The organism is Myxococcus qinghaiensis, assembly GCF_024198215.1.
Classification (GTDB): Bacteria; Myxococcota; Myxococcia; order Myxococcales; family Myxococcaceae; genus Myxococcus; species Myxococcus qinghaiensis.
This window is the reverse complement of the sequence record NZ_JAKCFA010000007.1, coordinates 402,143-492,861: the sequence shown is the minus strand read 5'-3', so window position 1 is coordinate 492,861 and position 90,719 is coordinate 402,143. Positions and strand designations below refer to the sequence as shown.

General features: G+C 69.1%; 79 protein-coding genes and 1 pseudogene (1 of these 80 cut by a window edge). 52 read left to right on the top strand and 28 right to left on the bottom strand.

What is annotated here, in order from left to right:
• Positions 1–114: 114 nt before the first annotated feature.
• The gene (locus tag LZ199_RS16025; protein ID WP_256569116.1) at positions 115–1,131 is read left to right on the top strand and encodes a M57 family metalloprotease; all 1,017 of its coding nucleotides are present in this window, start codon (positions 115–117) and stop codon (positions 1,129–1,131) included.
• A gap of 209 nt (positions 1,132–1,340) precedes the next feature.
• On the opposite strand, the gene LZ199_RS16020 is transcribed toward LZ199_RS16025, so the two are convergent.
• From LZ199_RS16020 to LZ199_RS15995, 6 genes and pseudogenes are all read right to left on the bottom strand, one after another.
• Positions 1,341–2,099 carry a DUF6209 family protein gene (locus LZ199_RS16020; protein WP_253994554.1) on the bottom strand — a complete coding sequence of 253 codons (759 nt, stop codon included), beginning with the start codon at positions 2,097–2,099 and terminating at the stop codon, positions 1,341–1,343.
• 117 nt (positions 2,100–2,216) lie between these two features.
• Positions 2,217–2,378, bottom strand: a pseudogene (locus LZ199_RS46960) (IS66 family transposase); the annotation flags it as partial.
• A gap of 436 nt (positions 2,379–2,814) precedes the next feature.
• Positions 2,815–3,324 (bottom strand): methylated-DNA--[protein]-cysteine S-methyltransferase, encoded by a 510-nt coding sequence (locus LZ199_RS16010; protein ID WP_253994553.1) that lies wholly within the window; start codon positions 3,322–3,324, stop codon positions 2,815–2,817.
• Positions 3,324–4,814: a DNA-3-methyladenine glycosylase 2 family protein gene (locus LZ199_RS16005; protein WP_253994552.1), complete on the bottom strand. Its 1,491-nt coding sequence runs from the start codon at positions 4,812–4,814 to the stop codon at positions 3,324–3,326. The genes LZ199_RS16010 and LZ199_RS16005 overlap by 1 nt, the downstream gene beginning before the upstream one ends.
• Positions 4,815–4,964: 150 nt before the next feature.
• Positions 4,965–8,744, bottom strand: coding sequence for an FG-GAP-like repeat-containing protein (locus tag LZ199_RS16000; protein WP_267145149.1), 3,780 nt, complete (start codon positions 8,742–8,744; stop codon positions 4,965–4,967).
• A gap of 439 nt (positions 8,745–9,183) precedes the next feature.
• Complete coding sequence (locus LZ199_RS15995; protein WP_253994551.1) at positions 9,184–9,801, bottom strand: ankyrin repeat domain-containing protein; 618 nt, start codon at positions 9,799–9,801, stop codon at positions 9,184–9,186.
• Positions 9,802–10,467: 666 nt separating this feature from the next.
• Here LZ199_RS15995 and LZ199_RS15990 point away from each other — a divergent pair.
• The 5 genes from LZ199_RS15990 (at position 10,468) to LZ199_RS15970 (ending at position 17,885) form a co-directional block, all read left to right on the top strand.
• Positions 10,468–13,770 carry a bifunctional serine/threonine-protein kinase/formylglycine-generating enzyme family protein gene (locus LZ199_RS15990; protein WP_253994550.1) on the top strand — a complete coding sequence of 1,101 codons (3,303 nt, stop codon included), beginning with the start codon at positions 10,468–10,470 and terminating at the stop codon, positions 13,768–13,770.
• A gap of 212 nt (positions 13,771–13,982) precedes the next feature.
• Positions 13,983–15,476 carry a sigma-54-dependent Fis family transcriptional regulator gene (locus LZ199_RS15985; RefSeq protein ID WP_253994549.1) on the top strand — a complete coding sequence of 498 codons (1,494 nt, stop codon included), beginning with the start codon at positions 13,983–13,985 and terminating at the stop codon, positions 15,474–15,476.
• 48 nt (positions 15,477–15,524) lie between these two features.
• Entirely contained in the window at positions 15,525–16,025 is a 501-nt protein-coding gene (locus LZ199_RS15980) for a hypothetical protein (RefSeq protein ID WP_253994548.1), read from the top strand.
• A 4-nt stretch (positions 16,026–16,029) separates the two neighbouring features.
• Positions 16,030–16,833, top strand: a complete 804-nt coding sequence (locus tag LZ199_RS15975; RefSeq protein ID WP_253994547.1) for a DUF4347 domain-containing protein — start codon at positions 16,030–16,032, stop codon at positions 16,831–16,833.
• A 197-nt stretch (positions 16,834–17,030) separates the two neighbouring features.
• Complete coding sequence (locus LZ199_RS15970) at positions 17,031–17,885, top strand: hypothetical protein (RefSeq protein WP_253994546.1); 855 nt, start codon at positions 17,031–17,033, stop codon at positions 17,883–17,885.
• A gap of 27 nt (positions 17,886–17,912) precedes the next feature.
• On the opposite strand, the gene LZ199_RS15965 is transcribed toward LZ199_RS15970, so the two are convergent.
• From LZ199_RS15965 to LZ199_RS15940, 6 genes are all read right to left on the bottom strand, one after another.
• A complete protein-coding gene (locus LZ199_RS15965; protein ID WP_253994545.1) occupies positions 17,913–18,884 on the bottom strand; it encodes an NAD(P)-dependent alcohol dehydrogenase in 972 nt (323 codons plus the stop codon).
• Positions 18,885–19,191: 307 nt separating this feature from the next.
• Positions 19,192–19,983: a LytR/AlgR family response regulator transcription factor gene (locus LZ199_RS15960; RefSeq protein WP_253994544.1), complete on the bottom strand. Its 792-nt coding sequence runs from the start codon at positions 19,981–19,983 to the stop codon at positions 19,192–19,194.
• A complete protein-coding gene (locus LZ199_RS15955) occupies positions 19,980–21,050 on the bottom strand; it encodes a sensor histidine kinase (protein WP_253994543.1) in 1,071 nt (356 codons plus the stop codon). The genes LZ199_RS15960 and LZ199_RS15955 overlap by 4 nt, the downstream gene beginning before the upstream one ends.
• The gene (locus tag LZ199_RS15950; protein WP_253994542.1) at positions 21,047–21,637 is read right to left on the bottom strand and encodes a hypothetical protein; all 591 of its coding nucleotides are present in this window, start codon (positions 21,635–21,637) and stop codon (positions 21,047–21,049) included. The genes LZ199_RS15955 and LZ199_RS15950 overlap by 4 nt, the downstream gene beginning before the upstream one ends.
• Positions 21,638–21,961: 324 nt before the next feature.
• The gene (locus LZ199_RS15945; protein ID WP_323389700.1) at positions 21,962–22,240 is read right to left on the bottom strand and encodes a zinc-binding dehydrogenase; all 279 of its coding nucleotides are present in this window, start codon (positions 22,238–22,240) and stop codon (positions 21,962–21,964) included.
• A 15-nt stretch (positions 22,241–22,255) separates the two neighbouring features.
• Complete coding sequence (locus LZ199_RS15940; protein WP_253994540.1) at positions 22,256–23,761, bottom strand: oxygenase MpaB family protein; 1,506 nt, start codon at positions 23,759–23,761, stop codon at positions 22,256–22,258.
• 230 nt (positions 23,762–23,991) lie between these two features.
• On the opposite strand from LZ199_RS15940, the gene LZ199_RS46690 reads away from it, so the two are divergent.
• The 8 genes from LZ199_RS46690 to LZ199_RS15900 all read left to right on the top strand — a co-directional run bounded on the left by LZ199_RS46690 (position 23,992) and on the right by LZ199_RS15900 (position 31,370).
• Complete coding sequence (locus LZ199_RS46690; RefSeq protein WP_323389693.1) at positions 23,992–24,345, top strand: hypothetical protein; 354 nt, start codon at positions 23,992–23,994, stop codon at positions 24,343–24,345.
• A gap of 190 nt (positions 24,346–24,535) precedes the next feature.
• Entirely contained in the window at positions 24,536–25,411 is an 876-nt protein-coding gene (locus tag LZ199_RS15930) for an alpha/beta fold hydrolase (protein ID WP_253994538.1), read from the top strand.
• A gap of 212 nt (positions 25,412–25,623) precedes the next feature.
• Complete coding sequence (locus LZ199_RS15925) at positions 25,624–26,673, top strand: hypothetical protein (protein ID WP_253994537.1); 1,050 nt, start codon at positions 25,624–25,626, stop codon at positions 26,671–26,673.
• The gene (locus LZ199_RS15920; protein ID WP_253994536.1) at positions 26,655–27,929 is read left to right on the top strand and encodes a condensation domain-containing protein; all 1,275 of its coding nucleotides are present in this window, start codon (positions 26,655–26,657) and stop codon (positions 27,927–27,929) included. Before LZ199_RS15925 ends, LZ199_RS15920 begins: the two co-directional genes overlap by 19 nt.
• Entirely contained in the window at positions 27,926–28,537 is a 612-nt protein-coding gene (locus LZ199_RS15915) for a methyltransferase family protein (RefSeq protein ID WP_253994535.1), read from the top strand. The genes LZ199_RS15920 and LZ199_RS15915 overlap by 4 nt, the downstream gene beginning before the upstream one ends.
• 6 nt (positions 28,538–28,543) lie before the next feature.
• Positions 28,544–29,524, top strand: a complete 981-nt coding sequence (locus LZ199_RS15910) for a fatty acid desaturase family protein (protein ID WP_253994534.1) — start codon at positions 28,544–28,546, stop codon at positions 29,522–29,524.
• On the top strand, positions 29,521–30,750 hold the full coding sequence (locus LZ199_RS15905; protein WP_253994533.1) for a CapA family protein: 1,230 nt from the start codon (positions 29,521–29,523) through the stop codon (positions 30,748–30,750). The genes LZ199_RS15910 and LZ199_RS15905 overlap by 4 nt, the downstream gene beginning before the upstream one ends.
• 2 nt (positions 30,751–30,752) lie before the next feature.
• Entirely contained in the window at positions 30,753–31,370 is a 618-nt protein-coding gene (locus tag LZ199_RS15900; protein ID WP_253994532.1) for an iron-containing redox enzyme family protein, read from the top strand.
• Positions 31,371–31,431: 61 nt separating this feature from the next.
• On the opposite strand, the gene LZ199_RS15895 is transcribed toward LZ199_RS15900, so the two are convergent.
• Positions 31,432–33,561 (bottom strand): M3 family metallopeptidase, encoded by a 2,130-nt coding sequence (locus LZ199_RS15895; protein WP_253994531.1) that lies wholly within the window; start codon positions 33,559–33,561, stop codon positions 31,432–31,434.
• Positions 33,562–33,625: 64 nt separating this feature from the next.
• On the opposite strand from LZ199_RS15895, the gene LZ199_RS15890 reads away from it, so the two are divergent.
• Positions 33,626–34,093: an Lrp/AsnC family transcriptional regulator gene (locus LZ199_RS15890; protein ID WP_253994530.1), complete on the top strand. Its 468-nt coding sequence runs from the start codon at positions 33,626–33,628 to the stop codon at positions 34,091–34,093.
• A 909-nt stretch (positions 34,094–35,002) separates the two neighbouring features.
• Positions 35,003–36,211, top strand: coding sequence for a glycoside hydrolase family 19 protein (locus LZ199_RS15885; protein WP_253994529.1), 1,209 nt, complete (start codon positions 35,003–35,005; stop codon positions 36,209–36,211).
• A 424-nt stretch (positions 36,212–36,635) separates the two neighbouring features.
• Here LZ199_RS15885 and LZ199_RS15880 read toward each other — a convergent pair whose 3' ends face one another.
• A complete protein-coding gene (locus tag LZ199_RS15880) occupies positions 36,636–37,256 on the bottom strand; it encodes a hypothetical protein (RefSeq protein WP_253994528.1) in 621 nt (206 codons plus the stop codon).
• A gap of 508 nt (positions 37,257–37,764) precedes the next feature.
• On the opposite strand from LZ199_RS15880, the gene LZ199_RS15875 reads away from it, so the two are divergent.
• Both LZ199_RS15875 and LZ199_RS15870 read left to right on the top strand, forming a co-directional pair.
• Positions 37,765–38,124: a hypothetical protein gene (locus LZ199_RS15875; protein WP_253994527.1), complete on the top strand. Its 360-nt coding sequence runs from the start codon at positions 37,765–37,767 to the stop codon at positions 38,122–38,124.
• 46 nt (positions 38,125–38,170) lie between these two features.
• Positions 38,171–38,533, top strand: coding sequence for a DUF2381 family protein (locus LZ199_RS15870; RefSeq protein WP_323389691.1), 363 nt, complete (start codon positions 38,171–38,173; stop codon positions 38,531–38,533).
• 80 nt (positions 38,534–38,613) lie between these two features.
• Here LZ199_RS15870 and LZ199_RS15865 read toward each other — a convergent pair whose 3' ends face one another.
• Positions 38,614–40,365 (bottom strand): sensor histidine kinase, encoded by a 1,752-nt coding sequence (locus tag LZ199_RS15865; protein ID WP_253994525.1) that lies wholly within the window; start codon positions 40,363–40,365, stop codon positions 38,614–38,616.
• Positions 40,366–40,504: 139 nt separating this feature from the next.
• Positions 40,505–40,981 (bottom strand): hypothetical protein, encoded by a 477-nt coding sequence (locus LZ199_RS15860; RefSeq protein WP_253994524.1) that lies wholly within the window; start codon positions 40,979–40,981, stop codon positions 40,505–40,507.
• Positions 40,982–41,255: 274 nt separating this feature from the next.
• Here LZ199_RS15860 and LZ199_RS15855 point away from each other — a divergent pair, with 274 nt between their 5' ends.
• Positions 41,256–42,398 (top strand): hypothetical protein, encoded by a 1,143-nt coding sequence (locus tag LZ199_RS15855; RefSeq protein ID WP_253994523.1) that lies wholly within the window; start codon positions 41,256–41,258, stop codon positions 42,396–42,398.
• A gap of 163 nt (positions 42,399–42,561) precedes the next feature.
• Here the strand turns inward: LZ199_RS15855 and LZ199_RS15850 are convergent, their stop codons facing one another.
• Entirely contained in the window at positions 42,562–43,488 is a 927-nt protein-coding gene (locus LZ199_RS15850) for a hypothetical protein (protein WP_253994522.1), read from the bottom strand.
• Positions 43,489–43,944: 456 nt separating this feature from the next.
• Here LZ199_RS15850 and LZ199_RS15845 point away from each other — a divergent pair, with 456 nt between their 5' ends.
• Complete coding sequence (locus LZ199_RS15845; protein ID WP_253994521.1) at positions 43,945–44,211, top strand: hypothetical protein; 267 nt, start codon at positions 43,945–43,947, stop codon at positions 44,209–44,211.
• A 115-nt stretch (positions 44,212–44,326) separates the two neighbouring features.
• Here LZ199_RS15845 and LZ199_RS15840 read toward each other — a convergent pair whose 3' ends face one another.
• Positions 44,327–47,056: an Ig-like domain-containing protein gene (locus LZ199_RS15840; protein WP_253994520.1), complete on the bottom strand. Its 2,730-nt coding sequence runs from the start codon at positions 47,054–47,056 to the stop codon at positions 44,327–44,329.
• A 316-nt stretch (positions 47,057–47,372) separates the two neighbouring features.
• Between LZ199_RS15840 and LZ199_RS15835 the strand changes: the two genes are divergently transcribed.
• The 3 genes from LZ199_RS15835 to LZ199_RS15825 all read left to right on the top strand — a co-directional run bounded on the left by LZ199_RS15835 (position 47,373) and on the right by LZ199_RS15825 (position 48,922).
• Entirely contained in the window at positions 47,373–48,053 is a 681-nt protein-coding gene (locus LZ199_RS15835) for a dihydrofolate reductase family protein (RefSeq protein ID WP_253994519.1), read from the top strand.
• A gap of 207 nt (positions 48,054–48,260) precedes the next feature.
• Complete coding sequence (locus LZ199_RS15830; protein WP_253994518.1) at positions 48,261–48,539, top strand: hypothetical protein; 279 nt, start codon at positions 48,261–48,263, stop codon at positions 48,537–48,539.
• Positions 48,540–48,577: 38 nt separating this feature from the next.
• Entirely contained in the window at positions 48,578–48,922 is a 345-nt protein-coding gene (locus LZ199_RS15825) for a hypothetical protein (RefSeq protein WP_253994517.1), read from the top strand.
• Between the two features lie 144 nt (positions 48,923–49,066).
• Here LZ199_RS15825 and LZ199_RS15820 read toward each other — a convergent pair whose 3' ends face one another.
• From LZ199_RS15820 to LZ199_RS15810, 3 genes are all read right to left on the bottom strand, one after another.
• Complete coding sequence (locus LZ199_RS15820) at positions 49,067–50,371, bottom strand: ATP-grasp domain-containing protein (RefSeq protein WP_253994516.1); 1,305 nt, start codon at positions 50,369–50,371, stop codon at positions 49,067–49,069.
• Between the two features lie 259 nt (positions 50,372–50,630).
• Entirely contained in the window at positions 50,631–51,278 is a 648-nt protein-coding gene (locus LZ199_RS15815) for a DUF4349 domain-containing protein (protein ID WP_253994515.1), read from the bottom strand.
• Positions 51,279–51,404: 126 nt separating this feature from the next.
• Positions 51,405–51,608 (bottom strand): hypothetical protein, encoded by a 204-nt coding sequence (locus LZ199_RS15810; protein ID WP_253994514.1) that lies wholly within the window; start codon positions 51,606–51,608, stop codon positions 51,405–51,407.
• Positions 51,609–51,752: 144 nt separating this feature from the next.
• On the opposite strand from LZ199_RS15810, the gene LZ199_RS15805 reads away from it, so the two are divergent.
• From LZ199_RS15805 to kdd, 9 genes are all read left to right on the top strand, one after another.
• Entirely contained in the window at positions 51,753–52,358 is a 606-nt protein-coding gene (locus LZ199_RS15805) for a hypothetical protein (RefSeq protein WP_253994513.1), read from the top strand.
• A gap of 54 nt (positions 52,359–52,412) precedes the next feature.
• The gene (locus tag LZ199_RS15800; protein ID WP_253994512.1) at positions 52,413–52,925 is read left to right on the top strand and encodes an FHA domain-containing protein; all 513 of its coding nucleotides are present in this window, start codon (positions 52,413–52,415) and stop codon (positions 52,923–52,925) included.
• Positions 52,926–52,986: 61 nt separating this feature from the next.
• Positions 52,987–54,273 (top strand): Stp1/IreP family PP2C-type Ser/Thr phosphatase, encoded by a 1,287-nt coding sequence (locus LZ199_RS15795; RefSeq protein WP_253994511.1) that lies wholly within the window; start codon positions 52,987–52,989, stop codon positions 54,271–54,273.
• A 104-nt stretch (positions 54,274–54,377) separates the two neighbouring features.
• A complete protein-coding gene (locus tag LZ199_RS15790; protein ID WP_253994510.1) occupies positions 54,378–54,890 on the top strand; it encodes a hypothetical protein in 513 nt (170 codons plus the stop codon).
• Positions 54,891–55,044: 154 nt separating this feature from the next.
• Positions 55,045–58,023 carry a carboxypeptidase-like regulatory domain-containing protein gene (locus LZ199_RS15785; protein WP_253994509.1) on the top strand — a complete coding sequence of 993 codons (2,979 nt, stop codon included), beginning with the start codon at positions 55,045–55,047 and terminating at the stop codon, positions 58,021–58,023.
• Between the two features lie 65 nt (positions 58,024–58,088).
• Positions 58,089–59,321: a bifunctional phosphopantothenoylcysteine decarboxylase/phosphopantothenate--cysteine ligase CoaBC gene (gene coaBC, locus LZ199_RS15780; protein WP_253994508.1), complete on the top strand. Its 1,233-nt coding sequence runs from the start codon at positions 58,089–58,091 to the stop codon at positions 59,319–59,321.
• Positions 59,322–59,507: 186 nt separating this feature from the next.
• Entirely contained in the window at positions 59,508–60,662 is a 1,155-nt protein-coding gene (locus LZ199_RS15775; RefSeq protein ID WP_253994507.1) for a uracil-DNA glycosylase family protein, read from the top strand.
• 25 nt (positions 60,663–60,687) lie between these two features.
• Complete coding sequence (locus LZ199_RS15770) at positions 60,688–61,695, top strand: alpha/beta hydrolase (protein ID WP_253994506.1); 1,008 nt, start codon at positions 60,688–60,690, stop codon at positions 61,693–61,695.
• Between the two features lie 197 nt (positions 61,696–61,892).
• Entirely contained in the window at positions 61,893–62,924 is a 1,032-nt protein-coding gene (gene kdd / locus LZ199_RS15765; RefSeq protein WP_253994505.1) for an L-erythro-3,5-diaminohexanoate dehydrogenase, read from the top strand.
• Positions 62,925–62,947: 23 nt separating this feature from the next.
• On the opposite strand, the gene LZ199_RS15760 is transcribed toward kdd, so the two are convergent.
• Both LZ199_RS15760 and LZ199_RS15755 read right to left on the bottom strand, forming a co-directional pair.
• Positions 62,948–63,568 carry an ankyrin repeat domain-containing protein gene (locus tag LZ199_RS15760; RefSeq protein ID WP_253994504.1) on the bottom strand — a complete coding sequence of 207 codons (621 nt, stop codon included), beginning with the start codon at positions 63,566–63,568 and terminating at the stop codon, positions 62,948–62,950.
• Positions 63,569–63,702: 134 nt separating this feature from the next.
• Positions 63,703–65,235: a catalase gene (locus LZ199_RS15755; protein ID WP_253994503.1), complete on the bottom strand. Its 1,533-nt coding sequence runs from the start codon at positions 65,233–65,235 to the stop codon at positions 63,703–63,705.
• Between the two features lie 259 nt (positions 65,236–65,494).
• On the opposite strand from LZ199_RS15755, the gene kamD reads away from it, so the two are divergent.
• The 9 genes from kamD to LZ199_RS15710 all read left to right on the top strand — a co-directional run bounded on the left by kamD (position 65,495) and on the right by LZ199_RS15710 (position 72,984).
• Entirely contained in the window at positions 65,495–67,045 is a 1,551-nt protein-coding gene (gene kamD, locus LZ199_RS15750; protein WP_253994502.1) for a lysine 5,6-aminomutase subunit alpha, read from the top strand.
• Entirely contained in the window at positions 67,042–67,518 is a 477-nt protein-coding gene (locus LZ199_RS15745) for a hypothetical protein (RefSeq protein WP_253994501.1), read from the top strand. The genes kamD and LZ199_RS15745 overlap by 4 nt, the downstream gene beginning before the upstream one ends.
• A 4-nt stretch (positions 67,519–67,522) precedes the next feature.
• The gene (gene kamE, locus LZ199_RS15740; protein WP_253994500.1) at positions 67,523–68,308 is read left to right on the top strand and encodes a lysine 5,6-aminomutase subunit beta; all 786 of its coding nucleotides are present in this window, start codon (positions 67,523–67,525) and stop codon (positions 68,306–68,308) included.
• A complete protein-coding gene (kal, locus tag LZ199_RS15735) occupies positions 68,305–68,703 on the top strand; it encodes a 3-aminobutyryl-CoA ammonia lyase (RefSeq protein ID WP_205522603.1) in 399 nt (132 codons plus the stop codon). Before kamE ends, kal begins: the two co-directional genes overlap by 4 nt.
• The gene (gene kce / locus LZ199_RS15730; protein ID WP_253994499.1) at positions 68,700–69,527 is read left to right on the top strand and encodes a 3-keto-5-aminohexanoate cleavage enzyme; all 828 of its coding nucleotides are present in this window, start codon (positions 68,700–68,702) and stop codon (positions 69,525–69,527) included. Before kal ends, kce begins: the two co-directional genes overlap by 4 nt.
• A gap of 152 nt (positions 69,528–69,679) precedes the next feature.
• Positions 69,680–70,456, top strand: a complete 777-nt coding sequence (locus tag LZ199_RS15725; protein ID WP_253994498.1) for an SDR family NAD(P)-dependent oxidoreductase — start codon at positions 69,680–69,682, stop codon at positions 70,454–70,456.
• On the top strand, positions 70,446–71,240 hold the full coding sequence (locus LZ199_RS15720) for a class I SAM-dependent methyltransferase (protein ID WP_253994497.1): 795 nt from the start codon (positions 70,446–70,448) through the stop codon (positions 71,238–71,240). The genes LZ199_RS15725 and LZ199_RS15720 overlap by 11 nt, the downstream gene beginning before the upstream one ends.
• A gap of 177 nt (positions 71,241–71,417) precedes the next feature.
• The gene (locus LZ199_RS15715; RefSeq protein ID WP_253994496.1) at positions 71,418–71,810 is read left to right on the top strand and encodes a hypothetical protein; all 393 of its coding nucleotides are present in this window, start codon (positions 71,418–71,420) and stop codon (positions 71,808–71,810) included.
• Between the two features lie 238 nt (positions 71,811–72,048).
• On the top strand, positions 72,049–72,984 hold the full coding sequence (locus LZ199_RS15710) for a hypothetical protein (protein WP_253994495.1): 936 nt from the start codon (positions 72,049–72,051) through the stop codon (positions 72,982–72,984).
• Between the two features lie 3 nt (positions 72,985–72,987).
• On the opposite strand, the gene LZ199_RS15705 is transcribed toward LZ199_RS15710, so the two are convergent.
• On the bottom strand, positions 72,988–74,544 hold the full coding sequence (locus LZ199_RS15705; RefSeq protein ID WP_253994494.1) for a ChaN family lipoprotein: 1,557 nt from the start codon (positions 74,542–74,544) through the stop codon (positions 72,988–72,990).
• A 115-nt stretch (positions 74,545–74,659) separates the two neighbouring features.
• Here LZ199_RS15705 and LZ199_RS15700 point away from each other — a divergent pair, with 115 nt between their 5' ends.
• Positions 74,660–77,647, top strand: coding sequence for a TonB-dependent receptor plug domain-containing protein (locus LZ199_RS15700; protein ID WP_253994493.1), 2,988 nt, complete (start codon positions 74,660–74,662; stop codon positions 77,645–77,647).
• Complete coding sequence (locus LZ199_RS15695; RefSeq protein ID WP_253994492.1) at positions 77,647–78,486, top strand: 5'-nucleotidase C-terminal domain-containing protein; 840 nt, start codon at positions 77,647–77,649, stop codon at positions 78,484–78,486. Before LZ199_RS15700 ends, LZ199_RS15695 begins: the two co-directional genes overlap by 1 nt.
• A gap of 26 nt (positions 78,487–78,512) precedes the next feature.
• Here the strand turns inward: LZ199_RS15695 and LZ199_RS15690 are convergent, their stop codons facing one another.
• Together LZ199_RS15690 and LZ199_RS15685 are read right to left on the bottom strand one after the other, a co-directional pair.
• Entirely contained in the window at positions 78,513–78,800 is a 288-nt protein-coding gene (locus LZ199_RS15690) for a TIGR04563 family protein (protein ID WP_253994491.1), read from the bottom strand.
• A gap of 7 nt (positions 78,801–78,807) precedes the next feature.
• The gene (locus tag LZ199_RS15685; protein ID WP_163864428.1) at positions 78,808–79,011 is read right to left on the bottom strand and encodes a TIGR04563 family protein; all 204 of its coding nucleotides are present in this window, start codon (positions 79,009–79,011) and stop codon (positions 78,808–78,810) included.
• Between the two features lie 453 nt (positions 79,012–79,464).
• On the opposite strand from LZ199_RS15685, the gene tilS reads away from it, so the two are divergent.
• The 9 genes from tilS to LZ199_RS15640 all read left to right on the top strand — a co-directional run bounded on the left by tilS (position 79,465) and on the right by LZ199_RS15640 (position 89,417).
• On the top strand, positions 79,465–80,826 hold the full coding sequence (gene tilS, locus LZ199_RS15680) for a tRNA lysidine(34) synthetase TilS (RefSeq protein WP_253994490.1): 1,362 nt from the start codon (positions 79,465–79,467) through the stop codon (positions 80,824–80,826).
• 178 nt (positions 80,827–81,004) lie between these two features.
• Positions 81,005–82,921, top strand: a complete 1,917-nt coding sequence (gene ftsH / locus LZ199_RS15675; protein ID WP_253994489.1) for an ATP-dependent zinc metalloprotease FtsH — start codon at positions 81,005–81,007, stop codon at positions 82,919–82,921.
• Between the two features lie 160 nt (positions 82,922–83,081).
• Positions 83,082–84,320 (top strand): dihydropteroate synthase, encoded by a 1,239-nt coding sequence (folP, locus tag LZ199_RS15670; protein ID WP_253994488.1) that lies wholly within the window; start codon positions 83,082–83,084, stop codon positions 84,318–84,320.
• Between the two features lie 228 nt (positions 84,321–84,548).
• A complete protein-coding gene (gene glmM / locus LZ199_RS15665) occupies positions 84,549–85,943 on the top strand; it encodes a phosphoglucosamine mutase (RefSeq protein ID WP_253994487.1) in 1,395 nt (464 codons plus the stop codon).
• Between the two features lie 108 nt (positions 85,944–86,051).
• Positions 86,052–86,777, top strand: coding sequence for a pyridoxine 5'-phosphate synthase (locus LZ199_RS15660; RefSeq protein ID WP_253994486.1), 726 nt, complete (start codon positions 86,052–86,054; stop codon positions 86,775–86,777).
• 6 nt (positions 86,778–86,783) lie between these two features.
• Positions 86,784–87,164 (top strand): holo-ACP synthase, encoded by a 381-nt coding sequence (gene acpS, locus LZ199_RS15655; protein ID WP_253994485.1) that lies wholly within the window; start codon positions 86,784–86,786, stop codon positions 87,162–87,164.
• A 4-nt stretch (positions 87,165–87,168) separates the two neighbouring features.
• Positions 87,169–88,704, top strand: coding sequence for an NAD(P)H-hydrate dehydratase (locus LZ199_RS15650; protein ID WP_253994484.1), 1,536 nt, complete (start codon positions 87,169–87,171; stop codon positions 88,702–88,704).
• Positions 88,701–89,180 (top strand): tRNA (adenosine(37)-N6)-threonylcarbamoyltransferase complex ATPase subunit type 1 TsaE, encoded by a 480-nt coding sequence (gene tsaE, locus LZ199_RS15645; RefSeq protein ID WP_253994483.1) that lies wholly within the window; start codon positions 88,701–88,703, stop codon positions 89,178–89,180. The genes LZ199_RS15650 and tsaE overlap by 4 nt, the downstream gene beginning before the upstream one ends.
• A 27-nt stretch (positions 89,181–89,207) precedes the next feature.
• Positions 89,208–89,417, top strand: a complete 210-nt coding sequence (locus LZ199_RS15640) for a hypothetical protein (protein ID WP_253994482.1) — start codon at positions 89,208–89,210, stop codon at positions 89,415–89,417.
• On the opposite strand, the gene LZ199_RS15635 is transcribed toward LZ199_RS15640, so the two are convergent.
• Positions 89,405–90,262, bottom strand: a complete 858-nt coding sequence (locus LZ199_RS15635) for a class II glutamine amidotransferase (protein WP_253994481.1) — start codon at positions 90,260–90,262, stop codon at positions 89,405–89,407. The genes LZ199_RS15640 and LZ199_RS15635 overlap by 13 nt on opposite strands.
• An 88-nt stretch (positions 90,263–90,350) precedes the next feature.
• Positions 90,351–90,719, bottom strand: the final stretch of a protein-coding gene (gene hutI / locus LZ199_RS15630; RefSeq protein ID WP_253994480.1) for an imidazolonepropionase. It continues 897 nt past the right edge of the window; only the last 369 of its 1,266 coding nucleotides appear in the window; its start codon lies beyond the right edge, outside the window — the gene reads right to left on this strand; the stop codon is at positions 90,351–90,353.

Here is a 90,719-nt window from a genome sequence, read left to right as displayed (position 1 = left end):
GGCCCTCCGAAGCCCCAGGCCCTTCCGAACGCCGTCTGGATAAACAACCCCGCGCAGCTCCCCAGCTCACAGACAGCTGCGCACTAATCTCTCAGTTTCACTGTCTCATTCACGTTGACAGGTTCCGTACGGCGTGCGCGAGGGCATTGGGAGGTCCGGCATCTTGTTTCTTCAACGCCCTGGCTGGCTCGCTCCATTTCAACAGGCTCTGAGTACGGTCTTCCCCATGGAACCGTCTACATGACCGTCTTGCTGAACAACTACGAGCTCGACATCAGCGAGCACACCATCACCCACGAGGTTGGCCACGCCATCGGGTTGCGCCACACGGACTACTACGACAACTCCATCAGCTGCGGGAACGGCTTCAACGAGGGCGATATGGGCGTGGGCGCCATCGAGATTCCGGGGGCGCCGACCACCGCCTTCCTGAACGGGTCCGTCATGAACGCCTGCCCCAACCTCGGCAGTACTGGCGAGTTCACCAGCGGCGACATCGCCGCGCTGAAGTCCCTCTACGGCCCGAGCGAGGTCCCGAACTGCTTGGACGTCGACCTCACGGTCTTCCGAGGGCAGACGGGGGCCCAGGGTCGCTGCACCTGCTCCTCGGGGGGCTCAGGCCCTGTCTGGGGAACGAATCTCTACACCGATGACTCGAATATCTGCACCGCCGCGGTGCACGCGGGTGTCATCTCCACCAGCGGTGGGACGGTGGTCGTCGAAATCCAGCCGGGCCAGAGCACCTACGTGGGAACCACCCGCAACGGCGTCACCACGAACTCCTACGGCGCCTGGGCGGGGAGCTTCCGCCTCGTCGGTGCTCAGACTCCGCAGCCTCCGCCGAGCTGCTCCAGCTTCAACTTCATGTCCTATCGTGGGCAGAACGGGACGCAAATCCGGTGCAACTGCCCGACGGCGAGCCTCGGAGCGTCGGTCTGGGGGACGGACCTCTACACCGATGACTCGGATGTCTGCACGGCGTCCGTGCACGCGGGCGTGATTGCCTCCACCGGTGGACAGGTGACCGTCACCATCCAGCCGGGCCAGGGCAGCTACGCGGGCACCAGCCGCAACGGCGTCACCTCGTACGCGTACGGTTACTGGTCGGGGAGCTTCTCCCTCAGCCCGTAATCGCGGCGCATCAGAGGGAAGGGGGCCCTGTTGGGGGAGGGAGGGTGCAGGGGGATGACCGGGGTCACCAGTGGCATCGCGAAGCCGGCGTAGCGGGGCAACGCCAGTGGCGCGGGGCCGAGCCATCTCAGAGGATGGCTCGGCCCCTGCGCCGGGGACGCGTGAACGGCCGAGGCGCGGAGGCAGGCCGAGTCGTCAGCCGGTGCGGCTCATTCCACCGCGAAGTGGTAGTTGGCGCCGTAGTTGCTGTCGTAGCGCACACAGGAGCTGCGGTCCGTGTTGCGGAACCACAGCTCCAGGTTGCGGGCGCCAGCCGGAGCGGTGATGGCCGTCGGCGCGGACAGGCCGGAGCCGGTGACGGCCGTCTCCTGGATGGGGCCGTTGTCGAAGCGGTACTGCGCGACAATCGCCCAGGCCGGGCCGTTGTATGTCGCGCGGCACTCGGGCAGGCGGTCCACGTCATAGTTGATGATGAACGGCTCGCCGGCGCGCAGCGTGCCCGCCACGGGCTCGTCCCAGTTCGCGGTGAAGGAGAGGGTCGGCGCGCCGATGGGGAAGTGGTAGTTGCTCCCGAGGTTGGAGTCCCAGGCCTGGCAGCCCGGGCTGGAGATGTCGAACCACAGCACCAGGGCGCCGCTCAAATTCGCGGGGAGATGCAGGGTGCGCTGGGTGGGGTTGTTATTGGGTTCGTGGCCGGCGACCCAGAAGCTCACCACCGGGCCGCGGTTCACCTGGACGTGGCCGGTGATGGTCCAGGTCGGGGCGCCCGAGGAGGTGGTGCCCCGGCACTGCGGCAGTCGGCTGGTGTCGTAGTTGACGACCACCTGGCCGCCCACGGGAATCAGCTCCACCGACGGCGTCTCGTTCCAGGCGCCATCGAAGGTGATGGAGACGGGGGTGGTCTGCGCCGCGGCAGTGGAGGCCACCAGCAGCAGCGGTAGGAGGGAGGGAAGAAGTCGACGGACCAAGATGCGCTCCTTTTTGAGCGGAAGAGGGACTGGACGGCGCTATCCCGCTCCCACACATCAGGTCAATGGCTTGGCGCGGGACTTCCTCGTTTTGAAAGCTTGGCGCCTCGCGACGCCTCCGGCGGCGATGGCACGCAACACACGCTCCGCGGCGTTGTTGTCGAGGGGCAGCGAAGGGTCATCCAAGAAGCGCGTCAGGGCACTCCATTGTCCCTTCGTGGAGCGAAGGGACAGGCCCAGGGGACTCTTCGGAGGATGCTCAGGCGCGGGCCGCGTCATGCCGTGCGCGGTGCGCGTGCTGGTACGCTCGGCCCCATGCTCAAGCGCCGACTCATCTTCGCCAGCCTCTTCCTCGCCCTCTCCTCGCCCGCACTCGCTCAAGCTCCCGTCGTCCGGCAGGAGTGGCGAAATGCCGCGAAGAAAGCCTGCGGTGGAAACCTGACTCCCCTGGTTGACGCCAACTCGATCGATCAGGAACTCTGTGTGGTCACCTGCATGAATGCCGGTGGAGCCGTGAAGAAGAGTGGAGTGCAGCTCCCCAATGGGTCGCCATGCTCGAGAAGCAAAATCACCGCCCCTCCGTTCAAATCCTATCAGGGGAAATGCCAGGCAGGCTCCTGCCAGGTGCCTGACTGGAATTAATGAGACGGCCCGCCCAGTGCGCCGGGGCGGGCTGTTGGGTTGATGCTTGTAGCGAGGAGCTTGTTCTGCCCTGTCACGCGAACAGATCCACCTGGCGCGGCATCGCTCCTTCCAACTGCAGCAGGAACTGCTTGGTCGGCAAGCCGCCGCCGAAACCGGTGAGGCTGCCGTTTGCGCCGATCACGCGATGACAAGGCAGCACGATGGGAATCGGATTGCGCCCATTCGCCGCGCCCACTGCGCGCGTCGCCGTGGGTCTGCCCACGCGCAGCGCGAGTTCGGCGTAACTGATCGTGCCGCCAAATGGAATGTTGGCGAGCTCCCTCCACACCTGGCGCTGGAACTGCGTCCCCTGCGGCGCCAGAGGCAGCTCGAAGCCCCGGCGTCTGCCCGCGAAGTATTCGTCCAGTTGCTTCTGGGTGTCCCTCAGGACCGCGTGGTCGCCTTCATGCCAATCCTCGCTGCGACGCATCGGGTGGCGCGGTGAATGGAACTCGATCAGTCGCAGGCCCTCGTCATTGCCGGCAATCAGCAACGCCCCGACCGGGCTTTCGATGTGGCGATAGAACACGTTGCTTTGCATTACGCGGTCACCCCCATCGAATCCTTCCATAGATGAATCACCGCATAGGCGCGCCAGGGACGCCAGGCTTCCGCCCGCGCGGTCAGCGCCTTCGCGCTCATGCGCGAACCATCGTTGGGTACCGCGCGCCGCAGCACCAGGTCGTCGGCGGGGAATGCATCGGGATGGCCCAATGCGCGCAGCGCGATGTCATGCGCGGTCCACGGGCCGATGCCGGGCAACGCGACCCAGCGCGCCGTGAAATCGTCCAGCGTGCGCTCCGGCTTGAAGTCGACGTGGCCCTCCAGGAGTGCGCGCGCCAGGGTCCGTACGGCCTGCGCACGCGCGCCTGTCAGGCCGATCGCACCGAGGTCGGCGTCGGCCAGCGCATCGGGCGAGGGGAAGAGGTGGTCGAGTCCGGGCGCGAGGGGGGCGGGCAGTGGCTGACCGAAGTGATGCGATAGTCGCGTCGCCAGCGTGCGTGCACCAGAGACGCTGACCTGTTGGCCGATGATCGCGCGCACCGCGCTCTCGAATCCGTCCCAGCCGCTCGGAACGCGCAGTCCCGCGCGCTGCTTCAGCAGCGGACGCAGCCGCGCATCGGCGCCGAGCGCTTCGATGATGGCCTGTGGATCCGCGTCGAGATCGAACATGCGTCGCAGCCGAGTGACGAACTCCAGCAACCGCGAAGGGCGCGCGCCGTGCAGTTCGAGCCGCAGCGCATTGTCGTCCGCCAGGCGATGCGATGCGGGCCATTGTGAAACACGCAGCCAGCCCGGCGCATCGATGGAGCCGAACACTCGCGAGTAGCTCGTGGCATCCACCACTTCGACACCGGGCAGCGCGCGCCCGCGCAGGAAATCGAGCATCGCGCCGAAGTCGTAGGGTGGGCGGTAACCCAGGCGCAGCCTCAAGGTCTCGCCGGGAACTTCGACTCGCTGCTTGCGCAGGTCGCGCGGAGCCATTCGATAGGCTTCGAGGAAGGCGGCGTTGAAGCGGCGCAGGCTGCCGAAACCGGCCGCAAGCGCGACTTCGGTGATAGGCATCGCCGTTTCCGTCAGCAGCTGTTTGGCGAACAACAAGCGTCGCGTGCCATGCACCCCCGTTGGCGACACGCCGAGGCGTTCGACGAACAGCCGACGCAGCTGGCGTTCGCCGATGTCGACGCGTTCGGCGAGCGCCGACAGGGGCTGTTCGTCGAGAACGCCTTGTTCGATCAGCTTCAAGGCGCGCGCCAACAGCGCATCGCCACGACGCCATGCGCCGTCGCCGGGTGACAGCTCCGGACGACATCGCAGGCAAGGCCGGTAGCCGCCGGCTTCCGCGGCGGCTGCGCTGGCGTAATACGTGAAGCGCTTGGCCGTCGGCGCCGGACAGACGGGGCGGCAATAGATCCGGGTGCTGGTGACCGCGGTGAAAAACAGCCCGTCGAAACGTGCGTCACGGGTGAGGCGCGCCTGCTCACAGGTGTGCGCGTCAGGGATCGCAGTGGCGGTGGCAAGCGTCGACATGAGTGCAGGCTAGCACCGCGCCGGGAGGGGGACTCGCCGGATTCGGACATCGTCATGAATGTCCGTTTCGTTCCGCGATTTTGTTCAGCCGACGCCGCTCAACCGGTCACTTCAGCGCGCGCATCAGAGGGAAGAGGGCGACCCTGGGGTTCAGGGAGGCAGGCAGACGTTCAGCACCATCGTCGCCGCCTTGGCGTTCACGCTGCTGAAGGCGAGGTCGGGCAGGCCGTCCGCGTTCCAGTCCGCGATGAGCCCGTCCCGGGCGGTGAGTCCCCAGCCGGGCTGGGGGCCCGGGGCGAAAGTGTTGGGGGCGGTCTGCATCACCACGCGACCCGAGAACTCCTCGAAGGAGAACAGGTCCGTGTGGCCATCGGCGTTGAAGTCCGCGGTGTAGATGCCGAGGCCGGCGCGGATGCCCAGGCTGTGCTTGGGCGTCAGCGTGGGCTGACGGGCCACATCGTAGGTGAGCAGTCCCACCTCGCCCCGGTCGATGAGCAGGCCGACGTTGCCCTGACCGTCCAGGTCCGCGCGGCCCATGGCGCGGTGCGTGTACTCACCGGTGAAGGACGTCTGTCCGGAGAAGGTGCCGTCCCCCTTGCCCCAGATGACGTAGACCTCCCCCTTGTCGATGTTGGGATTGCCGGGGCGCAGCAGGGCCAGGTCCATGTGTCCATCCCGGTCCAGGTCCGCGGGGACGAGGGTGTGTACCTCGTAGTTGGCGGCCACCTCCGCGGTGACGCGGGGCGCGAACTTCCCGCTGCCCAGGTTGAGCCACACGCCGAGCTGGATTTTCGAGGCGGTGAAGTGCTCCGTCGTCACCAGGTCGAAGCGGCCATCCTCATTGAGGTCCACCGCGATGAGCTCGGCCTGGCTCCAGTCCTCGTCATGGCGCTCGGCGGGCCCGAAGCCTCCGCCCGGCAGACGCTTGTAGACGACGAGCTGGGGCAGCACGCCCGTGGAGGGCGTCAGCGAGGTGGTGAGGGCGGCCAGGTCCTCCCGGCCGTCACCGTCCAGGTCCACGGAGACCAGGTCCTGCACACCGGCGGTGACCTTCTTGCCCGCCGGAGGCACGAACACCGGCGAGAGCGCGGCGGTGCTCCGCTCCGGGCTCCCCGACAGCGACATGAGGATGGCGTTCTTCTCGAAGCTGCCCGCGGCCAGGTCGGCGAGGCCGTCCGCCTTGAAGTCTCCGCTGGCGAGCCCGCCCGGGGCACCGTCGAGCGGGAGGCTCTCGCTCAGCGAGTCCGAGCCCCAGAACATCTGGATGGACATGTAGCCGGGGAACGCCACGTCCGTGCGTCCGTCGCCATCGAAGTCACCCGCGGCAGGCGCGTCGTGGTCGCCGCTGTAACCCAGGCTGCGTGGCCTGGAGAATGGCGTGGGTCCGGCGCTGCCCGGCAGGACGTTGAGCTCGCCTCCCGGAGTGTTCATCCAGAACACGTCCTGGAGGCCATCTCCGTTCACATCGGTCAGGAAGGGGTACTTGATGGTTTCACTGAAGGGACGGGCGAAGGGCATCTCGGACACCTGGGCCAGCGTTCCACCCGACGGGCTGAAGGTGCGGACCTTCTCGGGGTGGATGAGGGCCAGGTCGTCCGCGGCGCCATCGTGGTCGAAGTCACCCGCCACCAGATTGCCGTAGCAACTGGTACACGGGGCGTACACGGGAACCCTGAACGAGCCGGTTCCCGTGCCGTTGACCTGCACGATGCGGTTGTTGGCGGTGTCGAGCCGGGCGTAGTCCATGCGCCCGTCCCCGTTGAAATCGGCCACGACGGGGCAGTCCGAGGTGTTGGAGGAGATGACGGTGGTGGGTGTGTAGAAGGTGCCATCCCCCCTGCCGCGATAGAGCAGCGTGCGTCCCAGATGGACATGGGCGAACAGGTCCAGGACCCCGTCGGAATCGAAGTCCCGGGCGGTGAGACAGTTGAAGCTGCTGGTGAGGTTGGTGCCCAGGGGCGTGGACAGGGGCGTCTGGAACGTGCCCGTGCCCCTTCCGAGGTAGACGGTGAAGCCGCCCGTCGTGTCGTCACCGTCGGTCCCGAGGACGGCCGCGACGTCCAGCTTCCCATCCCGGTTGAAGTCCGCCACCACGGGCGCCGCACTGCTGAGGATGTTGCCGGCGCTGACGGAGTTCTCCAGCCGCGTGAAGCCGCGAGCGGGGCCGCTGACGAGCACGGTGATGTCGAACAGGTTGCCCACCAGGACGTCCTGCCGCGAGTCCCCGTTGAAGTCCCCGGCCCCCACGAACTGCGCTCCCGTGCGGTACGCGAACTGGGACACGGGCGTGAAGGACGGCGTCTCGCAGGCCAGGGGCACGACGTGGCGGTGATACGCCGGCGCGGAAGGACGGCCCTCGCCCGCTCCGTTGCGGGCCCTCACCTGGAACAGATAGGTCGTGCCGGAGCTCAGCCCGGGAAGCGTCGTCACCCGGGCGCTCGCGGGGACGGTGACGGAGCCACCGCCGGGCGTGGCGGTGACGATGTACTCGGTGACGGGGTCCGTGGCCGGCGCGGAGGCCGGGTTCCAGCGCACGACGGCGCCCGCGAGCGTGGAGTGCACGCGCACGTCGGTGGGCGCTCGGGGCTGGGCGCGCATCAGGATGGGCGCGGAGGTGGCGGGCGGGCTCGTGCCCACGCCGTTATACGCGGTGAGCGTGAAGGTATAGGTGCTGTCGGCGGGCAGTCCCGAGAGCCGGGCCACCGTGGGGACCGCTGGGAAGCTCTGGTCCACGCCCGCGGGAGTGGACGTCAGCCGGTAGCTGGACACGGGCCGGCCTCCGTCATTGACGGGGGGCTGCCAGTCCAGCTCGAGCTGCCCCTGGTGGTAGACGCCGGTGAGGTTGATGGGCGCTGACGGCGGGGCCGGAAGCGTCACGGAGGCGGTGGTGGCGGCGGCGCCCGCACCCGTCGAGTTCTGCGCGGCCACGCTGAAGCTGTACGTGGCGCCATGGGTGAGGCCCGACAGGTAGTGGCTCGTCGCCGAGGAGGTCGCCGACTGGGTCGCGCCCGTCGGATGCGTGGTGATGATGTAGCCGGTGACGGGCGCGCCGCCATTGTTCGTGGGCGCCGTCCACCTCAGCATCACCGCGCCGATGTACGGCTCCATCGTGAGGTTCTGGGGGGCGCTCGGAACGGCGGCGACCCGAATCGAGGAGCTGGTGGTAAGGCTGGAGTTGCCCACCGCGTTGGTGACCACCAGGGTGAACGTGTAGCTCTGCCCGTTGGTGAGGCCGGTGACGAGCGCGGACCGCTGCGTCGTATGGATGACCTGCCCGCCCGGCGCGACGGTGAGGGTGTAGCCCTGGATGGGTTGCCCGCCGTCCCAGGGCAGGCTCCACTCCAGCTCCACCTGCTGGTTGCCGCCCTTCGACCGGTGCCAGGACGGAGTGCCCGGGACGTCGAAGGTGTACACGCCCGCTGACAGGCTCGAGGCCTTTCGGGTGCCGTCAGCGTAGATGGCGGTGACGGTGAAGTAGTAACGCGTGCCATTCGTCAGGCCCGTGACGACCGCCGTCCGGGCAGCGGAGCCGACGTTGACCTTGATGCTCGAAGGCGAGCCGGTGACCTCGAAGGAGGACAGCGCGCTGCCCGTGGTGGACGGCGTGTAGCTCCAGGAGACGGTCATCTCCCGGATGCCCGGCGTGGCCGTCACGCTCGCGGGCGCGGTCAGCGTGGGAGTCCCCGCGTCACCCCGGCCCGCGTCGGCGGGACCGGCATCGGCGCGGCCCGCGTCCTGCTGTCCGGCATCGGGCTCCGCGGGGTTGCCCGCGTCAGCCTCGCTCGTGTCGGGAGCTCCCGCATCGGGACGCCCCGCGTCTGATGGGAGTCGGTCGTCGGGGAGCGCGGAGTCGTCGGAGGACTTGCCTCCGCAACCCACGGCTCCGAAGCCGAGGAGTGTCGCTGTCAGGAGGAGGATGACTGTTCTCATGAGACCTGTGCTCTCCAGGGAGCGGGAAGTCCAAGGGTGTTGTCCTCCTCCAACGGCCCTTGCCGGAGAATGTCGCGAGGAATCCGATTCGTCGGAAGCGCGCGAGCAGGCATCTCCCGGGTGGCTCATCACCGTGACGGAGGCGCCCACGGTCGGCGCGCCAGCACCTCGTCCAGGTTCCGTCGGTGGAAGTACGCCTCGGTGTCAGTCCCCTACACCCGGGCCGCCCGAGCGAAGCTCCAGGCCGGTGGACAGGCCGCTTGGGCCCCCTTGGGGCACACGCCTGCCCAGGCCGCGCACCCATCAGGTGCGTGGCGGGAGCCTGCGCTTGTGGGCTGTCTTGAGCCTCAACACCACACGGCCTGGGGGCGGCGCGGCGGCTCGCCCATCCAGCCCTCCGCAACAGCGTCCCTCTCCGTCTGAACCTCGCGTACCTGCTTCACGACCGTCGGCGTCCAAGAAGTTCAAGGATTCTGTCCCACGTTTGCGGATCGTGCTTTTCACGAGGTGGCAGTTTGGCGAGCGCGGTTTCGTTGTACTCATCAACCGCCTGCGGATCTGCCCCCTCCGCCATCAAAAGCTCGATGATGGGAACGTTGAACTTACGAGCGCCCATGCCGAGCGGCGTCAATCCGCGAAGTCCTCCCCACTCGTCCATCGTTCGTCCAGCCCCATGGCGCAGGAGCAGTGCCGTCATCTGCGGATCTTCATGTTCTACGGCCAGCTGCAAAGGTGACTCATGCGTTGATCTGCGGACGTTCGGATCCGCGCCTGCTTGGAGAAGCACCCGTGCGACCTCCAGCTCCGGAGGTTCCATGGCGCTGAGGAGCGGCGTCTCGTGATGATGGGCATCCCATTCGTTGACGTCCGCACCGTGCTCGATCAACAGCTTGATGAAGTCAATCGTTCCCCCAACGCCAATCTGGCCGATGGCGACATGCAGGGGTCGCCAGCCATCTTCCCTGGGCAGGTTGGGGTCTGCACCGCGAACCAGCAGCGCACGAACACGCTCCAGATCATGCTGGACGATGGCCTCAAACAATTCGGATGACAGCATTGGGCTCGGCAATGCTCGCCTGGGTGGCGGAAAGGGACTCGTGCATCGACGGGCGGTTTGTAACGACTCTCCTCCGCGCTGTCGACACCCTCGTTGTTGGGGCACCACGTCCGGCCCCTGTGCCCCTGCCTCAATGCGGCCGAGGGTCTCGACGGGGCACCCGCCTGCCCAGGCCGCGCTCCCATCAGGTGCGTGGCGGGAGCCTGGGCCTGTGGGCGCCTCTTGAGCCTCAACGAGGGCGGGGGGAATGGCGTTGGGGCCGGGTGACCGCTTCTCAGCTCCTGACGTGACGAGCCGCCGCTCGTGATTCAACGCGGCACCGAGCTGTCCTTCAGGCTGTTCAGGTATTGCTTGCCGTTGTCACGGGGGCGGCTGTGTCGTTCGGAGCCACGCTGGCGGTCGCCGCGCCCGCGGAGCCGCTGTCCCCGAGCGCGCGCAATCGATTCGTCCGACATGAATGGCGTCAATCCCTTGCAGAAGGAACCCTTGTCTGGGATTCGAAACGCCCGCTGTCGGCTCCAGGGGTGGTGATTCGGACCCGGCTTGCGGGGGGCGTCCCACCGTGGGTGGGCGCCGGCGGCCATGGCGCCTGTCGGCCGGTTGGTCCTAGCATCCTTGGCGAGCCGCGACCGGGAACCTTGAGGACTCGCTGGGGGTGGGGCGGACATGAGCAAGTGGGGCTTGGGCGCGTCGCCGGAGGCGACCGATGATTTGCTCTCCACGGGGGCGCTCGTGGAGGGCTTCCGGGTGCTGCGGCTGCTCGGCGAGGGCGCGTCGGGGCGCGTCTACCTGGCGCAGGACCTGTCGCTGGGGCGCCACGTGGCGCTCAAGCTCCTGCGGCCGGAACTGCTCGGTCCTCCCGGCGCGGAGCGGATGCTGGAGGAGGCGCGCACCACGGCTCGCTTCAGCCACCCCCACATCGTCACGGTGCACGCCGCGGGCGTGTTCAAGGGGCAGCCCTACCTCGCGCTGGAGTACCTGGAGGGGGAGACGCTGCGGGAGCGGATGTCGCGCGAGCGGCTGTCGCCCGGCGAGGTGCTGCGAATCGGGCGGGCCATCGCGGACGCGCTCGCGGAGGCGCATCGCCACGACATCATCCACGCGGACCTCAAGCCGGAGAATGTCTTCCTGCCGAGGGATGGGCGCCTGCGCGTGGTGGACTTCGGGCTCGCCCGTCATGCGGGCACCGCCGCGCAGGCCGCGTCGGGGACGCCCGCGTACATGTCCCCCGAGCGCTGGAGGGGCGCGCCTCCGTCGCCGGCGATGGATGTGTGGTCGCTGGGGGTGATTCTGCATGAGCTGCTGGAGGGGAGGCGGCCGGTGGAGGACGCGCACCTGACGTCGTTCGCCTTCCAGCCGCGTCCGCTCCCGGGGCCGGCGCCGCATCTGCCCGGGGCCTCGCTCTTCAGGGACTGTCTGGCGCTCCTGCCCGAGGCGCGGCCCACGGCGCGGGCCCTGGAGCAGGCCCTGACGCAATGGCTGGAGCCGGTGCGCGCCTCACCGGAGGACTCGGAGGAGGGCTCGCGGGCGCCGTTCCATGGGCTGCGCTCGTTCGCCGAGGACGAGGCGGAGGCCTTCTCCGGGCGGGAGATGGAGGTGGGGGCGCTCGTCGAGCGGTTGCGCCAGGACGCGCCCGTGGTGGTGGTGGGGCCTTGCGGCATCGGCAAGAGCTCGCTGTTGCACGCGGGCGTGGTGCCCCGGCTGCGACAGCTGGCGCGCTGGGAGGTGGTGTCGCTGCGCCCGGGCGCGCGTCCCCTCGCGAGGCTGGTGGAGGCGCTCGGGCTGGAGCGGGAGCTGGCCGAGACGTTGTCGCGGACTCCGGGGGCGCTCGTGGGGCTGCTGCAGGCACGCGCCTCCGGGCCAGCGCTCCTGGCGGTGGATGCGTTCGAGGAGGTCTTCACGCTGGGCGCTCCGGAGGACGCGGTGGCCCTGGCCCGGTGCCTTGCCGCGGTGGCCTCGGCGGGCATCGGGTGGCGCGTCCTGGTGGTGCTCCGCGACGACTACCTCGGGCACTTCGCGCGCGTGGAGCACCTGGGTGGGTTCCTCGGCCATGCGTTCGTGGTGGGGCCGTTGTCGCCCGCGGCGTTGACGGAGGCCGTCACCGGTCCGCTGCGGCGCGTGGGGTATGCGCTGGAGGACGGGCTCGTCGAGCGCATCGTCGCGGATGTCCGTGCCCAGCCGGTGGGGCTGCCGCTCCTGCAGGCCACGTGCGCGGCGCTCTGGGAGCGGAGGGCGCGGGGGCCCAGGTTGCTGCGGACGTCCGTCTACGCGGAGCTGGGCGGCGTGGCGGGGGCGCTGGCGGCGCAGGGACGGCAGCTGCTCGGACAGCTCTCGGCGAGGGACATCCACACGGCGCGCCTGTTGCTGCTGGAGCTGCTCACGCCCGAGGGGACCCGGAGGCCCCGGCCGCGCGAGGAGCTGTTGGAGACGCTGGGGGCGGGGGCGAAGCCGGTGTTGGATGCGCTGCTCTCGCACCGGTTGGTGGCGGCCTCGCGGGACGTGAAGACGGACGGGGCCCTGGTGGAGCTGGCGCACGAGGCGCTGGCCACGGCGTGGCCGGAGCTGGCGCGCTGGCGGCAGGAGTCGCGGGACGAGCATCAGCTCGTCAGCGAAATCGACCAGGCCTCGGAGCTGTGGGACCGGCGTGGGCGCCGGGATGAGGAGACGTGGGGCGGGCGCGCGCTGGACCAGGCGTTGCGTCGTCTGTCGGACGGGCAGGTGCCGTTGGTGAGTCGCTCCCGGGCGTTCCTCGATGCGGGGAAGCGGCGCGAGCAGGGGCGGCTGCGCAGAAGGCGGCTGGGGTTCGTCGCCGGAGGACTGCTGCTGGTGCTCGCGACGGGCATCGGGACGGCAGTAGTGCTCGCGCTCCAGCAGAGCGAGCGGGAGGCGACGCGGCGGCAGCGGGAGATGGAGCTGATGTCCCTGGACCAGGGGGACTTCGACCTCGTCCTCGAGCTCTTCGACTACGACGCGGACGCGCTCGCGTGGAAGCGGGTGCCCGTCACCTCTCCGCTCCGGTGGAGCCTCGCGCCCGCGGAGGCTGGAGGCGAGGGGCCCGCGTATGACGCCACCCGGCTGACGCGCCATCCGGGGCAGGTGGATGGAGAGGGGGCCTGGCGGGAGCGGGTGCAGGCGCCCTCGAAGGCAGCGTGGCTCACGGTGTGGCGGGGGGCGTGTCCGCCCTCGCGGCTGCGGCTCCTGCGGTTGCCGGGCTATGCCCAGCGCGCCCGTCGCGAGGCGTTGAGGCTCCCGGTGCCCACGTGCGCCGCGTCGCGGGCCGGGCAGGTGCTCGTTCCGGCGGGGGAATACTGGCGTCCGGAGGTGACGCCCGAGCAGGAGACACGAATCCATGTCGAAGCCTTCGCGATGGACCGGACGGAGGTCACCAACGCGCAGTTCCAGCTCTTCGAGGAGCGAGTCCTTCCCCAGGTCGGCGGACAGCGGGAGGCGCCCCCGAAGCACCCGAAGTATGCCCATGCGGCGGAGCCGTCCCGCCCCGTCTCCGCCATCGACGCGGAGGTGGCGGAGGCGTTCTGCCATTTCCTGGGCAAGCAGTTGCCCACGTACGAGGAGTGGTCGAAGGCCGCGCGGGGCGGTGAGTTCCTCGACGCGGGCGGACGTGTGCCCAATCCCATGCCCCGGCGACAGACGGTGTGGGGCGAGGACCCGCGTGTGCCGCCGGCCAATCTGAATGGCGAGGATGTGTTCCCGACGCTGGCGCCCGTGGGGTCGTTCCCCGAGGACCTGGGGCCCTATGGCATGGTCGACCTCGCGGGCAACGTGGCGGAATGGACGGCGACCGATGCGACGGAGGGGAGCTTCCCGGGCTACCGCATGGTCGCCGGGGGGCGCTGGGACGCACCCCCGGAGGCGCTGCATCACCGGCTCGTCTGGGCCAATCACCAGTCGCCCCGACGCTTCGAGTTCGGCATCGGCGTGCGCTGCGTGGAGCGGGTGCGGGGCCCCTGAGCAGACCGAGGGCCCCGGTCTGCGTCGTTGTCCACCCGAATTGACAGGGCAGGGGAGGCGCGTCAAAGCGCGTTGACACATTCCTCGGTCCGGATGCCCAGTCCCCCTCTGGAACGGTGGTTGGCTTGTCTCCTGCAATACAGACAGGAGTCATGTCCTCCCTCTGGCTCCTCAGCATTGTGGTGCTTCGGCCGGGTGGTATGTTGGCTGACATGGCCACCCCTGAGGTTCGTCTGACCCGTGAGAGGGATTTGTATCTCGCGGTACTTCGAGTCCTGGACGCCGCGGAGCCCCTTCCACCCTTGCAGGATGTCCTGGCGGGCCTGGTCGAGCTGTCAGGCGCGCAGCGTGCGGGGTTGGAGCTCTACGGTGAAGGCGAGACGGCGAAGCGGGAGTGGGCGCTGTTCCATGGCTGCTCGGAGCTGGAGCGCGAGGAGATTCGCGCGTTGACGTCGCGAGGCATCGTCGCCTCGGCGATTGCGGCCGGCAGGACGGTGCACACGGCGCATGCGCTCCTGGACGCGCGCTTCTCGGGCTCCGCCAGCGTCAAGTCCCAGCGCCTGGAGGCGGTGCTCTGTGTGCCGTTGACGGGCCGGCTGCCCGGGGTGCTCTATCTGGAGGGGAAGCGAGGGGCGGGGCCATTCGAGGAGGGATTGGTGGCGCTGGTGGAGTCCGTGGCGCGCTTCCTGGGGGCGGCGGCTGAGCGGGCCTTGCTTCGGCGGGGAGCGGACCGGGACAACCCGACGCGAACGTTCCGGGAGCGGCTGCAGCTCGAGGGCATCATCGGTCGGAGCCCCGCGCTGGCGCGGGTCTTCGGTCAGCTCGCCGTCGCCGCGCCGCTGGATGTCACGGTGATGATTGGAGGAGCCTCGGGGACGGGGAAGACGCAGCTCGCGCAGGCGCTCCACCTCAACAGCAAGCGCAGGCTGGGGCCCTTCGTGGAGCTCAACTGCGCGGCGGTGCCCGAGGGGTTGTTCGAGAGCGAGTTCTTCGGGGCCTTTCCCGGGGCCTTCCCTGGGGCCCGGAGGACGATGGGCAAGGTGGAGGCCGCGGAAGGAGGGACGCTCTTCCTCGATGAAATCGCGGAGATTCCCCTGGCGGCGCAAGCCAAGCTGCTCCAGTTGTTGCAGTCGCGGCAGTATTTCCCGCTGGCCAGTCCGAAGCCCTTCAAGGCGAACATCCGCCTGGTGGCGGCGAGCAACGCGGACCTGGAGCAGCTCGTTCGCGAGCGGCGCTTCCGGGAGGACTTGTTCTACCGGCTCAATGTCCTGACGGTGCGCATGCCCTCGCTGTCGGAGCGACGGGAGGACATCGTCCCGCTGGTGGATGGGTTGGTGGAGCGGCTCTCGGAGGAGAATGGTCTGCCATGCCTGCGCCCGTCCCCGGCCTGCCATGCCGCCTGTGAGACGGCGGAGTGGCCCGGCAACGTCAGGCAGCTGCGTCATCGCCTGGAGGCGGCCCTCATCCGGGCGAGCGCCGAGGCGGCGGTGGCCCTGGAGCCGCGTCACCTGTTCGAGAGCGTCGAGCCCCAGGGGGCGATGCCCGTGTCATTCCACGAGGCGACGCGCCACTTCCAGCGGGATTTGCTGCGCCGGGAGCTGGAGGCCTCGGATTGGAGTGTGACGGAGGTCGCGCGGCGGCTCGACCTCACGCGTCAGCATATCTACAACCTGATGAAGGCCTTCGGTCTCACCCGGGACTCATAGCTGTCGGTCGTGACGTCTCAATGTGTTGTTTCAAGGGAGGAACGTTCCATGCCTGATACGCAATACTTCCAGCTGTCCACGTACAAGCCGCAGCCCTCCGCCGCATTGCTGGTGAACTGGTGGGCGCCGGATACCAATCAGATCGCCGAGGGCGGGTACGGCGGGTTCAAGGTCCGGGTGGTCGGCACGGACATCTTGAAGTTCAAGTTCGACCTGGTGTCGCCCGCGGGGGACAGGGAGGTGAACGGCCTCGAGGTGAATCTCACCAACCTCGCGCATGTGTGGGCCGGTCACTCCAGCGCCATCCATGCCAATCCCGGGGAGTATGGCTATCTGCTCCTGTCGAAGGCGTACCTGAAGTTCGCGACGGTCGCCAACCCGCTGGACTTCTCCGATGGGAAGGGCAAGTGGCCGTTCGGGACGGATCTCTGGGCGGGGCTCATCGAAAGTTTGATTCGACGCAATGGCGACCTGCTGGGGCCCGATGTCGCGCAAGCCAGCAGGGTGCTCGTGAACGCGCTCAAGGCGAACAGGAACGAGCTGCGGTGACCGCATGCACCTGACCATCATCGGGTATTCGGCCATCCAGGACCGGGAGATCGAGCCCGTCATCTTCCGGGTGGATGGCTTCAGCAATCCTCGTCGGAGGTTCGCTCGCTGCCAGACGGTGGCCGCGCTCAAGCCTCTTGTCCAGGAGGTGGTGAACCGGGCGGGTCCGCTGTCGCGGCTGGACATCTTCGGGCATGGCGCCGCCGGTTCATTGACGCTGGGAGATGTGGGTCAGGAAGTGGTGACGCAGGATGAGGCGACCTGGACGAACATCCTGGGGCTGGACGACCTGCTCGATGACACGGCGGAGGTCCGGCTGCTCGGGTGCAATACGGGGACGGAGGCGCTGGGGCGCCGGGTCCTGAGGGGGTTGCAGGAGAAGCTGTCGACAGGCACGAAACGGCGAACCGTCTGGGGGGCCATCGCGGCGCTCGACTATCCAGACTTCGGTCCCGAGGGACTCCGCCGGGAGGTCGCGAGGCAGTTCTTGATATCCGGCGGGATGGTGAACAACCCGCTCATCTCCCTCTATCGCGACAGCAGCGGTTCGTTCTTCTCGTATTCGGGGCAGGAGGCGTCCAAGGGCTTCCTCCCCCGAGGTTATCTCCCCGCGGGGCTGCGGGACCTGCCGGACGTCGTGGGGGACGAGCGATTCTCGGTGGGAGACATCGAGGTGCTGGCTTTCGCGTCCCAGCGCATCGTGGGCCTCCGACAGCGACCGACGGGGGAATGGTCGCTCTTCCGTTGGGCCGGTGACGGGGATGCACCGAGCCGTGAGCAGTTGGAGTCGCAGCTGAAGAACCGCTGAGCCGTCGGCGTCACTCGACGTCGAATCCGTTTCAGGAAGCTGCCTCGGGGCGTGACGGAGTTCTTCCGTCGCGAAGAGGGGGGACGTGTCTCCTCGGGGCGCAGGGGCCGTGTGAAGCCTGTTCAAGGGCGTGGCCGCCGGATGACGGCGGCCACGCCGCTCCCTGTTGTTCCATGTTGTTCCATGCAGAGGACGTCATGAAAACTGTCTTGGCTCTGGTCGTGTCCGGAGGGCTTGCCCTGTTTCCGAGCGTCGTGTCCGCGCAATCCCTGGCGCCGCCGGGGGCGGGTTCGTTGTCAACGCCTCCAGCGGCGTTGGTGGGACGCGCCGCGAACGACCACCTCTACCTGGTCCATGAATTCGCGGACACCGACGTCTCGAAAGCCTATTTCGGTGACGAGAGTCTGAGCTTGCTGGAGTATTTCTCGTTCAACGGGATGCTGAATGACGGCAAGAGCATCGGGGCGAAGCTGCTCGGCTTCCGCATCTTCGACAACCTCCAGCTGAGCATCTACACCGCCATCACCGATGACAAGACCACGGTCCGGAATGACGCCTCACCGGAGGAGACCGCCAAGGAGAGCAATCTCGAGAACTTCATCGAGGCGGGAGGGAACCTGACCCTGACGGGAGAGCTCCCCCTGATGGCCTTCATCCCGCCGACGCCCGCGGGCGCCCCGGGGCTGCGCAGCATCGCCTCCATGAGCGTCATGGGGCTCATCAACGCGGACGTCGAGCCGCTCGGAGTCTCCTCGGACAATGGGGTTCGGGTGAGCCAGCTCGGCCTCCGCTTCTATGGACAGAAGGCCGCCATCGACAATGGAGACGTCGCGGCGTTCGCCGAGGCGAACATGGGTGGCTTGTGGGGCACCGCCGATTTCTTCTCGTCCATTGGCCAGCCCGGTCGCCGCGTGGCGCTCTATGGCAAGGCCACTGTGGGGTTGCTCCTGTTCAGGCGGTTCCGGCTCAACCTCAACAAGGTCATCATGGGACCCGAGAAGATGCGGGGGCCCTGGATCCTCTCGGTGGGCATCGCCCCCTTCGCGCCATGAGGCGCGGGCGACCCAGGAGGGACCTCCTCAGGACAGGTGGATGGCGACCTTGCCGCGGGCGTGTCCCTCCTCGAGGTACGCGAGGGCCTGGGGCAGCTCCTCGAACGGGTAGGTGCGGTCGATGACGGAGCGCACGGAGCCGTCGGCCAGGCGGTCGCGCAGGTACTCCAGGTCCTCCAGGTTGCTCTTCATCGTCAGGTAGCCCAGGCGCTTGCGACTCCCGAGCGAGCGCAGCGGCCCGAGCAGGAGCGCCGCCGCCATCTGCTTTCCCGCCCCGCCCGTCATCACGTAGCGGCCGCCGGGCGCGAGCGCGCGCTCGTAGGCGCTCAGCGGGTGGTAGCCGTTGGCCGCGAGGATGACGTCGTAGCGCTGGCCGCTGCGCGTGAAGTCCTCCTTCGCGTAGTCGATGACCTGGTCGGCTCCGAGCGAGCGGACCAGCTCCTGGTTGCGGGCGCTGCACACCGCCGTCACCTTCGCGCCCAGCGCCTTGGCGAGCTGCACGGCGAAGGTCCCCACGCCTCCCGACGCGCCATTCACCAGCACGGACTCGCCCGCCTGGAGGCGACCCTCGCGACGCAGACCCTGCAGCGCCGTCACGCCGGCCAGCGGCGCCGCGGCGGCCTCGACGAAGCCGAGGCTCGCGGGCTTCGAGGCGAGGACGCCCTGGGGCGCGCAGACGTACTCCGCGAAGGCGCCCCAGTTGCTGCTGCCCAGCTCGCCCATCACTTCATCACCGGCCTTGAAGCGCGTGACGCCGGGACCTGCGGCCTCGACCACGCCGGCCAGGTCGCAGCCAAGCACGTTGTAGCGGGGCTTGAAGAGTCCGACCGCGAGCCTCGCGAGGAAGGGGTCGGCGCGCAGGATGTGCCAGTCGGCCGCGTTGAGCGAACAGGCCCGCACGCGCACGAGGACCTGGCCTGCGCCCGGCGTGGGGACGGGGCGCTCCTCGAGCTTCAGGACCTGGGGTGAGCCGTATTCGTAGAAGGTGATGGCGCGCATCAAGGGACGGCTCCAGCGGCAGGGGGGCACGAGGCCCGGGAACAGGTGGGCTTCGTACACCGCTGTACCCTAGCGCGCGCAGACGATTCGTCCGAACAGCTCGCACGGAACCCAGTTGTGGCTCAATCACAGGCTGATGTGGAGAAGCGGGAGGTCCTGTCCGCGCCCCCTATCGCGAGGTGGCCGACGGGGCAGGCTGACGCCTTCGCGCGAGACGTGCTGCCCTGGGTACGCACCCCGCGGCTTGCGCCTCCTCCGCCCCAGGGCCGGTCTCGCGCACTTGAGCGCCCCTCCGAGGCTTGCTCCCTCATGGCCATGAGCGACGGCCAGCGGGACTCCGCCCCCCTGCGGCGGCACCCAATCGCTCGCGGAGTTCGCGCAGCCGGTCGCGCGCCACGGAGAGCACCGTCCCGTCCTTCAGGTGTACGCGCGCGTCGCCGTAGCCCCCCAGGACCTCCACAATCGCATCAAGCTGGACGAGCGTGGCGCGGTGGATGCGCAGCCAGCGCGTCGGGTCGAGTCGCCGTTCGAGCTCCGCGAGCGACATGTCCACCACATCGGTGCGCCCGGCACGCGCCACGTAGACGAGCCGGTCCTCGGCGTACAGGTGCGTGGCGTCCGCGAGCTCCACCACACGCACGCGGGTGCCCGTCCTCGAGGTGAGCCGCGACAGCGGCGTGGGTGGCTGGAGCGCCGCTTCCAGCGCACGCAGCCGCTCCTGCGCGAGCAGGGGGTGCATGCGCGCGAGCTTGTCCAGCGCACGCGTGAGGCCTCGCGCGTCCACCGGCTTGAGCAGGTAGTCAACGGAGCTCACCTCGAAGGCCTGGAGCGCGTACGTGTCGAAGGCGGTGGTGAACACCACGGGCGGCGGCATGGGGAGCGCCCGCACCAGCTCGAAGCCGCTCATGCCCGGCATCGACACATCCACGAAGAGGGCGTCCGGGGGCTCGGCGCGCAGTGCCTCCGCGGCCTCCACCGGGTCGGTGTACGTGGCCACCACCGTCACACGCCCCGTTTCCTCGAGCATGCGAGCGAGGCGCCGCAGCGCGAGCGGCTCGTCATCCACCAGCACGGCACGAAGGAGCCCGGGGGCACTCATGCGGCCTCCGTGCGCGGAAGCCATACCCGCACGCACGCGCCGACACCGCCCTCGCCCCTCGATATGGACAAGCCCGCCTCCTCCTCCCCGTAGGAGGACACCAGCCTCCGCGTCAGCATGTCGAGTCCGTGCCCTGGCGGCGGCGGCCCCGTGATGCCAGGCCCGTCGTCCCGCACCTCCAGGTACACGCGCCCGGCGTCCGCGCGCGCCGACACCCGGACCTCGCCGCCCTCGCGCCTCGGGGCCACGGCGTACTTCACGGCGTTCTCCACCAGCGTCTGCACCGCGAAGGGCGGCACCGCGAACCGCTCGAGGCCCGGCTGTACGTCGAGCGAGCAGCGCAGCCGCGTCCCCAGCCGCACACGCTCGAGTTCCAGATAGTCGGACACCAGGTCCAGCTCCCGCTGCAGCGGTACATGGCGTCCCGCCCCCGCATCCAGCGAGGAGCGCAGCACGGACGCCAGTCGCTCCACCATGGCCTCCGCGGCGCGCGGGTCCTCGCGCACCAGCGTGGCGATGGAGTTGAGGGTGTTGAAGAGGAAGTGCGGCTGCAGGCGCGCGGACAGTGAGTCGAAGCGCGCCTCGGCCTCCAGCCACTCGGCACGCTCGCGCAGCGCCTCCGCCTCGCGCACGCGCGCGTCCCGCCCGTGGATGCGACCCGCCATCCGGGAATACACGAACGTGCTCACCCCCGCGGGCAGGCTCAGAACCATTCCGATGCCACCGTCGACGAACAGATGCCGCTGAAGCTCCGAGGCGGGAAAGGCGCCCAGGCCCGCCAGCGTCACCGTCGCCACCGTCATCATCACGGCCGTGATGACCGCACACGCGGCCAGGCACTTGAGCAAGGCGGGCACGGGCGGGCCGTGCATGGCGCGCCGGCCCACCGCGGGCATCAACCCCATCGACGGGAAGCCGATGCAGATGCCGTAGAAGGTGCTGAGCGCGAAGATGCGCGCGACCTCCGCGGGCGGGGCGGGCGCGGGGAGTATCACGAACGCCGTGACGAGCGCGGCGAGCAGCAGCGTGCAGCCCGCGAACAGCGCCCAGCGCACCCCGGGCTTCATTTCGCGCGCCGCACCGTCATCTCGAGAAACTGACCGAATGTCTTGCCCCCATCGAGCGAGAGTTCTCCCTTTTCAACCCACACCCCGTCGCGCACCTCCAGCGTGAAGCGGACGCGGCCGTGAGGCATGTCGAAGCCCCACTGGAAGACCCCATCACCCAGCAGCTTCATTTCGGTGTCCACGACGCCGCTGCCCAGCCGGTAGGCACTGAAGCGCACGCGGCCAGCGGCCTCATCCCAGGAGAGTACCCCGAGTGCCTGGTGCGTGGGGATTTCGGGGGCCGTGGGGCTCGCTCGGCTGGTGCCCAGTCCCTCCACCACGAGCACTGTTCCGTCGAGGTGCGGCTGCACGGTCTCCTTCAACTGGAACGTCTTGCGGCCACCCGCGCTCGGGCCCATGTCGACCCATCCGTCTCCCCGCCAGTTGCCCACCAGGACCTGCAACGGCGAGAGCTTCTCACGGTGCCGGGCGGCCGCTTCCGCAGGCGAGGGAGGCTGCCGCGGCCCGGCGGGACGGGGTGGCTCCGCGGCGAGGACAGAGGTGGTCAGTGCGAGCGCGAGGGCGGCGAGGAGGTTGCGGGCGTGCATGAGAGGTACTCCCGTTCGTGGGTGCCTTTCCGTCCTAGTTCAGGGGCACACGCCGGGCATGCAGGTTCCGACGAGAGGTCGGAACTCAGGGACGAGGGGTTCATGAGTCGACGTCGATGCGCGCCCACGCCGGCTTCCGCGCAGGCTTCGACCTCCGAGTGTGTCCGCGGGGGCGGAAAGCCGGGCTTCTGCGGGAGGAGGACTCGGAGCCTCTTGCATGAGAGGATTCCGGGTGCCTCGCTATCGAGTCATCGTCAGGATGGTCACAGTACAGTACGTCCTCGACGTTTTGGATCAGTAACGGCGCTTGTGCAGCGCGCGCACTCAGTCTTCCAGTGGAAAGGTCTTGTCTACGACAGGCTTGAGCACTCCTTGTTCGACCAGCGCGCCGATCTCTCGCGCGAGGTCTTCGAAACGGGTGGGCTTGTAGTCGATGACTCCATCTGCGCCGAGTGATTTCACGAGGGCCGTGTTTCTGGAGCTCGTGGTGGTCGTGACCTCAGCCGGGACGACGTCGGCAACCATGACAGCGGCTTGGATGAATGGACCACTCGCCACGATGTCGTGGGCTCGGGCGAAGTTGACCTCCTTGGCGCCGCGGATCGCCCAACTCGTTTCTCAATCCTTGTCCGCTGGGGCCTTCGGCGCGACCGGCCGGATGCTGAACGGCACGTCGACGTAGGAGTCGATGGTGTTCAGCACCTGGGCCATGATGGTCGGCCGCTCTCCTCGAGCCATGGCCAGCCGCATCTGGGCCTGATGCCAGGCCGTCACGTAGCGGAGCTTTGGCGGGGTGAGGTGGATTCCCCGACGCATCGTGCCCTTCAGGAGCTTCCACGTGAGCCGCTGTCCCGGCCCCCAAGGCAGCCTGTAAGCCTCGCGCCAGCGCTCCGGCAGGAGACCGGCGGTGAGCACCTCATCGAACTGTCCCCGGGTGAAGGGCGAATTGAAGAGCAGGCCCGCCAGCTCAAGCGCCGTGTCTCCCACGCTCAGCCGCTCCCCCGCCAGCTCTCCGTTGTACCACTCGTAGAAGGACTCGAGCGTGGGCGGCATCTGCTCCGGCGGGAGCCCGAAGTACGCCGCGGCGCGCAGCGTCTCCTGATAGTAGCGACGCTTCTCTTCGACGCTGAGCGGCCGCACGAACGTGTCGAAGATCAGCATGGCGGTGTCGATGAGGGTGGCGTGCACCCAACGCAGCAGCGAAGGATCGTTCGCGCGATAGGGCCCAGCGCCCTGCGGGCCGGCGCCGTCCGGAAGTGCGCCGTAGACGCGGCTGTGCACGCTGTGGATCCGCTTCGCGGCGCCCGTCGCTTCCGAGAGGCCACCAAACTTGAGCTGGTACATCGCCGTATAGGTGCGTCGCGCTCGGCCGAGCAGGTCATTCCGGAAGTTGCTGTTCTGGGAGATACCGTAGGCCACTGCCGGATGGGCGAGTTGCAGCAGGATGGCGCGCAGGCCGCCGAGGAGGATCACTGGCTCGCGATAGAGCACCCAGGTCATGCTGTCGGGGCCGTAAACGCCCTCGACCTCGCCTGCCGCGTGCTCTCGCATGTAGTCGAGACACTTGCGGAAACGCTCGCGGTCCTGGTTGAGCTGCTGCTCCACTTCCGGAGAGGGCGGCCATCGCCTCGGGTTTGTCTGCATATTCATGAATCTATCCCCATCATGTTCACATCGAAGATGCTTTGATAGAGCCAGCGGGCCAAGGTCGGACAGAGCGGGCCACCCAGGCTGTGCCCGGCGAAGACCAGCGTCGCCTGATAGGACGTCTTCTCCCCCAGGAATGTCTGGAGCGATTGATTCGTCCGCGGATCCAGCATGTTCAGCAGATTCGTGGTCCCCTTTGCCCGCGTACATGGCATTGTCGGCCACCTTGGACACCCTGGACTTGCCGCTGCAGTCCGTGTCGGCTTGATAGACGCAAGGCCCCCACACTCGCGTCCACACCCCCAGTTGCTGACTGTTATTCTTCAAAGCATCGTCGAGGATCGGCCCAAGCTGCTGCGCGATGTTGGAGGCCGTATCCTCCAGGCTGTCGCCCAGGTTGGAGAACCTCGAAAGCTGGTACACCGTCTGGATGATGTTGTAGCTTCCCCCGGTTTGGATTGGCTGTACGATGCTCATACGAATGCGCCTCCCCTTTGGGGTGATGATTCGACTTCAGTGACAGCGGAAACCCAAGCAGAAGACATGCCAGTACGCCATGCCGCAATTCTCCGGGGCAATCACACGCACCTCGGGATTCGCGCCAGGCGTTTGGCGTGTCAGCAGGGTTCTTGACGCGTCAGAAGTGCGATTGACGCGTCAGCGGCGACTCGGAGGCCCGTCAGCCCGCCCGCGGGAAGCACGTGCGCATGCTGTCGGAGACGTTCCACCCGAGAGACTCGCGGCATCCGGAGAACCAGGAGCGCGCGGCGGACTACATCGCCGGCCACCTGGTGCGGGCGGGAGGGGACGTGGAGTCGCAGCACTTCCGGGTGGACGGCCGGGACTACCGGTCTGGCGCCTGGAGCGAAGACGCCGTGGGACCTCGTGAGGTCTCCCCGAGGCACCACGCACCAGGGACGCCAGGCGACGCGAGCAGCTCCAACCCGGTGAAGAGGAGGTGCGTGGTGCCGTCCGGCAGCGGTCGCTTCATTCGATTTGCGATGCGGCCGTCCTCCGCGCGTGACAGCCGCTCCATCGCCAGCGCACCGCGCGCCCCGTAGCGGCATGGCCGTTCCAGTCCCTGCCTGTGCGCACGCCGACGCGCATCCGCGAGGTGATGGCCGAGGTAGGGGGCGCACTGAAGGTAGAAACAGCGGCGGTGTCGATCCTCGTTTGAGTCGTTCGTCGTCTTCGCGAAGGGCGATTTTCCCTTCGCTGACGAGCCCACGAAGACCCGGGAAGAGAAACCCCATGTTCCGCACCGTTCTCGCTGTCGCAGTGCTGCTTCTCGCCGTCCCGAACCTGGCCAGCGCCCAGTCCAAGCCGAAGGGTGCCCGCGTCAACGTGAACGGGATGCAGATGTATTACGAAGTGTCCGGCAAGGGCGACCCGCTGATTGTCCTGCACGGCGCCTACATGAACATCCCGACGATGGGCGCCATCCTCCCCAAGCTCGCGAAAACCCATCGGGTCTATGCGCTCGAGTTTCAGGGCCACGGCCGCACCACCGACATCGACCGGCCCATCACCTACCCCCAGTTGGCGGATGACATCGCGGCCTTCATGGACGCGGTGGGACTCAAGAAGGCGGACGTGTTCGGCTACTCCATGGGAGCCGCCGCCGGGTTGCAGCTCGCCATCCGCCATCCGGACAAGGTGAACAAGCTGGCCGCCGCCTCGGTCGCCTACGACGTCGAGGGCTGGCAGCCCGAGTTCAAGGAGTTCATCCCGCAGATGAAGGTGGAGATGTTCCTCGAGATGCCGTTCGCGAAGGACTACCGGAAACTCGCCGCCAACCCCGAAGGATTTCCGGAGCTGGTCCGGAAGCTGATTGCGCTCGAGAAGGAGCCGATGGCATGGGGGGAGCAGGTGAAGGCGCTGAAGACGCCGGTGCTCATCATCACCGGAGATGCCGACGTCGCGACCCTGGAGCATTCGGTCGCCCTGTTCCGGCTCCTCGGCGGTGGTGGCGCGGGCGACATGGGCAAGCCGCTGTCGGCCTCGCGGCTCGCGGTCCTGCCCGCGACGTCACACACCGCGGTCATCACGCAGACGGAGCTGTTGCACGCCTTCGTCGAGCCCTTCCTGAAGGGCATCTCGCCGAAGGGGATGTTCGAGGCTCCGTAAGGACCAGGTCTCTGGCGAGTCGCTCGCGCCGGGCACCACCCAGGGCGCCGGGGATCCACAGCCGGGCAGGTGCTTGCCGCCTGTGCAGCCGAGCACTCCACCCCGTGCAGCGGGCTGCACACCCGGCGGGGGCGCGGGGCGGCGGCCGGGCCCATCTCCTCGGAAGGAGGGGGGCTTCCCGGCTGGCCCTGTTGGTGCACTGCTGACGCTCCATGTACCGGGAACGCGCCGCCCCCCCTTTTGACGGCCTTCGCGCCGCCCAGCCCAGCGAGCACACCCGCTGGCTGACGGAGCCCGATGAGCCCGCGCTGCGCGAGCTGCTCCACGCGCGCTACGCCGGGAGCTACTCCTACCGCTTCCTCCATGAGCCTGGAGGGGCCTCGCGGCTCTGGAGGGCCGGCGCGCTGCTCAGCCTGGGGGAGTTCGACGCCCAGGGCTCGCTCCTCTGGCACACGGGGCTGTGGTGCAAGCCGGGGCGGGACTCCCTGGACTCGGGGCTCTCCCTGGCCCTGCCCAGCCGGCGCACCGCCATGGACCGCTCCGAGCACGAGCGGCTGTGGAGCCACCTCCTGGAGCTGCTCAAGGCGCGCGCGGGCTTCCTGCACCAGCAGACGTCCACGCTGCACCTCATGGCCCAGCGCTACGCGTCGCGCTTCATGCGGGCCGTGCCGGTGGGCCTCATCGTCGACTACACCGAGGGGGAGAGGCTGGTGGGGGTGGAGGGCTCGGGCCTGCCGATGCAGGCGCTGGTGATGACGACGGTGCTCGCGCCGCTGCCTCCGCGTCGGCGCTTCCTGCCCGCGGGGCCGTGGGGGGAGTGGCTCGCGTCCATCCTCGCCGCCTCGGGCCTGCCGGGGACGGTGGAGCTGACGCCGCTTGCGCGCCGCCCTCGCGCTGGGGGCTTGGTGCCGCGCCCGCTCGACTGGAACGAGTCCCTGCGGCTCGAACGGCGGGAGCTGGTGGCGCCCGCCGGGGAAGGGCAGGGGGCCACGGCGCTCCCGTCCTCGCGGGCGCGCGTGGACCTGATCCACCTGTCCACGGGCGAGCCCCAGCGGGTGGCCGAGGCCACGCCCGTGCTCCTCGCGGCGGGCTACCTGCCGACGGGCCTCCGCCCGCGCCTGGACGCGCCCGACGACATCGTCTTCCAGCACCTGCCGGCGCCGGAGCGGGCGCGCGAGGCGGTGGGGCGCGCGCGGCTGGACGGAGAGGCGGCCCGGGCCCTGTGGAGCGGATGGGTGGAGCGATGCGCGCGAACTTCGTAGACACGCTCCTCGCGCGGCTGGATGGCGAGGTGGCCACCATCTGGGCCACGGTGCTGCTGCGCATCGACGCGCGGCCCGACGTGGCGCGGCTGCGCGGGGCCTTGCGCGCCCTGGTGCACGAGAGCGAGCGCCTCAACGTGGCCTGGGACGACGCGCGCGGTGCGTGGGTGCCCGCGCCGCGCACGGACGAGGCGGTGGACGCGGCCCTGCTGGAAGGCGCCGAGCCGCTGGACGAGCCCGAGGCGTTGACGCGGGTCATCAACACCCGGGTGGACCTCGCGAGGGACGTGCCCCTGCGGCTTCACCTCCACCCCCTGGCCGATGGCGCGCCGGGCCCGTGGCTGCTCGCCATCCAGCTCCACCACGCGATTGGGGACGCCAAGGCGCTCGCCCACCTGCTGGAGCGGCTCTGGCTGCACTGCGCGGGGCGCGCGTCGGAGTCGTCCCCGCTGGGCCCCTCGACGCTGACGGATGGCAAGGTGCTGCTCGCTGCGCTGCGCGGGCCGGGCCGGGTGCTGGGCCTCGCGAGCCCCCGCCGCCGGCTCCTCGCGCCGCGGGGCCTGGGCCTGCGCCGCAGTGGAGACACCGCGGGCCGCTCGTTGATGGCGACGGCGCGCCTGACACTCCCGGCGGGCCGCACGGACGTCCAGGCCTCGGAGGTCTTCTTCGCCGCGCTGCTGGCGGGCGTCGCGCTGCGTGAGCCCACGAAGGACGGGCTCATCCGCCTGCGGGTGCCGGTGGACCTGCGGCGCATGCTGGGGCTGGGGCGGATGCTGGGCAACGGCTGCTCGACGGTGCCGCTGGAGTTTCCCCTGCGGGAGGTCCGCGCCCGGCTGGAGGACGCGCCCGCCCTGGCGGCGCTGGTGCGCGAGGCGCTGCGGCGCGTGCTCGACGAGGGCGTGCACTGGACGACGGCGCTGGAGTGCATGGCGGTGGCGCGGCTCGCCCCGGGGCCCGTATTGCGGCGCAACGCGCGCCCCGGGCTGGTGGCCGAGCCCCGCACCAACACGCTGGTGGCGACCTACCTGGGGCGGCTCGACAAGCACTTCGTGGACGCGCCCTTCCGCATCCACTCCCTGCGCAGCCACACGGCCACCTGGGGCGCGACGGGCCTGGGCTTTGGCGACACGCTCAACATCAACACGGCGACGTTCGAGGGACTGTGGACCCGGGGCGAGCTGCGCGACTTCACCGAGCAGCTCGCGGGCTGGGCGTCCTCGGGCTTCGGGCTTCCGGCGGAGGTGGTCGGACCATGAAGGGGCTTCGCGACGCGCCCGCGCTCTACCTGGGCTTCATCTCGCTGCACGTGCTGCTGGGGCACCTGGGCACAAGCCTCGTCTACCGCCTGCGCTTCGGCCGCGGCCCGCTGGCCTACCGGAGCACCGGGGCCGACTCCGTCCACACGCGCCTCACGCGGCGCATCGGCGGCGCCTCGCTGGTGTGGGCTGGCTCGGTGGTGGCGGCGGCGCTCTGGCCGCGCTGGTCCGAGCTGCCCTGGGGCCGGCCCCTGCTGGCCATTCCGCCGGAGGTGGGCTGGGCGCTGGGCGTGCTCGGGCTGGTGGGCATGCTGGCGGCGCAGTACGGCATGGGCGCGACATTCCGCATCGGCGTGGACGCGGGGGAGGCCCCGCCCGTGCTGCACGAGCGAGGACTCCACCGCTCCTCGCGCAACCCCATCTACGTCTTCTCCTACCTGTACCTCGTGGGCGCCTCGCTCTGGGCTCCGTCGCTGGTGACGCTCGGGACGTGCGCGGTGCTGGGGGGGCTGTTCCACGGGCTGGTGCTCCAGGAGGAGCGCTACCTCTCCGCCCGCCTCGGCGAGGCCTACGCGCGCTACCGCCAGCGCGTCCCCCGCTACTTCTGAGGCCCCATGCAGCCCGCCCTCGCCCCCGTCTCACCTTCACCCGCTGCCCCCGCCGGGCTTGGCCCCTCACGCGACGAGCTGGTGGAGCTCTTGCGCATCCGCCCGGCGCGGGCGCTGGGCATGGCGGCCCTCCACCTGGGCGTGTGGGGGCTGGCCGGCGTGGGGCTCGCGCACGTCAGCGGCTTCTGGCTGAAGCTGCCCCTGTGGCTGCTGGCGGCCCAGGGCGTCATGGGGCTCATCCAGCTCGACCACGACGCGTGGCACGACACCCTCTTCCCGAGGCCCTGGCAGAACCGCCTCTTCGGCAACGGGCTCAGCCTGCTCGTGGGCATCGCCTACGAGCCGATGCGGCACGACCACCTCGCGCATCACCGCTGGAACCGCACCGAGAAGGACCCTGACGCCTACAACGCGGGCCGCCGCTCGCCCGGGCTGTGGGCACTCTTCTACGCCACCGTGCTGTTGGGCCTGCCGCTCAGCCTCGTCTACTTCAACGTCCTCTACCCGGTGCAGCACTTCGACGCCGCCCGCCTGCGCCGCCATGCGCTGGTGCTGATGGGCTACGGGGTCTTCTACGCGCTGCTCTTCTGGCTCCTGGCGGGCCACGGGCTCCTCGGGGGCGCGGTGGAGTGCTGGCTGCTGCCGGTGCTCTTCGCCAGCCCCCTCAACGGGCTCAAGTCCATCTCCGACCACCACGCCAACGTCTGGCGTGGCGACCGCTTCCACACCGCGACGACGGTGCGCGGCACCCGGCTCGTCACCTTCCTGTGGAACGGCCTCAACCACCACCTGGACCACCACCTCTACCCGCGGGTGCCCGGCTACAACCTCGCGCGGCTGCACGCGCGGCTGCGCCCGGAGCTGCTCGCGCGCGGGGCCCCCGTCTTCGACAGCTACCTCCACGTCATGTGGCGGGCCCTCCTGGCCGGCCCCATGGTGGTGGAGGAGGACGTGCGACTCGTCACCCTGGAGCGAAAGCGCCCATGAACGCCCTGCGCCGGCTGTACGCGGACATCCGCTACGAGGACGGCCGCTGGCCGCTGTCCCGGTGGGACCTCAACCTGCGCTACCTCACCAAGAGCCTCCTGCACCTGCCGGAGCCGCGCTCGGCCGGAACCGGGGAGCACTTCGCGCGAGTCGCCCGGCACCTCGCCTCGGGGAGCTGGCGGCACGCGGGCGCGCCGGAGCTCCGGCTGAGCGCCGTGGGCGACATGATGTGGATTCGCAGCGGCTTCCACCGCGCCCTGTCTCCCGGCGTCCGGGAGGTGATTGCGGGGGACGCGGTGGCCTTCGCGAATCTAGAGACGCCGGTGGACCCGGCGCGGCCCGTGCCCCGGCTCGTCTACGAGACGCTCCACTACAACGCCCCGCCGGACTACCTCGCGGCCTGGGAGGGCACGGCGCGCCACCGCGTCTTCTCCCTCTGCAACAACCACGCGCTCGACCAGGGCGCCGATGGGCTGGAGCGAACCCGGGGGACGGTGCTGGCCTCGTCTCAGCAGCGCTGCGTGGGAGGCCCCCGGCCGGAGGACGCGGTGGCGGCCCTGGAGGTGGACGGGGTGCGGATGGGCATCGCCGCCGTGACGTATGACATCAACCACCTGGTGGGGGCGCCGCCCGCCGGGGTGCCGGTGACGCGGCTGGGCAGCCCCCTCCACGCGCCGGACTGGGCGCGGCTGGGCGCGCTCATCGACGCCGCTCGCGCGGTGGGGTCGGACCTGGTGGTGCTGATGCCGCACTGGGGCTTCGAGTACGAGTACTGGCCCGAGGCCCTCCAGCGCGAGCACGCCTATCGGCTCATCGAGCGCGGTGCGGACCTCGTCCTGGGCTCCTCGCCGCATGTCCTCCAGCCGGTGGAGTGGGTGTCCATCGACGGCGCGGACGCTACCTGCCCCACGCAGGTGCGCCGGGGCGGGCCCGCGCGGATGGGGCTCATCGCGTACTCGCTGGGCAACTTCCTGAGCATCATGCCCACGCTGGCGTGCCAGACGGGGGCCGTGCTGAAGCTCGCGCTCGCCCGGGACGCGCGGGGCGTGCTCCAGCCGGTGGATTTGCGCGCGGTGCCCACCGCCTGTGGACGGGGACTCGGTGGGGAGGGGTTCCTCGACGCGGGCGTGGTGCGCCTGGACGAGCTGCCCCCTCAGCGGGCGGCGCCGCACCTCGCGCATGCCCGGCGGACGTTGGGCGCGCTGCTTTCGGCAAGGAGGGACTGAGGATGTCGTCGATTGAGGAGGAGTTGAAGACGCTCACCGTCGGGATGGCGCGGCAGGTCGCGAGCTGGCTGCCGGCGGTGACGCCAGAGCGCTACGTGGCGTTCCTCGACATGATGTACCACTACACGCGGCGCAGCGGAGACCGGCTGCGGCTCGCGGCCGAGCGCGCCACGCTCCCCGAGCTGAAGGCCTTCTTCGCGGAGCTGGCGGGGGACGAGCAGTCGCACTACCTGCTGGCCCAGGCGGACCTCGCGGCCTTCGGGCGCGAGCCCTCGTCCGACACGCCTCGCGAGGTGGCCGACTTCCACGCCTTCTGGGAGGGAATCGGGCCGGAGCGGCAGCTCGCCTTCCTGGGCGCGCTGTGCGTGCTGGAGGGCGTGGCGCGGCACCTGGGAGGCGAGGCCCGCCAGGGGCTGGGGCGGCTCGGGCTGGAGCGGACGAAGGCGCGCTTCATCCTCGTCCACCTCGACGTGGACCTGGAGCACGGCGCGCGGGCCCAGGCGCTCTGCGAGGCGCTGGGGGCCGGGCACCCGGAGCCGCTGCTCGAAGGGGCCCGGCGGGCCGCCGACTTCTGGGTGGCCATCCACCGCGCGGCGCTGGCTGGCGAGACTCGGCCCTGAGCGGGCGCCTCAGCCTATGGAGAGGACGCGGCGCATGAGAGGGAAGGGGCTTCCAGTACGGCTACGGCCGCTGAGGCGCGTGGAAGCCGCGCTCCCGCATCAAGGCGTCCAGGCTCGCCTCCCGCCCCCGGAAGGCCCGGTAGCCCTCGAACGGGTCCACGGTGTTGCCCACGGACAGGACGTGCTGGCGAAGCCTCGCGGCCACCTTCGGGTCAAAGGCACCGCCAGCCTCGGTGAACGCCTCGAAGGCATCCGCCGACAGCATCTCCGCCCACAGGTACATGTAGTAGCCGGCCGCGTACGAATTGCTGGCGAAGACATGTCCGAAGTGGGGCAGCCGGCTGCGCATGCCGACCTCTTCCGGCGCGCCAATCTGGCGGAGCACGTCGCGCTCGAACGTGTCGGGGTTGATGCGGCGGGCACCCGCGAGGTGCAGCTTCATCTCGACGAGCGCGGAGGTCAGGTAGTCCACCGTGTAGAAGCCCTGATTGAACGTCGCGGCCTTCTGGATGCGGGCCACCAGGTCCGCGGGCATCGGCTTGCCCGTCACGTGGTGCACGGCGAACCGGCTGAGCACCTCCGGAGTGGACAGCCAGTGCTCGAACAGCTCGGCGGGAAACTCCCCGTAGTCGCGCACCACGCGGCCACCTCCGAGCGTCGGGTACGTCACGCTCGCGCTCAGGGTGTGCAGCGCGTGGCCGAACTCGTGGAAGAGCGTCAGCGCGTCGCGCCAGCCCAGCAGCGCGACTCCTCCGGGCCCCGGCTTCACGAAGGGCATGCTGATGGCCACCAGGCCCGTCACCTCGCCCCGGAAGCGCTCCTGCACGCGGTACGTCTCGGTCTGCCCGCCGTTGTATTTGCCCGGCCTCGCGTAGGGGTCGAAGTACAACAGCCCGAGGGGCTTCCCGCTCGTGCGCTCCTTCACCGCGAAGACGCTCACGTCCGGGTGGTAGACGGGCACGTCCGGCGCGGGAGCGAAGGTGTAGCCGAACAGCTCGCCGGCGGCCCAGAACATGCCGTCCCGCAGGGAGTCGAGTCGCAGGTACGGCTTCACCTCGGTGTCGTCGAGGTCGTACTTCGCCTTGCGCACCTTCTCCGCGTAGTAGCGGTAGTCCCAGGGGGCGATGGTCTCCGGCTGTCCGTCGCGCCGGGCCATCTCCTGCATCGCCGCGACTTCCTCGCGCACGCGGGCGACGGCGGGCGTCCACATCTGCTCCAGCAAGCGCATCGCGCGCTCGGGCGTCTTGACCATGGACGTCGCGAGCTGCCGATGGGCGTGGGTGGGGAAGCCCAGGAGCTTCGCCTGCTCGGCGCGCGCGGCGAGTATCTGGGTGATGACGCCGTTGTTGTCGTGGGCATCGCCGTGGTCCCCCCGGCTGTCGTAGTTGCGCCACACCTTCTCGCGCAGCTCGCGGCGGTCCGAATAGGTGAGGAAGTCCGCCACCGCTGAGCGCGTGTTGGCCACGGCCCACTGGCCCTTCTTCCCGCGCGCCTCCGCCTCCGTGGCGGCGGCCTTGCGCAGCGGCTCCGGCAGGCCCGCCAGGTCGGCTTCCGTTTCCAGGAGGGTGAAGCGCTGCTCGTCGGCGAGCACGTTCTGGTTGAACGTCGTGTAGAGCGTGGCGAGCTGCTGGTTGAGCGCGGTGAAGCGCTTGCCGGCCGCCGCGCCCAGGTTCGCGCCGGAGCGGACGTAGATGTCGTGGTAGTGCGCGACGAGCCGCCGCTGCTCGGGCGTCAGCTTCGCCTTCGCGGCCGAGTCGTGGACGGCCTTGATGCGCCGGAAGAGGCGACGGTTCTGGGTGCTCTCGTCCCAGAACGCGGCCAGCCGGGGCGCCATCTCGCGCTCGATGACCTGATACTCGGGCGTGTTCACGAACGAGGACCACGCGTTGTAGACCTCGAACACGCGAGTGAATCCCCGGCCCGTGTCCTCCAGCGCGGCGATGGTGTTCTCGAACGTCGGCGGCTCGGTCGAGTCCGCGACGCGGGCCACTTCACGCCGCTCCTGCTCCATTGCCTCCTCGAGCGCGGGACGGAACTCCTCCAGCTTCACCCGGTCGAACGGGGGCGCTCCGCCGTGAGGGCCGGACCAGGGCGCGAGCAGGGAGGCGCCCTTGCCGGGAGGGGTTTCAGGAGCGGCGACGGCCGTGCCCGCCAGCAGGACAACGAGTGCTCCAATTCGGTATCGTGTCATTGACACAGAATAAGAGGCAGCTTCGGGTCGCATCCATCGAATGAAATTCGTCCAGGAACCCCAGATGACCCCCCTCGACCGAATTGATCGCACGATTCTGGAGGCCCTCCAGAACAATGCACGGCTGTCCAACAAGGCGCTCGCCGCGCAGGTGGGGCTTGCGCCCTCTTCCTGCCTCGCGCGCGTGAAGCGGCTGGAGACGGAAGGCATCATCCAGGGCTACCGCGCGGAGCTCAACGCGCGCTCCATGGGGCTGGGGCTCCAGGCGCTGATCGGCGTGCAGCTGCGCCTGCATGTGGGCGAGGCCTTCGGCAACATCGGCGACCACCTGCGCTCGTTGCCGGAGACGGTGGCCGTCTATTGCCTGGGCGGGACGACGGACTTCCTGGTGCACGTGGTGTGTCGCGACACCGAGCACCTGCGGGTGCTGACCATCCAGTCCTTCACCAGCCGTCCCGAGGTGAGCCGCATCGAGACGTCGCTGGTGTTCTCCTTCACGCGACTGGGTGTGCCCGTCGACAAGGGCGCCTGACGCGCGCTCACGGGCGGCGTGACACGCGCTTGCGCGTCGCGAGGCGTCTGCGCCGGGGCAGCGGACCCGGGGAGGGCAGGGTGGCGACGACGGCGCGAATCCGTTCCCGCAGCCACCGCGACACCGGCTCCTGGTCGACCCGTGAATGCCAGATGATGGAGACGGGCAGCTGGCCGTCCCGGTCCTGCAGCGGGAGCTGGAAGCTGAAGCCCGGTTGCCGGAGATGCCCGCCGCCTGCGCTGCCCCCGGCAGGAGTCCCAGCCCCGCGCACAGCGTCCCCAAACCCAACTGCGCACGTAGCCTGGCATGGACGCCCCCCAATACGGGCGCCCGCCTCGTCTCAACTTGCTTCGTCATGTTGGAAGTTCCCCCTCTGATGAGCACCCGGGACAACCTGCCGGGTGAAGTTCCATCTGAGACTGTGAGGTGCGCCGAGTCTGGAATTTCACAGGAAGTTTGAACGCGTGAGGACGTAGTCAGTTGGGGCATGCGTGACTTGGGGGGGCGACGTGCGAGGTTGGCGGTGCCGCTCGTGGATGCGAGCCCCGCTTCGCGGCGATGCTCCCGCTGACTCCGTGGATGGCTCTCCGCGGGCCACCCTTGAGAAGACCCGGAGGCAAGCACGCGCCGGCGCTCCCGACTTGGCAGGGCGGCCAATCACTGCCACCCCGGGAGCCCCCGAGCTCTCGGATGCCTTGCTACCCCAGGGCACGTCCACTGCTCATCAGTAAACCTGAGTCGCTGCGGCGCGTCCGCTGTTCAACGCTTCTCGCCTCGCATGTAAGTCTGCTTATTCGTGTTTTACGGCTTGCCGTACAGTCCTTGCGGCCCCGGTCGCCCGGAGCCAGGGCCTCCGCCCACCCCTGGCGTGGAGTGCCCGAGAAACCCTCGACCGCAAGGAGCACAAGCATGTCTGGCAAGTTCGTTTCACGCAGTCTGGCCCTGCTGGGAATCTGTGGGGGCCTGAGCGCTCTGGGGGGCTGTGAGAGCGCCGAGCCAGCGCCCGCCGCCCTCGAGCCGGTCGGGCAGGTGGAAAGCGCCGCCATCGTCGACACCATCACCGAAGGCACCTACGTCATCCGTTCGGTGATGACCAACAAGTGCATCGACATCGACTCGTCGAGCACGGCGGACGGCGCCAAGGTGCAGCAATGGGATTGCAACGGAACCAACGCACAGCGCTTCCTCGTCACGCCCACGTCTGGCGGCTACTTCAGCATCGTCAACGTGAACAGCAACAAGGGGCTCGACATCAAGGACGGCAGCACCGCGGCGAACGCGCTCGTCCAACAATGGGGCTACGGCGGTGGGACGAACCAGCAGTTCCGCTTCGTGAAGGAGGTGGGCAGCGAGTTCAGCATCCGCGCGCGCCACACGGACATGGCCATTGACGTGTACTGGGGCAACACGGCCAACGGCACGGAGCTGGTGCAGTACCCCTACGAGCAGCGGACGAACCAGCGCTGGACGTTCGACCGCATCGACGGAGGTGGCGGCACGGGACTGGCGGCCATCCTGAGCGAGTCCACGTTCAATGCCATGTTCCCGAACCGGAACCCCTTCTACACGTACAGCAGCCTCATCGCCGCCGCGAGCACCTTCCCGGCCTTCGCCAACACGGGCTCGCTGGAGACGCGCAAGCGCGAGGTGGCGGCCTTCTTCGCCAACACGGCCCACGAGACCGGGAACTACGTCTACATCGAGGAGATCGCTCGCGGCCCCTACTGTGGTTCCTGGGGCCCGCCGGGCTGCAACTGCGCCCCGGGCAAGCAGTACTACGGACGTGGGCCCATCCAGTTGTCCTGGAACGGCAACTACTGCGCGGCCGGAGCGGCGCTGAACCTGCCGCTGCACACGAATCCCGACCTGCTGGCCCAGGACGCGAACGCCTCTTGGCGCTCCGCCTTCTGGTTCTGGACCACTCAGACGGGCGCCGGGAACATGACCGCGCACAGCGCCATGGTCAACGGGCACGGCTTCGGTGAGACCATCCGCACCATCAATGGCACGCTGGAGTGCAACGGTGGAAACCCGGGGCAGGTGCAGAGCCGCATCCAGAAATATCAGGACATCGCCAGCATGCTTGGCGTGAGCCCTGGTAGCAATCTGGGCTGCTGAGGCCCGTCACCAGGCAGGGGACTGTTCGCCCTCCCTTCCCCTACACCGAACGCCGGGCGGCCACATGCGCCCGGCCGCCCGGCGGCAGGTACACGCCAGGTTCACAATGAGCTCCGGCTCGTGTGTAGGGGATGAACTGGCAGGAACGAACCCGCGACTGATGCTCCAGACACCGCCCCGCTTGATACCCCGTCGTATCCGTCTCACAGTGTGCATCGCAGATGTGTTGCTCCACTTCACCCTGGGTTTCCTCTTGGAGTGGAGACGCCGGCTCCTCAATGCCGCAGCCCATCAGCCCGAGACCTACCGCCATTCCATTCCAACCAGCATTGATGCCGGCGAAGGCAAGCCCATCAACATCCACCTCCACGCTGGCAAGTGGCCGGAGCTTGCCTTTGGCAACCTCATCAGAGCCGCATCCCGGTTACGCCGGAAAGAAGTCGTGGATGAAGATGAGACCGGTCGGCGTCCAGACGGTGAGCGTGGTCGGGTTCAGCAGCACCCCTCCCTGGATGTGGTGGGGGCTGCCACGCACGGTGACCAGCGCGGGCCTGAACGGCAAGGACTCGGGCACAGTCAGGGAGGAGGTCTCGAAGGTCGCGGAAGCACGAGCGACCTCGTTCCCATTCAGGGCGAAGAGCCCCACGCTTCCCCCATAGGTACCGACCCGGATGTCGCTCGCTTTTGCCGTCACCGTCACGCGGTAATAACCCGTGGGGATGTTGGTCGCAGGTGCGTTCAGATACATGAACGCCGCATCCACGCCATGGGCAAAGGCCGCGGGTGGAACGTACGCGAGGTCCACCACGGGGGCCGCGGTGAACACGAAGGCCTCCGCGGTCGTCGTGGCAATCTGCTCCACGTGGATGGGAATGCCAGCGTCTTGTGCCGCCGCGGCAAGGTCTCCGGGCAGGTCCGTGCACACGGCTGCGGCACCCTCCAGGAGCGCGACGGAGCTCCACTGGGGCACCTTGGCCCAGGAGACGTTGGAGACGAGGAACAGTGCCGCGACGAGAGTCGAGTGCTTGATGGTCTTGCTATTCATGATGGATTCCATTCCAATGACCGCTGTGAAGACAGACTTCGGCCGTCAGGCCGACCCATATGGGCGCCTCGAGACACACCAACCCTGGACACGCCCGCACGGGCCGCGTGACCTCTCGAAGGACAATGAACAACCATTGAGCTGTCTGGGTGGACCCCGACAGCCCCTGCACGCTGCTCAGTCTCGCATGGTGGATTCAAAGTACGATTCGAATCGTACGTTGTCAACGAGGGCTGCTGCGATTTCCGACAATCCTTGCGCCCCGTGAGCGCCAGCGGGGTCCTGCCTTCGTGGCCCTCGCCGGTGACGGATTCAGCGCAGGAGTGACAGGGAACATCCCGAATGACTCGTCGTCATGGCGCCGGAAAAGGAGTCGAAGCCGTCTGCGCGCGTGGTGAAGAAGGTGGGGATGAGGGCGATGGGCGTGGCGGGCGCCTGACTCAACCTCGCCTGCTCCGGTCCCCAGGTTCGTCCTGCTCCGCCACCGGAAGAGTGCCCTCCGGGGGCCTTGAAGCCCATGGAGGAGCTGGGCATCCGGCCGGGCTACACGCGCGTCGTCCTCAACGTCATCAAGGGTGAACCGCATGTCATCTCCGTGAACCCCGGAGAGACGCAGGTGCGACTGGGCGAAGGGTGGGAAGGTCTGCGCAGCGCCTCGGTGGTCACCGGCCAGATCGTCCTGGGGGACCGTGTGTACGGCCGCTTTACCTCGGCCGTCACGCATGACCGTCGTGCGACCTATCCCGTGTGCATGGAGTTGCTGGGCCAGGACGGGAAGCGGGGCATGGAGCGAAAGCCGGGTGGCGATGCTGATTCCGCCCGCGTCTATCCCGTGGGGGAATTGAAGCCGGTCGACCACTTCGGGTGACGCAGCCTCATGGCTGCTTCGTGAGGATTCGCTTCGTGCATGCCGAGTGCTCCGCTGCCCTTCTGGTGTTCATCCTGCTGACAGGGGCGGAGGCGACCGCTCAGCCGTCACGTTGCGTGTCCTCAGCTATCGCTCCGTGCGGCAGGTCGTCCTGGAGGTGCTTCTCGAGAACCCCGAAGGCGCTCAGACCTGGGCGACCACGGAGGCTGTGCTGACAGACCCGAAGGGCGTGGAGTTGAAGGCGCTGCCGGTGTGGCAGTCCGGGCCCGTGGCTCCCGGAGGAAGCGAACAACGCATCGTGGTGCAGGCGGACGCGCCGGAAACGCAGGCCCTGGGTCCCTACACCCTCAAGCTCTGGGAGCCGAGCACCGGTCACACCGTCATCTTTTCCGGGGTGTCCTTCCCATGAACGGAAAGGTGATGGGAAGCAACGTGTCTCGCTCCTGTCGCCAGTCCCTGGTGTGATGGCCTCGTCCACGGTGCGCCGGGTCACGGAGTCCCGTCCGGGCCTCGGCTACTCGAAACGGGAACGGAGCGCGGCAGCCACAGGGTGAACGTGGTCCCTTCCTCCTGACTGGAGCGGGCCTCGACGTGCCCGCCGTGTGCGCGGACGATCTGCTGGGCGATGAAGAGGCCCAGTCCCAGGCCGGACGTCGGATGTCCCTTGTCCGTCGCCCTCCTGAAGGGCTCGAAGAGGTGCGGGAGCAGGTCCGGGGAAATCGCCGGGCCTTCGTTGTGAACCTCCACGCACACCTGCTCCCCCTCGTCGCGCAGCACGAAGTCCACGGGAGTGTCCGTGGGGCTGTAGTCCAGCGCGTTCTTGCCCAGGTTGCCGAGGAGCTGCGTGAGCCGGTCGGCGTCCCACTCGCCCCGGAAGTGCCCCGCGTGGACGCTTAGCCGGAGCGCCCGCTGCGGATGGCCAATCTCCAGCTCCTCCCTGACTTGTTGGCAGAGGGCGCGCAGGTTGGCGGGGCGGGGACTGATGGGGATGCCGCCACCCAGCCGCCCGCGCGTGAAGTCGAGCAGGTCGGAGATCATCCGCTCCATGCGCTCCGCGCTGAGCGCGATGCGGCGCACGGCCGTCAGGTGCTTCGGGATGATGTCCTCCGAACGCATCAACGCGTTGGAGGACAAGAGGATGGCGCTCAGGGGACTGCGCAAGTCATGGGAGACGATGCCGAGGAAGCGCTCGCGGAACTCGGCCGTCTGCCGCAGCTCCTCCTCGATGTGTTTGCGCTCGGTGATGTCTGTGTTGACGGCGACCGCCCCGATGATGTCATCCCCGATGCACACCGGAGCGGCGGCGCAGCGCACCACCACGTCCCGGCCCGTCAGCAGGTGGCGCGCGCGGACCTCCTGGGTGGTCGCCTTCCCCCGGAAGGCCCGCATGAAGGGCTCCTCCTCGGGCGCGAGCCGGTGGCCGTCCTCGGCGGAGTGGTTCTGCAGCCGCTCGCCCAGGCTGGCGACGTTCTGGTTCAGCTCCTCCAGGGACTGGAAGCCGAGCATCTCCAGCGCCGGCCTGTTGGCCAACTTGATGCCGGTGGCATCGCCCACGTACAGGCCATCCGGGATGGCTTGGAGGATGGCCTGAAGGATGGCCGCGTCGCGGGTCATCTCCTCTGCGGTGTGCGTGCGTTCGGTGAGGAGCCGCTCCTGGGTGGCGCGCAGCTCCTGGTTGTCGGCCTGGAGCGTCTGGGCCCGATGCGGCGATTCCCCTTTCGCTTCCGTGGTGCGCCCCTGAAGGGCCGCCGTGTGCTCGCGCGACAGGCGCACGAAGTCGGTCACGTCCTCCAGCCGGTGGAGCAGGTAGCGCACCTCGCCCTCGGGGGAGAGGACGGGCGTGGTGAGGGGACGCCAGTAGCGCTCCTCGAAGCCGCCACCTTCGGCCTCGGGTCGCTGGAGGTCATGCTTCCGCACGGCCATTGTGTCCGGCGCGCGAGTGGTCAGGGTGCGCTCCAGTGAGGCGCGCAGGTCGTGGACACCGGCGGCATTCGGGTCCTCCCGGTTGTCGGGGAACAGCTCGAGGAGGGGATGGCCGAGGAGGTCCTCTCGCGTCGTCCCGGTGGCGCGCAGGTAGGCGTCGCTCACCGCCATGAGGGTGAAGTCCGCGTCCGGCAGGGCGACGAGGTACGCGCCAGGGAGCTGCTCGAAGAGTTGCTGGAAGTCGGGAGGAGGGGACGGAGGCATGGCGAACGTGAGCCAGCTTGTCCCGGTGAACTCCCAGCGGTGAACCGCGACCACGGCGCCGCGGGCCGCATCGTTCCCGGCTGGACGGCTCCACTCCAGGGGCCTTCAGGTTTCGCGCACGTCCCGTGCGGCAAGGACGCCGGACGGCTTCAGTTCACGTCTTGACGCGTCGGCGGGGGATGCGCGGTCTGCCTCACGGCTCCGTGGCGCGAAGGGACTGCTCGCGACCCGTCTGGCATTCGGCGGGCGGCTCACGCAGGTGCGCGCAGTGTTGGAAGGCGGCTTCCGCCTCCCTGAAGCGCCGCTGTTCCATCAACACGGTGCCCAGGTCCCGCCAGACGAGAGGGTCCTCGGGCGCGAGCCGCGTGGCCTGGGCCAGACTCTGTTGGGTTGCTTGACGCAGGTGCCGCTTCGCCATCGCGGTGTCGTGCCGCATCAGCGCGATGAGTCCCCTGTGGGCTCGCAGCTCGGGGTTCTGGGGAAAGAACTCCAGGCCCAGATCGCAATAGTCCGCAGCCCTGTCCAGGTTCCCCCGGGCGAACTCCTCCACACACATGTCGAGGTGGCTGCGCAGGGGCCCGCACTCAAGGACCGGGGGGGAATGCGAGCAGGCACCGAAGAGCAGCGCGGCCGTGGAGGACAGTGCGAGAGCGGGCCTTCGGAGGCGCATGGCGGTGAATCCTAGCCCGCGCGGGTGTCGAGCCTGTCTGAGGCCAGGACTCACCGCCGCTCTGCTCGCGAGGGGGATGACTGCTGTCAGGGCCCTGATGACCGCAGACATCAGGGCTCGCCCCTGGCCTTCCGCGGCCCTCCCTCCAACCCATTGAAATCAGGGAGGTGCCTTGTCCACACCGGGCTACTTGAGCGTGGCATGTCGGGTGCAATCAGACAGGACATCGCAGCACTGACCGACCCCACCCGCCGCACTGCTTGAGGAGCCCCCCATGCGTAGCCGCCGCCTCGGTTCGTCCCCCTCCCGTTCCTCGACCTTCCCTTCCTCCTCGACGTCCAAGCCCAAGCCTCCCGCGCGCGCCAACACGCTCCCCGCCTCGGCGCCCTCTTCTCAGACGCTGAAGCCTTCGCAGACGAAGCCCGCCGCGAGCACGCCGAGCGCTCCGGAGTCCAAGCCCGTGAAGCACCCGGGCATGCCCGAGGGCGGCCCGACCTACAGCCCCTGGGAGAAGACGACGGGCCAGGCCTCGGACATCATGGTGAGCGGCGGTGACAACAAGCTCACGGCTCCCCCGGGCGCCAATCAGAACATGCTCGTCGACAGGCCGGGCCGGCCCTTCGAGCGGGACACCTACGGCGGCGGCAAGCTGAGCGGCAACGTGGGCTCGATGCAGGCCTCCACGTCGAACTACAGCGGCAACGGGGTGCGCTACCAGTCCGCGCAGGCCGAGGTGAACGGCCCCAGCGCCGCCTACGAGCTGCAGAAGACGCACGCGGGCCGGTTCGGCGTGACGAGCGGCCAGCTCACCGCCGACGCCACCAGCTTCAAGGGCCAGGCACAGGCCGGTTATTCGCTGGACCGGAACGAGCACGCGTACACGGGCGCGCTGACGGCCAAGGCGGAGACGGGCGTGGGCGTGGGAGCGAGCGCGAGCCATGACTTCAACCGGCACGTGGGCGGCTACGTGAGGGGCGACGCCAGGGCCTCCGCCAACGCCTACGCCGAGGGCGTGGCGAGCCTGGACCCGAAGACGGCCACGGCGATGCTCTCCGGCCAGGTGGGCGCGTCCGCCACGGCGGGTGCCTACGGCACGGCGGGCGGGCATCTGGGCCGATTGCACGGCTCCGTCACGGGCGGCGTGGTGGCGGGCGCCGCGGCCCAGGCGGGCGGCAAGGTGGGACTGGAGAACGGCTTCTTCAAGACGGCCGCGGACGTCAATGCCGCCGCGGGAGTGGGTACGCACCTGAAGTCCGACGTGGCGGTGGACCTGCGTCACCACATCAAGCCGGGCATCGCGTCGGGCCTGCGTCCCGCCCTGGCCAACGCCACGAGCGTGGCCTCGCCCGCGAGCACCATCCAGCCCGAGAAGTCGCGCCTCGAGAACCTCTTCGCCAGGGCCTTCCACACGGCCTGATGTCCCTGGGGCGGTGGCTTCTTCAATTCAGTCAGGTGGACACCGGACTTGCTTCTTCGGTGTCTCACCCCGCGCTGAGGCTCCCGCCCACCCTGGCGGGATTCGCGCTCCCCAAGTGACTCGGGGTCGTGGGGAGCGCGTCCCGGCGCAGCGTGGAGGGCGCTCAGCGCGCCTGGAGGGAGCCATCCACTCCAGTGGCCCGCTGGGCGGCTCGCACTTCCGCGTCGACGGGAACCGCGACGTCTGTCGTCAGCGAGGTGGCGTCGTCACCCAGGGCGGCGATAGGGGCGGGGACGATCTCCAGGGAGAACGCGCCGGCATTGTTGTTCTCGTTGCTCTCGGGAATCACGCCATCCACGTCCGCCAGCAGGACGAGGTTGTAGGAGCCCGTGGCAATGGCAGGAGAGAAGGTGAGCGGGGTGGCGGGCAGGGACCAGGTTCCAGAACCCGCGTTGATGGAAATCCCGCCGAGGTAGCTCAGCAGTTGATAGTTGGCATCGGCCAGGAAGACGCCGACGGTCGACGCCGAATTGGCGGGGCACCGTGTGTTCAGGTCGAACGAGAAGTAGGTGGTCCCTCCGGGCTGAATCGTCGCGGGGCTCAGCGTTCCGCCCGTGAAAGCGAAATCCGCCGGCTTGGTGGTTCCAATCAGGGTGTCATCGCCTCGCACGATGCCGGAGTCCACCTCAGCCTGGATGTACCGGCCCGCTGGTTGGCATGCCGCCGCAAGCTCATCCAGCACCGGCTGTGCCGCATAATCCACGGTCGCGCGCATGAAAGAGATCGACTGGGTCCCGACCGGCGGGCGGTAGAGCCCACCACCCGCGGAGCCGAGGAGGATCTGCCCCGAGTACAGCAGCACGCGGCCGCTGGTCCCCGTCTGGGTGGGCGCGAGGTAGAACCTGATCTGGGCGGTGGCCAGACCCAGCTTGCTCCCAGTCAGTGTGTAGTTGATTGTGAAGATGTTGTAGGGATTGGGAATGGTCGTAGGCGCAGTGATGCTGAGGACCTGCACCTGGGCCAGGGCCGGGCTTGCCGCGAACAAGGACAAGGCAAGCAGCGACGCTGCCAGTGTTTTTGATGGGGTCATGACGGAAAGGGTATTCTTTTCATTTCCAACAAATCAAGACTCCGCTGTCTTGTATTTCCTGATGGAAATTTTGGCTGGCATTGGCTTTGGGGGCTGTCAGGACTTGTGTCCGCCCGCTTGGGCAACGTGCTGGCGTCACTCGTCCCTGGAGTTATGGTTTTCCGGCCTCGTTGAGGGCTGAAGCATCCTCAAATGTTTGTTGCACCCAAGCTCCTCCGCACGGAAGCGCACCACGCACTCAAAGCCCAACTGGCGCGGCAGTGCGTGGAACTTCGCCTCCACGAACACCACCGTAGATGAGGGGGTACTTCAGCCCTGGGTATCCAGTCCTCTTCCAAGCGGCCTGAAGTGTTTCATGTGCCATGAAATCTCCTGCCCGCATGTCCTGGCGCGGGAGTTCATGGCATCATGTCCTCGCTGCAATCACCTGGAGCACCTCACCCATCTGGAGGCGCAATGCGTTCATTCTTGATTCTGGGGCTCGCGGTCGTCGGATTTCAGTTCGGCTGTGGCGTGGACGAGGCCGACCGGGGAGTGGAGCCGGAGGTGGACTCACAGGAGCAACGGCTCATCTGTCTGACGGAGTCCTTCGTCACCTACTACAGCGACGCCGCGCACACCACGGTGGTCGGCACGGAGCGCTGCTATTGCGGCAGAACGCCCGACCGCACGGGGCGCAGGACCCCCTTCTTCGTCGAAGAGAGCCTGGGCGAGTGCCCTTGAACCGAGACGACACCCGCCGCTGAAACAGACTCGGGCCAGGCTCCAGGTGCGTTCCTGGAGCCTGGCCCGTTCACGTCATGGGGCGCTGTCTGGATTCAGATTCGGCGGGGCTCGGTCAGCGCTGGAAGCGGCCCGTGAACGCGGGGGCGGTGGCGCTCCACGGCGCGTCGAAACGGGGACTGCCCACCTCCCCGCCGGCCCGCACGTCGGAAGCCACCTGGAGGAAGTAGTGGCCCCCGGGGTAAAGGAGGTCCGGCGGGAGACGGAGCTGTGTCTCCGTCGTCCTGAAGAATGCTCGCTGGAAGCGGCCCGTCTGATTCGTGCTCGTCGCGTAGATCTCATACAGGCGCACGGTGTACGAGGTGGGAGTGCCCAGGACCGGTGCACTCCACGTCACGAGGGGCGTCTCGCCCACGCCCTGGAGTCCATCCTCCGTGGTGGCCAGACCGTTGATGCGAAGCTCGCGCGGCGGGCCCACCATGGGGCTGAGCCGCAGGGGCGCGCCTTCCTGGAACGGCGCATGTGTATAGACGGTGAACCGGTGCGACGTCGGCACGGTGTTGCCACCGCCCTCCCGTGGCACCGAGTAGGTCATCGAGCCCGCCGCGATGTTGGCGGCGAACCGGGTCCACGATGCCGGGAAGGGGTCGGCGAACTCCAGCTCCTGGGTGACGAGCGGCTGGCCTGGAACGAGGTTGGTGCCGAAGGCCAGGTCGAACCAGCTGGCGTAGGTGCCGTAGCGCATGAAGCCCGGCAGCGCTCCGACAGTCAGGTCCTGGGTGTTGCGCAGCGTGACGCGGGGATGGGCGGCGAGCACCAGGGCCTCGAACTCGGAGGCATTCATCTGCACCGTCCGCGACGAGGTGGCCTGGGGCACAAGCGTCCCCGTCAGGCTGACCGCGCCACCCCCGGACACCACGCCTCCCGGGCTCCCGCTGGAGACCTCGAAGCCCCGGCGCACCTCCCGGAGCACGTTCAGCCCCCCGGCGACCGGAGCGCGCGCCACCAACTGGCCGACGTACACCGTGTCCCCGCGTGCCACGTCGATACGACCGACCCGGTTGCCGCAGTATTCGAGGGACGTGTTGTACCCGGTGCCGCCGGAGAGGACCGTCGAGCCCACCACGGGACCCAGGGCCGGTGAGGCACAATCCCGCAGGCTGAAGTAGGTGAGGCCCGCTCCGAAGGCGCTGACCTGGAGCTCGTCTCCGGAGGCCCACGGGCCGAGCCCGCTCAGGTCCAGGTTGAGGCGCGTGCCCTCGGGCTCCGGCTCCAGGTCGGCGCGGCCCGCGAGCGCCTCGCTGAAGTCCGGCGTGCGGCTGTGCGTCCAGTAGTAGGCCGAGTTGATCTGCAGCAGGTACGGCGCACTCTCCACGCCCTGGATGACGAAGGTGCCATCCCGCAGCCCGAGGCCGAAGTGAGACGTATAGGTCCCCTCCGCCGTGGGCACCCAGGCGACGATGAAGGTCGTGCTCAGGTCGGTGGGACGCGTGACGGTGGAGCCGTCCTCCTGGAAATAGAACGTGGAGCTGTGGCCGAGCACCGTCGTCTCGTCGCAAGGAGGGGTGTTGGCCCCCGGCCGGACGGTGAACGTCACATCCGTGGCGGCGCCGCTCGCGTCGGTGATGATGGCGGTCACCTCGGCGGGGGTGTCGAAGCAGGCCGGGGCCGTCCAGTCCGCGGAGGCCGAACCCCCGCTTCCGCGAGTCGCCACGAGGGTGCCTTGCGAGGCCACCCAGGAGACGCTCAGCGCCGTTCCTTCCGGGTCATGCGCGGTGAGTCCAAACGTCACGAGCTGGCCGAGGCCCGCGCGCTCGGAGGACTGGGAGACGCTGTCCACGACGGGGACCCGCTGCATGTCCACTTGGGGGCCGGGGCCCACCTGGAGGGTGAGGATGCCCTCGTGAAGGCCGCCAGAGATGTCCGAGGCGAAGACGCTGAAGCCGCACCGGCCCTCGACGGGTACGGCGCTCAGGGTGAACGTCGGGGTGGGGGCGTTGACGGAGTCGAAGGTGCCCTCACACGTGGAGGTCCAGTAGAAGTACGGGGTGTCTCCATCCGGGTCGGAGACCGAGGCCGCCAACTGCGTCGGCCGACCCACGGCGAGCACGGAGGGCGCCCCCATCATCGCGCTCACCTCCGGCCAGGTGTTCAGGCGCACCGTCACCGCGGCGCGGCCTGTCGGGCCCACGTTCCGCACGGTGAGGTCGACGGTGACGGTGGCGGTGGCGTTCTTGGAGTCCCGCACCTCGAGCTGGATGCGCTGCATGCCCTCTGTGGCGGGCGCGGTCCACGTGGTGGACGCGGCGGACGGGGGGCTGAACGTGCCCCCGGGCGCGCTCCATGTATAGGTCAGCGTGTCACCCGGGTTGTTGTCGTGCGCGACCGCCGAGAGGGTGAGGGAAGCGCCCGGCTCCACCTCGTTGGAGGACACCGCGAGCGAGTCGATGATGGGGGCCTCGTTCTCGAAGGGCGGGTGGGGAGAGGCCTGCTGCAGCAACATGAAGACCGCCGCCACGCCGCCGGCCTGGATGGCCATGGGACCCGCATGGCCCGCGTAGAGGAGGGTGGACGCCGCGTCGTACGCGTTCGCCGTGAAGAAGCGGTCAGCCCCCGCGGGGATGTCGTGGAGCGTGCCGTTCCACGTGTTCCCATCGCGGACGAGGTCCATCCCCAAGGCGGTGGGGATGCCCGGGCCCTGGACCTCCACTCGGATGCGCGCCACGTCATCGGCAGACAAAGCCTGGCCGAGCATGACCTTGACGTCGGCACTCGCCGTCGGAGGCGAGGCGCTCTCGCCTCCACCACAGGCCGCGAACACTCCCAGGGCAAGCACAGTCGTCACCAGGGACGCGGCACGCCCGACACAAAGAAAAACAGACATTGAATCCCCCTCGGGTTGAGTGGGGCTATAGAACATTAGGTGGCTCTCCTGCAAACCTGTCGTTCGCGGCGGAGAGGATCCTTGGACGGGACTGCGTGGGTATCCTCGGCCCCCACCCGCCGAGTTGCTGGTTGCTTGAAGAGGCCTGGCTGCAGGTGGCACCGACGGTCAAGAACGATGGGGCGTGTCGATGGGCCCCTGGCTCGTTCGTCGCCACTCCGGTAGAGGGTTGCTCACGCGGGCGCAGGCGATGCTTGGGCCGAATGGAGTTGCACTCATGTCGAAGCTTCGGGTCAACGCATTCTCAATCTCAATCGATGGTTACGGCGCTGGGCCTGGCCAGGACCTCGACAATCCCCTGGGCGTCGGAGGCACCGCGCTGCACACGTGGGTCTTCGGTACGCGGACGTTCCAGAAACTCCACGGCGACTTCGCCGGAGCGCTGATTGGCGACGAAGTGGGGCGAAGTGGTCCGGATGACGACTTCGCCGCGCGCGGTTTCGCGAACGTCGGCGCCTGGATTCTCGGCCGCAACATGTTCGCGCCGACGCGTGGCCCCTGGGCCGATGACGGTTGGAAGGGGTGGTGGGGAGCCAACCCGCCCTACCACGTGCCCGTCTTCGTGCTCACGCATCATGCCCGCGAGCCGCTCACCATGGAGGGAGGCACGACGTTCCACTTCGTGACCGACGGAATCCATGCCGCGCTGAAGCGCGCGAAGGAGGCGGCGCAGGGCAAGGACGTCCGACTCGGCGGCGGCGTCGCCACCATCCGCGAGTACCTCTCCGAGGGGTTGATCGACGAGCTCCACCTGGCCATCTCTCCTGTGCTCCTCGGTCGTGGCGAGCACCTCCTCGCGGGCATCGACACGGTGAGCCTTGGCTACAAGTGCACGGAGCACGTCACCACGAGCCACGCGACCCACGTGGTCCTGACGAAGCAGCACCCAATCCCGTGACCCGCCCTGGGGTTGCTGGACCCCAGGAGGGAGCGTGCTCACTGTTTCATTCTTCGAGCCGAGCGTGCGTTGGCTTGTCTGGTTGAATCCCGTCCAGGTTGGTAAATCTGTTAAGTCTCGTAGTTTGATTAAGTCGGCTTAATCAGGTTATATTCCCGGGGTCGGGCATCTCGCCGGCACACACCCCAAGGACAATCACCCGTGAAGATGAAGACCCTGATTATCAGTCTGGCGTTCGGAGGCCTGTTGGCGGCGTGCGGTGGCGCGCCGGAGGAAGTGGCTGACACCGAGATTCCTGTTGGCGAGGCGGAGCAGGGTGTTTGCGAGGGTTATGACCACGGCGCGCGGCACTGCACGTTCAAGTGCACGGCCAACGACTGGCGTCACTGGTATGGCTACAACGACGTCGCGTGGGGCCAGTGCGAGAACGTGGCGCGGCGTGACTGCGGCAGGGAGCCGTACAGCGTCTGCTGGAGCATTCCCTGAGTCGCGTCCACACCCTCTTCACCCCAGGAATCCCTCCCATGAAGAAGCTGATGAAGCCCCTGATGATGGCGTTGGTGTCCATGGCGTGCCTCTCCGCGTGCGGCGGAGCTCCCGAGGAGATGGCCGAGGAGGCCGCTCTGCCGGACCCCTCGACGGCGGTGCTGTCGAGAGACCGCGTTCCGGGTGAGGTGAGCGCGTCCTGGACCGCGAACTGTGCCGGCTGGGACAAGGGTGGGCGCACGTGTTCGTGGCGCTGCCGTAGCACCAGCGAGTGGATGTGGGCCACGCAGAGCGTCGCGTACGGGCAGTGCAATGCCTATGCGAACAACTTCTGCGGCCTCAATGCCCACGCGACCTGCTGGAGCAGCAACCCGCATCCGTAGTCGAGGCTGACGTTCTCGAAGTCTCGGAGGCCCCGGGCTCTCGCATCGAGCCAGGGGCCTCTTCGTCATGTGCGGCATGAATGGGTGCTGCCTTGGTTTCACGGTGGCTGCTTGTCGTGGCCCAAGGGGGGAGAGGCTGCAATCTCAAGCTCCCCATCGGGCCGCGATGCAGGACCGCAGGTGGTGGCGCACTTCCTCGAGTGTGGCGCCGCTGACCACGAGGCGCCCCGCGCTGCCCGAGTCGCGCGGCTTGTCGGCGGCGAGCGCTTCCTTGCGGGGACTCGCGATGGCCTCGACCATGGGTGGAATCGCGGCGAAGCGCTGGACCTCCACCGTGACCCCCTTCGCACGCAAGGCCTCACCGTTCCGCAGCTCGTCCTCGGAAGTACACGTCACCTGGCCCACATAGGCACCAGGTCCTTCACGGAAGGGCGGGAGCCTGGGAACCCGCTCGCCCAGGTGCGTCTCGAAGACGAGTTCCGCCCACTTCGTCCCCGTGGCTCTATCCACGAGTCCGGAGAGCCCACCTCCGGAGAGCCGGAAGCCCATCTCGACGAAGAAGGCCCCTTGGGGATTGCGGAGGAGGTCCACATGGAAGGGGCCCTCGCGGTAGCCCGTGGCATCCAGGCACGCCTGGGCCAGCGCGCGCAGGGCGGGCTCCGCGCGGTCTCCATGCGTGGCGATGTGGCCTGCCTCGCGAAACCCACGCAGCGTCGGTGTGCCGGGAGCCGCCTCGCGCGTCACGAGCTTCTCGCACGTGGTGAGGAGCAGCGCCTGCCCCTCGTGCGCGAGCCCCTGGAGGGAGTGCTCGCGTCCCTCGATGAACTCCTCGAGCAACGCCCGCTCGAAGCGCCCGCCGTCGTCGTTGGACAGGTCTCCCAGGGCCGACAGTGCCCGGTCGCGCTGCTCCGCATCCTCGACGAGGAAGACACCCAGGCCTCCTCTTCCATTCGAGGGCTTCACCACCAGGGGAAAGCCCACCCGCCCGAGCGCGGCGGCGGCACCCGGTGAGCCCAGCTCGAAGCTGACGTGGCGCGGCTGGAGCACCTGGGGAAAGGCATGGGCCAGGGCCTCGCGCTGTCCCCACTTGTCCAGGGGACTGAAGGCCCCATGTGGCCACCGCTGGCGAGGCCCGTGCTCCATGATGGGCGCGAGGGCGAAGGCGCAGTCCACGTACCGCTCGAAGCCCGCGAGCAGCAGCGTCACCGGTATCCCGAGCGACTCGAGGAAGTGCTGGACCTCCGCGGGCCGCGAGGGATGCTCCACCGGAAGCTCCAGGTCGAAGGGGCGGCGCCCCAGTCGCTGACGCCAGCCCAGGTACGCGGGCGTCTCGACGAGGAGGGTCTGCAGTCCGCGCCGGCGAGCCGCGTCGAGATACGGGTCCAGTCCATCCCGGCTCGCGCCGAGCTGGACGAAGACGCCCGAGGAAGTCGTCGTCATCGAGGGCATGCGATGTGCCTCATCGCCCCGGAGAGGGTTTCCAGCACCGCTGGCCCGCTCGAAGCCGGGCGCATCCCGATGACGTCCCTTGTGCGGGCTCTCGCGAGGTCAGCCCCAGCAGATCCTTCTTTCCCTCTCCAGGTCATCCCAGCGCCCACGCATCCGAGCGCCGAGCGTCCTCAGCCGGACGATGTCCCTGTCCGCCGTGGCACGAGCGTGACCTGGAGGGCCTTGCCCTCGTCGAAGAGGGCAGGTGCGAGTGCCGCGGTCAGTCCCAGACGAAGAGCCACTTGATGCCCTTGCCCAGCCCGTAGAACACCCAGCCCAAGGGCCCGGGGCTCACCGGTCGCTTGAAGTCCAGGTACACCGTGGACAGCGCGATGCTGCCCTCCAGTCCCTCCATGCGCGCCTTGAGGGTCTCGTATTCGAGGGTGATGCGCTCCAGCTCCTTCTCCACCTTGAGCGTGTCCTCGACGGTGACGGCGCGCTGGAGCAGCTCCAGGTAGCGCTCGCGGATGCGCGTCAGGTTGTCCAGGCGCACCTTGAGGTCGCGGTGCGTGTCCGTCACGTCCTCGGCGGAGACGCTCTTGCTCTCCACGGTGCCCAGCGCGGGCACCGCGGCCAGGAAACCCTCCAGCCGCTCGGCGGGGATGCGCACCCAGATGCTCTCGGTCATCACCTGCTGGGCATAGCCCCCGTGGGATTTCGCCAGCACGGCGGCTCGCGTGGGGCCCTTCTCCGGCTCGTCACACTCCACCTGCAGGGAGGCGCGATGGATGATGGACCGGCCTTCGAATGCCGCGCCCGGGGCTCCTCCCCGCTCCGACAGGCCGTCGCTGACCTCCGCCCGCGCGTGCGGCCGAGAGGTGGAGCACGCCAGGAGCGCGAGGAAGGGGACGAGGAGGAGCGGGCGCACGGAGTTCCTTGGGAAGAGAGGACAGTCGCGAACTTCCTCCAGGACGCCCCCGCGCTTTTCCGCGTTCCATCCTCCTGCCTCAGGGGCCCCCGAATCGGGCCCCTGAGCTGAACCTCACGACGACTGCTAGGAGACGCGGGAGACGGGGGCCGGCCGCACGCCGTCACCCTCGTAGTAGATGCTCGCGCAACCCTTCTCGTAGACGACGAGCACGCGATCACTCTGGCCCAGCAGGTCGGAGGCTTTCTCCGTGGCCTTGCGGACCAAGGTGTCGAACTTCGCCGAGCTCTGGCTCTGCTTGCTGCTGGCCCGGACTGTCACGACTGGCATGCGGTGTCCCGCTCCTTGGTGCCCCATGGTGGGCGGCCCCAGGCAAGGCCTGGCTCCGTACCCATCCGCAGGTAACGAACGCGTCATAGCCAACCCAACACTTCGTTGACAAGCGCTCCGCTCCATGGCGGGAAGAGGGTTCCTATGCACCGCAAGCTCTTCGTCCTGCTGGTTTTTACGCTGGGTCTTGTTTCCACCGCCCAGGCCCAGTCGTCTCGGTCGCGACGCGAGCACGTCTCGCCCACACCCGCCTGGTTGCCTCGTGGCGTCGTCCTGGGCGCCTCGCTCCGGGAGGAACTGCTCACCTCCCGTCTGAAGGTGCAGTGGCAGTGGGCCTTCTTCCAGGACCGCAAGGACGCCTTCGTCTTCCTGGTCGAAGGTGGGTTGGGGTGGGGCACCGCGATGCCGAACCCGGTGGCGGGCAAGCCCGAGACGTTCCTGGGCTCGTACTACGAGCACACCGCCCAGGTGGGTGTGGGCTATCGCAACCACCTGCCCGACAGCCTGCACTGGGGGTTCCAGGTGACGGGTGGGCCCGTCTTCTACGGCGCCCACTTCGACGGCGGCGCGCCTCCGGACAAGCACACCGCGGGCATCATCGAAGGCCGCATCCAGGTGGGCTACCAGTTCGAGCAGTTCGCCACGGGTGTCACCGTGGGCTACGGCGAGCCCTTCGGCCTCAAGCGGCGCTACCTGGGCCGGGGCTTCGTGGGCGGCCCCATGGTCGGGTTGTTCGTGGATTGGCGGTAAAGTCCGCGTAGACTGGGTTGCGCGGGAATCTCCCCCCCCTCCCGCACCCCCCGTATGCCCGAGCTGCTGAGCGCCCATGTTTCGCGGTACCTGCGCAACCGGGGCGAGTTCGAGCGGCAGCTGCCGCCCGGGCTGCTCGTCTTCTCGCCTTCGCCGACGCCTGAGAGCCTGCCGGAGCAGGAGGAGTACCGGTTGAAGACGGTGACGAACGCGGGGCCGCCGACGCTGGGGGCGAACGAGCCGGTGGTGTTTCCGGTGGTGAAGTCCCGGACGAACGCCTTCGGACGGGGAATCACGGTGGGCCGCACGGGCAACAACGACGTGGTGCTGGATGACGGCAGTGTGTCGCGCTTCCACGCCTGGTTCGCCCGTGATGAAGCCCAGGCGGGCATCCTGCTGACGGATGCCGGCTCGAAGAATGGTTCATGGCTCGGCGGGGTTCGGCTCTCCCCTCGCAAGCCCGTCCTCCTGGAGGATGGCGTCCGGTTGCGCTTCGGACAGGTGGAGCTGGCGTTCTACACGGCAAGCGGCTTTGTCCGGATGCTCGCGATTCGGATGGCTCCCTGAGCCTTGCCACGTCTCCAGCGGCCTGCATAACGTGCGGAGTCGCCTACAGTCACACACGGGAGTGTTCGCGGTGGCCTTGACCACAGAAGCCTTCGGACTGACCGACGTCGGCCGCAAGCGGCAGCACAACGAAGACGCGATGCTGGTGGACGTGTCACTCGGCCTGTACGTGGTGGCCGACGGCATGGGTGGGCACGCGGCGGGTGAGGTCGCCAGCAATCGGGCCACCGAGGTGGTCAAGCAGCACATCACTTCGAACCGGCATCTGCTGAAAGACCTGGGCAACAACCCTACCGCGGACAGTCGGTCGGCGGCGGCGGCGCTGGTGGAAGTGGCCGTGCAGCGCGCGTGCGCGGACATCTACCGCACGGCGATGACGGACTCGACCAAGCGGGGCATGGGGACGACCTTCGTGTGCCTGGCGGTGGGCGGCAACAAGGCCGTCATCGGCCACGTGGGCGACAGCCGCGTGTACCTGGTGAGACACGGCCAGTGTCACCGGCTGACGGAGGACCACACGCTGGTCGCCGCCCAGCTCAAGGCCGGCACCATCACCAAGGAGCAGGCGGCCACGTCGCAGTACCGCAACGTGATTACGCGCGCGGTGGGCATCCAGGAGTCGGTCCAGGTGGACACGCTCATCGTGGACCTGGTGCCCGGCGACATGTTCATCCTCTGTTCGGACGGCCTGCATGGCTACGTCGAGGACGAGGAGATGCTGCCGCTGGTGTCGGGGCTCCAGCCGGTGGACCTGCCCAAGCGGCTCATCGACGTCGCGAACGAGCGCGGCGGCAAGGACAACATCACCGCGGTGGTGGTGAAGGTGGCTGGCGACAGCGCGGCCATGGCGAACGAGGAGACGAGCGAAGCGCAGTCGCGCATGGAGGCGCTGCGCAAGATTCCGCTCTTCCGTCACCTCACGTACAAGGAGCAGACGGCGGTGCTGTCCATCGCCACCACGCGCACGTATCCGGCGGGCCGCGAAATCGTGGTGGAGGGGCAGCCGGGCGAGGAGCTGTTCGTCGTCATCCGGGGCCGGGTGGCCATCGAGAAGAACGGCGTGGAGATCGCCGAGCTGCGCTCCGGTGGGCACTTCGGAGAGATGGGGCTCATCGACAACGCGCCGCGCTCGGCGACGGTGCGAGCGACGGAGCCCACGCGGACGATGGTCATCTCCCGTCCGGACCTGATGGGCCTGATGAAGCGCGAGTCCATCCTCGCGGTGAAGATGCTCTGGAGCTTCGTGCAGGTGCTGAGCGACCGGCTGCGCGCGACCAACTCGGAGTTGAGCGAGGCCCGACAGGAGCTCGCCGTGGCGCAGGCCATCCAGCCCTTCGCGGAAGAGTGAGGGGAGCCCCCATGAGCGAGCGCACGCGTCGTGGCCCGGTTGCTTCATCCCGTCCACGTCAGACCCGCCGCGTACCTTCCCGCCAAACCGTGGTGGGAGGTCGCATGGCGAGGGCGGTGGGGCGGGACGTGATGGTGCGGTTGATTGGCGAGGTCGCGGAGCTCCGGGAGGAGATGAAGACCACGCGAACGCATACGCGCATCATGTCGTCGGGGATGGGCCACGCGCTGACGAGCCTGGGCTCCATGCGCGAGAACATGGGCGCGATGCAGGTCAACATGGGCGCCATGCGCGAGAACATGGGCACGATGCAGGCCAACATGGACGCCATGCGGCAGAACATGGACGTCATGTGGCAGAGCATGGACGTCACGCGGCAGAACATGGACGTCATGTGGCGGAACATGGATTCCTTCCGCTCGAATGCGGATGTCATGATGACGCACGTGGAGTCGGTGGTGGGCGAGCTTCGCGCCCTGTCTGGCGGACTTCAGCGAATGGATACTCACGCCGGCCGCCTGGCCCGGCTACTCGGCTCGCTGGCGGATTCGACGAATGCGCGCTTCGAGCAGGTGGAGAAGCGCCTGACCGCGCTCGAGGACGACGAGAAGCACTGACGGGCGCATGACGGTGTCAGCCCGGTGGCAACGCAGGCCACCGGGTGGGAACGCGTCATGGGGGGAGCGTCCGGGAGAGGACGGGGTCCGGAATTTCCGGTGGGAATCACCCGTTCCGGGCCCGGCCGCGGGCTAAGGTCCGAGAGACGTGCGCATGCGCAACTGGATTCTCATAGGGGTGATGTCGGCCCTGGTGATGGCTGGGGCTGCCTGGCTCTGGTCCCGTTCCGAGAGCGGACCTGGGAGCACCTCGTCCACCACTTCCCCGCACTCCACGCCGAAGTCGCTGCCCGAGTTCTCCGCGGTGGAGGTCTCCTCGGGAGGCCAGGAGGGGCTCGCGCTCACCGGCCGCGTGCTGGACTCGGCCGGCAAGCCCGTGTCGGGCGCGGAGGTCTTCCTCGCGGCCAGCGCCGAGCGGACGCTGGTGGACGTGCGCTGCGACGAGTGCGACCAGGCCCTGTTGTCCTGTCCCGCGCGCGAGTCCACGCTGCACACGCTCGCCTTCTTCGAACAACAGCGGGGCTTCCTCAGTCCTCGCGCCACGGTGCTCACGGATGCGGAAGGGCGCTTCCGTTTCGAGCACCTCGTAGGTGTGTCCTTCTCCGTGTGGGCCCGCGCCTCGGGCCTGGGCGTGGCGCTCCGGGACAGGGCGGCCCCGGGAGACCCGGTGGAGCTGTACCTGCCGCCCTTGCGCTCCATTCGCGGCCAGGTGGTGGACGAGGCGGGACAGCCGCTCCTGGGCGCTCGCGTGCACGCCGTCTCGCGTCGGGTGCCGCTGCCCTTCGAGGCGGAGTCCGGCGCGGAAGGTGTCTTCTCGCTGGAGGGGCTCGGCGAGGGCCCGTTCTACGTGCTGGCGATGGCCGAAGGGTATCTGCCCGCCGTGGAGGCCCACGTCGAGGCCGGGCCTCAGCCGGTGCGGTTGCAGTTGACGCCCGCGCGGACACTCGAGGTCCGCGTCATGCGACAGGGCAAACCCGCCGCGGCGACGGTGCGCCTGCGTGCCGACCATCTCTCGCGTGAGCTGCGCACCGAAGGCGAGGTGGTGCGCTTCACCGGCCTGTATCCGGACGAGCTGGTGGTGACGGCGGAGGCCCCGGGGTTGGGTTCTGCCCCGCGGACGCTGACGCTCGATGCGCGCGTGACGCAGGTGACGCTGGAGCTGGAAGAGGCGGGCAAGCTGCTCGTCACCGTGGTGGATGAGGCAGGTCAGCCCGTGCCCACTCCGGAGCTGATGTTGCGCACCGCGCGGGGTGAGCTGGTCCGCCGTGAACGCGCCGCCACGGGCGCTCTGGTGGAGCTGGGCCCGCTGGCGGTCGGCGAGTACCTGCTGGAAGGCAAGGCGGAGGGCTTCCGCGACACGCAGCTCCCCGCGCGAGTGGGCAAGGGCGAGACGACGCTGGAGTTGGAGCTGGAGCGCGCCACGCTCATCACCGGACGGGTGATGGACGAATACGGCCGCCCCGCGCCCCGCGTGTCCGTGCTGGTGCAGCCCACGGGCGCGACGGTGCTGGCGGATGGGGAAGGACACTTCTCCGCGCAGGTGCCCACGCCGGGCCTGTACGAGCTGCACGCGCACCACTCGGAGTGGGGCGGTGGTCAGGTGAAGGTGACGGCGCCGGCCTCGGGCGTCGAGCTTCCGCTGGAGCCTCACGCCGCGCTGGAGGTGACGGTGTCGTCCGGTGGTCGCCGCGTGGAGGGCGCGGACGTGGTGCTGTGGGTGGACCAGGAAGGCATCTTCCGGAGTGACAGGCCCTCCGGTCCGGACGGCGTCGTGCCCATGCGCGGACTTCCGGAAGGGACGTACTCGATGGTGGCCTCGCATCCGGACTACCAGCCCTCCGAGCGGCGGCAGGTGACGGTGGCGGATGGTCAGACGCTCAAGCTGGAGGCGGAGCTGAAGCCTGGCGCGCCCCTGACGGGCGACGTGGTGGACATGCAAGGCGCGCCCGTGGCCGGGGCCTCGCTGTCGGTGGTGCCGCGCGGCGCGGAGCCCGTCATGAGCGACGCTCGGGGACACTTCGAGTTCCGCTCGCTGCGTCCGGACCGGGGCTACCGCCTGGAGGTGAAGCACTCCGGTTATGACCAGACTGAGCGCGCGGAGGGCAAGGCGGGCGGGCCGCCGGTCAAGGTCGTGCTCAAGAAGCGCGACGTCTTCCGGGGCCGCGTCGTCGGTGATGACGGCGCGCCGGTGCGTCGCTTCCGGATGGACGAGCATCAGGTGGACAGCCCGGACGGCCGCTTCGAGCTGGCGCTGCCCACGGCGGGTGACCGCGTCATCGTCGCGGTGGATGCCTCCGGCTACGAGCCGCTGATGGTGGACCGCCCCGCGTCACCCGAGCTGGGGGACCTGGTGCTGGAGAAGCTGCCGAGCATCAGCGGCCTGGTGCGCGACGCGAGCGGCGGGCCGGTGGCGGACGCGGTGGTGTCCTGCGAGGTGTGTGACGAGTCGGTGCTCTCGGGACCGGACGGCCGCTTCACGCTGGCGAGTCCGCCGTATGTCGCGCGCTACACCGTGTCCGCGCGCAAGGGCCGGTTGAGCGGGACGCAGGCGGTGGAGCGCGGGAGTCGCGCGGCGCTGGAGCTGACGTTGAAGCAGGCCACCCGCCTGAGTGGCCGCGTGTTCCGCACGGGAGGACAGCCGGCCGCGGGCATCGAGGTCGAGGCGGTGAATGGCGACCGCGGCGAGCCGCTCACCATCGTCACCGGCCCCGACGGCGGTTACTCCGTGGAGGTGGCACCGGGCAGCTACAGGTTCATGTTGGGCTCGGGCCGCGAGTACTCGGGGGAGCCGGCGCTGGTGGTCCAGGTGGGAGGCGCGGAGATGCATCTGGACCTGGGGCCCTCGCCCGGGAGCGCGTCCCTCACGGTGCAGCTCAAGCCCGAGCGGGGCAAGGCGCTCTGGGTCGTGGCGGGAGAAATCCCCGTGTCGACCAACCCGCCCGCGCAGGAGTTGATGCGCTCACGGTGGGCGCACCTCGTCTACCAGCCGCGCTCCGAGCAGGTCGTCGTGTCGGGCCTGCCGCCCGGGCGCTACACCGTGGTGTGGGGCGCGTTCCATGTGGAGACCCCGGGAGGCCCGGAGGTGCGCGTGGTGGATGTGCCCTCTAGCACTGAGTTGACGCTGGGGCGTTGAGGCGGCGGCGCCTGGCGCGCGCGGCTTCGGTTGCGAGCCGACGGGCGGGCGCATTAGGAAGCCGCATGGACGTATCGGCACTGAAGGGCCGTCGCATCGTGGTCGGCGTCGCCGGTGGCATCGCCGCGTACAAGGCCTGCGAGCTGGTGCGCGAGCTGGGGCGGGCGGGCGCGGAGGTGCGGGTGGCCATGACGGAGTCCGCTCGCCAGTTCGTCACCCCGCTGACCTTCCAGGCGCTCAGCGGGCATCCGGTGCTCACCGATTACTTCGACCCCTCACAGGAGGGGAACTTCGGGCACCTGGACCTGGCGCGCTGGGCGGAGGCCTTCGTGGTGGCCCCCGCCACGGCGGACCTGCTGGCGCGGGTGCGCGTGGGCATGGCGAACGACGCGGTGACGACGTCGCTGCTGGCCTTCCGGGGGCCCGTGGTGCTGGCCCCGGCGATGAACGTGGCGATGTGGGACAACGCGATGACGCAGGAGAACGTGGCGGCGTTGATGGCGCACGCGCGCTTCACCTTCGTCGGTCCTGGCGCGGGGCTGCTGGCCTGCGGTGACGTGGGCGAGGGGCGGCTGGCGGACGTGCCGGCCATCGTCGCGGGAGTGGCCGCGCGCTTCGCCCCGGGGCCGCTGGCGGGCAAGCGGGTGTTGCTGACGGCGGGCCCCACGCGCGAGTTCCTGGATCCGGTGCGGTTCATCTCCAACCCCTCCACGGGGAAGATGGGACTGGCGCTGGCGCAGGCGGCGCGTGCGCTGGGGGCCACCGTGACGGTGGTGCTGGGCCCGGTGGGCTCGGTGGACCGCACGGGCCTGGAGGTGGTGGACGTCGTGTCCGCGGAGGAGATGGCGCGCGAAGTCCTGGGGCGGGTGGGGGACGTCGACGTGTTCATCGCCACGGCGGCGGTGAGCGACTGGCGCCCGGAGTCGCGGGCCGCGCAGAAGGTGAAGAAGGGCGCGGTCTCCGGGCCGGAGACGCTGAAGCTCGTGCGCACGCCGGATGTGCTGGCGGAGGCCTCCAAGAAGGTGTCGGGACAGGCCCGTCGCCCGCTGCTCGTGGGCTTCGCCGCGGAGACGGAGCGGGTGCTGGAGCACGCACGCGAGAAGCTGGAGCGCAAGGGACTGGACGCGATTGTCGCCAACGACGTCACGGCGCCCGGCGCGGGGTTTGGCACCGACACCAACCGGGTGACGGTGTTGACGCGCGCTGGCTCGCCCAGGGAGCTCCAGGGGACCAAGGACGCGGTGGCTCGGGGCATCCTGGAGCTGTTGCTGCCGGAGCGCCCCCCCGCGAACGGCTGAGCCTGGGCAAAGCCCGTCCGTCCGGTTGGAATCCCCGCGCGACAGGGCTGTGACGCGATGTGCGGGCCGCGTCATGACATTTGACCCGGTGGGGGCGGGTGGGCTCACCGTGGGGATGGGCGTCCGGACCCCACCGACGACCGCTTCCTTGCGCTTGGTCTCGCCGTCCGATACCGATCCAGCACCGTGAACGACGACTCGCCCGATGTCTCGCAGGAACTGAGCGCCGTGCTCGAGGATGTCCGCCGTCACCTGCTCTGGCAGGAGGACGGTGCGGGTCGGATGCTGATGATCGACGCGAAGGCGGCGGCCGAGCTCCAGCGTCTTGCCCCATCCTTGCGCTCGCGGTTCGTTCGGCCTGGCGGCGCGGCCGAGCCCACGGCGGCTTCACCCGAGCGCCGACCTGGCCCCCCGCAGAGCGCGACGCCGCCCATGGCCGACCGCCGCCCCGACTCCTCGCAGTCGCCACCCGCGACGACGCCTCCAGCCTCGCTGCCCGAGCGGCGCCCCGCGCTCACGCAGGCGCCTCCCGCGACGACTCCTGTCGGCGCACCTCCGCTGGCCGAGCGCCGCGCGGGCCCTCCGTCGGGACCTCTCGATTCGAGCCGCGCGACGCCTTCGGGGCCGATGGCTCGTCCCTCCACCGAAGCGCCCGTGGCGACGCGCGCGCCGCTGGCCCGGCCCGCCGCTCCCGTCGCCGCCGGAATGTTGCTCGACGTGCCCCGGTCGTCTCCGAGCGGAGCCACCGCGTTGCCGGGCAGTGTGGACGGCGAGCGGCCGACGCTGGACCAGGTGCGTCGCGAGCTGGGGGACTGCCAGCGCTGCAAGCTGTGCACGGGGCGCAAGAACATCGTGTTCGGCACGGGCAACCCGCGCGCGGAGCTGGTCTTCGTGGGCGAGGGACCCGGTGAGAACGAGGACCTGCAGGGTGTCCCCTTCGTGGGCGCCGCGGGTGACCTCCTGACGAAGATGATCGAGGCGATGGGGTTCCGTCGCGACGACATCTACATCTGCAACGTCGTGAAGTGCCGGCCTCCGGGCAACCGCAATCCGGAGCCGGACGAGATTGCCGCATGCGAGCCATTCCTCCGGGCGCAGCTCGCGGCCATCCAGCCCAAGGTCGTCGTGGCGCTGGGCAAGTTCGCCACGCAGACGTTGCTGCGCGATTCCACGCCCATCACCCGAATGAGGGGTGCCTGGCGCGTTTATGAGGGCATTCAGCTGATGCCCACCTTCCACCCCGCGTACCTGCTCCGCAATCCGGCGGAGAAGCGCAAGGCGTGGGAGGACCTGCAAGCCGTGATGAAGATCTTCGGCAAGAACCCGGGCTCGCGCGCGTAGCGGGGCACGGAGAGGGGAGACTCGGATGAAAGGGTTGTTGGAAACGCGCGAGGTGCAGTCGCCCGCGTTGGAGTCCAATCCGTTGGGCGACCCGGCCCGACGCCGGCTCACCGTGTACCTGCCGCCGGGCCATGGCGAGGGAGACCGTCGCTTTCCGGCCGTGTACTTCCTGCACGCGTTCGGCAGCGGCGGAGGAAGCTGGACGAACGCCTCGGGCTTCGCGCCCTCCGTGCCGGAGCGACTGGACGCGCTCATCGAGTCCGGCGCGGTGCCGCCCGTCATCGGCGTGTTCCCCGACGGCTGGACGTCCCTGGGCGGCAGCCAGTGGATCAACAGTGACGCCATCGGCCGTTACCGGGACTACCTGGCCAAGGACATCGTCGGCTTCGTGGACCGCTCCTTCCGCACGCTGCCCAAGGCGGCGTCGCGAGCGGTGCTGGGACACAGCTCGGGCGGGTACGGCGCGCTGGTGATGGGCCGCTACCACCCCGAAATCTTCTCGCACCTGGGCGCGCACTCGGCGGACTCGTATTTCGAGTACTGCTACCTGCCGGACCTGCCGAAGGCGGCGAGCGTGCTGTTGAAGGCGGGTGGCATCGAAGCCTGGCAGGGTGAGTTCCGCCAGCGCGTGCGCGAGACGAAGATGCGCGGCGATGACTTCCCGGTGGTGAACACGCTGGCGATGGCGGCGGCGTACTCGCCGAAGAAGGGCGAGCCGCTCAACCTGGAGCTGCCCTTCGACGCGCAGACGGGCCGGCTGAAGCTCGACGTGTGGAACCGCTGGCTGGTGCAGGACCCGGTGCGCTTCGTGCCCAAGTTCCTGGATGCCTACAAGAAGCTCAAGACGGTCTATCTGGACTGTGGCACCCGCGACGAGTTCAACCTGCGCTGGGGCACGCGCATGCTGGCGGACGACCTCAAGAACGCCGGCGTGGAGCTGGTGCACGAGGAGTTCGAGGACGGCCACTCCGGCGTGAGCTATCGCTTCGAGCGCTCGCTGTCGGTGCTGCTGCCGAAGCTCTCACAGGAGTAGTGAAGAGGACGCGGCGTCGGTCCAGGGTGGCCCCCAAGGCGGACATGGGGGCCCGGGACTGATTGCCGCGTGACGTCATCCCCCGGAAGCGTGACGTGGCGCTGGCCATGCCCCCGGGGGAGCGGATAGAGGCTGAGCGCCCACGCGCCACGGTGGCTTGGGTGGCGGGCGTGGATGACCTTCAGGGAGATGGGAACATGAGCAACGACCTCTACGGGCTGTCTCGCGTCGTCGGAGAGAAGGGCGTGCTGCCGCAGCGTGCGCGGAAGCTGGACCCCTCGCTGCCGTGCCGCGACTCGGAGGTGCTCATCGACGTGGAGAGCCTCAACATCGACGCGGCGTCCTTCAAGCAGATCAAGGGCGAGGTCGGCGGCGACGCCACGCGCATCGGCGAGCGCATCCAGGAGATTGTCCGGGAGCGGGGGAAGATGCAGAACCCCGTCACGGGCTCGGGCGGCATGCTGATTGGCCGGGTGAAGGAGATTGGCGCGAAGCACCCGGCGAAGGGCCAGCTCCATGTGGGAGACCGCATCGCCACGCTGGTCAGCCTGACGCTGACGCCGCTGGTGATTGACGAGGTGAAGGCCGTGCACGCGGACATCGACCGGGTGGACATCCGAGGGCACGCGCTGCTGTTCGCCAGCGGCATCTTCGCGAAGCTCCCGTCGGACATGCCGGACACGCTGGCGCTGGCGGCACTGGACGTGTGTGGCGCGCCCGCGCTGGTGGCTCGGCACGTGCGTCCGGGCATGACGGTGGCGGTGCTGGGCGCGGGCAAGAGCGGGGCGCTGTGTCTGGCGCAGGCGCGGCGCAACCTGGAGAGCCGGGGCAAGCTCATCGCGCTGGACGTGTCGCAGCCCGCGCTGGACATGCTGTCGGCCATTGGCCTGTGTGACGTGGCGCTGAAGGTGGATGCCACCCAGGGCGTGGACGTGATGGAGGCGGTGAGTCAGGCCACGGACGGGCAGCTCTGCGACCTGGTGGTGAACTGCGCCAGCGTGGGCAACACGGAGATGGCCACCATCCTCTCGGTGAAGGACGGCGGCACGGCCATCTTCTTCTCCATGGCCACCAGCTTCACCACGGCGGCGCTCGGCGCCGAGGGCGTGGGCAAGGACGTCACCATGCTGGTGGGCAACGGCTACGTGCCCGGCCACGCCTCGTTGACACTGGCGCTGCTGCGCACGGAGCCCGCGCTGCTCCAGCTCTTCGCCACGCGGTACGTCTGAGCGAAGCGGGCGCTTCCGTCGCGCTACCTCGCGGCGGAGGAGTCGCTCGGGGCCACGGGCGCGGGAGCGACGGGGGCCTGGGGCTCGGTCTGGGTGCGCGCCCAGTCGTCGACGCTCCGGCCGCTCGCATCACGTGCCTCGGGTGATGCGCCCTTCTCGCGGAGCTGGTCGACGACCTCCTTCCGTCCGAAGAGCGACGCGAACATCAGCGCCGTCTGGCCCAGGCTGTTGGCCTGGTCCACGGCGCACGGCTGCTGGTTCAGCAGCGTGACGACGTCTCCGTAGCCCTTGAAGGCCGCGCCCATCAGGGCGGTGTTGCCGCGCTTGTCTCCCGCGCAGGCATCCGCGCCCGCGGCGAGCAGCGCGCGCACGGTGTCCAGGTGGCCGTGGTACGCTGCGAGGATGAGCGGCGAGAAGCCTCTTGAGTCGCGTGCCTCCACGGGCGTGCCGGCCTTGAGCAGTCCGGTGACGAGCTCCGTGTCACCGACCCGCGCGGCGGCGAGCAGGTAGTTCTCCGCCTCGCTCGTGGCCAGCAGGCGACCCTGGGGCGCGGGCTCGGCGCGCAGGGAGAACCAGGTGGCGGTCAGCACCGCGCACACCAGCACCAGCAGGCCGAGGGCTCCGAGCAGCAGCTTGCGAAACATGGTCGTCCTCCAGACGAAGTCAGCGGAAGAAGACTGGGGCACGGGCCGCGAGTCCGCCCATGCCCCGGTCTTCTCGTGAAGGGAGGGCCCCGGCGACACGCTGGCGCCGGGACCCGGGTGAAGCCCTGCGAGCGTCAGCGCGCGGCGAGCGGGGCCACGGCGGCCTTGGCGTCGTCCACCTTCACGCCCACCGCGTTGGCCAGCTTCGTGCCGTACTCCTCGTTGGCGACGAAGAAGTGGCCGACCATGCGCGCCTTGACGCGGGCGTCACGCACCTGGCGCAGGTCCGCGGCCAGGTTCTTCACCAGCCGGTCCTTCGCGGCGGCGTCGAGCGCCACGTAGAAGGCGCCCGCCTGCGAGAAGTTGTCCGTCTTCTCGATGGGCTGCTGCTGCGTGGTGCCGGACAGCGCGGCGCGCGAGAAGAGGTGGGCGGGGGCCTCCTGCGACTCACGGGCGATGCTCGGCTCGTAGTTCACGTCCGACTTCGTGTTGGCGATGTTCATGCTGCCGGCCTGGTTGTTGTTGTTCACCGAGCCGCGCGAGCGGTTGATGGGCAGGGACTGGTAGTTGGCGCCCACGCGGTAGCGCTGCGTGTCCGCGTAGGAGAAGAGCCGGCCCTGAAGGAGGCGGTCCTCGGAGGGTTCGATTCCGGAGGGCTGCACACCGGGGGAGAACGCGGCCTGCTCGGTCTCCTCGAAGAAGTTGTCCGGCATCTTGTTGAGGACGAACTTGCCCAGCTTGATGGAGGGCACCTTGTCCTCCGGCCAGATCTTCGTCGGGTCCAACGGGTTGAACGCGAAGCTGTCCAGGTCCTTGGGGTCCAGCACCTGCGCGGACAGCTCCCACGCGGGGAACTTGCCCGCGCCAATGGACGCATACAGGTCCGTCGTCGCGTGCTGGTGGTCCTCGCCCGCGGTGCGCGCGGCCTCCTCGGAGGTCAGGCTCTTGACGCCCTGCTGCGAGGCCCAGTTGAACTTGACGTAGCGGTACTCGCCCTTGGCGTTGACGAACTTGAAGGCGTGGACGCCGTGCCCGTTCATCTGGCGGTAGTTCGCCGGGATTCCGATGTCCGAGTACACCTGCGTCAGCATGTGCGTGGACTCGGGGATGTGGGAGAAGAAGTCGAAGAAGCGGTTCGGGTCCTGCTTGTTGTTGATGGGCGACGGCTTGAGCGAGTGCACCATGTCCGGGAACTTGATGGCGTCGCGGATGAAGAAGATGGGCAGGTTGTTGCCCACCAGGTCCCAGTTGCCGTCGTCCGTGTAGAACTTGAGTGCGAAGCCGCGAGGGTCTCTCAGCGTCTCCGGCGAGCCGGACGGATGGATGACGGTGGAGAAGCGCACGAACAGGGGCGTCTTCTTCCCCTTGCTGGAGAAGACCGACGCGCGAGTGAGGTTGGAGAAGTTGCCGTAGCTCTCGAAGACACCGTAGGCACCCGTGCCACGCGCGTGGACGACGCGCTCGGGAATGCGCTCACGGTCGAACCGGGCCAGCTTCTCGATGAGGTGGAAGTCCTCCAGCAGGATGCCGCCGCGCGGGCCGGCCGTCTTGGAGCTCTGGTTGGTGCCCACGGCGGCACCGGTGTCCGTGGTGAGGGGCGGCGGATTGGCTGCGAAGGCCGGAACAGTGAACAGCGCGGCCGTCAGCAACAGGGAACGGGTTTTCATGCGAAGCGTCCTCTCGGGGGATGAGGCGGACCGCTCCACAGCACGCGCCGTGCCGTTCCTTGGAATCCAATAACTCCAAGAGGTTGTCGCGCAGTGAGGCGAGGCGCTCACCGGTATATCGGTGAAAACACCGCTGGCTCGGTGGCGTGGATCACCGTTTTTTCGGTGCGGTCGACTTCCAACCGATAATGCGGCGCGGCAGCGCGTTCGGGTATGCTTCGGCGCTTCCTGTAGGCGTTCGGGCGGGTAAGGTGCGCCCATGCCAGGCCCGTTCATTGACGACGCGCAGATTGCGCATGCGCGCACTCTGGCGGAGGAGATCGTCAACCCGATCTTCGACCTCATCCGCCGTAACACCACTGTATCGATTGAGCGCACCGTGTTGCGCTTCTTCGGAATCTCCGGGGCGGGCGCGCGGGGAGTGCCGCTCGCCAACCTGATGGTCGACAAGCTCAAGGCCGCCGGGGTGCTCAACCGGGGCGCCGCCTATTGGTATGGCCGGGCCCTCCATCTGGGCGCCAAGAGCCCGCTGGAGGCCGTGGAGCGGCTGACGGCGTTGCCGACGGACAAGCTGGGTCCGCTGTCCCCGGAGGTCGAACAGAACCTCCGCGCCGAGGTCCGCGCGGAAGCCCGCTCCGCGCTGGAGGACATGAAGTCCCGCCTCGCCGCTCGCGACGCGCTCCGCCAGCAGTTCCCCATGTCGCCGGCGCCGCACAAGTACGTCATCGTCGCCACCGGCAACATCTACGACGACGTGGACCAGGCCCGGGCCGCGGCCCAGGCGGGCGCGGACGTCATCGCCGTCATCCGCTCCACCGCGCAGTCCCTGTTGGACTACGTGCCTCACGGCGCGACGACGGAGGGCTACGGCGGCACGTACGCCACCCAGGAGAACTTCCGCATCATGCGCGAGGCCCTGGACGAGGAGAGCATCAAGCTCAAGCGCTACATCCAGCTCACCAACTACTCGTCCGGCCTGTGCATGTCGGAGATCGCCTTCTGCGCGGCCTACGAGAAGCTGGACATGCTGCTCAACGACGCGATGTACGGAATCCTCTTCCGTGACATCAACATGCGTCGCACGTTCATCGACCAGTACTTCAGCCGCCGCATCTGCGCGCTCGCCGGCATCATCATCAACACCGGCGAGGACAACTACATCACCACGGCGGACGCGTACGACGCGGCCCACACCGTCATCGCCAGCCAGTTCATCAACGAGTGCTTCGCCAAGCGCGCGGGCCTCAAGGACTGGCAGCTGGGCATCGGCCACTCGTACGAGATCGACCCGTACCGCGACGACACGCTCCTCCTGGAGCTGTCACAGGCGATGCTGGTGCGCCGCTGCTTCCCGGATGCGCCGCTGAAGTACATGCCGCCCACCAAGCACAAGGAGACGGACATCTTCTTCAGCCACGCGTACGACGTGATGGCGGACCTGGTGGCCATCTGGACGAAGCAGGGCATCCAGCTGCTCGGCATGATGACGGAGGCCATGCACACGCCGCTGCTCGCGGACCGGTTCGTGGCGCTCAAGTCCGCCAACTACATCCACCGCGCGGCGCGGGGCATCGACGAGGAGTTCACCGTTCGCGAGGACGGGAAGATCGCCAACCGGGCCCGCGACGTGTTCGGCCAGGCGATGAAGCTGCTCCAGGAGTGCCGCGACGAAGGCATGGTGGCGGCCATTGGCAAGGGTCACTTCGGCGACGTGAAGCGCGAGGAGACCGGCGGCAAGGGGCTGGATGGCGTGATGGAGAAGGCTCCCGATTACTTCAACCCGTTCCTGGAAATCCTGGAGGCAACATGATGCTCGGTACCATCCTGACCGTGGTGATGGCCGCGGGCGGCTCGGCGGACGCGCTGGCGCAGTTCCAGGTGAAGAACGTGGGCGTGCAGGTGCCCGCCGCGTGGAGCCGCTCCACCGAGGAAGGGACGATGAAGTTCACCGCGCCCAGCGGCGACGCGTACTTCCTGGTGGACGTGGGCTCGGTGCAGACGGCGGGCATGAAGGCCAAGGTCTGCGTGGACAAGATTGTCGCCGGCATCGGCGGCGCCAACTGGGAGCGCCTTACGGTGGGCGGGCAGCCGGCGGCCAAGCGGCTGGACTCGGACAACTCGACGAACGGCGGAGTGGTGGACACGGTGACGTACGTCGGCTGCGACGGACGCACGACGTGGTCCGTCGTCTTCCACATGGAGCAGCGCAAGAAGGACCGCTTCGCCGCGCTGGCCGACAAGGTGGGCACCAGCGTGAAGATTCAGCGGGGCATGGGGAAATGAGCCGATGGTGAAGCCCAGCAAGCAGATCATCCGTCCCTACGGAGACCGGCGGGACGACGGCGTGGTGCAGATTTCGTTCACCCTGCCGGTGCCCCTGTCGGAGAAGGCCAAGGAGGCCGCCGCCGTCTTCACGAAGAAGATGGGGTTCTCCGACGTCAAGGTCGCCGCCGCCGAGCGCGCCGCCGACAACTACACGTTCTTCATCGTGTACGCCCGCTCGGGCATGTACCTGGACTACGCCGAAATCGACGTGCCGGAAGTCATCGTGAAGAAGATGTCCTTCGATGACCTCAACGCCTTCATCAAGGAGAAGGTCGGCCGTCGCATCGTCGTGTTCGGCGCGTGCACGGGCACGGACACGCACACGGTGGGAATCGACGCCATCCTGAACATGAAGGGCTACGCGGGCGACTACGGCCTGGAGCGCTACCCCGGGTTCGAGGCGTTCAACCTGGGCAGCCAGGTGCCCAACGAGGACCTCATCAAGAAGGCCCTGGCGAAGAACGCCGACGCCATCCTGGTGAGCCAGGTCGTCACGCAGCGCGACGTGCACAAGGACAACTCCAGGCACTTCATCGACGCGGCGAAGGCGGCGGGCATCCACGGCAAGGTGCAACTGCTGCTGGGCGGCCCGCGCGTGGACCACAAGCTGGCGCTGGAGCTGGGCTTCGACGCCGGCTTCGGCCCGGGCACCAAGCCGTCCGACGTGGCCAACTACATCGTCCACGCGCTCCTGAAGAAGGAAGGCAAGGAGCCGAAGGACGCGCACTACCAGGGAGAGCCGGCGTGAGCACTGGGACGAAGGCCATCATCCGCCTGCGCATGAGCAGCCACGACGCGCACTACGGCGGCAACCTGGTGGACGGGGCGCGGATGCTCGGCCTGTTCGGCGACGTGGCCACGGAGCTGTGCATCCGGGCGGACGGCGATGAGGGGCTGTTCCGCGCGTACGACTCGGTGGAGTTCCTGGCCCCGGTGTACGCGGGGGACTTCATCGAGGCGGAGGGCGAAATCATCAGTGCGGGCAACACGTCGCGGAAGATGCGCTTCGAGGCCCGCAAGGTCATCCGGCCTCGCACGGACGTGAACGATTCGGCGGCGGACCTGTTGCCGGAGCCCATCGTCGTGTGCCGGGCTTCGGGCACCTGCGTGGTTCCCAAGGACAAGCAGCGAGGCCAGCGATGAGCACGCCCATGGTCATCACCGCGGCGATGGTGGGCGCGGAGACGACGCGCGAGCAGACGCCGCACCTGCCCATCACCGCCGAGGAGATCGCCGAGGACGCCGTGCGCTGTCGCGAGGCCGGCGCGGCGATGGTGCACCTGCACGTGCGCACCGCGGACGGCAAGCCGTCCCAGGACGCGGAGCTGTTCCGGGCCGCCATCCGCGCCATCCGCAAGCGCACCGATGTCCTCATCCAGACGTCCACCGGTGGCGCGGTGGGCATGACGGTGGACCAGCGCTGCGGTCCGCTGACGCTCACGGGGGACGACCGGCCGGACATGGCCACGCTCACCACGGGCACGGTGAACTTCGGCGAAGAGGTGTTCTGGAACCCGCGTCCGCTGGTGCGGGACATCGCGAAGCGCATCCGCGCGTTGGGTCTCCGGCCGGAGCTGGAGTGCTTCGACGTGGGGATGCTCGATGAGGCCCGCTATCTGGCGAAGGAGGGCCTGGTGGACTTGCCGGCGCACTTCGACTTCGTGCTCGGCGTGCCGGGCACGCTGCAGGCGCGGCCGGAGGTGCTGGACTTCATGATTGCCTCGCTGCCGGAGGGGAGCACCTGGACGGTGGCCGCGGTGGGCCGTCACCAGCTCCCGTTCGTGGACGAGGCGGCGAAGCGCGGCGGCAACGCGCGGGTGGGCCTGGAGGACAACATCTACGTGTCCAAGGGCGTGCTCGCGAAGGGCAACTGGGAGCTGGTGGCCGAGGCCGCCAAGCGCGCCCGGGCCCACGGCCGCGAGCCCGCCACGCCGGAGCAGGCGCGCAAGCTGCTGCGCCTGAGCTGATGCACTCCGACGCCGACGCGCTCCTTTCCGCGTCGGCGTCTTCTTTTCCATGTCAGCAATAACGGGCCCCTCGCGTCGGCAGCCGCCGGACGCCACCCGTCTGCCCGGTTTCCCGCGCGACGGGGCCCCGAAGTCTTCCGAGGAGCCATCTGATGGACACGGAGCTGAGGGGCAAAGGCATCCTGGTGACGGGCGGCGCGGGAGGTATCGGCACCGCGCTCGTCCGAGCGTTCTCCGAAGAAGGCTCGAAGGTGGCGGTGCACTACCGCACTCGCGAAGCCCAGGCGCGAGCGCTCGCTCAAGAAGTGGGCGGCTCGGCGGTGGGCGCGGACCTGACGGTGGAGGCGGAGGTGGATGCCCTCGTGCCCGCGTCGGTGGCCGCGCTGGGCCGGCTGGACGTGCTGGTGTGCAACGCGGGCGTGTGGCCCGCTGCGGATGAGCCCGTCTGGCAGATGTCGTTGGAGCGCTGGCGCCGGACGCTGGCGGAGAACCTGGACAGCGTCTTCCTGTGCTGCCGCGCGTTCCTCCGGCACGTGTCCACCACGGGCGTGGGCAACATCGTCATCATCAGCTCCACGGCGGGCCTGTTCGGTGAGGCCGGGCACTCCGACTACGCGGCTGCGAAGGGCGCGCTGGCGAGCGGCTTCGTGCGCAGCCTGAAGAACGAGCTGGGCCGCATCGCCCCGCTGGGCCGCGTCAACGTGGTGTGCCCCGGCTGGACGGCGGTGGACCGCAACCGCTCCAAGCTGGAGGGCGAGGGCTTCGTGAAGCGGGTGACTCGCACCATGCCGCTGCGCAAGGTGGGGCAGCCCGAGGATGTCGCGCGGGTGGTGGTGACGCTCGCATCGGATCGCATCTCCGGCCACGTGACGGGTGAGGTCATCACCGTGGCGGGAGGCATGGAAGGAAGGGTGCTGCATGACGACTGAGGCGATGGACGTGCGGAAGTACAACCGCGAGGCGTGGGACCGGCAGGTGGCGGTGGGAGACCGGTGGACGGTGCCGGTGACGCCGGAGGTCATCGCCGCGGCGAGGCGAGGGGAGTGGAGCATCGTCCTCACGCCCACGAAGCCCGTGCCGCGCGAGTGGTTCGGTGATGTTGCGGGGAAGCGGGTGCTGTGCCTGGCGGGCGCGGGTGGGCAGCAGGCGCCCGTGCTGGCGGCGGCGGGTGCGCGGGTGGCGGTGCTGGACAACTCGCCCGCGCAGTTGGGTCAGGACCGCAAGGTGGCGGAGCGCGAGGGCTTGGAGCTGCGGTTGGTGGAGGGGGACATGAAGGACCTCTCCGTGTTCGAGGACGGCAGCTTCGACCTCATCTTCCACCCGTGCTCCAACGTCTTCGTGGACGACGTGCGGCCTGTCTGGCGCGAGGCGTTCCGCGTGCTGCGCCCGGGTGGTGCGCTCCTGTCGGGCATCAGCAACCCAGTCATCTTCCTGTTCGACCCGGACCTGCAGGAGCAGGGGGTGATGCAGCTCAAGTACAAGATGCCGTACTCGGACTTCACCAGCCTCACGGACGCCGAGCGCCGTCGGTACACCGACAAGGGCGAGCCCCTCTGCGTGGGGCACTCGCTCCAGGACCAGTTGGGTGGGCAGCTGGATGCGGGCTTCCTCCTGGCCGGCCTCTTCGAGGACCGGCACATCGCGGGCGACAAGCTCTCCGAGTACTTCGACGGCTTCATCGCCACCCGCGCGGTGAAGCCCGGCGCGCCCTGAGCACGCGGGCGTGATGACTGCACGGAGGGCGGGCAAGCGGTAGGGGAGGGGACTCGCTCCCACCTGGGGTCGGCGGCGTGGATTTAACCTTCTCGTCCGCGCGGGGTTCTTCCTGGCAACGAGGACGCGAGCGGGTGTGCCGCTCGCGTCCAGTTCCACCGACTGGAGAGTCCCACCATGCGTCAAGGCTTCCTGCTGCGTTCCGTCGTCGCTGCTTCGCTGCTGTTCGCTGTCCCCGTGCTCGCCGAGGACACCGCCGCGCCCGCGCCCCAGGGCAAGGAGGGTCACCACGGTGGTCGGCATGGCCACAAGGGAATGAAGGGAGAGCGGAAGCTGGCCAGGATGGAGCACCGCCTGGACCGCGCAGTATCCGAGGGCCGTCTCTCGCAGGTGCAGGCGGACCAGTTCAAGACGGAGGCCCGCCAGCTTCGCGAGGAGCTGAAGGCCCAGCGTGACGCGGCCGGCGGTCAGCTCTCCGAGGACCAGCGCCTCCAGGCCCGCGAGCGTGTCCGTGCTCTTCGCGAGAAGGTGAAGGCCGCCGTGCAGTCCAACGCGCCCACCAAGACCTGAGTCGGACGCGCGACGTCCGGCTCATGCCTCAAGTGTTCGAGCTGGCTTCCCGTGCCATGGGCGAGCCGGCGCGGACTCGCTCCGGCGGATACGACTTGCCGAGGCGGATGTCTGTGGCTGCGCCGCATCAGCTGCTCTAAAGCCGAGGGACCCGCGAGCAAGCGACCGTGTCGCCGACCCGCACGCCCAGCGTGACGGACCCGGGGGAATCGCGCAGACTCGCGGCACGAGGTCTCGCATGCGGCTGGTGCTGTCCCTGGTGGTGTTCGTGTCACTCGTCGGCTGCGGCGCGCATTCGTCGCGCGCGTTCCTGGGTGATGCCGCGGCTCCCGCGCCCTCGCGAATCCCCGTGGACGACGCGGAGTTGCTCCGGGTCCAGGCGCGCGCCCGCTACATCGTCGAGGCGGAGCGCGCCGCCATTCGCGCCACGGACGTGCTGATGGAGAGCAAGGACGTGGACCTGAGCCCGTCCCGGATGCAGATGCACCTCACGCTGCCTCACGGCGGTGCCTGGTATGGCCTCTTCGGCCGGGTCGACGACGCGGGGAAGTTCATCCCGGCCTACGCATTGAAGGCGCCGCACGAGGAGCCCGAATGGATGGAGCTCATCCCCGTGAACACGCTCCCCATCGACTTCAGCCCCATGGCCCGCGCGGTGAAGAGGGCGAAGAACATCACCGTGGAGACCTTCGGTCGGCCCAGCGTCAACCCCGTGGTCCTCGTGGAAGCGTCGGGCGACATCACCGTGTACACGCTGCAGGGGACCCGGGACCCGAAGCGATTCTTCTATGGCGGCGACTTCCGGTTCCGCTTCGCTCCGGATGGCAAGACGCTGCGCGAGCAGGTGAAGCTGCACCCGACCGTCATCGCGGTCGACGTGGCGCCCATCACCGAGGATGCCTCGCGGATGGATGCGCACCTGCACCAGACCTTCAAGGGACCCCTGGAGACGGAGCTGGCCTTGCTGATGCTCTATCCGGAGCTCACGTCGCTGGCGGTGGGCCACGTCGACACGGCGGTGACCTACGTCCTGTTTCCGGATGGCGGCATCAGCGTCGTCACGGAAGACAACCCCGCGTCCAGGCGCGACCTCCTCCCGGATGGCACCTTCGCGCTCCCTCCCACCGCGCCGAAGCCCCCGGAGGCGGAGGCTCCCGAAGCAGGAACTCCGTGAGCCTCAGTCCCGCAGTCGCTCGGCCCAGGTGAAGTACACGGTGCGCGCGTTGGCGAACGGGTCCCGGAACAGGGCGCGGACCTCCGTCTTCGCCAGCCGTCCCTCGTCGAAGGCGCGGTAGAGCTTGTCCCCGAGCAGGTAGCCCAGCGCGTGGCTGACGCCGTGGAACAGGCGGTCCTTGCGCAGGGGCAGCAGCTTCACCGCCTCTTCGGGCGCCTCCAGCTCCGCGGCCTTGTGCGCCAGCACGAAGGCGGAGACCTGCCGCTCCACACCGCGACTCTCGCCGAAGCGCCGGGCCCACTCGGCCAGCCCCAGGCACGTGCGACGCGGGTTCACCAGGCGGGAGCCGAAGAAGCCCAGCGCTTCCTCCATGCACCGCGCGTAGAACGCCTCGGAGGCCGTGCGCGGCGCCTCCATCGCGCTCCCCACCGCGCAGTGCCGCACGAAGTGCGCGGCCTCCTCCGCGGCGTGGTTCAGTGACAGCGAAGCCAGGTAGGCCGTCCGCGCTCGCGGGATGTAGCTGCTCTCCCTCGACAGGATGTGGCGGCGCAGCTGTGACAGCTCCGCCTGCGTGAAGCGCCCACGTCGCTGGATACGCGCCAGCACGTCGCCATCCGCCACCGTGGCGACCTCCACCGACTCCAGCGCGCGAACCACCGGCACGCCCGCGAGGCGGCCGATCAACGCCGCCATCTCCCGGAAGCGCTCCGACGCACCCCGGTCCATCAAGGGCGAGTCGCCGGCCTCGGCCTCCAGATAGTCGAGGAAGCTCTGCTGACAGACGACAGGGGAGGCGTTGAGCAGGCACACGGTGTCGTCGGCCAGCTCCACCGCTTCGGCCACGCCCATGCGTCCGTCCCGGGCCAGCCGCCACCAGACGCCCTCCGCGTTCTGGTACACCACCAGGCCACGACGCGTGTCGTCGCCGAGCGCGCGCTCCACCTGCGCGGGCAGGTGACACGGCGCGACGTGGTACTGGCCCACCAGGACGAGGACGAGCGGACGGTCCTCGGCACGGGCCGCCCGGGCGACGCGCTCCGCGGCGTAGGCATCCCTCAGGGCGAGCGAGCGCTCACCCTGGGCGCGCCGGTCGATGCCGACGACCTCCAGCCGGTGGCGCCGGGCGAAGGCGAGCAGGGTGCGCAGCGGAGTGCCCGGGCCGAAGCCCGCACCATCCGTGTCACCGCCCAGCTTCGCCAGCAGGGAGCGCTCCGAGAGGCGGCCCGAGCGCCAGGCGTCGACCGAGGCCTGGTGACGTCCCTCGATGCACTCGAGGGCCATCACGACGCGGCGGCCCGAGGTGAGCGCGCGCTCCACCAACTCGAGGTAGGTCTGCTGCGCCAGGGGCAGCGTGTGGTAGTCGCCCACGTACACCACGTCCGAGGCGAGCACGCGTTGGTGCACGTCGGTCAGCGGCAGGACGCGCCGATAGCTGGCGGTACGCCGCCGATAGCGGGCCTCGTAGGAGCGGAAGGCATCTGTCTGCCCGTCCACCACGCGGGCGATTTGTGCCCGCTGACGACGGAAGAGGGCAAGGTGCAGGGCGAGCGAGTCGCGCATGGAGTGCGGCGATCCCTCGCACGGCCCTGGAGGCCCGGCAAAAAATCAGCGGCGCGCGGCCTCGGGGCCCCCTTCCTTGACTCGGGGAGGGGGGCAATGGACCATCCCCTTCAGCTTGAAGAACACACTCGCGCGCGCGACCCTCCTCAGCTTCGTGCTCTTCCTGGCGGTACCTGTCCGTGCCGAGGAGCCGTCGCTTCTTCACTCCGCTCCGGCCAAGGCCCAGGCCAACCTTCCCCTCCGGCTGGATGGCACGCTCGTGGAGGGCAGTCGCATCCTGGAGATGTACGTCCGCTACCGCGGCCCAGGCGAGCCCTTCGCCCGCGTGCTGATGGAGCGCCAGTACGGCGACCTCTACCGCGGCGTCATCCCCGCCGAGCACATGGTCCCGCCGGGCGTCGAGTACTACGTCGAGGGCCTCACCGCCGACGGCGAGCGCATCCCCATCTTCCAGACGGCCGCTCGGCCCGCCCGCGTGTTCGTGGCCGGCGAGGTCTCCGCGACGGCGAGCCGGCCCGGCCCCTCGGAGCCGCCCGTCTCCATCTCCGCTGACGAGCGGCCCCCCACCCGGGCGCCGCCGCCCGAGCGCACCAAGGCGCCTCCTCCGCCCACGAACAGCGCCTCCGATGATTCGATGGCGGCCCTGACCGCGGATCTCCCCTCGGATGTTCCTCCTCCGAAGCCCGCGTCGCGAGACACCCGCACCCCACCGCCGTCGCGCGAGCCTCCTCCCCCGACGCGAGGCAGCACGACGACCTCACGCGATACGGCGGCCTCCTCGCGCGAGCCCGCGACGCGTGAGTCCCCACGCGCGACGCGAGAGACGCCTCCTCGGGAAGCGGCGACGACGCGGGATGCGCCCGTGCGCGAGCCCGTCGCCTCTCGCGAGTCGTCCCGCGAGGCAGCCACCCGTGAATCGTCCTCCTCGCGGGAGTCGTCCGCGACGCGCGAGAGCGCGCCCCCCCCGGCGATGCGCTCGGAGCTGGAGGAGGACATGGCCCTCTACAGCGCCGAGGACACCCTGGCGCTGGCCACGCGTCACGAGGAGAAGGTCCGGAAGGTGCCCGCCATCGCCGCCTCGTTCGGCCGCGAGCAGATCAGCGCGCTGGGCGCCCGCACCGTCGCCGACGTCCTGGACGTGGTGCCCGGCCTTACCGTCAGCCGCGACGTGCAGGGCTTTCACCGCACGGCGGTGCGCGGCATCCGCAACGACGCCGAGGTGCTGTTCCTGCTCAACGGCCACCGCCTCAACAACTTCTTCGACGGCAAGGCGCTGATGAACCTGCCGGTGGAGAACCTGGAGCGCATCGAGGTCATCCGCGGCCCGGGCTCCGCGCTCTACGGCGCGGGAGCGTTCCTGGGCGTGGTCAACATCGTCACCGACACCTCGGACGGCGTGCGCACGGCCGTCTCCGCGGGCGGCTTCCCGGAGAAGGACGACCGCCTGGCCGTCACCGTCAACGGGCACGCGTCGGCCGGAGAGACCTTCGGCGACCTGCGCCTCTTCGCGGACGCGGATGTGTGGAGCCAGTCGGGCGACTCGAACGTCATCGACAACGACGGCCTGGATGACGAGGCCATTTCGCAGGGCCTCCGCGACGTGGAGGACCCCGCCGGCAAGACGCGCGATGACCGCTTCCTGCTCAACCTGGGCGGCGGCGCGACGTATGTGATGGGCGACGCGGGCCGCCTGGGCGCCTCGGTGCGCTTCCTCACCGAGAACCGCACCGCGTTGATGGGCCTCTTCGACACCGTGGCCGAGGACTCCGAGCTGAAGTGGAACGTCCTCATGGCGGACGTCCATTGGGAGCGCGCCATCGGCACCTCGGTGCTGCTGCGCGCGCGCGCCGGGTTCGATCAGCAGTCCACCGACCGCCTCTTTCAAATCACCCCCACGAACTTCCGGACGGGGACCGAGGCCAACCAGCTCTTCGCCGAGGGCCTGCGGGAGCGGACGAGCATCTCCGTGCGCTCGCTCACCGGAGGCGTGGACGCGGATATCGCGCTGTCGCCCAACAACCGGCTGTCGCTGGGCGCGGTGGTGGAGCAGCAGTCGCTGGGCGACTACACCTACGAGACCAACTACACGCTGGACGCGCGCGTGCGTCCGGAAGGCTTCACCGCGCCCGAGGGCCTCACGGACCTGCTGGGACTCGCCGACGGCGCCGTGTCCAAGCGGCTCATCGTGGGCTTCTTCGCGCAGGACCAGTGGACCGTCGTCAATCCGCTGACGCTCACGTTCGGCGTGCGCGTGGACGCCACGCAGCTGCCCACCGTGGACGGCACGGGCACCATCACCGGCACCAGCTTCGTGCCCAGCATCAACCCTCGCGTGGGCTTGGTGTTCTCCGCCACGGACGCGCTGGTGCTCAAGGCCCTGTATGGCCGCGCCTTCCGCGCCCCCACGCTCCAGGAGCTGGTCGAGCGCATCCCCGACACGGACTACAACCAGGGTCGCTTCGAGGGAAACCCGCGCCTGCAGCCCTCCACGGTGGACACCTTCGAGCTGGGCGCCGACCTCATCCAGTCCGCCGGCGAGGCCCGCGTGCGGCTGCGCGCCAACGCGTACCTGGAGCTGTTCGACTCGCCCATCGTCCCGGTGGACACGTCCGGCAACATCGTTCCGCTGCGCAACCGCGAGCTGGGCGTGCGCGTGTACGGCATCGAAGGCGAGGCCCGCCTGGAGGCCTCCAAGCGCGCCAACGCCTGGTTCAACGCGAGCATCTCCCGCGCGCAGGACATGGAGCTGCCGTCGCAGTCCCGCCTGCTCACCGACACGCCGCAGGCCCGCTTCAACGCGGGCGTGTCCATGCCCATTGGCGCGTGGGTGAACTTCGACGTGGTGGTGCGCACGGGCGCGGAGCGACGCAACAACAGCCGCTCCGTGCTGGAGCTGGTCCGCCGCTACAAGATTCCCGCCTACAGCCTCATCACCGCGCAGATTCGCAGCGAGCCCATCGCCGATATCTGGGAGGTGTCGCTGGTGGCGCACAACGTCTTCGACCACGACCTTCGCGACGACGTGCCCCGTCCGGACCGCGTCACCAACAGCCTCCCGCGCGAAGGCATGTCCGGCTACCTCACCGTGAGGGCCCACTTCTGATGCCGCTCCCCAAGTCCATCCTCGCCGCCCTCGCGTGCGCCCTGGCGTCGCCGCTGTCCGGGTGCATCTCCTACAACGACTCGTGCCAGCCGCTCGTCTCGGACCCGGATGCCGTCGTCGGCTACCTGGGCGCGGATGTGCAGTTGGACAAGCCCTTCACCCGGCATGACAACAACGCGCTGGCGCAGGTGGTCGCCGACGCGTTCCTCCATGCCGAGGACGGCTCCGCGCGGCCCGCCGTGCTGGGCGTCGTCAACGGCGGCTCCCTGCGCACCGAGGGCCTCTGCTACACGCGCATGTCGCTGCGCAAGGGGCCGCTCACCGACGGCGTGCTCCACGAGGTCATCCTCTTCGAGAACCTCATCGTCACCGTGGACCTCACCGAGCGCGAGGTGGTGGAGATGATGGAGAACAGCGTGGGCGCGCTGTACGTGGAGGGGCAGGCCATCGCCTCGCCCTCCGGCGCGTTCCTCCACGTGTCAGCGGGGACGTCGGTGCGCGTGGACTGCTCGCGCCCCAGGGGCGAGCGAGTGAGGGCGCTGACGGTGGGGGGACAGGCCATCGCACTGCCTCCTCGCGATGACACGACCATCCGCTACCGCGTGGCCATGCCCAGCTTCCTGCTCGAGGGCGGCGACGGCTACGGCACGGTGTTCGGCAATGCCGGTCAGGACCCCGCCCGGAACCCGGTGCAGGCGCGAAAGCTGGGCGGCACCGACGCGAACATCGCCTCGGCGTACATGCGGGAGAAGTACCCCACGCCCGTCCAGGCGCTCACCGAGGAGCCGCGCATCATCTTCGAGAACTGCGCACTGCCCGCGAGGCCCGCCGGCAGGTGAGTGCCGGGGGCCGCTCGCGGGGCCCTTCAGGACTTGGGCTCGTCCGGGTTCGGAGCGACCGCCACCATGCTCGGTGGGGTCGCGGGCGCCGCTGCCACGGGGCTCGCCGTGACGGCGGCGGGTCGAGGAGGCGGAGGCGCATTGAGCACGTCGTTGACCGACGGCATCTTCCGAATCTCCGCACGCGCGACCTTCCACGCCTGCTGGACAATCCACGAGAGCGAGCGGTCCTGCCGCGTCGCCTCGCGCTGGATCTCCTCCAGCATGTCCTCGGGGAAGTAGAGGCTTTGTTTGCGGTGGTCGGTGGTGGCCATGCCTGCGCTACTCCTCGCGCGGGTCCTGGCGCTCGTCGCCAGTCACGTCGTTAACGGCGGGGAACCCCTTGATGCGCTCGCGGGCGATCTTCCACGCCTGCTGCACGACCCAGGAGAGGGAGCGGTCCTGTCGGGTCGCCTCCTCCTGAATCTCCTTCAACATCTCCTCGGGGAAGTACAGCGACTGCTTGCGCTTGTCGGTGCCTGCCATACTTGAGTCTCCGGGGCGGATTCGAGGTGACGACCTGAACACACCGGGGCCGTTATCCGACAGACGCCCAAGAGGGTCAACGGTTTCGGAGGACTCATTCCGCGCTCGCTGGGTCCTCGCCCGGCCACGTTCAGTCAAGCCTGACGTATCCAACTGTGCGCGAAAAAGGAAACGCCCCGGCCCTCTAGACAAGAGGACCGGGGCGTCTCGGAAAGAGGGACCGCCGGGAGTGGATCTCCCAGCGGACCCGTGGGCCCAGAGGGGGAGGGGGGGGACCCCTAGGCCCAACACCTTGAAAATTCGACCGTCCCCTCAACAACTCCGGGGGCCGCGCATATTTCCTCGTCCGAGTCCGCGCCCATCCGGTGTGACGATCATAAGAACCAGCCCCCCTGCCTTCAACCGTACGCGCCTCTGTAACCCTGTTACCCGACACTCCATTCCCCCTCTCAGATGTCACGCACTGGACCTACGACACGGCTGCTGACGAGGACGCTGCTCGACGCGTACGCGCGCCTGGGGCTGGAGGGCCGCTCCGTGCTGTGCGCCGTCTCTGGAGGAGCGGACTCGGTGGCCCTGCTCGTCGGCACGGCGAGCGTGCGAGAGCGCCTGGGGCTGCGCGTGGAGGTCGCCACGGTGGACCACGGCCTGCGGCCCGAGTCTCGAATGGAGGCGCAGTCGGTGGTGGCGCTCGCCGAGCAGCTGGGCTTCGCGTGTCACGTGCGCGAGCTGTCACTGCGCTCGGGCCCGGGCGTGGAGGCGCGGGCGAGGCAGGCGCGCTACGCGGCGCTGGAGGCGGTGCGCGTGGAGCGCGGCCTGTCAGTGGTCGCCACCGCCCACTCGGCCACCGACCAGGCGGAGACGCTGCTGATGCGCCTGGCCCGAGGAGCGTCGTCTCGAGGCGCGGTGGGCATCCATGAAGCGCGGCCCGGGCTCGTCCGACCGCTCCTGGAGCGCACTCGCGAGGAGCTGGTGGACTTCCTGGCCGAGCAGGGCGTCGGGTATTCGACAGATGCCATGAACGCCGACCCGACGTTCTTCCGCGTGCGGGTCCGAACCGACGCCCTACCGGCCTTGTCCCGCGCCGCGGGCTTCCGGGTGGACGCGCGGCTCGCGTCCTTCGCGCGGCTGGCGGCCGAGGACGACGCGTTGCTGGGCGACCTGGCGGACGCGGCCTGGAGCCGCGTGCAGCTGGCGGAAGGCGGCGGTCTGGATGGGGTGGCGGTGCGCGCGCTGGAGTCGCCGCTGCGGCGCAGGGTGCTCGCCCGGCTGCTGGCCGAGCATGACGTGGTGACGGACGCGGCCACGGTGGAGCGCGTGCTGCGCGCGGTGGAGGAGGGCGGCTCCGCGACGGTGGGGCGTGGCCTGCGACTGCGGGCGACGGGCGGGCGGGTGCGCTGCGTGCCGCTGACTCAAGAGCTGCGGCCCGTCTCCGCGCTGTTCCTGGAAGGGACGGGGGCCTCGGGTGTGTTGGAGGGCACGGGGTGGGCCTTTCGGGTGGAGGCACAGGCACCGCCCGAGGGGATCCATGGTCTGGCGCTGGCGGGAGACGTGAAGTGGCCGCTCACCGTGCGGACACGCAAGCCCGGGGACAAGGTCCGCATGGGCGCGGGACAACGGCGGCTTCAGGATGTGTTGGTGGATCTTCGAGTGCCCGCGGAGTCGAGAGATGCGCGGCCGGTGGTGCTGGACGCCTCGGGCACGGTGATGTGGCTTCCAGGGTTGTGGACGCCGCCCCCCAGGGCGGATGTTTCCGGACACTACCTGTGGGCGACACCCGTGGGTCCGAGCATTCAGCGGACCCCTTCGTTATAGAGTGGAATGAGTGTTGTCGGGGGTCGGCCGCGGCCCCTAAATAGTTGAGGGCTTTTTGCTGTTGCTGATACGGTCCGATGACAGGGGAGCTCGCCTGGTGTCGGGCAAACGATTGAAAAGGCTGGGTTTCTCCCGGCGCGGCCCTCATCCCGCCGAGTACCGAAAGGGCAGCTGACACGTGCGTTCGACTTACAAGACCATCGGGCTCTGGGTCATCCTGATCGTCCTCTTCGTCGCCTTCTACAACTTCTTCTCCCAGGGCAACGACCAGGTCCAGGAGCCTTCGTTCACGCAGCTGTTGACGAAGGTGGAAGAGAAGAAGGTCAAGGAAGTGGCGGTCAAGGGCAACACCTACTCCGGCAAGTTCGTCGACACGAGCGAGAAGTTCCGCACGACGGGCCCGGCGCCGGACGCGGCCATGCTGAACCAGCTCCGCAACAACGGAGTGGACGTCAAGTATGAGCGGGAGGAGCAGAACAGCCTCTGGCTGACCATCCTCGGTCAGTGGATGCCTGTCGTCTTCCTGTTCCTCTTCTTCATCTTCTTCATGCGCCAGCTCCAGGGTGGCAGCGGCAAGGCGATGACCTTCGGGAAGTCGAAGGCCAAGCTCCTGAGCGAGAGCCACAACAAGGTCACCTTCGCGGATGTGGCCGGTGTGGACGAGTGCAAGGAGGAGCTGGAGGAGATCGTCGCCTTCCTGAAGGACCCCAAGAAGTTCACCAAGCTGGGCGGTCGCATCCCGAAGGGCGTGCTGATGATGGGCCCTCCGGGAACGGGCAAGACGCTGCTCGCCCGGGCGGTCGCCGGCGAGGCGGGCGTGCCGTTCTTCTCCATCTCCGGCTCGGACTTCGTGGAGATGTTCGTGGGCGTCGGCGCCAGCCGCGTGCGCGACCTCTTCGAGCAGGGCAAGAAGAACGCCCCGTGCATCATCTTCATCGACGAAATCGATGCCGTGGGTCGTCACCGTGGCGCCGGTCTGGGCGGTGGACATGACGAGCGTGAGCAGACGCTCAACCAGCTCCTCGTGGAGATGGACGGCTTCGAGTCCAACGACGGCGTCATCCTCATCGCCGCGACGAACCGTCCGGACGTGTTGGACCCCGCGCTGCAGCGTCCGGGTCGCTTCGACCGCCGCATCGTGGTTCCGCGTCCCGACCTGAAGGGCCGCCTGGGCGTGCTGAAGGTGCACACCCGCCGCGTGCCGCTGGCTCCGGAGGTGGACCTGGAGGTCATCGCTCGCGGTACGCCGGGCATGACGGGCGCGGACCTGGAGAACCTGGTGAACGAGTCGGCGCTGATGGCCGCGCGGCAGAACAAGGAGCGCGTGGACACGAGCGACTTCGAGGCCGCCAAGGACAAGGTCTTCATGGGTCCTGAGCGCCGGTCGATGATCATGACCGAGAAGGAGAAGAAGAACACCGCGGTGCACGAGGCGGGGCACGCGCTGCTCGCCAAGCTGCTGCCGGGGTGCGACCCGCTCCACAAGGTCACCATCATCCCCCGCGGTCAGGCGCTCGGCGTCACCTGGAGCCTGCCCACCGAGGACAAGGTCAACGGGTACAAGAAGCAGATGCTGGACCAGATCGCCATGGCCATGGGTGGCCGCATCGCCGAGGAGCTGCTCTTCAACGAGATGAGCAGCGGCGCGGCGAACGACATCGAGCGGGCCACCGAGACGGCGCGCGCCATGGTGTGCCGCTGGGGCATGAGCGAGAAGCTGGGGCCCCTGGCGTTCGGCAAGAGCGACGGCGAGGTGTTCCTGGGCCGCGACTTCAACTCGTCCAAGGACTACTCCGAGGACACCGCGCGGGAGATCGACTCCGAGGTTCGCAGCATCGTGGTGGGTTGCTACGAGCGCGGCAAGAGCCTGCTGACGGCGAACCTGGACGCGCTCCACCGCGTCTCCGACGCCCTGGTGGAGTACGAGACGCTCGACGCCGAGGACGTGAACATCCTCCTGCAGGGTGGCCAGCTCACCCGTGAGCGTCCGCCCCCGCGCGTGAACGCGCCCCCGAAGGCGACGGAGAAGAAGGACAAGCGGAAGATCCTCGACGCCCTCGACGGGCTGCCGAAGATGGAGCCGAACAAGGCGTAGTCCCGCCGCTGTCTGAAGTCTTGAAGGCCCTTCCCGCTGTCGGGGAGGGCCTTCTGCTTTGCGGGGCCTGCTTCTCCGGCGACTGCTCCCGTGGCTCGACGGGGTAGGGTGGCGGCCGCGCCCGCTGGTGAGAGGGGCCGTCATGCTGGAGCCGCCGCCCATGATTCGTGCCCGCCCCCTCAGCGCCGACCGTCCCGAGGACCTGACGTTGGCCTTCCGACGCATGGGCCTGCCGACGCCCGCGCGCGAGTACCTGCTGGAGAAGCTGCCCCACGCGCAGCTCCTGCTCACGGGCGTGCCGAAGGAGGTGGGCACCTTTCTCCACGCGCTGCCGGAGCGGGCGCTCGTGCCGGGCCGCGAGGAGCATCCCTCGTGGGTCTCCGGAGATTTCCGCTCACGGCCGGGCGCGGGGCTGCTGTCGGGCCGCCGTGAGCAGTTCGAGCGGCTGGTCGCCCTGGCACGCGCGGAGGGCGGGGCGCTCACGGAGCTGGCGAGCGCGCTGGAGCGGGCCCTGGAGGCGGGGAAGGCCCCTGGGGGGATGGTGCTGGGCGAGCGGACCTTCGAGTGGGGCTCGCGCACCTACGTCATGGGCGTGGTCAACGTGACGCCGGACAGCTTCTCGGACGGAGGGCGCTACCTGAGCGCGGAGGCGGCCATTACTCACGGCCTCGCCCTGGCGGAGGCGGGGGCGGACCTGCTGGACGTGGGCGGCGAGTCCACGCGCCCTGGCTCCCAGCCCGTCACCGCCGAAGCGGAGGTGGCCCGCGTGCTGCCCGTCATCGAGGGGCTGCGTGCGCGCACCTCCGTGCCCCTCTCGGTGGACACGACGAAGGCCGCCGTGGCGCGCGCGGCGTTGAAGGCGGGCGCCCACCTGGTCAACGACATCACCGGCTTCCGCTCGGACCCGGAGCTGGCCGGCGCTGTGGCCGAGGCCAACGCCGGGTGTTGTCTGATGCACATCCGGGGGACGCCGGACACCATGCAGCAGGCCCCCCGCTACGACGACCTGGTGGACGAGGTGCTCGACTTCCTCGAGGCCTCCGTGGCGCTGGCGACCTCGGCGGGTGTCGCGCGCGAGCGCATCCTGCTGGACCCGGGCATTGGCTTCGGCAAGACGTTCGACCACAACCTCTACCTGCTGCGGAGGCTGGCAGAGCTGCGCGTGTCGGGGCTGCCTCTGCTGGTGGGCACCAGTCGCAAGGGCTTCCTGGGGGCGCTCACGGGCGGGAAGCCGGCGGGCGAGCGACTGGCGGCGACGCTGGGCTCCGTGGCGGCGATGGCCGTGCTGGGCGGGGCGGACCTCGTCCGGGTGCACGACGTGGCCGAGGCGCGCGATGCGCTCGCTGTCGCCGATGCCATCCGGTCCGCCCGGGATGGGGGCCTCCTGCTCGGCCGCTGAGCGTCCGTGGCCGCCGGGCCACGCGGAGGGTCCCGCGTGAGGTGAGTCATTCAGGCGGGGACTGGTATCGTTTTCGCACCCTTGTTCAGGGGTGATAGAGCCTGCAAGGCCGGGCCGTTGCCAGGGGGGCGTTGGGACCCTACCTTCGAGCCCCGGCGGTGGGCGGGGTATAAGCCCCGACGTCGAGAGACCGGCACAGGCCCGGCGTGGGAAAGGTGGAGCGGCATCATGGCGTACAGGATGAACATGCCTCCGAAGGAGGAGCGCGCGACGCAGAAGCTGTTCGGCACGGACGGTGTTCGCGGGAAGGCGAACGTCTACCCGATGACAGCGGAAGTGGCGATGCAGCTCGGGCGGGCACTCGCGTTCCTCATCCGCAACGGGCCGCACCGGCACCGCGTCATTGTCGGCAAGGACACGCGACTGTCCGGCTACATGCTGGAGCAGGCGCTGGCCGCGGGCCTCACGTCCATGGGGGTCGACGTGGAGCTCGTCGGTCCGCTGCCGACGCCGGGCATCTCCAACCTCACCACGTCCATGCGTGCCGACGCCGGCGCCGTCATCTCCGCGTCCCACAATCCGTACGAGGACAACGGCATCAAGTTCTTCTGGCGCGACGGCTTCAAGCTGCCGGACGAGACGGAGGGCAAGATTGAAGAGCTGCTCTCCACGGGCGCCATCGACTCCATCCGCCCCACCGCGACGAAGATTGGCCGCGCGTTCCGCATGGAGGACGCTCGGGGCCGCTACATCGTGTTCCTCAAGGCGACCTTCCCGCGCGAGCTGACGCTGGAGGGGCTGACCATCGTCGTCGACTGCGCCAACGGCGCGGCCTACAAGACGGCGCCCGCGGTGCTGGAGGAGCTGGGCGCCAAGGTCATCAGCCTGGGCGTGTCGCCGGACGGCAAGAACATCAACCACAAGTGTGGCGCGCTGTTCCCGGAGAACCTGGCGCGCACCGTCATCAAGCACGGCGCCCACCTGGGCATCGGCCTGGACGGCGACGCCGACCGCCTCATCGTCGTGGACGAGAAGGGCAAGGTCGTGGATGGCGACGCCATCATGGCCATCTGCACCGGCGAGCTGATGGCTCGCAAGCAGCTCAAGAAGAAGGTCCTGGTCTCCACGGTGATGAGCAACATCGGCCTGGAGCGCGCGGTGGCGCGCTGGGGCGTGAAGGTGGCTCGCACGCGCGTGGGTGACCGCTACGTCGTCGAGGAGATGCGCCGCAACGGCTACAACCTGGGCGGCGAGCAGAGCGGCCACCTCATCTTCCTGGACCACACCACGACGGGTGACGGCACGCTGGCGGCGCTCCAGCTGCTCGCGGTGATGTGCCGCGCGGGCAAGCCCCTGAGCGAGCTGGCCTCCATCTTCGAGCCGGTGCCCCAGACGCTGGTCAACGTGGTGGTGAAGCAGAAGAAGGAGCTGGGCGAGATGCCGGAGGTGATGAAGGTCATCAAGTCCGTGGAGCAGAAGCTGGGCTCCTCCGGCCGGGTGCTCGTGCGCTTCTCCGGCACCGAGCCCAAGGCCCGCGTCCTCATCGAGGGCGAGGACGCCGCTCGCAACGAGGCCTACGCGAAGGACATCGCCGAGGCCCTCTCCAAGGCGTGCAACCGCTAGTCGTCGTTCACGGCGGTTGACTTCCGGACGCTGGCCGCGATTAGAGGGGCCAGCGCGTGCCGGGGCCCCCGACAATCCCGGGACCGCGCATCAAGCGAGGTGCGGTCGATGGGACAGCGACTGGGTGTCAACGTGGACCATGTGGCGACGCTGCGGCAGGCGCGGCGCACCACCTATCCGGACCCCGTGACGGCCGCGGCGATGGCGGAGCTGGCGGGCGCGCAGCAAATCACCATCCATCTGCGTGAGGACCGGCGCCACATCCAGGACCGTGACTTGCGCATCCTGCGGGAGACGACGCAGACGCTGCTGAACCTCGAGATGGCGGCCACCACGGAGATGGTGAAGATCGCCTACGAGCACAAGCCGGACGTGGTGACGCTGGTGCCGGAGCGCCGCGAGGAGCTCACGACGGAGGGCGGCCTGGAGGTCGCCGGTCAGCGTGAGCACGTCGCGAAGATCATCAAGAACCTCAAGGACGGCGAAATCACCGTCTCGCTGTTCATCGACCCGGACCTGGACCAGGTGCGCGCGTCGCACAAGGTGAACGCGGACCGCATCGAGCTGCACACGGGGCGCTACTGCGAGGCGCGCAACGAGAAGGAGCGCGCGCGGGAGCTGGCGCGCATCGTCGACGCGGCCAAGGCGGGCACGAAGCTGGGGCTGGGCGTGGCCGCGGGCCACGGGCTCAACTACGACAACGTGCAGCCCATCGCCCGCATCGCTGAAATCGACGAGCTGAACATCGGCCACGCCATCGTCGCGCGCGCGGTGCTGGTGGGCTTCGACCGCGCGGTGCGGGAGATGCTCGACCTGATGCGCAACCCGGGATAGCGCGCCATGGGAATCCGGGGCCTGGGCCTGGACATCTGCTCCATCTCCCGCATCCAGCGCATCATGGATGGACCGCGCGCGGAGCCATTCCTGAACCGCGTGTACACCGAGGCGGAGCGGGCCCTGTGTGGCCAGCGCCATGACGCCGCCAGTGCCTACGCCGCGCGCTTCGCGGCGAAGGAGGCGCTGGTGAAGGCGCTGGGCGCGCCCAAGGGCATCCGCTGGAAGGACATGGAAGTGCGCCGGGACGGAGGGGCGCCGTACTTCGCCCTCTCCGGCGTGGCGCTCGAGGTGATGGAGGCGCGAGGGTTGGAGGCGTTCCTCGCGCTCACCCACGATGCAGACGTGGCCGCTGCCACGGTGGTCCTCCAGAACAAAGGGGAGTGAATCCATGTTGCGCGTCCTCACCGCCGCCCAGATGCGTCAGGCCGAAGAGGCCGCCGAGCAGCGCCACGGCATGCCCTCCGCGCTGCTGATGGAGAACGCGGGGCGGGGGCTCGCGGAGGTGGCTCGAGAGCTGGCCGGGGCCGGTGGGCGCTTCGTGGTGGTGTGCGGGCCGGGCAACAACGGCGGGGACGGCCTGGTGGCGGCGCGCTTCCTCCTCGAAGGCGGCGCCAAGGTGTCGGTGACGCTGGTGGGAGACCCCGCGAAGCTGACACCCGAGGCGAAGCGCAACCTGGAGGCCCTGCGGGGCTTTGGCGGGGTGGCGCGCGCCCTGGAGGCGCTGGAGCCGCCTGGCGCTGGTGACGTGGTGGTGGACGCGCTGTTCGGCACGGGGCTGAGCCGGGCGCCGACGGGGGCCTTCGCGGAGGCCATCTCCGCCATCCACCGTTGGCGGCGCGCGGGGGCGAAGGTCGTGGCGGCGGACGTGCCCTCCGGCCTCCAGAGTGACACGGGCGAGCCCTTCTCGCCCTGCGTGGAAGCGGACGCCACGGTGGCCTTCGGCTTCCTCAAGCCGGGCCAGGTGCTGGAGCCCGGCGCGACGCTGTGCGGACGCGTGCGGCGGGTGGACATCGGCATGGGCGGCGCGTCGTCTCGCGAGGTCTCCGGCGCCGAGCTCTTCGTGGTGGAGGAGTCGGACGCGCGCGACACGCTGCCGGTGCGCAAGGCGGACACGCACAAGGGCACGTACGGCCATGTGCTGGTGGTCGCTGGCAGCCGGGGCAAGACGGGCGCCGCGGCCCTGGTATCGAAGGCGGCGCTGCGCAGCGGGGCGGGGCTCGTCACGGTGGCCACGCGGAGTGATGCGCTGGAGTCCGTGCAGTCGCACTCCGCTGAAATCATGGGCATCCCGTTGGAGGCCGCCGGGCCCCTGGGCCTGGGCGACCTGGACGCGCTGCTCGCCGCCGCCGAGGGCAAGGATGCGCTGGTGATGGGCCCGGGCATTCCCCGAGGACCGCGCACGGGCGCGCTCATCGGCGAGCTGGTGTCGCGCCTGGAGCTTCCCGTGGTCCTGGACGCGGACGCGCTCAACGCCGTGGCGGATGACCTGTCCGTGCTGCGCCGCGCGAAGGGGCCGGTGGTCCTCACGCCGCACCCGGGAGAGATGGCGCGACTGACGGGCAAGTCGACCCGGGAGGTCCAATCCCAGCGACTGGAGGTCGTGAGTCGACTCGCTTCGGGATTGGGCGTGACGGTGGTGCTCAAGGGCGACCGGACGCTGACGGCGCACTCGGATGGGCGCGTCTTCATCAACACCACCGGCAACCCGGGCATGGCCACGGGAGGCTCCGGGGACGTGCTCTCCGGCGTGTGCGGCGCCCTGCTGGCGCAGGCCCTCCCCGTGCCGGATGCCATCTGGACGGCGGTGCATGCCCATGGCCTCGCGGGAGACCTGGCCGCGGCCCGGCGTGGACAGCTGGGCCTGGTGGCGGGGGACCTGATTGAACAGGGCCTCTGCGAATTGTGGGTGAGGTGGGGTCGATGAGTGACGGGGAGTTGGTGACGCGGACGTTGACGTTGGCCTCACCCGAGGAGACGCATCGGCTCGGCGTGAAGCTGGGCGGCCTCCTGGAGTCGGGCGACTTCGTGGGCCTGATTGGTGAGCTGGGCGCGGGCAAGACGCACCTGGTGCGCGGAGTCGCGGAGGGCGCGCACGTGCCTCGCTCCGAGGTGGCCAGCCCCACGTTCGCGATTGTGTATCCGTACTCGGGAAGGATTCCGCTCTACCACGCGGACCTGTACCGCCTGACGGGCTACGACGACCTCTACGCCACGGGGTTCATGGACCTGGTGGGCGGAGAGGGCGCGGTGCTGGTGGAGTGGTTGGACCGCGTGCCCGAGGCCGCGCCCACCGAACACCTGCGCATCACCCTGGCCCACGCAGGTGGGGATGCACGCTCGCTCAAGGCCGAGGCCTTTGGCGCCCGCTCGGTGGCGCTGCTGACGGCGTGGCTGCCTTGATGCCCACGCACGGTGGAGGAGTGGCGCATGGGGCGTAGCTACGCGGCGATTCGGGAGCTCAACCGCGACCGGCCCATCGCGCCCGGCGACCGCGCGCGCGTGTTGGACGTGCCGGAGGAGTGCTGGTTCTACGACAGCGAATACCGGCTTCAAATCTGGAGTCGGGAGACGCTGTTCGAGTTCACGCGCTGCGCGAGCTTCAGCCTCCCGTGGTGCCCTGACGCTCAGGCCGCGTGACGCGTGGGGCCCGGCGTGGGGGGCTGAACGTCCCCCGCCAGCTCCGGCACGCGCCAGCGATGGAAGACGAGCCCGGCGTCCACGCCGATGACGTCCTCCTCGTTGACGGGCGTCCAGTACGGCCCGCCGCACAGCGACTCACTGGAGACGATGAGCTGCTCCAGCCGCGTGCCCACCTCGGGCAGCGCGCCCGTCGAGGAGCCCGAGCCACCGGTGTTGATGAAGAGGGTGCGGTTGCGACGCGACGCCACCATCACCTCGCCATCCGTGACGAGGAAGTTCATCGCCGAGCGGGGCTGCAGCTGCGGCTCATCGGTGATGGCGGACACCAGGCTCATGGTCTCCGCGAGCGCACGGGCGACGCCCTCCACGGGGACCGCATGAGCGATGGGGTACCGGGCGGCCAGCCGGGTCAGGAAGACGTAGAAGCAGCGCTCGCTGTCCGTGGTGCCCTGGATGCCCGCGCGCAGCGTGGGACAGATGAGCTCTTCAATCCGCGCGCTGTGCTTCGCGAACTCTCGCACCGTGCCGTTGTGAACAAAGGTCCACCGGCCATGCTGGAAGGGGTGGGAGTTGCGCAGCTCCACCGCGCCCACCGACGCGAGCCGGATGTGCGCCACCACGGTGTGTGAGGACACACGGCTGCTCACCCGCTCGAAGTCAGGGTCACTGTGCGCGGGGCCCACACCATGGGCCACCAGCGGGAGCGCCTCCGCGCCGTACGCGGCGATTCCCCACCCATCCTTGTGCTCGCGCGACTGGATGAGGAGCGAGTTCTTCTCCGTCACCAACGAAGGGTGGACGGCGGAAGGCACTGACGATCTGAATCCAAATAGTCGGCACATGGCTGCAATTGGTACTTATAACGGCCGGCCCCGACGGGAAGGTCTCCTGCCCTCCCGTGCGACGCCTGTGTCACCAGACGACGTCGCTTCACCCGCAGGAATTCAGCTCCTGCCTGACGACGACACGCCCGGCTTTGACGACCGTGCGCGCGTGCCCTACGCCTAAATGGTAGGGCAGATGGCGGAAAGACGCACAACTGAACAGCACCAGGTCGCCTGCATCTCCCACAGCCAGCCGACCATGTTGTTGCAGTCCCAATGACAAGGCGGCGCCTCGCGTGGCCGCCCAGTAGGCCTCCGCCGCGCTCAAGCCGTTCTCCAGGCACGCGAGTCCCAGCGCCAAGGCCGTGTTTTCACTCATGGCCGAGCCTGGATTCACGTTGGTGCCCAAAGCGATGTTGAGGCCCGCGTCACGCAGTCGACGTCCGGGCGCGTAGGGGCGCATGCGCAGGAAGAG

What these genes read in the sequence shown, in the direction of transcription:
- tilS (WP_253994490.1), top strand. Translation starts at nt 79,465, where the DNA reads ATGTCACGCACTGGACCTACGACACGGCTGCTGACGAGGACGCTGCTC.
- LZ199_RS16010 (WP_253994553.1), bottom strand. Translation starts at nt 3,324, where the DNA reads ATGCAAAGCAACGTGTTCTATCGCCACATCGAAAGCCCGGTCGGGGCG.
- LZ199_RS15900 (WP_253994532.1), top strand. Translation starts at nt 30,753, where the DNA reads ATGTCGTCGATTGAGGAGGAGTTGAAGACGCTCACCGTCGGGATGGCG.
- LZ199_RS15950 (WP_253994542.1), bottom strand. Translation starts at nt 21,637, where the DNA reads ATGCACGCCCGCAACCTCCTCGCCGCCCTCGCGCTCGCACTGACCACC.
- LZ199_RS15660 (WP_253994486.1), top strand. Translation starts at nt 86,052, where the DNA reads ATGGGACAGCGACTGGGTGTCAACGTGGACCATGTGGCGACGCTGCGG.
- LZ199_RS15745 (WP_253994501.1), top strand. Translation starts at nt 67,042, where the DNA reads ATGATGCTCGGTACCATCCTGACCGTGGTGATGGCCGCGGGCGGCTCG.
- LZ199_RS15930 (WP_253994538.1), top strand. Translation starts at nt 24,536, where the DNA reads ATGTTCCGCACCGTTCTCGCTGTCGCAGTGCTGCTTCTCGCCGTCCCG.
- LZ199_RS15845 (WP_253994521.1), top strand. Translation starts at nt 43,945, where the DNA reads ATGCGTTCATTCTTGATTCTGGGGCTCGCGGTCGTCGGATTTCAGTTC.
- folP (WP_253994488.1), top strand. Translation starts at nt 83,082, where the DNA reads ATGATTCGTGCCCGCCCCCTCAGCGCCGACCGTCCCGAGGACCTGACG.
- LZ199_RS15810 (WP_253994514.1), bottom strand. Translation starts at nt 51,608, where the DNA reads ATGCCAGTCGTGACAGTCCGGGCCAGCAGCAAGCAGAGCCAGAGCTCG.
- LZ199_RS15710 (WP_253994495.1), top strand. Translation starts at nt 72,049, where the DNA reads ATGCGGCTGGTGCTGTCCCTGGTGGTGTTCGTGTCACTCGTCGGCTGC.
- LZ199_RS15910 (WP_253994534.1), top strand. Translation starts at nt 28,544, where the DNA reads ATGCAGCCCGCCCTCGCCCCCGTCTCACCTTCACCCGCTGCCCCCGCC.
- kamD (WP_253994502.1), top strand. Translation starts at nt 65,495, where the DNA reads ATGCCAGGCCCGTTCATTGACGACGCGCAGATTGCGCATGCGCGCACT.
- acpS (WP_253994485.1), top strand. Translation starts at nt 86,784, where the DNA reads ATGGGAATCCGGGGCCTGGGCCTGGACATCTGCTCCATCTCCCGCATC.
- glmM (WP_253994487.1), top strand. Translation starts at nt 84,549, where the DNA reads ATGGCGTACAGGATGAACATGCCTCCGAAGGAGGAGCGCGCGACGCAG.
- LZ199_RS15825 (WP_253994517.1), top strand. Translation starts at nt 48,578, where the DNA reads ATGAAGAAGCTGATGAAGCCCCTGATGATGGCGTTGGTGTCCATGGCG.
- LZ199_RS15690 (WP_253994491.1), bottom strand. Translation starts at nt 78,800, where the DNA reads ATGGCCACCACCGACCACCGCAAACAAAGCCTCTACTTCCCCGAGGAC.
- LZ199_RS15860 (WP_253994524.1), bottom strand. Translation starts at nt 40,981, where the DNA reads ATGCGCCTCCGAAGGCCCGCTCTCGCACTGTCCTCCACGGCCGCGCTG.
- LZ199_RS15640 (WP_253994482.1), top strand. Translation starts at nt 89,208, where the DNA reads ATGGGGCGTAGCTACGCGGCGATTCGGGAGCTCAACCGCGACCGGCCC.
- LZ199_RS15885 (WP_253994529.1), top strand. Translation starts at nt 35,003, where the DNA reads ATGTCTGGCAAGTTCGTTTCACGCAGTCTGGCCCTGCTGGGAATCTGT.
- LZ199_RS15895 (WP_253994531.1), bottom strand. Translation starts at nt 33,561, where the DNA reads ATGACACGATACCGAATTGGAGCACTCGTTGTCCTGCTGGCGGGCACG.
- LZ199_RS15705 (WP_253994494.1), bottom strand. Translation starts at nt 74,544, where the DNA reads ATGCGCGACTCGCTCGCCCTGCACCTTGCCCTCTTCCGTCGTCAGCGG.
- coaBC (WP_253994508.1), top strand. Translation starts at nt 58,089, where the DNA reads ATGGACGTATCGGCACTGAAGGGCCGTCGCATCGTGGTCGGCGTCGCC.
- LZ199_RS15715 (WP_253994496.1), top strand. Translation starts at nt 71,418, where the DNA reads ATGCGTCAAGGCTTCCTGCTGCGTTCCGTCGTCGCTGCTTCGCTGCTG.
- LZ199_RS15915 (WP_253994535.1), top strand. Translation starts at nt 27,926, where the DNA reads ATGAAGGGGCTTCGCGACGCGCCCGCGCTCTACCTGGGCTTCATCTCG.
- LZ199_RS15955 (WP_253994543.1), bottom strand. Translation starts at nt 21,050, where the DNA reads ATGAAGCCCGGGGTGCGCTGGGCGCTGTTCGCGGGCTGCACGCTGCTG.
- LZ199_RS15920 (WP_253994536.1), top strand. Translation starts at nt 26,655, where the DNA reads ATGCGCGCGAACTTCGTAGACACGCTCCTCGCGCGGCTGGATGGCGAG.
- LZ199_RS15880 (WP_253994528.1), bottom strand. Translation starts at nt 37,256, where the DNA reads ATGAATAGCAAGACCATCAAGCACTCGACTCTCGTCGCGGCACTGTTC.
- LZ199_RS46690 (WP_323389693.1), top strand. Translation starts at nt 23,992, where the DNA reads ATGCTGTCGGAGACGTTCCACCCGAGAGACTCGCGGCATCCGGAGAAC.
- LZ199_RS15770 (WP_253994506.1), top strand. Translation starts at nt 60,688, where the DNA reads ATGAAAGGGTTGTTGGAAACGCGCGAGGTGCAGTCGCCCGCGTTGGAG.
- LZ199_RS15940 (WP_253994540.1), bottom strand. Translation starts at nt 23,761, where the DNA reads ATGAGCATCGTACAGCCAATCCAAACCGGGGGAAGCTACAACATCATC.
- LZ199_RS15650 (WP_253994484.1), top strand. Translation starts at nt 87,169, where the DNA reads ATGTTGCGCGTCCTCACCGCCGCCCAGATGCGTCAGGCCGAAGAGGCC.
- kce (WP_253994499.1), top strand. Translation starts at nt 68,700, where the DNA reads ATGAGCACGCCCATGGTCATCACCGCGGCGATGGTGGGCGCGGAGACG.
- LZ199_RS15725 (WP_253994498.1), top strand. Translation starts at nt 69,680, where the DNA reads ATGGACACGGAGCTGAGGGGCAAAGGCATCCTGGTGACGGGCGGCGCG.
- tsaE (WP_253994483.1), top strand. Translation starts at nt 88,701, where the DNA reads ATGAGTGACGGGGAGTTGGTGACGCGGACGTTGACGTTGGCCTCACCC.
- LZ199_RS15975 (WP_253994547.1), top strand. Translation starts at nt 16,030, where the DNA reads ATGCACCTGACCATCATCGGGTATTCGGCCATCCAGGACCGGGAGATC.
- LZ199_RS15835 (WP_253994519.1), top strand. Translation starts at nt 47,373, where the DNA reads ATGTCGAAGCTTCGGGTCAACGCATTCTCAATCTCAATCGATGGTTAC.
- LZ199_RS15760 (WP_253994504.1), bottom strand. Translation starts at nt 63,568, where the DNA reads ATGTTTCGCAAGCTGCTGCTCGGAGCCCTCGGCCTGCTGGTGCTGGTG.
- kamE (WP_253994500.1), top strand. Translation starts at nt 67,523, where the DNA reads ATGGTGAAGCCCAGCAAGCAGATCATCCGTCCCTACGGAGACCGGCGG.
- LZ199_RS15800 (WP_253994512.1), top strand. Translation starts at nt 52,413, where the DNA reads ATGCCCGAGCTGCTGAGCGCCCATGTTTCGCGGTACCTGCGCAACCGG.
- LZ199_RS15635 (WP_253994481.1), bottom strand. Translation starts at nt 90,262, where the DNA reads ATGTGCCGACTATTTGGATTCAGATCGTCAGTGCCTTCCGCCGTCCAC.
- LZ199_RS15925 (WP_253994537.1), top strand. Translation starts at nt 25,624, where the DNA reads ATGTACCGGGAACGCGCCGCCCCCCCTTTTGACGGCCTTCGCGCCGCC.
- LZ199_RS15905 (WP_253994533.1), top strand. Translation starts at nt 29,521, where the DNA reads ATGAACGCCCTGCGCCGGCTGTACGCGGACATCCGCTACGAGGACGGC.
- kdd (WP_253994505.1), top strand. Translation starts at nt 61,893, where the DNA reads ATGAGCAACGACCTCTACGGGCTGTCTCGCGTCGTCGGAGAGAAGGGC.
- LZ199_RS15755 (WP_253994503.1), bottom strand. Translation starts at nt 65,235, where the DNA reads ATGAAAACCCGTTCCCTGTTGCTGACGGCCGCGCTGTTCACTGTTCCG.
- LZ199_RS15850 (WP_253994522.1), bottom strand. Translation starts at nt 43,488, where the DNA reads ATGACCCCATCAAAAACACTGGCAGCGTCGCTGCTTGCCTTGTCCTTG.
- LZ199_RS15890 (WP_253994530.1), top strand. Translation starts at nt 33,626, where the DNA reads ATGACCCCCCTCGACCGAATTGATCGCACGATTCTGGAGGCCCTCCAG.
- LZ199_RS15685 (WP_163864428.1), bottom strand. Translation starts at nt 79,011, where the DNA reads ATGGCAGGCACCGACAAGCGCAAGCAGTCGCTGTACTTCCCCGAGGAG.
- LZ199_RS15695 (WP_253994492.1), top strand. Translation starts at nt 77,647, where the DNA reads ATGCCGCTCCCCAAGTCCATCCTCGCCGCCCTCGCGTGCGCCCTGGCG.
- LZ199_RS15720 (WP_253994497.1), top strand. Translation starts at nt 70,446, where the DNA reads ATGACGACTGAGGCGATGGACGTGCGGAAGTACAACCGCGAGGCGTGG.
- LZ199_RS15820 (WP_253994516.1), bottom strand. Translation starts at nt 50,371, where the DNA reads ATGCCCTCGATGACGACGACTTCCTCGGGCGTCTTCGTCCAGCTCGGC.
- LZ199_RS16000 (WP_267145149.1), bottom strand. Translation starts at nt 8,744, where the DNA reads ATGAGAACAGTCATCCTCCTCCTGACAGCGACACTCCTCGGCTTCGGA.
- LZ199_RS15990 (WP_253994550.1), top strand. Translation starts at nt 10,468, where the DNA reads ATGAGCAAGTGGGGCTTGGGCGCGTCGCCGGAGGCGACCGATGATTTG.
- LZ199_RS15995 (WP_253994551.1), bottom strand. Translation starts at nt 9,801, where the DNA reads ATGCTGTCATCCGAATTGTTTGAGGCCATCGTCCAGCATGATCTGGAG.
- LZ199_RS15855 (WP_253994523.1), top strand. Translation starts at nt 41,256, where the DNA reads ATGCGTAGCCGCCGCCTCGGTTCGTCCCCCTCCCGTTCCTCGACCTTC.
- LZ199_RS15830 (WP_253994518.1), top strand. Translation starts at nt 48,261, where the DNA reads ATGAAGACCCTGATTATCAGTCTGGCGTTCGGAGGCCTGTTGGCGGCG.
- LZ199_RS15790 (WP_253994510.1), top strand. Translation starts at nt 54,378, where the DNA reads ATGGCGAGGGCGGTGGGGCGGGACGTGATGGTGCGGTTGATTGGCGAG.
- LZ199_RS15970 (WP_253994546.1), top strand. Translation starts at nt 17,031, where the DNA reads ATGAAAACTGTCTTGGCTCTGGTCGTGTCCGGAGGGCTTGCCCTGTTT.
- LZ199_RS15805 (WP_253994513.1), top strand. Translation starts at nt 51,753, where the DNA reads ATGCACCGCAAGCTCTTCGTCCTGCTGGTTTTTACGCTGGGTCTTGTT.
- LZ199_RS16005 (WP_253994552.1), bottom strand. Translation starts at nt 4,814, where the DNA reads ATGTCGACGCTTGCCACCGCCACTGCGATCCCTGACGCGCACACCTGT.
- LZ199_RS15960 (WP_253994544.1), bottom strand. Translation starts at nt 19,983, where the DNA reads ATGAGTGCCCCCGGGCTCCTTCGTGCCGTGCTGGTGGATGACGAGCCG.
- LZ199_RS15980 (WP_253994548.1), top strand. Translation starts at nt 15,525, where the DNA reads ATGCCTGATACGCAATACTTCCAGCTGTCCACGTACAAGCCGCAGCCC.
- LZ199_RS15965 (WP_253994545.1), bottom strand. Translation starts at nt 18,884, where the DNA reads ATGCGCGCCATCACCTTCTACGAATACGGCTCACCCCAGGTCCTGAAG.
- LZ199_RS15985 (WP_253994549.1), top strand. Translation starts at nt 13,983, where the DNA reads ATGGCCACCCCTGAGGTTCGTCTGACCCGTGAGAGGGATTTGTATCTC.
- LZ199_RS15785 (WP_253994509.1), top strand. Translation starts at nt 55,045, where the DNA reads ATGCGCAACTGGATTCTCATAGGGGTGATGTCGGCCCTGGTGATGGCT.